76 protein-coding genes are annotated in these 115,343 nt (G+C 35.1%); 26 read left to right on the forward strand and 50 right to left on the reverse strand.

The genetic code is table 11. The annotated features are described in order from the left end of the window. Positions 1-240: 240 nt before the first annotated feature. From IRZ78_RS05680 to IRZ78_RS05730, 11 genes are all read right to left on the reverse strand, one after another. Complete coding sequence (locus IRZ78_RS05680) at positions 241-1,149, reverse strand: EamA family transporter (protein WP_228520384.1); 909 nt, start codon at positions 1,147-1,149, stop codon at positions 241-243. 12 nt (positions 1,150-1,161) lie between these two features. Beyond that, positions 1,162-2,289 (reverse strand): N-acetylglucosamine-6-phosphate deacetylase, encoded by a 1,128-nt coding sequence (gene nagA / locus IRZ78_RS05685; protein WP_194615601.1) that lies wholly within the window; start codon positions 2,287-2,289, stop codon positions 1,162-1,164. Positions 2,290-2,372: 83 nt separating this feature from the next. Next, the gene (locus tag IRZ78_RS05690; protein ID WP_194615602.1) at positions 2,373-5,579 is read right to left on the reverse strand and encodes a LamG-like jellyroll fold domain-containing protein; all 3,207 of its coding nucleotides are present in this window, start codon (positions 5,577-5,579) and stop codon (positions 2,373-2,375) included. 149 nt (positions 5,580-5,728) lie between these two features. After that, positions 5,729-6,940, reverse strand: coding sequence for an AGE family epimerase/isomerase (locus IRZ78_RS05695; protein ID WP_194615603.1), 1,212 nt, complete (start codon positions 6,938-6,940; stop codon positions 5,729-5,731). A gap of 187 nt (positions 6,941-7,127) precedes the next feature. Continuing rightward, complete coding sequence (locus tag IRZ78_RS05700; protein WP_194615604.1) at positions 7,128-9,218, reverse strand: GDSL-type esterase/lipase family protein; 2,091 nt, start codon at positions 9,216-9,218, stop codon at positions 7,128-7,130. 131 nt (positions 9,219-9,349) lie between these two features. Continuing rightward, positions 9,350-10,591 carry an MFS transporter gene (locus IRZ78_RS05705; protein ID WP_194615605.1) on the reverse strand — a complete coding sequence of 414 codons (1,242 nt, stop codon included), beginning with the start codon at positions 10,589-10,591 and terminating at the stop codon, positions 9,350-9,352. 91 nt (positions 10,592-10,682) lie between these two features. Beyond that, positions 10,683-11,843 (reverse strand): galactose oxidase, encoded by a 1,161-nt coding sequence (locus tag IRZ78_RS05710; protein ID WP_194615606.1) that lies wholly within the window; start codon positions 11,841-11,843, stop codon positions 10,683-10,685. A 30-nt stretch (positions 11,844-11,873) separates the two neighbouring features. Continuing rightward, complete coding sequence (locus tag IRZ78_RS05715) at positions 11,874-12,794, reverse strand: dihydrodipicolinate synthase family protein (RefSeq protein WP_194615607.1); 921 nt, start codon at positions 12,792-12,794, stop codon at positions 11,874-11,876. Between the two features lie 78 nt (positions 12,795-12,872). Beyond that, positions 12,873-14,336 carry a RagB/SusD family nutrient uptake outer membrane protein gene (locus IRZ78_RS05720; RefSeq protein ID WP_194615608.1) on the reverse strand — a complete coding sequence of 488 codons (1,464 nt, stop codon included), beginning with the start codon at positions 14,334-14,336 and terminating at the stop codon, positions 12,873-12,875. Positions 14,337-14,353: 17 nt separating this feature from the next. Continuing rightward, positions 14,354-17,788, reverse strand: a complete 3,435-nt coding sequence (locus tag IRZ78_RS05725) for a TonB-dependent receptor (protein WP_194615609.1) — start codon at positions 17,786-17,788, stop codon at positions 14,354-14,356. 504 nt (positions 17,789-18,292) lie between these two features. After that, positions 18,293-19,525 (reverse strand): ROK family transcriptional regulator, encoded by a 1,233-nt coding sequence (locus IRZ78_RS05730; RefSeq protein WP_194615610.1) that lies wholly within the window; start codon positions 19,523-19,525, stop codon positions 18,293-18,295. Positions 19,526-20,010: 485 nt separating this feature from the next. On the opposite strand from IRZ78_RS05730, the gene IRZ78_RS05735 reads away from it, so the two are divergent. The 9 genes from IRZ78_RS05735 (at position 20,011) to IRZ78_RS05775 (ending at position 34,458) form a co-directional block, all read left to right on the forward strand. After that, positions 20,011-20,568 carry an RNA polymerase sigma-70 factor gene (locus tag IRZ78_RS05735; RefSeq protein WP_194615611.1) on the forward strand — a complete coding sequence of 186 codons (558 nt, stop codon included), beginning with the start codon at positions 20,011-20,013 and terminating at the stop codon, positions 20,566-20,568. Positions 20,569-20,684: 116 nt separating this feature from the next. After that, positions 20,685-21,605, forward strand: coding sequence for a FecR domain-containing protein (locus tag IRZ78_RS05740; protein ID WP_194615612.1), 921 nt, complete (start codon positions 20,685-20,687; stop codon positions 21,603-21,605). Positions 21,606-21,992: 387 nt separating this feature from the next. After that, complete coding sequence (locus tag IRZ78_RS05745; RefSeq protein ID WP_194615613.1) at positions 21,993-25,382, forward strand: SusC/RagA family TonB-linked outer membrane protein; 3,390 nt, start codon at positions 21,993-21,995, stop codon at positions 25,380-25,382. A gap of 19 nt (positions 25,383-25,401) precedes the next feature. Next, positions 25,402-26,937, forward strand: a complete 1,536-nt coding sequence (locus tag IRZ78_RS05750; protein WP_194615614.1) for a RagB/SusD family nutrient uptake outer membrane protein — start codon at positions 25,402-25,404, stop codon at positions 26,935-26,937. 450 nt (positions 26,938-27,387) lie between these two features. Then, positions 27,388-29,211 carry an alkaline phosphatase gene (locus IRZ78_RS05755; protein WP_194615615.1) on the forward strand — a complete coding sequence of 608 codons (1,824 nt, stop codon included), beginning with the start codon at positions 27,388-27,390 and terminating at the stop codon, positions 29,209-29,211. Between the two features lie 322 nt (positions 29,212-29,533). Continuing rightward, positions 29,534-29,938 carry a hypothetical protein gene (locus IRZ78_RS05760; RefSeq protein ID WP_194615616.1) on the forward strand — a complete coding sequence of 135 codons (405 nt, stop codon included), beginning with the start codon at positions 29,534-29,536 and terminating at the stop codon, positions 29,936-29,938. 107 nt (positions 29,939-30,045) lie between these two features. Then, positions 30,046-31,701: an ABC transporter ATP-binding protein gene (locus tag IRZ78_RS05765; RefSeq protein ID WP_194615617.1), complete on the forward strand. Its 1,656-nt coding sequence runs from the start codon at positions 30,046-30,048 to the stop codon at positions 31,699-31,701. 2 nt (positions 31,702-31,703) lie between these two features. After that, on the forward strand, positions 31,704-33,059 hold the full coding sequence (locus IRZ78_RS05770) for a biotin/lipoyl-binding protein (RefSeq protein ID WP_194615618.1): 1,356 nt from the start codon (positions 31,704-31,706) through the stop codon (positions 33,057-33,059). Further along, complete coding sequence (locus IRZ78_RS05775) at positions 33,040-34,458, forward strand: TolC family protein (protein ID WP_194615619.1); 1,419 nt, start codon at positions 33,040-33,042, stop codon at positions 34,456-34,458. Before IRZ78_RS05770 ends, IRZ78_RS05775 begins: the two co-directional genes overlap by 20 nt. Positions 34,459-34,568: 110 nt before the next feature. Here IRZ78_RS05775 and IRZ78_RS05780 read toward each other — a convergent pair whose 3' ends face one another. Further along, positions 34,569-35,180, reverse strand: a complete 612-nt coding sequence (locus IRZ78_RS05780; RefSeq protein ID WP_194615620.1) for a metalloregulator ArsR/SmtB family transcription factor — start codon at positions 35,178-35,180, stop codon at positions 34,569-34,571. 420 nt (positions 35,181-35,600) lie between these two features. Between IRZ78_RS05780 and IRZ78_RS05785 the strand changes: the two genes are divergently transcribed. The 4 genes from IRZ78_RS05785 to IRZ78_RS05800 all read left to right on the forward strand — a co-directional run bounded on the left by IRZ78_RS05785 (position 35,601) and on the right by IRZ78_RS05800 (position 42,038). Next, positions 35,601-36,098, forward strand: coding sequence for a DUF2480 family protein (locus tag IRZ78_RS05785; RefSeq protein ID WP_194615621.1), 498 nt, complete (start codon positions 35,601-35,603; stop codon positions 36,096-36,098). Continuing rightward, positions 36,098-37,219, forward strand: a complete 1,122-nt coding sequence (locus IRZ78_RS05790; protein WP_194615622.1) for an efflux RND transporter periplasmic adaptor subunit — start codon at positions 36,098-36,100, stop codon at positions 37,217-37,219. Before IRZ78_RS05785 ends, IRZ78_RS05790 begins: the two co-directional genes overlap by 1 nt. Positions 37,220-37,225: 6 nt before the next feature. Further along, entirely contained in the window at positions 37,226-40,375 is a 3,150-nt protein-coding gene (locus tag IRZ78_RS05795) for an efflux RND transporter permease subunit (RefSeq protein ID WP_194615623.1), read from the forward strand. A 277-nt stretch (positions 40,376-40,652) separates the two neighbouring features. Further along, a complete protein-coding gene (locus tag IRZ78_RS05800; protein WP_194615624.1) occupies positions 40,653-42,038 on the forward strand; it encodes an efflux transporter outer membrane subunit in 1,386 nt (461 codons plus the stop codon). Positions 42,039-42,100: 62 nt separating this feature from the next. Here the strand turns inward: IRZ78_RS05800 and IRZ78_RS05805 are convergent, their stop codons facing one another. Together IRZ78_RS05805 and IRZ78_RS05810 are read right to left on the reverse strand one after the other, a co-directional pair. Beyond that, entirely contained in the window at positions 42,101-43,510 is a 1,410-nt protein-coding gene (locus IRZ78_RS05805; RefSeq protein ID WP_194615625.1) for an MFS transporter, read from the reverse strand. A gap of 89 nt (positions 43,511-43,599) precedes the next feature. Next, positions 43,600-44,988 (reverse strand): aldehyde dehydrogenase family protein, encoded by a 1,389-nt coding sequence (locus tag IRZ78_RS05810; RefSeq protein WP_194615626.1) that lies wholly within the window; start codon positions 44,986-44,988, stop codon positions 43,600-43,602. 281 nt (positions 44,989-45,269) lie between these two features. On the opposite strand from IRZ78_RS05810, the gene IRZ78_RS05815 reads away from it, so the two are divergent. Continuing rightward, positions 45,270-45,698 carry an SRPBCC domain-containing protein gene (locus tag IRZ78_RS05815; RefSeq protein ID WP_194615627.1) on the forward strand — a complete coding sequence of 143 codons (429 nt, stop codon included), beginning with the start codon at positions 45,270-45,272 and terminating at the stop codon, positions 45,696-45,698. A gap of 61 nt (positions 45,699-45,759) precedes the next feature. On the opposite strand, the gene IRZ78_RS05820 is transcribed toward IRZ78_RS05815, so the two are convergent. The 8 genes from IRZ78_RS05820 to IRZ78_RS05855 all read right to left on the reverse strand — a co-directional run bounded on the left by IRZ78_RS05820 (position 45,760) and on the right by IRZ78_RS05855 (position 60,705). After that, the gene (locus IRZ78_RS05820; protein ID WP_194615628.1) at positions 45,760-47,031 is read right to left on the reverse strand and encodes a DUF5009 domain-containing protein; all 1,272 of its coding nucleotides are present in this window, start codon (positions 47,029-47,031) and stop codon (positions 45,760-45,762) included. Positions 47,032-47,098: 67 nt separating this feature from the next. After that, positions 47,099-48,307, reverse strand: a complete 1,209-nt coding sequence (locus tag IRZ78_RS05825; RefSeq protein ID WP_194615629.1) for an anhydro-N-acetylmuramic acid kinase — start codon at positions 48,305-48,307, stop codon at positions 47,099-47,101. Between the two features lie 136 nt (positions 48,308-48,443). Beyond that, positions 48,444-51,446: a glycoside hydrolase family 3 N-terminal domain-containing protein gene (locus IRZ78_RS05830; RefSeq protein WP_194615630.1), complete on the reverse strand. Its 3,003-nt coding sequence runs from the start codon at positions 51,444-51,446 to the stop codon at positions 48,444-48,446. A 79-nt stretch (positions 51,447-51,525) separates the two neighbouring features. Continuing rightward, positions 51,526-53,031 (reverse strand): sodium:solute symporter, encoded by a 1,506-nt coding sequence (locus IRZ78_RS05835; protein WP_194615631.1) that lies wholly within the window; start codon positions 53,029-53,031, stop codon positions 51,526-51,528. A 153-nt stretch (positions 53,032-53,184) separates the two neighbouring features. Beyond that, positions 53,185-54,039: an N-acetylmuramic acid 6-phosphate etherase gene (murQ, locus tag IRZ78_RS05840; RefSeq protein ID WP_228520386.1), complete on the reverse strand. Its 855-nt coding sequence runs from the start codon at positions 54,037-54,039 to the stop codon at positions 53,185-53,187. A 163-nt stretch (positions 54,040-54,202) separates the two neighbouring features. Then, positions 54,203-55,402, reverse strand: a complete 1,200-nt coding sequence (locus IRZ78_RS05845; RefSeq protein ID WP_194615633.1) for a DUF1343 domain-containing protein — start codon at positions 55,400-55,402, stop codon at positions 54,203-54,205. A gap of 257 nt (positions 55,403-55,659) precedes the next feature. Beyond that, positions 55,660-57,393, reverse strand: a complete 1,734-nt coding sequence (locus IRZ78_RS05850) for a RagB/SusD family nutrient uptake outer membrane protein (protein WP_194615634.1) — start codon at positions 57,391-57,393, stop codon at positions 55,660-55,662. Between the two features lie 24 nt (positions 57,394-57,417). Next, positions 57,418-60,705, reverse strand: a complete 3,288-nt coding sequence (locus tag IRZ78_RS05855; protein WP_194615635.1) for a TonB-dependent receptor — start codon at positions 60,703-60,705, stop codon at positions 57,418-57,420. Positions 60,706-60,951: 246 nt separating this feature from the next. On the opposite strand from IRZ78_RS05855, the gene IRZ78_RS05860 reads away from it, so the two are divergent. From IRZ78_RS05860 to IRZ78_RS05900, 9 genes are all read left to right on the forward strand, one after another. Continuing rightward, on the forward strand, positions 60,952-61,701 hold the full coding sequence (locus IRZ78_RS05860) for a DeoR/GlpR family DNA-binding transcription regulator (protein ID WP_194615636.1): 750 nt from the start codon (positions 60,952-60,954) through the stop codon (positions 61,699-61,701). 135 nt (positions 61,702-61,836) lie between these two features. Beyond that, on the forward strand, positions 61,837-63,762 hold the full coding sequence (nagB, locus tag IRZ78_RS05865) for a glucosamine-6-phosphate deaminase (RefSeq protein WP_194615637.1): 1,926 nt from the start codon (positions 61,837-61,839) through the stop codon (positions 63,760-63,762). A gap of 125 nt (positions 63,763-63,887) precedes the next feature. Further along, positions 63,888-66,803: an FAD-binding and (Fe-S)-binding domain-containing protein gene (locus IRZ78_RS05870; RefSeq protein ID WP_194615638.1), complete on the forward strand. Its 2,916-nt coding sequence runs from the start codon at positions 63,888-63,890 to the stop codon at positions 66,801-66,803. Between the two features lie 134 nt (positions 66,804-66,937). Then, positions 66,938-67,762: an alpha/beta hydrolase family protein gene (locus IRZ78_RS05875; RefSeq protein ID WP_194615639.1), complete on the forward strand. Its 825-nt coding sequence runs from the start codon at positions 66,938-66,940 to the stop codon at positions 67,760-67,762. A gap of 288 nt (positions 67,763-68,050) precedes the next feature. Beyond that, positions 68,051-69,889 (forward strand): PQQ-binding-like beta-propeller repeat protein, encoded by a 1,839-nt coding sequence (locus IRZ78_RS05880; RefSeq protein WP_194615640.1) that lies wholly within the window; start codon positions 68,051-68,053, stop codon positions 69,887-69,889. 310 nt (positions 69,890-70,199) lie between these two features. Next, positions 70,200-71,672, forward strand: coding sequence for a family 10 glycosylhydrolase (locus IRZ78_RS05885; RefSeq protein ID WP_194615641.1), 1,473 nt, complete (start codon positions 70,200-70,202; stop codon positions 71,670-71,672). 22 nt (positions 71,673-71,694) lie between these two features. After that, entirely contained in the window at positions 71,695-74,199 is a 2,505-nt protein-coding gene (locus IRZ78_RS05890; RefSeq protein ID WP_194615642.1) for a family 20 glycosylhydrolase, read from the forward strand. 5 nt (positions 74,200-74,204) lie between these two features. Then, on the forward strand, positions 74,205-75,509 hold the full coding sequence (locus tag IRZ78_RS05895; RefSeq protein WP_194615643.1) for a serine hydrolase: 1,305 nt from the start codon (positions 74,205-74,207) through the stop codon (positions 75,507-75,509). Between the two features lie 290 nt (positions 75,510-75,799). Further along, the gene (locus IRZ78_RS05900) at positions 75,800-76,945 is read left to right on the forward strand and encodes a DUF1343 domain-containing protein (protein WP_194615644.1); all 1,146 of its coding nucleotides are present in this window, start codon (positions 75,800-75,802) and stop codon (positions 76,943-76,945) included. An 84-nt stretch (positions 76,946-77,029) separates the two neighbouring features. Here IRZ78_RS05900 and IRZ78_RS05905 read toward each other — a convergent pair whose 3' ends face one another. From IRZ78_RS05905 to IRZ78_RS05980, 16 genes are all read right to left on the reverse strand, one after another. Next, entirely contained in the window at positions 77,030-77,500 is a 471-nt protein-coding gene (locus IRZ78_RS05905; protein WP_194615645.1) for a phage holin family protein, read from the reverse strand. Positions 77,501-77,592: 92 nt separating this feature from the next. Continuing rightward, positions 77,593-79,494 carry a fibronectin type III domain-containing protein gene (locus IRZ78_RS05910; RefSeq protein WP_194615646.1) on the reverse strand — a complete coding sequence of 634 codons (1,902 nt, stop codon included), beginning with the start codon at positions 79,492-79,494 and terminating at the stop codon, positions 77,593-77,595. A gap of 83 nt (positions 79,495-79,577) precedes the next feature. Then, a complete protein-coding gene (locus tag IRZ78_RS05915; protein WP_194615647.1) occupies positions 79,578-80,240 on the reverse strand; it encodes a hypothetical protein in 663 nt (220 codons plus the stop codon). 15 nt (positions 80,241-80,255) lie between these two features. Next, on the reverse strand, positions 80,256-81,332 hold the full coding sequence (locus IRZ78_RS05920) for a hypothetical protein (protein WP_194615648.1): 1,077 nt from the start codon (positions 81,330-81,332) through the stop codon (positions 80,256-80,258). 186 nt (positions 81,333-81,518) lie between these two features. Further along, positions 81,519-81,821 carry a hypothetical protein gene (locus tag IRZ78_RS05925; protein ID WP_194615649.1) on the reverse strand — a complete coding sequence of 101 codons (303 nt, stop codon included), beginning with the start codon at positions 81,819-81,821 and terminating at the stop codon, positions 81,519-81,521. Continuing rightward, the gene (locus IRZ78_RS05930; RefSeq protein ID WP_194615650.1) at positions 81,808-82,095 is read right to left on the reverse strand and encodes a hypothetical protein; all 288 of its coding nucleotides are present in this window, start codon (positions 82,093-82,095) and stop codon (positions 81,808-81,810) included. The genes IRZ78_RS05925 and IRZ78_RS05930 overlap by 14 nt, the downstream gene beginning before the upstream one ends. 209 nt (positions 82,096-82,304) lie before the next feature. Beyond that, complete coding sequence (locus IRZ78_RS05935; protein WP_194615651.1) at positions 82,305-82,637, reverse strand: hypothetical protein; 333 nt, start codon at positions 82,635-82,637, stop codon at positions 82,305-82,307. Beyond that, positions 82,624-83,115: a hypothetical protein gene (locus tag IRZ78_RS05940; RefSeq protein WP_228520388.1), complete on the reverse strand. Its 492-nt coding sequence runs from the start codon at positions 83,113-83,115 to the stop codon at positions 82,624-82,626. Before IRZ78_RS05940 ends, IRZ78_RS05935 begins: the two co-directional genes overlap by 14 nt. A gap of 2 nt (positions 83,116-83,117) precedes the next feature. Beyond that, entirely contained in the window at positions 83,118-83,600 is a 483-nt protein-coding gene (locus tag IRZ78_RS05945; protein ID WP_194615652.1) for a M15 family metallopeptidase, read from the reverse strand. A gap of 715 nt (positions 83,601-84,315) precedes the next feature. After that, a complete protein-coding gene (locus IRZ78_RS05950; RefSeq protein WP_194615653.1) occupies positions 84,316-84,627 on the reverse strand; it encodes a hypothetical protein in 312 nt (103 codons plus the stop codon). A gap of 3 nt (positions 84,628-84,630) precedes the next feature. Then, the gene (locus IRZ78_RS05955) at positions 84,631-86,805 is read right to left on the reverse strand and encodes a zincin-like metallopeptidase toxin domain-containing protein (protein WP_194615654.1); all 2,175 of its coding nucleotides are present in this window, start codon (positions 86,803-86,805) and stop codon (positions 84,631-84,633) included. Between the two features lie 36 nt (positions 86,806-86,841). Then, positions 86,842-87,186 carry a hypothetical protein gene (locus IRZ78_RS05960; protein WP_194615655.1) on the reverse strand — a complete coding sequence of 115 codons (345 nt, stop codon included), beginning with the start codon at positions 87,184-87,186 and terminating at the stop codon, positions 86,842-86,844. Between the two features lie 420 nt (positions 87,187-87,606). Next, on the reverse strand, positions 87,607-88,032 hold the full coding sequence (locus IRZ78_RS05965; protein ID WP_035684757.1) for a hypothetical protein: 426 nt from the start codon (positions 88,030-88,032) through the stop codon (positions 87,607-87,609). A 138-nt stretch (positions 88,033-88,170) separates the two neighbouring features. Next, on the reverse strand, positions 88,171-89,328 hold the full coding sequence (locus tag IRZ78_RS05970; protein WP_194615656.1) for a DUF2586 domain-containing protein: 1,158 nt from the start codon (positions 89,326-89,328) through the stop codon (positions 88,171-88,173). 304 nt (positions 89,329-89,632) lie between these two features. Then, positions 89,633-89,812: a hypothetical protein gene (locus tag IRZ78_RS05975; RefSeq protein WP_065450601.1), complete on the reverse strand. Its 180-nt coding sequence runs from the start codon at positions 89,810-89,812 to the stop codon at positions 89,633-89,635. Positions 89,813-89,946: 134 nt separating this feature from the next. After that, entirely contained in the window at positions 89,947-90,522 is a 576-nt protein-coding gene (locus IRZ78_RS05980) for a hypothetical protein (protein WP_194615657.1), read from the reverse strand. 283 nt (positions 90,523-90,805) lie between these two features. Here IRZ78_RS05980 and IRZ78_RS05985 point away from each other — a divergent pair, with 283 nt between their 5' ends. Continuing rightward, entirely contained in the window at positions 90,806-91,606 is an 801-nt protein-coding gene (locus tag IRZ78_RS05985) for a S24 family peptidase (protein WP_194615658.1), read from the forward strand. Between the two features lie 86 nt (positions 91,607-91,692). Here IRZ78_RS05985 and IRZ78_RS05990 read toward each other — a convergent pair whose 3' ends face one another. The 12 genes from IRZ78_RS05990 to IRZ78_RS06045 all read right to left on the reverse strand — a co-directional run bounded on the left by IRZ78_RS05990 (position 91,693) and on the right by IRZ78_RS06045 (position 110,139). Further along, positions 91,693-91,908 (reverse strand): hypothetical protein, encoded by a 216-nt coding sequence (locus IRZ78_RS05990; protein WP_194615659.1) that lies wholly within the window; start codon positions 91,906-91,908, stop codon positions 91,693-91,695. Positions 91,909-91,914: 6 nt separating this feature from the next. Next, a complete protein-coding gene (locus IRZ78_RS26095) occupies positions 91,915-92,928 on the reverse strand; it encodes a hypothetical protein (RefSeq protein WP_228520390.1) in 1,014 nt (337 codons plus the stop codon). Positions 92,929-92,937: 9 nt separating this feature from the next. Next, a complete protein-coding gene (locus tag IRZ78_RS06000) occupies positions 92,938-94,239 on the reverse strand; it encodes a hypothetical protein (RefSeq protein ID WP_194615660.1) in 1,302 nt (433 codons plus the stop codon). Continuing rightward, a complete protein-coding gene (locus IRZ78_RS06005) occupies positions 94,232-94,789 on the reverse strand; it encodes a DUF6046 domain-containing protein (protein ID WP_194615661.1) in 558 nt (185 codons plus the stop codon). The genes IRZ78_RS06000 and IRZ78_RS06005 overlap by 8 nt, the downstream gene beginning before the upstream one ends. 21 nt (positions 94,790-94,810) lie before the next feature. Beyond that, the gene (locus IRZ78_RS06010) at positions 94,811-95,281 is read right to left on the reverse strand and encodes a hypothetical protein (RefSeq protein ID WP_194615662.1); all 471 of its coding nucleotides are present in this window, start codon (positions 95,279-95,281) and stop codon (positions 94,811-94,813) included. Positions 95,282-95,347: 66 nt separating this feature from the next. Next, positions 95,348-95,542: a hypothetical protein gene (locus IRZ78_RS06015; RefSeq protein ID WP_194615663.1), complete on the reverse strand. Its 195-nt coding sequence runs from the start codon at positions 95,540-95,542 to the stop codon at positions 95,348-95,350. 414 nt (positions 95,543-95,956) lie between these two features. Beyond that, on the reverse strand, positions 95,957-97,267 hold the full coding sequence (locus tag IRZ78_RS06020) for a BspA family leucine-rich repeat surface protein (protein WP_194615664.1): 1,311 nt from the start codon (positions 97,265-97,267) through the stop codon (positions 95,957-95,959). After that, positions 97,267-99,435 (reverse strand): hypothetical protein, encoded by a 2,169-nt coding sequence (locus IRZ78_RS06025; protein WP_194615665.1) that lies wholly within the window; start codon positions 99,433-99,435, stop codon positions 97,267-97,269. Before IRZ78_RS06025 ends, IRZ78_RS06020 begins: the two co-directional genes overlap by 1 nt. A gap of 103 nt (positions 99,436-99,538) precedes the next feature. Continuing rightward, positions 99,539-99,730 (reverse strand): hypothetical protein, encoded by a 192-nt coding sequence (locus IRZ78_RS06030; protein ID WP_194615666.1) that lies wholly within the window; start codon positions 99,728-99,730, stop codon positions 99,539-99,541. A gap of 156 nt (positions 99,731-99,886) precedes the next feature. Continuing rightward, complete coding sequence (locus IRZ78_RS06035) at positions 99,887-102,943, reverse strand: pyocin knob domain-containing protein (RefSeq protein WP_194615667.1); 3,057 nt, start codon at positions 102,941-102,943, stop codon at positions 99,887-99,889. A gap of 70 nt (positions 102,944-103,013) precedes the next feature. Further along, positions 103,014-106,541: a hypothetical protein gene (locus tag IRZ78_RS06040; RefSeq protein ID WP_194615668.1), complete on the reverse strand. Its 3,528-nt coding sequence runs from the start codon at positions 106,539-106,541 to the stop codon at positions 103,014-103,016. Between the two features lie 70 nt (positions 106,542-106,611). After that, positions 106,612-110,139 carry a hypothetical protein gene (locus IRZ78_RS06045; protein ID WP_194615669.1) on the reverse strand — a complete coding sequence of 1,176 codons (3,528 nt, stop codon included), beginning with the start codon at positions 110,137-110,139 and terminating at the stop codon, positions 106,612-106,614. A 511-nt stretch (positions 110,140-110,650) separates the two neighbouring features. Here IRZ78_RS06045 and IRZ78_RS06050 point away from each other — a divergent pair. Next, positions 110,651-114,559: a M23 family metallopeptidase gene (locus tag IRZ78_RS06050; protein WP_194615670.1), complete on the forward strand. Its 3,909-nt coding sequence runs from the start codon at positions 110,651-110,653 to the stop codon at positions 114,557-114,559. Positions 114,560-114,598: 39 nt separating this feature from the next. Continuing rightward, positions 114,599-115,273, forward strand: a complete 675-nt coding sequence (locus IRZ78_RS06055) for a hypothetical protein (protein ID WP_194615671.1) — start codon at positions 114,599-114,601, stop codon at positions 115,271-115,273. The last annotated feature ends 70 nt before the right edge of the window (positions 115,274-115,343 follow it).

The raw sequence follows: 115,343 nt of genomic DNA on the forward strand, positions 1-115,343 counted from the left end.
GGTTTCTAATTCAGTTTCCATTTTTATTAATTTTATTTGGTTATTTTTATTTGTTAATCAATATTATTTTAACACATAGAGACATAGCTTTTCTTTGCTTGCAAAGGCGTTTCACTTTCATTAATTCACTTAGTTGTAGGAGCAAAGTTTAGTTTCTCCTCATATTTTTAAATCAAAGCGATAGATTTAAAAATGAAATCTGCCAAATCTGCAAGAGAAAGATATGCTCACTTCATGTTTTTATTTTTTATCAGAAGAAAGCGTGGCATACAATCCGATGATGACAAATACAACTCCAAAAAGAGTGTATAAAGTAAGCGGTTCGTCTACCATAAAATAGGCAATTAAAAAACCGAAAATCGGACAGAGAAAATGCCAGTACGAAGCTTTAACAGGATTGTTTTTTAATAAATACAACCAAAACTGAACGGCACCAATAGAAACCGCAATCGCCAGCCAGGATGTCGAAAACCAAAAATCGCTATTAAAAATATTTTTGTCAGATTCATACGTTATAAATAAAACCGGAAGCAGAAACACCGCTCCAATAATGGTTTGCCACCCATTGATGGTGAGAATGTGTAATCCGTTCCAGTTTTGTTTAGAATAATAAATAGTACCTAATGAATATGCAATCATGCTGGTAACTAAAATTAGTATGCCGCCGGGGGTCGCAAAGCTGTTTTGTAATAATGGGTAAGCCGCTAGAAATACACCAATAAAACAAAGAATGAGACTAAGGATGTTTTTGAACTTGATTTTATGCGATAACCAAACAGCCGAGATCAAAACAATATAAACAGGATTAGTGGCTACAGCCAGGCTCCCCAAACCGGCAGATACTTTTTGCATGGCAATGACATACAATCCCAAATAAATAGTGATGTTGAACAAACCATAAATACTGATCTGAACCCATTCCTTTTTTTGTGGAAATCGTTTTGCCATTACCATATGTGAAAGAATAAGCATAATGCTCCCGGCTATTATAAACCTGAAAATAGAAATCACAAAAGGCTGTGCAGCGTGCAGTCCGATTTTGGTTGCCGTTGAAGCAGATGCCCATAAAAAGGCAAATAATATTCCGGCAATAATGATTTTAAATTCTTTGATTTTAGCGGTAACCGGGAGCATTTTTTCTGGGATCATTTTACGAAATAATTATTGATGTTTTAGAAAATTCAATGTTGCTATTTCAGATAAATCATCATTAAACTGTACAAAACTTGCCGGAAAACCCACTTTTATTTTTCCGAATTGGTCTTCTAAACCAATTGCACTTGCAACGCGCGAAGTAGCCATTTTGATCGCTTCCTCTGCCGAAACCTCTAAATGATTATAAGCATTTTGAACCGCTTCGAGCATTGATATTGTGGCTCCGGCCAAATTTCCGTCGTCATTTCGATAAAAACCATTCTCAAGATGTGCATCAAAATTATCCCATTTAAAATTTTCTACTTTCCGGCCTAAAAAGGTAGCATCACTAATCAAAAAGAATTTATCCTGTTTGAGTTTGTATGCCAGTTTTGCAGCAGCATAATCACAGTGCGCACCATCAAGAATTACGGGAGCATATACATTTTCGTTTTCAAAAGTGGCCCCAACCAAACCCGGTTCACGATGCCCAAATTGTGTCATGGCATTGAATAAATGAGTGACGAGTTTTATCCCTTTCGAAAAATAAACCTGCGCTTCCTTATGCGTAATAGTCGAATGTCCAATCGAGATTTCGATATCACTTTCTAATAACATATTCAGTTGTTCGTCTGTAAAACATTCCGGAGCAATAGTGATCACTTTGATAACATCTTTTCCAAGTCTGATAATTTCTTCAAGCTCTGCATTGGTGGGTTTACGAACCTGATCAATACTATGTGCGCCACGTTTTAGCGGATTCAGAAACGGCCCTTCCAAATGCATCCCGATTACGCCATTATCATGTTTTTTCATGTAATTACGAACCGCTTCAATTCCCTGAAGAATCGTTTCATGCGAAGAGGAAATCAGACAAGGAAGTACATGAGTAGTACCGTATTTTAAACTGGCATCATAAATATCCTGAATCGTTTCTTCGGTAGGAGTCTGGCTAAAATACAATTTTTCTCCGCCGTTGATCTGGATATCTATAAAACCCGCAGCAATATGATTTCCTTTTAAATCGATTGTTTCTATATCTTGTGGAATCTCTTTTTGTATGGAAAGGATGGTTCCGTTTTCGATAATAATGACTCCGTTGGTAATAATTTCATCACCTGTGTGTACGGTTGTATTGATAATCGCTTGTTTCATTTTTAATTTTGTTTTTGATTTTGTAGAATCGCAATAAATCCGATTCTACAAAATTACTATAGCCGATGCCTTTTTTTCTCTTTTTATTTTTTAATTATTTTACGGCTAAGAGTGGTCTCTGAATCACTAATTTGTAAAATGTATAGGCCACTTGTTTTATTTCCCAGCGAAAAAGTTTTACTCGTTTCAAAATTGCTAATCGTTGTTTTTTGAATTACTGTTCCTGAAACATCTACTAGTTTAACTGTAATATTTCCTTTCGCATTATTAAAGGTGATATTAAAAATATCATTGGTTGGATTGGGTTCAACTACAACATCGAATTTCGAAACTGTGTCTACACTATTTTCTGCTGTTTTTTTATTTAACGAAGGATTGTCCGCAGGTACAAACGTATCTGCTCCATTGGTTAACCAGTTCAAAGTAAAACGAACAAAATACATTTGGTAGGTAGAGCTTTCCCCGTTTTCATAATAAATTCCAATTGTTCCGTCCGGCAATATTGTTAAACTCGAATAAGCCGAAGCTCCCGTGAAAATTGTTTTTGGTGCTCCCCACGTTGTTCCTTCGTCGGTGCTCAGTTGTACGCTTACATTTTTACGGCTTCCGGAAAACGGAATTGAATGCAGCAAACGATTTTTATCATAACCGTCAAGGGTAGAAGTATAGCGAATAAAATCGCCATCGCAATTCGGGTCTGTAATACTTGCCTGATTGTACGCCGTTCCCCATGTGGCGCCTTTATTGGTAGAAACATTAAAACGGCGTGTTCCGGGATTACGAATACTCATCATGATATTGCCATTGTTTAATTCTACGACTTTGGCTTCATCGCCGTCTATTTCTGCTCTTCCTGTTGATGCTGTCCAGTTAACTCCGTGATCCGCGCTCGTAATCATATAATTGCAAATACGCTCTGTTCCTGAAACATTTTCTCTTACGGCAATTGCCGCTACAATTTTTCCGTCGCGTAATTGATGCGCTCTTCCAGATGCTACAAATAAACCTTTCCAACCCGGATTAGGGCCATAAATTTGGCTTGTTATGTCAACTGGAGTTCCCCAGGTTACGCCATTATCTGTACTATGAATGACTAAAACTTTGGCCGGTGCTGCATTCGTTGATGCGAAGAATCCTTTCTCAGCAGAAACGATACATAATAGTTCTCCGGTAGTTTTATCCAAAACCAAAGCTGCATCGCCCGCACCTGTTGCAGCACCAAAATTGGCAATCGTTAAAGGTGCCGACCAGGTTTTTCCGTTATCAGTACTACGACGTACAACCGGATCTATTTTGGCGGCTAAATCTCCGGCACCATTCCATCTTTTATCCGTTACAGTTACCAATGAACCATCGGCGGCAGTTACAATGGCCGGAATACGATAACTCGCAGAACCTGCATCTCCAGGGGTAAACAATAAGGTATTGGCCAATAAAATGACACGATTTCCTGCAATGGTGTTTGATGTTGTATTATAAGTGATACTGTTTGCAACAATAGATTCGCAAGTCGCATCTAACAGATTTCCTTCATTGGCTGTAGCTGAAATATCATATGTAATCCAGAAATAATTGTCTCCGTTTACTAATGCCTTTGAACCATTAACAATCAAATTTCCGCTTGACGGAGCAATATTTCCAAACAAAGTTGCCGTTGCAGGATTGAAAATGGCAGCAGATCCGCTGGAGTAAATTTTGATATTGGTAACATCTGAAATAGTAGTAGTTCCTGACATAGTAAATTTTAAAGCACTTACCGTAAGCGGATTTATAGTGCCACTCACAGAGGTTTTTACCGCAATAATACGCTGATTTAAATCGCCAATTCCGGTTGGTAATTCGGTTTGAATCAATGAAACCGAATTAATCTGCATTTCATTAGTTTGGGCAATTACCATCGCTCCGTTGTTTAATGTTGCCGGGTGATTGTTTCCTGAAATGTCGGGAACGGTTGTGCTACTTACGTTTTCGAAATCCCAGGCTGCAATTAAGCTGGTTTGTGGTCCGCTAACAATAGCTGTTTTATCCGTTACAATTTCTGCAACTGTCATGGCTTTATTCCAAAATCGAATATCGTCTAATTGCGCATTCATGTACGATGCAAAATTACTAAGTGTTCCAAAGAGCAAATCTCCGGTATTCGAAACGGTGTTGGTTCCGCCAATGTTTGTGGTAGTTTTAGTTTGCTGTAAAACGCCGTCGACATAAATTTTACAGCTCGTTGTAGCCACATCAACTACCATGGCCAGATGATGCCAAATGTTATTCGCGATATTGGATGTTCCGTAAGGAGGTCCCGCAGCGCCTGCAATTGTTGTGAGATTAACACCAAATTGCCCGCCGCCTGCTGAAGTATTATTAATAAATTCATATCCAATTCCTGCTCCTCCTGGACGTTTGCTTAAAATACGTTTGCCAAAATCTGAGGTTTTAATTTTACAGGTTATAGTCAGACTTTGACCTGCCGCGATATTAAAATCAGCATGATTCGCTGCAGACATATAATCATTAACACCATCTAAAGATAAAATCATCGGAAATGCATTTGACGTTGTTGGCGATCCTACCAAAGTTCCGGGATGGTTATTGCCCGAAACATCAGCAACCGCTGTGCCGCTGATGTTTTCAAAATTCCACGCTGCCAGAAGATTCGTTGCGGGCGCATTAATAATTGCTGTCATATCGGTTTGCAATTCTAAAGCTGTCATGGCTTTGTTCCAAACTCGGACATTATCAATCTGACCTGCCCATTTATAACTGTTTCCAGTATCAGAAGTGGCTCCAACCACGAAATTTAAAGCATTAGAAAAATCAGAAGTAACAGAGGTAAAAGGTTTTCCGGTATTGGCCAAAACACCATCAATATAACCGTACATCGTTCGATTGCTCGATGCATCCATAACCAAAGCAATATGATGCCAGGTTCCATCAGCAATAGAATTGGCCGAATATCCTGCTGTACTTATATTGTTTGGAGTTCCGGTTCCGCTCAGATTCATGGCAAATTTTCCGGCATTCGTTCCGTTTCCTGTCCAAAATTCATATCCGTTTCCTGAAGCGCCATTTCGCTTGGCAAAAATTCTGGGTGTTCCGGTCGAGGTTGTTGTTTTAATCCAACAGGTAATCGTTTTGTTTTGGCTTGCGCCGAAGTCTAAATCAGGATGATCCGCTACAGTCATAAAAGTTGAAATTCCATCGAGGTTTAAAACCTTACCACTTTGTGCTTGTAAACTGCTGGTACAGTACAAACACATAAAACACGAACAAAATAATCGTAATAAATTTTTCATAGTTTTTATATTTGGTTAAAATTGGTTAATAAGCATAAGATTTAATAACGAACTCCCTGATGAAATGACGGATTTTATGACAACATTCGACGTATAAAGTCCGAATCTATATTTTCTACCTAACGGAACAATCAATTATCAACATCGGTTTACAAACTTTGATTTTCATGTTTGACTGTTTTTTCAAGATATTCGTTTAATATTTGTGTGCAATACCATTCCTGACGCGGTAAATGAAAAGGACCTTTATAAAGATTTCCTTTTGCCGTTTGCGCCACAGTTCCGTCTCTGTGTAAATACCCAAACCATTCTCCGTTTTCTTTATCATGAAATTTACTGTATGCATAATCATGAATCATTTTATGCCAGTTTGCATATTTTTCATCGCCAGTCATTGTGTAAGCGAGTAATGTGGCAATAATCACTTCGTTATGCGGCCACCAGAACTTCATGTCCTGCCAATATTCCTGAACTGGTTTGCCATAAACATCACAGAAATATAAAATACCGCCATGTTCTTTGTCCCAGCCGCGTTCCCACATATAATCGAGCATTTTGCAGCCTAATTCGATTAAATGCGGATCATTGTTTCTGTATTTTGCTTCGTGTAAAATAAACCAGGCGCCTTCAATAGCGTGGCCCGGGTTTAAAGTGCGTCCGTCAATATGATCGATTATTGAACCGTCCAGAGCAACCTGTTCCATCACACATTTGATATCGTGTTTTACAAAATCATGCTCGATTTCGGCAATCCATTTCGTGATCCACTCGTCGCAACGCGGATCTCCAATAGTTTCACGCACTTGTTGTGCCGTATTGATCATAATCATAGGAGATCCGATTCCTTTTGCGGGACGTTCTCCGGTATATTTTGGTTCTAATAATCCGGGAGTGCTCGAATATTTGATACATTCCCCAAATAAATGACGTGCCTGTTCTGCGACTATCTCGTCTCTGCTTGCTTTTGCGTAAGCGCTCATGGCGATCACGGCAAAGGTTTCAGAAAAATAATAACGGCGTTTACGGATTGCGTTTCCTTCGCGGGTTACATGAAAAAACATTCTTCCATCAGTATCAAAACAATGCTGGTTGATAAAATCAATTCCCGATTTGGCACCATCCAGCCATTCTTGTTTGGGTTCGACAGTATTATAGAGTGTCGATAACAACCAGGCAGTTCGCCCCTGAAACCAAACCGATTTATCATCATCGATCAACTCGCCATTTTGTCCGCGCATTAATAAGTAACCGCCATAAAGGGTGTCTATGGATTGCGGAAACCAAAAAGGTATGGTATCCTGTAATAATTGGTTCTGATAAAAATCTTTTAGGTGTATTAGATCAGTATTGGAATAACTCATTTTATATATTTTTTAGACTTAGTGTTTTGTTTGCTAAGTGTTGATTTATTTTTTATTTCACGCAGATCACGCAGATTTTATTATAATTTGTATCTGTTTTTCTCTCGCAGATCACGCAGATTTGAACAGATTTTATTTCTTCTTCTATCTCTTAAATCTTGCTTCTCACATCTTACTTCTTTCATCTTCATCTATCCAAATCCAGTTGAAACGTCGAACACGGCAAATTCGCTTCATTGACCAGATTTGCTGTTGTATAAGGCTTCCAGGCATATAAAACGGCTTTTATCTTTTCGCCTTTCGGAATGTTTATTGAAACGGCATCTTTAATAATAGTTGCTTTACTTTCGATCCGGATTCCTTTTTCGGTAACCAATTCAAAACCTATTAGTTCTTTTTTATTGGCTGTAGCTAATTGTCTGGCATTCGAAAAAGAAATAATAATTTGATCTCCTTTTTGTGTTGCTTTTATGGCTGATGGCCCGTTTGCGGTTATGTTTTTTCCGTAAGTATATTTCAGGGCCAAAAGCGCCAGACGATCTCCAACCTGCTTTTTTTGAATAGGATGTACATTTGTAGCATCACCATAATCCATACTAACCGCCATGCCGCTATTGGCGATATTTTTCTGGATTTTGGTTTGTGCATCTCTAAAGGACGGCCAGGTTGGACGATCTGTTCCTGACAATTGAACATAATAAAAGGGTAGGGAAGTTCCCCATGCTTTTCGCCAGTTTCCAACCAGGACTGGCATTAAATGCTCGTATAATTCGATGTTGTGTGCGTTGCTTTCGCCCTGATACCAAATAATTCCTTTTATCGCGAAATCGGTAAAATGTGTTACGCCGGCTTCATAATTGTAACTGGGTCCGTACGGATGCCGCTGTTTTGGATTTTTGGCATTTTTCAGATTTTCATCGGCACGTGATCTTACCCACGGCATTATAAAATCAGATTTTCGCCAGTTGGTTAATACATCAACGACTTTATCATCATGTTCAAAAGTATATCTATCGATCCAGGATTCTATGGGAGATCCGCCAACAGCAACTTGTATTAAACCTATGGGAATATTTTCTTGATGTGTAATATTTTGTCCGAAGTAATAGGCTATGGCCGAAAAAGCTGCGGCACTTATAGAATCACTGATTTTCCATTTTCCGGAGAAGAATTCTAAACGATTGGTTTTCTCTAAAGTAATCGAATCCCATGCTTTTTCATCGGTTTCGGCAATGGCTTCAAAATTGAATAATCGAAGATTGGTATTATTGATGGCTTTTTTAACCTCAGCCATTCCGTTTTCTGATTTCTGAAGCGGAAATGCCATATTCGATTGCCCGGAACAAAACCAGACATCACCAATTAGGATATTTCTTAAAAGTATATTTTTTTCTTTTGATGAAATTGCAATTTGATGTGTTCCGCCGGATTTCATGGCAGGGAAAACCGCTTTCCATTTTCCGTATTCATTTGTAATAGCAAGCTCTTTTTTATTATTAAAAGTGATTTCAATTTTGTCACCGCCATTTGCAGTTCCGTAAATTACGATTGGCTGGTTTCTTTGTAAAACCATATTATCACTAAAAACAGGAGATAATCGCAGTCCACCAAAATCTTGCATAATGTTGCTGTAAACAGTTTTTGCCAAAATGGTTGCACCTTGTTTTATGGGATGTAAAGCATCCGGAAAAAGATCAGGACGATTGTATAATTTTTCGTGAAGATCAATTAAACCGACGCTATTGGCCTTTGCAATTCCTTGAATATGTTCCTGAATCTTCCAGAACCAATCTCTTGTTCCTGATTTAAAACGTGGATGTTCATTAAATATCGGCGTCATTTTGCAGATGTAGATTTTAACTTTCGGATTCTGCTTTTTCAAAGTATCTATTAACCACGAATAATCGGCATCAAAATCTTCTCTGTAATTGGGCCAGTTTCTCGGATCCGTATCATTTAATCCCAAATGAATAATGGCAATATCTGGACGATACGCAATTGCCTGGTCACATTTTTCGGTTTTAAAATAAGGCGTACTTCCTTTCTTTAAAAGCGTTGCACCGCTATGTCCAAAATTTTTAACTTCATATTGATTTCCCAATAAAACCTGAAGCTGCGAAGGATACGATTCAGCTGAAGGATTTGCTAAAAGATAACCTGCCGTTACGGAATCTCCGATACAAGCAATTTTTATTGGACTCTGCGCCTTGGTTTCAAGATTAAAAATCATTGAAAATAAAATCAGGACGATAAAAATATTTCGTTTTTTTGTTCTCATTTTTCTTAGAACTATTATTAAAAAAGGCTCATTTATAAGCTGGGCAAAACGCATGGCTCCGCCCTGGCTTATAAAAACTTCAAAAACCAACTAATTCTTAAATTGTAAAAAAGGGGGTGAACGATTACGTTTTACGCATCGGCAAAATCATTGACTTTAGGGCGTAAAAAACTAATTTGAACGATTAAAGCAAGCAATACCACTCCGGCCATTAAGGCGAACCCCAAACCTAAAGTTCCTGAATCTGCAGATTTGCCTAATAGTGATGTAACTAACGCTCCGCAGCCAACACCTGTCATATTAAGAACACCATAAGCAGTTGCCCGATGTTTGGAGGAAACAAACTGACAAATGATAGGCATATTATTGGCATCGAACATTCCGTAACCGATACCAAAACATAAAACGGCTCCAACAACGTGAAATAAGGAATGACCAAAACCAATCAGCATTAAGGCGGGAATGGTTAAACTCAGACCAATGGCACTGGTATAAACTCTTCCTTTTATATTTTTTTGCACCCATTTATCGGATAAAATTCCTCCGAAAATAACGCCTATTAAGGAAGAAACCGAAATTGTAATAGTGGCTATAGGCCCGGCCTGATCCATTGAAATATTTAAGTTGTCCGAGAACAGGGTAGGAAGCCAGTTTTTTGTTGCCCAGCCCGGTAAACTTATAATGGCGAAATAAAATAAAATCACCCAAAATGAAATATTGGTAAACAATAGTGCCAGGCCTTTGAAAAGGGAATCTTTTTCGTGGGTTTTATTAAACTCAGGATCAAAAACTTTGGCAGTGACTTTTTTCTCGTATAAAAAGAAAACCAAAACAATCGAGTACACAATTCCCACAATACCAAAATGATGAAAAGTAGTATGCCACGAAAATCTTGCAGCGATTGTAGCACCAAAACCTCCTAAAGCAGATCCTACATAAAATCCCGTCATGTGAATACCAATGGCAAGCGAACGTGTTTTTTGCTGATGATAATCGGCGATTAAGGATAAACCTGCCGGAATATACAAAGCTTCACTCACGCCCATTATGGCACGTAACCAGTAAATTTGGTTGTAGTTTGTGGCATATCCCATGGCATATGTAACCGCAGACCAAACAAATAAACTGCCAATAATCAGCCATTTTCGGTTTAATTTATCGGCAATAATACCTGAAATGGGGCTCATTAAAGCATAAATCCAAAGGAAAATAGCCATTAAACGTCCAAAATTTTCACCCGATACCAGTTCAGGAATGTCAGCTTCCATAGAAGGTCTCATGGTCGCCAGCATTTGTCTATCCATATAGTTAAGCAACGCTACAATCCAGAGTAACGCTACGACTAACCACGGATAATATTTAGAGTTTTTCATATTTTGATATGCGTTTAAATTTTTTTGCCACTGATTAAAAGATTATTATGATTTTAATTGGTGGTAATTTGTGTAATTCTTGTTTAATCTTTTATTTAATAGTTCCCAACATAACATCCGGTGTACGAATTCCGGGTTTTATTTCTCCATTCGATAAAACTATTTTATCATTCCAGATGGTTGCCGTTGTGGTTACCTGAGCAAGAAAAGGCAATTCGCCTATTTTCGACCATTTGTTTGTGTGTGTGTTGTACAGTAAAATAGCGTTGTAAAAACCTTTGTGTGTTGTATTTAAAATGTTTTTTTCGGCTATAAGTTTCGCTTTTTCTCCTTCAGATACAGCTTTTGCAATTTGAGATAAATACGTTTCGATTTTATGAAAAGTAGTTCCGTTATCTCCGCCAAGAATCAAAATGTATTCATTTCCTACAGCAACTCCGGCACCTGCCGAAAAATTGGTCGTTTCCCTTCCGTCACAAATATTGGATTTTGTTTCCCAGGTTTGTTTTTTTAGATCGAAAGTCAAAGTGGTGTTGTGCAAATCGCTTATTCCTGAAGGTGTTTTGGTTCTTCCGCCAATAACATAAATTTTATCATCCTGAATTACTGAAACTGAATTCGCTAAAGCAAAAGGCAATTTGGTCAGCGATTTCCATTCCGGTTTCTCGGCATTCAAATCAATACTAAAAACTAAATCAGAGGATTGTTTTGCTTCATCTCCGCCAATGGCATAAACAATATTTCCTGAATGTGTAAGTGCTATATTGGTAATTGCTAAGTGAAAATCGGGTAATGATTTTGTTTCCACTTCATTTTTATCAGCATTCCAATTTAGGATAAAAGCTTTGTTCGAAAGTCCGTTTTCATTTTCTCCCCCTACATAAACGATCCCTTTATTTGTGGAGGTATTTCCAGGATAGGCAATGGGTTCGGGTAATGTATTGATTACTTTTTTGTTCCAATGAAAACCATCTCCTGCTTTTTCTAAAACATGAATTTCATTCGAATAGTGTTTTTTTCCTCCTTCCCAAGGCATTTTATCGGGAAAATTAGCTCCTCCGGCAACGATCAAAACAGCATTGCTTACTCCGTTTATCGGACCTGCAAAACCCAATGAAAGACTTCCGTCAGCATTTTGCAGTTGGGCTGCTTTTTTCCATTCGACATTTGTAATCTTTGTTTTTTGCGAAAAACCAACAGTTGCAGACATAATAAAAATAGTAAGAATTAAGGAAGAAAAAGAATAATTCATATGGGTTTGTTTTAGAGAAAACGAACGGATTTATCTGGATTTGAAAGTATCGAAATCTAAACCTTCAACATCTTTTTTGAATAACTCAAATTGTTCAGCACTCATGTTTTTAACCGGTAACCTGAATTCTCCTAAATCGTGACCAACTAATTTCATATAAGATTTCCCAACAGAGATTCCGCCATACTTTCCTAAGAAACGAATCATATCAATTGATTTTTGCTGAAGCGCTCTTGCCTTAACCAAATCATTGTTATTGAAAGCATCAATTAAATCATAATACAATGGCGCAGCATAATTAAAAGTACTTCCAACAGCACCTTTTGCACCAAGAACTAAGGCCGATAACATGTTTTCGTCACGTCCCCAAAGCATATCAAATTTTCCGTTTTCGTAGCTCATACAACTTTGGAAATCCATAAAATCTTCGTGAGTGTATTTCACTCCGGCAAAGTTTGGAAGTTTTCCGTCTAATGCTCGTACCAAATCATACATGGCAACATTTACGCCTGTTAAAACTGGAATATGATAATAATAAAACGGCATATCAGGAACACTTTCTCCAACTTTAATACAGATTTCGGCAAGTGTATCTACATTGTTTGGTTTGAAATAAAATGCTCCGGTTAAAGAAACAGCATACAAACCAATTTCGTAAGCGTGTTTCGCCAAATCGATACAATCAGAAAGACAAGTTCCCCCAAGGAAAACCATTACTTTAAAATCGGTATCGTGATTCGAACAATCTGCCCAGGCTTGTGCTACGGCTTTTTTCTCTTCCAAAGTGATAGAAACTCCTTCTCCTGTAGATCCGTTGATAAAAGCTCCTGTGATTCCGTTTCTTTTTAGAAATGCATAATAAGGCGCAATCAGGCTTACGTCTAATTTTCCGTTACTGTCAAAAGGAGTGAAAGGAGCAGAAATAAGACCTTGTAAATGTTCAATTTTCATGAGTATGTTTTTTTGTTGTTTGTATTGTAATATTAGACTGAGAACTTTTTAAATTCCCAGTCTAATTTTTAATTCTAATTATTTACTAAGCGGATTTTGAACAATTTTTGGATTGAAATTGATCGTGTTTTGAGAAATTGGAAACAAAACTTCTTTGCCTGCTGTCATTGATGGCACTAAGCTTGTTTTGTTGAAACGAACCAAATCCCACCATGATTTCCCTTCAAAAGCCAATTCTTTTAAGCGTTCATTCAAAATCACATTGTCATTATTTGCAGGAGAATCATTTGTAAATGAAGCCGAAGGATCTGCTCTTTGCATTACCACATTCATCTCTGCAGTTGGATCCTGACCTAAAGCATTTTTGATTTCTGCTTTCATCAATAAAATATCTGCCCAACGGTAAATGATAATATCACTTACAAATCGTCTAAGGGTTCCGTCGACAGTTCCGTTGTATTTAACCAATCCTGTAACTACAGGAACAGCTCCGTTATATAATGTTAAATAAGTAGCAGCTTTTCTTGTATCTGTAGCTGCAAAGTTAAATCGTGTAATATCCGGCTGTACTCTTGAGATTCCGGCATTACCGGCACCAGTTCCTAATGTTCCAAAAGTTGCTGTTGCGGTTGCAGAAGTTAAAGGAGCAAAATCACTTGGTCCTACAAACATAAATTGATTCCAGTTGTCTGCTAAATTCGATGGTAAATCAGCAAGAGAATAACGCACGGCAAAAACTACCTCAGCATTTGCTTTTTTATCATAAGCAAAAACATCTTTAAAGTTAGGCAATAAAGTTGGAGTTCCCGGGATTGTGTTTATGGCCGTTAGGGCCGTATTTAAATCTGCAGTTCCTCCGCCTAATTGCTTTGCTGTCCATAAATTTACATCGGCTTTTAAAGCGTAGATTGACGCAAGTGACAATTGTGTTTTATTGTTTGTAGCATCCGGGAAGCTGGCAATGGCTGCATCAATATCTTTTTTGATGAATGCAAATGTTTCTTCGATCGTATTACGCGGAATGATGTATTGTGACTGATTCGCATTTTCAGTAGGTTCTGTTACAATTGGTACTCCACCCCAGGAACGCGCCATGATAAAGTAACATAACGCACGCATTGAATACGCTTGTGCAATGTATCGTTTTTGCTCATTTACTGTTGTTGGACTAAAGGTAATTTGCGGTACATATTTTAAAACTAAGTTGGCCGAATGTACTACAGTATATAAACCAGCCCAGTCTACGTCGATATTTTGTGGCGTAAGCAGGTTGTTATAATAATTGGCTAATGTTAACGGTGACTGAACGCCTCCTGTTATTTCGGCACTTCTGGCTCCGCCCAACAAATAATAATTTTGCTGGGTCTGGATTCTAAAGTTTACGTACATTCCGTTTACGCCGGCTTTGGCATCGTCTTCTGTTTTCCAAAAACTATCAGAGGTAATGATACTATCAGAAGTTAGTTCTAAATCATCCTGACAAGAATTGAACAGCGACAAAGTAGTAAAAAGTAGTGTATAGAGAAGAAATTTCTTTTTCATGATTTTAGTATTAAAATTTACAAACTGATATTTAAACCAAGGATAATATTTCTGGGAACAGGATAGGTTCCGGTTGAACCCGCTGCAGATAATCCTAAACTTGATCCTCCGTCGATACCTTGTACTTCAGGGCTTAATCCGCTGTATTTAGTAAAATAGTATAAGTTGCTTCCCGTAACATACATACGAAGCGAGGCTAACTTAGCTTTTTCAACCCAGGCTTTTGGGAAATTATAACTAAAGGTAATTTCTCTGATGCACAGGTAATCTCCACTTTCGTAGTAACGGCTGTTGCCCTGAAACATATTGGTGTTATAAGCAGCTCCACTGGCTTCAGATCTAAACAAGTTGTTTTGATTCGTTTGGTCTGCCCAACGATAGCGGGGTACATCTGTAATGTCACCTTCTTTTTGCCATGATTGTGCACTTTCTGCCAATAATCCGTAGTTACCCTGAAACTGACCTAAGAAACGTGCTCTTGCTTCGTTGTAAATTGTAGCTCCTAGAGAGTAATCTGTTCTTACGGTTAAAGAGAATCCTTTGTATGAAGCATCAAAATTAAAACCTCCCACAAAGGTTGGGAACATATTCCCCATATACTTTCTGTCTCTGCTGTCGATTACACCATTGTTGTCAGTATCTTCGAATACAGCATCTCCGGCGAATTTTTTACCTTCAGGATTACCACCTGCAGCAGCTGTTTTAGTTACATAAGTATCATGAACTTTTAAGTTGTAAGCATCGGCTTCTGCCTGAGTCGAAAGAATGTATAATTGTTTGTGTGCATAGAAATTTCCAATTTTTTGTCCTTCCTGCAATCCTCCCACATATTGATAAGTACCACTATTTTGATCGAAAATCTCAGTTCCGCCAATTCGGTTATTTAAATTTCCGTTTGATGGAAGTTTTTCAATCGTGTTGGTATTATGAGAAACGTTTGCCCCAACATTAATTTTCCAGTCGTTTTGGTTGTATAGATTAGCTTGTATTTCTAATTCGAAACCTTTGCTTCTTAATCCTCCAAGATTGGTTAAAACTGTAGAGAAACCACTGTTTGAAGGAAGCGTTAAGTTCGTTAATAAATCAGAAGTCAGTTTGTTATAAAAATCCCCAATAATTCTGATTTTGTCTTCGTTGAAACCTAAATCGAAACCACCATTTATAGTTTCAGATTGTTCCCATTTTAATCCCGGATTGGCAATTTGTGAGTTGATAATCGCCGATTGTCCGTTGTAACTATTGGCGATACCATTTGTTGATCCTGAATATAATCCTCCAGCCTGAAAATCTCCCAAAGTTCCTAAGTTACCATTTACACCATAACTTCCTCTAAGTTTAAGCGAGGAAATAACTTTTGGCATTGTAGCTGTCCAGAATTTTTCTTCCTGCATGTTCCATCCCGCAGAAATTCCCGGAAAGAAACCATATCTGTTATCAGGTCCTAAGCTTGATGAACCATCATAACGGAAAGAAGCTGTTGCAAAATACCTGTTTTTGTAATCGTAATTTAAACGCCCGAATACACTATTTAAAACCAATTTTGTATTGTTGCTGTAAACTGAAACCGGAATAGGAGATGAGTCTAAAGTTTGTGCTAAATCTGACGGGCTTCCTTTTCCTGAAGCATTAAAAGCTTTTATGGTTCTGTCGTATTTAGAAACTCCTAATTTGGCATCAAAATCACCAATGTTTTCCCAGTCTTTTTTATAAGCAAAAACCCCTTCGTATTGTAGCTGAGAAATTTGATTGCTTAGTCTCGTTGCAGTACGCGTATTGTCTACCAAACCACTGCTTCCGCTTAAAAATGCCTGTTGAAAAGTGTTGTCATTTTCGTTTTCGCTATAAAGCGACATTGAAGGGGTAAAGGTAAAATCTTTGGCAAGTCTTAGTTCGCCATCAACACTCATTTGCAATTTATTGTTTTCGTTGATTCCTTTCATTTTACCCATTTGATACAATGGATTTCCGTTGATGTTATTCTGACCCGGAGCTAATGTTCCGTCTTCTAAATACATTTTTGTAGTAGGCGAGTTTCCTAAATATCGGTTGAAAACAACACTATTGGCCACCACCTGATTGTTGCTTGCTTTAGAAAACAACATACGGCCATTAATAGTAAAATTATCAGCTATTTTTAGTGAAGCATTCAATTTACTGGTAAACCTTTGATAGCCTGTAAATATGGTAACACCATCACCTTTTAGATAGCCTAAACTCAAATCAAAAACTCCGGTATCATTACCTCCGCTAAAACCAAGTGTATGGCTTTGCGTCATGGCAGTCTGGAATAAAACATCGTTCCAGTCGGTACTTTTGTACATAATAGTACTCGCAGGATTTAAAGGATCTTGTAATTCCTGCCAGCCTTTTGCCTGAAGTGTACTAATAGTTTCAGATGATAAATTAGATTTTAATAAAGTAGCAAACGCAGTATTATTTTGAAGATTATTTCCTGTACCTGCAGGAGTTGCACCCGTTAACTGACCCAATCTTGCAATACCTGTTGTGGTAGAAAGTCCGGCAAGTTCAGCAGCATTGTAAAGACCCTGACGCTGGAATTTGATGTAATCTCCACCATCCATAAAATTATATTTTTTACCAATTGTGCTGCTTTGAGTAGAAACACTATAAGTAACTTTCATTTTACCGGATTTCCCCGTATTGGTAGTAATAATAATAACACCATTTGAAGCACGTGCTCCGTAGATTGAGGTTGCAGCGGCATCTTTAAGAACCTGAAGCGAAGCAATATCAAGAGAGTTAATATCATCAATTTGCGTACGAATCACACCATCTACTATATATAAAGGTGTTGCTCCGGCAGGATTATCGATAGAAGTTCCTCCACGAACCAATATATTAGAAGCTTTTCCGGGTTGACCAGAAGAGGTTTTCACCACCAAACCCGTTACGTTTCCTTGCAAGGATTGTGTTACGTTTGAGTAAGGTACATTTTCTAATACTTTTTTGTCCAGTTTAGAAACAGCAGTACTTAAAGTTCTTCGGTTTTGAGAACCGTATCCTACCACAATAACCTCATTCATTTGTTGTCCAATTTCTTTAAGAACAATATTAAGTGGTGCAGTTCCTATAGCAACTTCTTGTTCCTGAAGACCTATATAAGAAACGATTAAAGTCGTCGCATTATCCGGAACATCAATAGTAAATTTCCCGTCAAAATCTGTCTGAGCGCTAAAGTTCGTTCCTTTTGCCACTATGTTTACACCAGGTAAAGCTTCACCTTTTTCGTTTGTAACGGTACCGGTAACTTTCTTTTGGATTGGGTCATTCTTTTTTACATTGTTATATGTAAGTGCAATACTTTTTTCTGTTTTTGCAGTTACTAGCTGCATGGTAAAAACTAAAAGCAACGTGGAGGTCAATTTTATAACTTTTCCGTGTTTAGGAGTAAACCTACAATTAATAGGTTTACTTTTAGGCAATAATTTCATACTTTTGTAATGGTTTGGTTAATAATAACTTTCTTAAAGGTCTGTTTATTAATTTTCAAATCATTGTTCCTATCGGGGAACCGGCCAGCAATGTTGCAAGCATTCGCTGGCTTTTTTATGACTAAAAAACAAATTTTGTATGCAATGGTTTTGTATTGATGTTTTTAGGGTTGATCTTTAATTTTTTACTTTATATATAAAACTTGTATTCTTTTTTAAGATAGTTTCTTGAGCATCCTGATCTTATATTTTATTTTTTTTTTTAATGCAGGGAATAGTAAAAAGTATTCTTTGATTATAACGCAATTTCGTATTTAGGAATATTTTACAAGTCCAGATGCTATTACTATGATCTTTTAACAGTCAAAATTTATAATCCTTTCGAATGTTATGAAAATTTTATGAATTAATTAATTTATTATTATGAGGTAAAGATATAAAATATTTTAAAATAACAATATTAGTTATTAAAATATTTTAATAATTAAGAAGAGGTTGGAAAATTTAGTTATTAATTAACGGGAATAACATCTTTTCTTTAATGACACAGCAAGCACCGATAACGCCCGCACGACGGCCTAAAGCAGACTTTTTGAGTTTCATATCACGGTTGACTAAACCCAGTGAATATTTTTTTAATGCAGATTGAATAGGAAGTAAGGCATAGTCGCCTAATTGTGCGAAATCTCCGCCAATTACCAGAAGATCAGGGTTGAAGATATTTAATAAAATAGATAAATAACGTCCCATTTTTTCGCTTTGCTGCGTAACTAGATCGACACAAAGAGTGTCTTCGAGATTTACAGCTCCGGCAATAATAGCATTATGCTGAAGGGTAGAAGAACTTTCATCAAGTGTAACTTTTGATTGTTTTCCCTCTTTTACAGCTTCTTTAAATTGATTGATTAGCGACCAGCCTGAAATTTCGGTTTCAAGACAACCCAGTTTTCCGCATTGGCACATGATATCATTATTGAAAATGGTACTGTGTCCAAATTCTCCTGAATATCCTGATTTTCCGTAGTATAGTTTACCATCCGTAATCATTCCAATGGCGACTCCCCAGCTGTAATTGACAAAAATGATATTTTGTTCATCATCGACAACGCCTTCGCAATATTCGCCAAAAGCCATGGCACGCGTATCGTTTTCTAAATGAACCGGAAGATCTAATTGTTCTGAAATGATTTCGTTCAATGGTCGGTTTTCGCTAAAGAAATAGTTATAACTAAAACCTTCCATCGAATTGATACGTCCCGAAAAGTTGATGCAAACACCCACAATTAGTTTTTTATCGACAGAGCTGTCTTCGATAAAAGAGTTGATAAGATCGCAAAACTTTAATAATGATTTTTGAGTATTTTCTAAAATAAACGATGCGCCCAATTCTACGCTAACCAGTTCATTTTTGATGTTTTGCAACCCAATAGACATACTGCTGATACCAACCTCAACACCCAAAAAATAAGCGCAAGTTGGGTTGATACTATATAAGGAAGGTCTTCGCCCACCGCTATTGGTGATTTTGCCCATATCCACCACATAACCTTCGATGAGTAATTCGTTGACAGCTTTGGTTACGGTAGGGACACTAGATTGTAATTCAGTACTTAATTCGGCAATGGTAGAATTACCTCCTGAAAGTAAACGTTTCGTTATAGATTGTCGTAGCATATGCCATTTCTGGCCGGAAAGACTTTTATCTTTACTATTGTCTAATACATCTTTTAAACTCATCGCTTTTTTATAATTACGTGTCTCTTACAAACTTACTATATTTTTTAAATAATTATAAGAATTGAGTTTAATTATTAAAATATTTTTTTAATAATGCAATGGTTTTTAAAATTTAACCTCGAATAAATGATTTTTACATTCAAAAACATCTTTGCTAAAAGTTTGTTTGAAAAGTTTATGCAGGGGAATAGTTTTTAAGCTGTTCCCTTTTTTTTATGGACTTAATAAGCGATATCATACAAATATCTGGTACATAACATCTAAGAGACGAAATGTTAATACAATGTTTTATAACCGGACATTTTTATTAATGTAAAGGTAACCTTGCAGACCTACCCTCATTTCTAATTTTGGAGACATATTATAAACAACACACTTGTAGCATATGTCATTTTTTAAATTAAGAATACATCGCAAAAAAATAATCGAAATTGGGGTTTTAGCCAGCGCCGTTCATTCGCAAAATAATCCAAAAATACTGCATCATGTATAAAGGGTTTACAGATGAGCAGCTTGTTGAATTACTGAAACAAGGAAAAGACAAAGCGTTTGATGAATTGTATTTTCGGTATCGGGATGTATTGGTTCGCTTTGTTTATATGCGAATGAAATCGGTTCCGGTTGCTGAAGAAATTGTTCAGGAAGTTTTTACCACTATTTGGGAACGTCGAAAGACTTTGGTTATTCAAAAGAAATTTTCGGCCTATATGTACACTTCGGTTCGTTATGTGACTTTAGATTATATCAAATCGCACACTACTACCGACCAATATATAAAAGAGCTTACCGATAGAAATACGAATGATCACAATAGTACCAATGCCACCGAAGATGCTATCTACTACGAGGAACTTCAGGAAGCGGTCGACAAAGCCACTTTATTACTTCCAAAAAAATCTAAAGAAGTTTTTATTCTAAGCCGCATCAAACATTACACCAACAAAGAAATTGCAGAGGAACTCAATGTATCGCACGAAACCGTAAAGTATCATATTGCTTATGCGCTAAAATTTATGCGAAACTATTTGGGCGAATTCAATTGATTATTGTTTGCTAAAAATTATCAGTGAACGTTTTTTCTTAACAAAAGCGTAACCTTAAGCGCCTACCTAAAAGTAACAATCCCAAGACATACTATTAAAGAGATAAACAAATTATAATGCCTGACAAATTACATCAAGACGTACAACTTTTTTTAGAAGGAAAGCCTTCTGAAAAAGGAGAAGAATTATGGAATAACTGGTACGATCATCCTCAGGAAATTTTAGATCCTGCCATCATAATACAATCTGATCGTTCGAAACTAAAAAAAGAAATCAGACAAATTAAGAAAACAAAGAATGTTATTTTTCTTCATAGCAAAAACTGGACAATGGCAGCTTCACTAATTTTTTTGATGGGGTTGTCCTGTTTCTTTTATCTGTCGTTTGTAAAAACAATTTCTAAAGAATATGCCACCAAATTGGGCGAACACGCAAAAATAACATTAAGCGATGGAACCCAGATTTGGCTGAATGCCGGAAGCCATTTAAAATATCCAATAAAGTTTAAAGGAGCAACACGCGAAGTGTATCTGAGCGGAGAAGCTTTTTTTGATGTTGCCAAAGACAAACAACATCCTTTTATTATTCATACCGATAAAATGGATACCAAAGTATTAGGAACCAGTTTTAATGTTCAGGCCTATCCGGATCACGCCACACAGGAAGTTTCGGTTTTAACCGGAAGAGTGAATGTAAAATCGACCGTAACCGAAGAGAATGTATATGTAACGCCGGGGCAAAAAGTGGTTTTTAAATCAAAAAATAATAAAATTCAAGCCTTTACAGATATTCCGGTGAATTCTATTTCGTTGTGGCGAAAAAACATCATCGTTTTTGAAGACGCTCCTTTGCCGGAAGTTATCGCAACTCTTAATCGCAATTATAATGTGGCGATCCAGATCGAAAACAAAAACCTTAACAGTCTAAAAATCAGTGCCTACTTCAAAGAACTTCCTGTCAATCAGGTTGTGGCTTTGGTATGTAATATCATCAATGCCAATTATAAAATTGAAGCAGGAACTTATATCATACAATAAGATGAATATCAGAGATCTTTAACACAGAGGAAAAGAATTAAGAATTGAGAATTAAAAATTAAAAATCTGCTCGATCTGCGTGATCTGCGAGCAAAAGACATGAAACACAAATTGCACGAATTAAATCATAGTAATCTTTTATCCCGATAGCTATCAGGAGTGGTAAAAAAATTAAACACATAGAAACATAGATTTAAAATTAAGAATTATGATGCTTTTAGAAAATCATGATTTTTTCGCATAACTAATGTGATTTATTACAAGTGAAAGGTCTTTTCTAGACTTTGCAACCTATGTTTCTATATGTTAAAAAATAAATAAAAAACGAATCAATCATCTACGTAGAAACCAAGCAATAATCCAAACACAAATTAAAAATCCAAAAACATGACTAAAAAACAAATGCGGTATGTTGTAAACTGTCAGAGCATTAAAAAAACGATGTTAACAAAAGCACTTCTGTTTGTGGCTTTATTTTTTATCGGATCAACAATCAAGGCAGCCAGCGTTAATAGCAGTAAAAGGGTAACCTTAAAAGTTGAGAATGAAACGATAAAGAATGTTTTTCAGAAAATAGAAAAACAAGCTGATGTACATTTTATGTACGAAACCAATCAGGTCAATACCAATCAGAAAATTAGCCTGAAACTTAGTAACGTAACCTTAGAACAGGCATTAGATAAAATATGCAGCAATTTTTTCCTGAAATACGAAATTGTAAGCAACAATATTGTCATCAAAAAAAATCAAAAACTGGCAGATGCAGGACAAGGCAAAATAAGCATTTCAGGAACTGTTTTTGGTGGAGATGATGCAATGCCCTTGCCGGGTGTTGGAATCAAAGACAAAAATTCTGATGCAAGCGCAGCGACAGATTTCGACGGAACTTTCAAAATGGAAATCAATTCATCAGAAGCTGTACTTGTTTTTTCATACGTAGGGTATGTTACGCAGGAAGTAAAAGTTACGAGTTCGGATAAAAACATAAGCGTAAAACTATTAGCCGATATGAAACAGCTTCAGGAAGTTGTGGTTATGGGATATGGTTCGGTAAAAAAGAATGAGGTTTTGGGAGCTGTTGGAACGGTTTCTATGAAAGAAACTTCAAGCAGAACCTACAACAGTGCAGCCGAATTATTGCAAGGTACAGTTGCAGGTGTTACCGTAATAAATAATGGTGGAGATCCTACGGCAGAACCAACCATCAACATTCGTGGTATTGGTTCTTTGAATGCCGAAACGCCTTTGATCATTTTAGACGGAATTATCTACAGCGGATCTTTAAATACATTAAACCCAAATGATATTGCATCGATAAGTGTGCTAAAAGATGCGGCTTCGGCAGCAATTTATGGGGCAAGGGCTTCTGGTGGAGTAATTTTAATTACATCAAAAAAAGGAATTTCAGATCATATTAATGTCAATGTAAATTATCAGGGAGGTTTTCAGAGTGTGGCCAAAAAACTGGATGTTCTGGATGCTGCAGGATATGCTGATGCTATGAACACGGCCAGAGATAATGCCGGTCTGCCTAGAATTCCTGCTTTTGATCCTGCATTTGAGCCAACAGCAAGAACAACCAAAACAAACTGGATGGATGAAATTTTCCGTACAGGTGAAATACAAGATTTGTCTATTTCGGTAAACGGAAAAACAGAAAAATCGAATTTCTTTTTGTCAGGAAGTTATAGAAAAAATGAAGGGATTTTATTGAATACTTTCGGAACGAGATATACCGCAAGAGCCAATTCTTCTTTTAAACTGGCGCCAAATTTTACATTAGGAGAAAACATGTCGTATTCCTTAACAGATGGACAAGCGGCAAATACAAATAGTGGTTATACCGGAGCTATTTTAGCAGCGATTTTTTATCCGCCAAATGCAACTATTTACAGAGAAGACGGTTCAGGACAATTTGGTGGAGTTCCTGAAAAATATATTGGTTCTTACGGAGACGTAATTAATCCTGTAGCTTATCTAAAAAGACTGGACAACAGAAATCCTGTTTCCACAATTTTGATCAATCCTTATGCCGAATGGGAAATTATTTCAGGATTAAAAGTAAAATCAAATTGGGGGTATACCAGAATTCAAAACAACTCAACCGATTTTGCGGTTAAAATTACAGAACCGGGTAAAGTGTTTGATTTTAATAGATTAACCTTAACCAACTCAACAACAACAGATTTGTTAAGTGAGCAGACTCTTTCTTACGAAAAATCGTTAGGCAAACATAATTTCAAAGCTTTAGCCGGATATACGTACCAACAAACCAAAAGAAATTTTTATACCATACAAGGTACAGGTTTCGATAACGAAGATCCCTCACAACGTTATTTATTGAATGCTAAATTGGTACAGCAAATAAATGCTGGTTTGTCTGAAGAAATTATTTCTTCTTATGTTGGAAGATTGAACTACGACTTTAATCAAAAATATTTAATATCAGGAATTGTGCGTCGTGACGGAACTTCAAAACTAACATCTGAAAACCGATGGAAAGTTTATCCGTCTGTTTCTGCAGGTTGGTTGATCTCTGAAGAAGGCTTCATGAAAGGTATTAATCCGATAATCAGTACATTAAAATTACGTGGAAGTTGGGGACAAATAGGAAACCTTGGAAACCTTGGACCATACCAGTTTAGTGTACCATTGACTCAAACTCAAGGTTTAATCGGGTCAACTCCGGTAATCAATTATGGATACGCAGAAAGTGAATTATCAAACCCTAATTTAAGATGGGAAAGCTCTGAGCAAACCAACGTGGGATTAGATTTCACGATGTTCAACAGCGCTTTGTCAGGATCTTTGGATGCTTATGTAAAAACAAACAAAGACATGTTGGTTCGTGATCAGCTTCCGGGTGTTTCAGGAACTCCACTGGGCCGAATTGTAAACTCAGGAAATGTAGAAAACAAAGGAATCGAAGCAAGTTTGACCTACCAAAAAACACGTGGTGATTTTAAATTTGATGTAACAGCAAACGCGGCCTTTTTGAGTAATAAAATTGTTTCGATAAAAGATGATTTAACCTCTCTTGAGCCATTGAACTTAAGCCGTGTTCGTAGTTTGCCTTTGGCCAATATCTATCAGGTAGGAAGTCCGGTTGGTGCTTTTTACGGCTATTCTACAGACGGATTGTTTCAAAGTAATGCAGAGGCAAAAGCTTATGTAAATACCAAAGGCGAAGTCTATCAGCCCAACGCTGTTGCGGGAGATATTAAATTTAAAGATGTAAACGGAGATGGTGTCATCAACAACAGCGATAGAGTTGTGTTGGGAAGTCCTTTTCCTAAAACCACTTTTAGTTTGAATATGAACTTTAAGTACAAAGGTTTTGATATGAATGTATTTTTTAGCGGAGCAGCAGGAAATAGCGTTTTTAATGCTGTAAAACATACTGGATTAAATGCTTCTTTCCCTGGATACAACTTATTGGCTGAGTCTAAAAATGCCTGGTCGCCAAGCAATACCAATACTAATATTCCGGTACTCTCATCAACAGATAACAACAATAACTTTGGTAGAATCTCTGATTTTTATATCGAAGATGCTTCTTTCGTAAGATTAAGAAACCTTTCGATTGGATATACGGTTAAAGACCAATGGCTAAACGGAAAAGCAAAATTGAGATTCTTTATCTCAGGACAAAACCTTTTCACGATCACCAAATATTCAGGAATGGATCCTGAGGTTGGACTGAACAACTTTGGTATGGACTTAGGAAAATATCCACTTTCCCGTATTTATATGACGGGTGTAAATGCAACTTTTTAAAAAACATAAAACAAATAAAATGAAAAATTTAAGTCTTTTAGTATTGAGTTTTTTGCTTTTACTAGGCGCGACAGCTTGCGAAAGCGAACTTGATTTGGTTCCGCAAGGAGCACCTTCAAGCGGAAATTTCTGGAAAACCCCTGCAGATGCAAAAGCAGGAGTAAACGCGATTTATGCTTTATATTCTGATGATAATATGTACGGTCGCGGATTTTTCTGGCTGAACAATGCAAGTGATGATATTGGAACAAAACCAAGACAAAACGCAGAACGTATCAAGAATTTTATTGTTGATGGTGCAGAATCTGATACCAAAGATATCTGGAGAATTCACTACGAAATCATGAAACGCTGCAACGATGTGATTCGTAACATTCCGAAGATAAATCTAGATGAAAAAACTAAAAACACCATGTTGGGCGAAGCTTATTTTAACCACGCCGTGATGCATTTAGAATTGGCGTACCATTATGGTGACGATCGCGCTGGAATCCCAATTCAGGATCGTGAAAATCCTACCAATGTGTATGTGCCAAGAGCTAAAAATGTAGCTGAAAACTATGCCTATATCGCAGCAGATTTAGTAAAAGCAGCTGAGTTATTACCTTATTTTAATGAACTAACTCCAGACAATTACGGGCGTGCTCATAAAACAGCAGCCTGGGGATATTTGGTTCGTACGTATTTGTATGCCAAAGACTGGGACAATGCCATTAAGTATGCCAATATGATTGTTGCCAGCGGAAAACACAAGCTGTTGGATAATTTTGAAGATGTATTTAAAATTAAAAACAACTGGTCTTCAGAATATATTTGGTCTGTAACTTCAAGTGCCGAAAATACTTCTTTGGGTTCTATTTTTCCTGGAGTTTGTCTGGAGGATAAAGGTTGGGGAGTTTACAATGGTTGGGGAAATTTTTATCCTACCAAAGAATTGTTTGATACTTATGATCCAACAGATAAAAGACGCAGCGCGACTATTTTGCAAAAGGGAGATAAGTTCCTGTATTTTGGTGAACTAGTAACTTTTAATGAAGGAAAATATATAGTAAGTTCCAGTAACAGAACCGGATATCAGTTCAATAAATATATGGAGCCATTTGGTTACCCAAAAACAACTTCTGGCGGAATCGACATTCGTTATGTAAATGCCAATGGAGACAAGCCTTCGACTGCTTTAAACGTGCCGCTTTTGCGTTATGCCGATGTGATTTTAATGTTGGCCGAAGCCAAATTAATGAAAGGTCTAAACGCCGATACCGAAATCAATATGATCCGTCACCGTGCAGGTCTTGGCGATCTTGTCGGAGCAACATTAGCAGACCTAAAAAGAGAAAGACGTTGCGAATTGGCCGGAGAATGGACAGACCGTCATTTCGATCTTGTGCGTTGGGGCGATGCTCAGTCAACATACGCAAAACCTTTACACCATTATAACGGAACCGTGATTTATCCGGCCCGTAATTTCAACCCTGCCATTCACCATGTTTGGCCAATACCACCAGATGAAATCGCAGTAAGCAAAGGAGCACTTACGCAAAATAAAGGCTGGTAATTTGTAGTTTCAGTTTGTTTGTTTTTTCTACGCTGCAAGCTTGTCGGAGCTTGCAGTCGTAAGAAAAAATAAATGAATTTTTAGATATAAAAACAAGCCAGTCTTTTTTTTTAGAAAAATGCTGGTTTGTTTGATTTTTTGCCACAGATTAAAGGATTAAAAATGATTTTAATTGTAAGTTATTAATAAAAAAAAGTCCCAGCAGGACCTCATATTTATAGAAATTTAATCGATAAAAAGAATTTGAACCCCATCAGGGTGACATATATATCGCTCCAATGGAGCTTTAAAAATTAAACAACATACAATGAGAAAAAACTTTGCGACTCCTGCGGCTTTGCGAGATTAAAACTCACAAAGATTGGCAATTCTCATTGCGGACTTAAATGAACCTTAACAACTTAAAAATCTCCAAAAACTTTAAAAAAATAAACAAACCCCATTTTTCCAATGAAAAAATTAATCACCCTTTTTTGCCTCCAATTCTTTGTGTTTGCACAAGGGCAGGAATACAGTTCATCCAACATTCATTCGCATAATGATTATGCGAGTAAACTTCCTTTTTACGAAGCTTATTCTAATGAAACCGGTGTTATCGAAGCCGATGTTTTTCTTGTAAATAATGAACTTTTTGTGGCGCATACCTCAAAAGAAATTACACCACAGAATACCATTAAAAATCAATATCTGGATCCGCTTTCTAATAAATTAAAAATTCTGGGCGCAAAAGCATATCCAAGTAATAAACCATTGATTTTAATGATCGATATCAAAACAGAAGCCGACGCATCTTTAAAATTAATTGCCCAACAAATTAAAACCTATCCTGATTTAATTTCGAACAAAAATCTAAAAGTCGTAATTTCAGGAAACCGACCTTCGCCAACAACCTGGAAAGACTATCCTGATTTTATTTATTTTGACGGAAGACTGAACGAGAATTATTCTCCCGAACAATTATCCCGTGTTGAAATGATCAGCGAGGATCTAAAAGAAATCACCAGCTGGAATGGGAAAGGTGTCATGACTCAGGCTGATGCTGAAAAAGTACAAGCCATCATTAAAAAAGTACACGATCAAAATAAAAAAGTTCGTTTTTGGGCCACTCAGGATAATGTAAATACCTGGATGACGCTGATGAATTTGAAAGTTGATTTTATTGGTACCGATAATGTTCCGGAACTGACGCATTTCATCAACAATATCAAATCTACATTTTATCAAAATACCGAATTTCATCAGGCGTATGTTCCTAAAAATGCTTCGGCTTTAGCCAAAAAGAAACCCAAAAATGTCATTCTTTTAATTGGTGACGGAATGGGGTTAACGCAGATTTATTCAGGCTACACAGCAAATAAAGGGCAATTGAGTTTGTTTAATATTCCAACTCAGGGATTTTCGATCACCAAATCTTCAGACAGTTATATTACCGATTCGGCTGCGGGAGCAACTGCAATGGCAACGGGACATAAAACCAATAATCGTTTTATAAGCGTAGATGAAAACGGAAAACCATTGGAATTAATCACCCAGCAATTGGCCAAGAAAAATTATAAAACGGCCATTATCTCCGCCGGAAATATTACCGATGCTACTCCGGCGTGTTTTTACGCACATCAGCCAGAGAGAAGTTACAGCCAGCCAATCGCCGAAGATTTTTTAGCAAATCCGTCCGATATTTTGATAGGAGGAGGGCCAAAAGAATTTACATCAAGAAAAGATGGTAAAGATCTTTCGAAGCTATTGATACAAAAAGGCTACACTTATTCGGATAAATTCAGCTCTTTGGATACCATCAAAAACTTCAAATTTATTGTTTTGGATGACGCTTCGGTAGTGTCTATGAAAAACGGAAGAGGGGATTTTTTATCTAAATCTTTAGCCAAAGCAACCTCAACTTTTGCCAAAACAAAAAATCCGTTTTTTATCATGGCTGAAGGCGCACAAATCGATTATGGCGGACATCAGAATAACGTAGAATATGTAGTTCGCGAGATGCTTGACTTTGATAAAGTAGTAGGACAGGCAATGGAATTTGTAGATAAAAATCCAGAAACTTTATTAATCGTTACGGCAGATCACGAAACTGGCGGACTTTCGTTAATCGACGGAAGTATAGAAAAAGGATATGTACACGGAAGTTTTAGTACAAACGATCATACCGCAGTTCCGGTTCCGCTTTTTGCTTATGGTCCGGGTGCAGAGAATTTTATGGGCGTGTATCAAAACACCGAAATTTATACTAAGATTATGGAGGTTTTATCTAAAAAATAGCGTTGGTTTTGTTTTAAAAATTTCAAGAGACAGTTTGTAATAAAACTGTCTCTTTTTTTTTATAAATAAATGAATCTTCAAAAAAAGTAAAGGAATAAATAAAGTGATTGTTTTTTTAAATGTTTCTAAGTCAATGGTTTATGTGTGAGGTCTGAAATTCTAATGTTATTCTAATGTAGCAGCGAAAATTTAGATTTAAATTGCGCCCTTGTACTTTTTTTGAGAAAAAATAACTTTAAACAGGGCTATTTTCTGAAGATAATAATTGATTTGAAATAGCCCTTTTTTAATGTGATTGCTGCAAATAATATAACTTTTAGAAATGTTGAATAAAATCAAAAATAGTTTTTTATGCAAATGCCTTCAGGCGTTGCTGATCGGCTATTTTTTAATGAGCAGTATCAATTTGTCTAACAGTTTCAGCCAAATTATAAATGATAATGCTGAGGTAAATTCCGTAAAGGGAATGACCTGCAATTTCCTGAAAAAAATATTCAAATGCGACGGAATTGCTGAAGAACTGGATGATTATGAAACCAAAGATGCTAAAACCACCAAGCTTGCAAAAGGCATTGTTTTATTAGATTATCTGGTTCCTCACAATGCAGCTATAGCGGGTTTATATTTCAAAAACGGATCTAAGAGAAAAAACTACATAGACAATCCACTTTTTTTATTTGCATTTCATGGCAAGATTTATTTGCCTCCACCTGAGATGATTGTATAAATATTTCACTTTTTTTTTGTAGATTTAAATGAAAATCTACCAACCTTAATATGGTATTTACCGTATGTTAATGTCTATCTATTAATCTTGTATTTATATATAAATTCATGACACCATTAAAACGTTTTTATAATTTACTCGCACTTGATAAGCGCGACGTATATCAAATTATATTTTACGCCGCTTTTGCCGGTCTTGTAAATCTTTCACTGCCTTTAGGAATTCAGGCTATTATTAATTTTATTCAGAGCGGGCAGCTCAGTGTTTCCTGGGTAGTACTTGTATTTTTGGTCACCGTTGGAGTTGGTTTTGGCGGGGTTCTGATCATATTACAACTCCGAATCGTAGAAAACCTCCAGCAGCGAATTTTTGTCCGATCTTCATTTGAATTTGCTTACAGAATGCCATTAATTAAATTTAAAGAGATGTATTCTGAATATGCACCCGAAAAAGCCAATCGTTTTTTTGATACCCTGATGGTTCAAAAAGGAACTGCAAAACTTTTACTGGATTTTTGTGCCGCCTTTCTGCAGGTAGGTTTTGGTATTATATTATTGGTTTTGTACCATTCCTTTTTTACCGTAATTGGGCTTTTGTTTATTGTTATTCTTTATATCATTTTTAAGTTTTCGTACAAAGATGGTTTAGAAACAAGTCTCAATGAATCTAAGTTTAAATATAAAGTAGCAGCCTGGATTCAGGAAATTGCGCGCAATCGTGAAAGTTTTCGAAGAAAAGGCGGTTTCGAATATGCATTAAACCGAAACGACGGTTATGTGAGCGAATATATCAATTATCGCGAGAAGCATTTTCAGGTCATGAAAAAACAATACATTCAGCTGACTATTTTTAAAGTTATTGTTACGGCTGCCCTTTTGTCGATTGGTGGTTTTCTGGTAATTCACCATCAAATGAATATTGGGCAGTTTGTGGCAGCTGAAATCGTGATTGTATTGCTGATCAATTCTGTCGAAAAAATCATCTTTGGGTTAGAATCATTTTATGATGTATTGACTTCTGTTGAAAAAATTGGTCAGGTGACCGATATGGAGATTTCGGGTATTCCGCAAACCTCAGCGGTAAGCGATACCGGCATCAATATCGAAACAGAAAGTGTTGCTTACAACTATCCCGATCATAACAAAAAATCGCTTAAAAACATCAACCTGAAAATATCTCAGGGAGAAAAAATTATTTTAAGAGGACCAAACGGAGCCGGAAAAAGTACTTTATTACGCTTACTTTCAGGTTTACTAGAACCCGAAAGCGGTGCGATGTACATCACGGACAATTATATGAACCGTCTGGATGAAAACACCTACAGAGCGCAGGCAGGTACATTTTTGCAGGGCGATACACTTTTTGCCGGAACCATTAGGGAGAATATTCTTTTTGGTAACGAAACCATTGATAATGATGAGCTAAAATGGGCTTTAGACAATGTCTGCCTTACACCATATATTAAAACTTTTCCTAACGGACTCGAAAATCAAATTCATCCGGGCGGGCGCGAACTTTCGGCTTCAGATGTTCAAAAAATTCTTTTGGCACGAAGCATTGTAAACAAACCGAATATATTGTTCCTGGAAGATCCTGTTGATAAAATGGACGAGTTGACTTCGGGTAAAATAGTTGATTTTTTACTTTCTGAAGAAAATAACTGGACGGTAATTTTAACTTCTAAAAATGATATTTGGAAGAATAAATGCGACCGTATGATTACGATTGATGATGGAAAAATTATTAACGACATAAAGCTTTAATCATGCTCAATTTATCTAAAGATAATAACGTACTTATTACTCCGGGAAAATACGCTTCGATAACCAGCGTTGCCCGCAGGCCCCATTATAAAATTTTAAACAGAGTCATCATAGGATTTTTATTGTTCGGACTGGCGTGTTTGTTCCTTCCCTGGACACAAAACATTTCAGGAAGCGGATCCGTAACCACATTAAAACCGGATCAAAGACCACAAACTGTTCATAATGCCATTGCCGGTAGAGTAGAGAAATGGTTTGTAAAAGAAGGCGATTATGTCAAAAAAGGAGATACGATTCTTTTTATTTCAGAAACCAAAGAAGATTACCTGGATCCAAATTTAGTGGGAAATACCAAAGAGCAGGTCGATGCTAAAAAAATGGCGGTAGAATCGTATGGTGATAAAGTGACTTCGCTTAACGATCAGGCAAAATCGCTTAATACCGAAAGAGAACTAAAACTGCAACAGGCAGAGAATAAAATAAAACAGTCACTGCTGAAAATAAAAAGTGACAGCATGGATCTTGAAGCGGTAAAAACACAGTTAAGAATTGCTCAAACACAGTTTAATCGTTCTACTGCCCTTAATAAAGAAGGTTTAAAACCAATGACTGATGTAGAGCAAAAACGACTAAAACTACAGGAATCTGAAGCTTATATTATCACGCAGCAAAATAAATTGCTAAGCAGTAAAAATGAGTTTATAAATGCTCAAGTGGAGATTAATAGAATTAAGGCTGAATATGCTGAAAAAATATCAAAATCAAGAAGTGATAAGTTTACCGCTTTAAGTACACAATATGATACAGAAGCTCAGGTAAATAAGCTGGAGAATCAATATGCAAATTATAGCATCAGAAACGGAATGTATTATATCACGGCTCCTCAAAGCGGATATGTAAACCGTGCTTTACTAACCGGTCTTGGAGAAACCATAAAAGAAGGAACACCAATTGTAAGTATAATGCCTGCAAGTTATGATATCGCAGTAGAAACGTATGTAGATCCTATCGATCTTCCGCTGGTACATCGTGGTGCCGAAGTACGTGTTTGGTTTGACGGTTGGCCAAGAATTGTATTTTCAGGATGGCCGGGATTGTCTTACGGAACCTTTGGAGGTAAAATTGTGGCTATCGAAAACTTTATAAGCGCCAATGGAAAGTACCGGGTACTAATTGCTCCCGATGGAAATAAAGAAGAGAAATGGCCTAAAGAACTTAGTATTGGCGCCGGTGCACAAAGTATAGCATTGTTAGAAACCGTTTCGGTATGGTACGAAATATGGCGTAACCTGAATGGTTTTCCGCCAAATTATTATAAGTCAGATGAAAAAGCAGCAAATGGAAAGGACAAAAAATAAGAGGAGAACTGCTATAAAATTGTTTTCTTTTTTATTCTTATTGGGCATTGTTACCGGTTACGGTCAGGATTTTAACAAAGAAGAATTAAGTTATAGCGAGTTTTTAGGATATGTAAAAAAATACCATCCGCTGGTAAAACAAGCCAACCTTGAAGTGAGCAGCGCTCAGGCCATGCTTATGGTGGCGCGCGGCGGATTTGATCCAAAAATTGAAGTAGATTACAATAAAAAAGAATTTAAAGGAACCGAATATTATTCGTTATTAAACAGTAGTTTCAAAATCCCAACCTGGTACGGTGTCGAAATCAAAGCCGGTTTTGATGATACAGACGGGCAATATTACAATCCACAAAACCGTACGCCCGAAGCCGGATTAACCTCATTAGGAATTAGCGTAGCTTTGGGTCAGGGAATGTTTATCAACCAAAGAATGGCCGATGTTCGCGAAGGAAAATTGCAATTAAAATTAAGCGACGCACAAAGAAAACTGCGGGCAATCGAGGTTTTATATAAAGCCAGTGAAGCGTATTTTGAATGGAGAAAAAGTTATAATGAGGCCGAACTTTATAAAAGTTATCTGGGTTTTGCCAGTACTCGTTTTAATGGCGTAAAAAAACTGATTGAACTTGGAGATTCTCCTGCTATAGACAGTGTCGAAGCTGGAATTACAGTCAGAAACAGGGAACTGAATGTAGAAAACGGGAACCTGAAACTGGCCAAAGCCAAACTGAATCTGTCTAATTATTTATGGATCGAAAATGTTCCGGTGGAGTTAGAAGAGAATGTAAAACCAGAGCAGAATTTAATTCAGACACTCGAGGAAACATTGAAAACCTCAGCGATGATGGTCAATTCAGAAACATTTGAAGCGCATCCTAAAATTCAGGCTCTGGAAACTAAAATGTCGATGCTGGAAATCAACAGACAACTCAAAGCAAATTCATTATTGCCAAAACTAAATGTGGGGTACAATTATATTTCTGAACCCTCTTATTTTAATTCTTTTAATGCCGATGATTATAAGTTTAATATCGACTTTAGTATCCCGATTTTTCTGCGAAAAGAAAGAGGAGGTCTAAAACTCGCCAAACTTAAAATTCAGGATTTAAAGTTTGATATCGATCAGCAAAGACTCGAATTAAAGAATAAAATCAAAGCACAGCAAACAGAAATTGCTTCGTTAAAAAGACAAAAAAATGTTATAGATAATCTGGTCAAAGATTACGTGACCATGCTCAACTCAGAGGAGAAACTGTTTTCCTTTGGCGAAAGCTCGATATTCCTTATCAATTCAAGAGAAAATAATCTGGTAAGTGCAAAACTGTCCCAAATTAGTATCGAGAATCAGTATTATATTTCGAATGCTGAGTTGTATAAAATACTAGCAAACCCAGATTGATTTTTAATACTTTAGAGTTTAATTATATTTATTCGTTGACTGAAAAAACCTGTAAAATTAATGTTTTACAGGTTTTTTCTATTTAATGTCTTTTCTATTTAAAAGCGAAATTAATTCAAGGTAATTTGATACGCACATCTTCTTTCGCCGGCAATAATATGGCTAATACGATTGATCAGAACGTCGTTGCCTAATACAGACCTGAAAGTATTTAATTCAGACGAACAAAAACCCTGACAAATAGTAGCAGCTGCACAAATAGGGCAGTGGTTTTCGACCAAAAGATATCCTTCATCATTCTTAGCGTATTCGGCCATATAACCTTCTCGGGTTCTTATTTCGACAAGTTTCTCTATTTTTTGTTCCAGATTAGGGATAATATCAATTTCTTCGTGATACTTCTTTTTCCCGACTTCTTCATAAACATTAATAACTTCATCGAGCGTATTTTTGCCCATCGAACTAATAATATTAATTAGTTTTAAGGTTAGTTCAGCATGAGTATCGGGGAATTTAGCATTTCCGTTTGCTGTAAGGCTAAACATTTTTTGGGGTCTGCCCACACCTTTAGATTCTTCCTGAGGATGAATAAGTTCTTCTTCGACAAGTTTAACTAACTGTTGCCGAACACCTTCCTTGGTTATTTTAAGCTCATGAGCAATCTCAAGAGCCGTAAGAGAACCTCGCATTTTGAGCAACATTAAAATCTTATTTGTAGTCATAAATTAATAAAACAAGTATTTAGTTGTTTTATTATGCAAAATTATTAATTTTGTCTTACTTATCAAAGCTCATTGCGAGATATTATTATCCTAAAAGCAATCCAACTTGTGAGTTACAGCATTTATTAATACAAACTGTAAAATTATGGTACTAGAATTACGATCACCTCCCCTTAGTTCATATGATAGGATTATTTTACCTGTTTATATCGTTCCGTACTGGAATGTGCTGATGAAAACTTTTAAATAGTCTATCCTCTAGATTTTAAAAATCTCAAATACTTTAATTAAAGATTTACTTACTCAACTTACTATCAAAAAAATAGTATTCAGATTGGGCAGGGGATATCTATGTCTAAAAATCAGCCAAATTCAAAAATTTAAAACGCAATAATATCTCAATTTTTTAATCATCCAGATATGGAAATAATAAATAAAATAGATGCTTCAGGCATACAAACCCTTGATTTACGGTCATACAAACCCAGTGAAAATGATTTTATAGTATTCGATATTGTGCCTTTTCTAATAGAAGATTTTCTATTGCAGGAAAAAGCCTTTCGATCTGAAATGGCCAATATCAACTGGACGCAGTTTACAGGAAAAGACGTAGTAATCACTTGTTCAAATGATGCCATTGTTCCACTTTGGGCTTATGTATTAATTAGTTCATTGCTAGCGCCTCATGGATCAATAGTTTTGTATTCTGTAACAGAAAACCACATCAATCTTTTATGGATTGAAAGAGTACGGAAAATAGAGTTTTCGGCTTTTATCAATCAAAAAGTAGTACTAAAAGCCAATTCATCTCTGCCCGAAGAAATCCTTGTATTGGCCACAAGCCAGTTAATTAAATATGTAAAAACCCTAATGTGGGGAGAAGCAGGTTCTCCTTTAATGATTTATAAAAGAAAATAATGAAAAAAATAACAGCAATCCTGTTTATAGGAACACTTTTGATCGTTTCATGCCAGACTAAAAAAACAGAGCAAACAGAAAGTCCGGTATCATATCCAACACTTACGCTAAAGGCTCAAAAAGCCGATGTTTCGGTAGAATATCCCACCACTTTAGAAGGGGAGCAAACCGTCGAAATACGCTCAAAAGTAGACGGATATATAGAGCAGGTTTATGTAGAAGAAGGTTCGGCTGTAGCCAAAGGAGAAGCGTTGTTTAAAATCGATGCCAATAGTTATTTGCAGGAAGTAAACAACAAGAAAGCCGCAGTTCTCGCCGCCGAAGCAAGTCTGGAAACAGCCGTTATTCAAACCAAAAGAACATCGGCTTTAGCAGAAAAGAAAATTATAAACAACTACGAATTAACCTCAGCCAAAAATATAGAACGCATAAAAAGAGCCGAATTAAGCCAGGCAAATGCTGATTTATCTTCGGCTAAATCTAAATTGGCGTTCACCAATATTGTGAGTCCAATTAACGGAGTTGTGGGAAGTTTACCGTTTAAAATAGGAAGTTTGGTCAGCAGTTCTGCGCCGGATCCTTTGACTACGGTTGCCAATACCAAAAATATTTATGCTTATTTCTCTTTAAGTCAACAGCAGTTAAACTCTTTTTTGGGACAATTTTCAGGCAATCAATTAAAGGATAAATTCAGGAATATGCCCGAAGTTTCTCTGGTTACCGCCGATGGAGAAACCTATTGCTCAAAAGGAAAAATCCAGACTTTAAGCGGAGTTTTAAATGCAGGGACAGGATCAGCTAATTTTAAAGCCGTTTTTCCAAATCCGCAAGGAAAACTCTGGAGCGGAGCAAGTGCTACAATTGTGATTCCAACACAGTTTACAGCGGCCATTTTGATTCCTAAAAAAGCAGTATTCGAATTGCAGAGCCGCTTTTTTGTCTTTACAGTAGATGCTCAAAATGTAGTGCATAACACCGAAATAAAAATAAGAAACGAATCAACCGAAAAAGAATATGTAGTAACCGAAGGGGTAAAAGCCGGAGATATCATCATTACAGAAGGAATAGGAAATTTAAGAGACGGAGTAAAAATCGCACCGATTTCTTCCTCAAAAAAATAAAAAATCATGTTTAGAAAATTTATAGAAAATCCGGTATTATCCACCGTAATATCGATCATCATAGTGATTTTGGGATTGCTGGGATTAGCCTCTCTGCCCATATCACAATATCCTGAAATTGCCCCGCCAACAGTGGTGGTAAACGCTTCGTATCAGGGAGCCAGCGCTAATGTGGTGATGAAAAGTGTAATTATACCTCTGGAAGAACAAATAAACGGAGTTGAGAATATGACTTATATGACCTCTACTGCCAGTAGTAATGGTAGTGCAGCGATAACCGTATTTTTTAAACAGGGAACAAATCCTGATATGGCTGCCGTAAATGTTCAGAACAGGGTTACGAAAGCGACAAGTTTATTGCCCAATGAAGTTATTAAAGCAGGTATTACGACCAGCAAACAGTTGAGTAGTACTGCCTTTAGTTTTTTGTTATACAGCACAGACGGGAAATATGACGAAAAATTTCTTGATAATTATTTAAGAATCAATATTATTCCCGAAATGAAACGTGTTGAAGGAGTGGGAGGAACCCAAATTTATAGCGATCAGGAATATTCGATGCGTATTTGGTTAAAACCCGATGCAATGGCAAATCAAGGTTTGGTTCCGGATGATATTATTGCCGCATTGCAAGAACAAAACATCGAAGCTGCTCCGGGGAAAATTGGAGAAAATAGTAAAGAATCGGTTCAATATGCCTTAAAATTTACAGGCCGACTTGAAAATCCGGTAGAGTTTGAAAACATTATATTAAGAAGCGGTCAACAAGGAAGTTTATTGCGATTGAAAGATGTGGCCGATATTGAATTTGGAGCTTTAGATTATACTACATCATTGATTACCCAAGGTAAAGTTTCTTCAGGAGGAGCAATCAGTCAGATTTCAGGATCGAATGCAAGGGAATTAATTATTGCCTGCGAGGATATCCTAAAAAAAGCATCCAAAGATTTTCCACCGGGAATAGAATATCATACCTTCTTAAATGCCAATGATTTTCTGGATGCATCTATCGAAAAGGTAATTTATACCATTATCGAAGCTTTTATTCTGGTTTTTATTGTGGTATTTATCTTTTTACAGGATTTTAGATCCACACTAATACCGGCAATTGCAGTTCCGGTTTCGATTATTGGTACTTTTTTTTTCCTAAAGTTATTTGGTTTTACGATCAATTTATTGACCCTTTTTGCTTTGGTTTTAGCCATTGGTATTGTCGTCGATGATGCGATTGTGGTTGTCGAGGCCGTTCACGCTAAACTCGATCAGGGCGCAAAATCGGCCAAGAAAGCGACTATTCATGCCATGAGCGAGATTAGCGGAGCAATTATATCCATTACCTTAATTATGTCGGCGGTTTTTATTCCTGTTACTTTTATCACAGGTTCAGCAGGAGTATTTTACAAGCAATTCGGATTAACATTGGCTGTAGCCATCTTAATTTCGGCTGTAAATGCCCTGACTTTAAGTCCTGCTCTTTGTGCTATTTTATTAAAACCACACGATCCTGAAAAATCATATCACGATAAAGGGTTTTTACCAAAATTCTATGCTGGTTTTAATGTAGCTTTTGATGCTTTAACCCATAAATATATTGGAGCGGTTCGATTCCTGATTCGCAGAAAATGGATATCCTTACTGGCTATAGCAGTATTTGGGATGATATTTTATGCTTTAATCAAAACAACACCTACAGGTTTTGTGCCCAATGATGACGGAGGAGCAATTTTCGGAAATGTAGTTTTGCCAGCCTCCTCGACACTGGAACGCACCGAAGAAATTACAAAAGAAATAGATAGTATTGCCAGAAGTATTCCAGAGATAGAGCTTTCATCTACATTGTCAGGAATGGATTTAATTCATGGAAATGGAGGTTCTTACGGAGCATTGTTTATTAGACTGAAACCCTGGAACGAAAGAAAAGGGAAAACTCAGGATGTTAATTCGGTGGTAAGTCAGTTGTTTGCCAAAACAGCTCATATAAAAGGGGCAAGCATCATATTCTTTGCCGCACCAACTCTGCAGGGATTTGGAAACAGTAACGGATTCGAAGTGCAATTGCAGGATCGAACCGGAGGAAGTTATCAGAATTTTGATAAGAATATCGGCAAGTTTATGTTGGCCATCAATCAGCGGCCAGAGATTATGTATGCAACCAGTACGTTTAATATTGGCTTTCCTGAAATGGAAGTGAATGTAAATGTAGCAAAATGTAAAGATGCCGGCGTTAGCGTAAAAACCGTGCTGAATACGCTTCAGGGATATTTTGGAGGAATCTACGCCTCGGACATTAATAAATTCGGAAAACAATACAGAGTGATGCTGCAATCGCATGCGGATTACAGAGCCAAAGAAAGTGATATTAATAAAGTTTTTGTTCGAACAGATAAAGGTGCAATGGCGCCAATTTCAGAATTTGTAACCTTGAAAAAAACGTATGGTCCGGAATTTATAAACCGTTTTAATTTATTTACCTCAACTACGGTTACAGGATCGCCAAATGCAGGATACAGTTCAGGAGATGCCATAAAAGCAATCGAAGAAGTGGCAGCACAAACATTAGACCGAGGTTATACGTATGAATTTTCAGGTTTAACCAAAGAAGAACTTTCAAGCGGAAGCCAGACCACCTTAATCTTTGGACTTTGTTTAATCTTTATTTACTTCTTATTGAGCGCACAATACAAAAGTTATATCCTGCCATTCTCGGTGTTGTTATCCTTACCAATAGGCCTTGCGGGTGCTTTTATATTTGCGAATTTGTTTGGGGTTGATAATAATATTTTCCTTCAGATCAGTTTGATTATGCTGATTGGTCTTTTGGCAAAAAATGCGATTCTTATTGTAGAGTTCGCCCTGTTGCACCGCCTGAGCGGAAGAAGTTTAGTTCAGTCGGCTTTATTTGGTGCGAAAGCCAGATTACGTCCAATTTTAATGACCTCTTTCGCTTTTATCTTCGGATTGATTCCGTTGATGATTGCCACTGGAGCAGGAGCATTAAGCAATAGATCGATTGGTACAGCTGCCGTTGGAGGAATGTTGATTGGTACTTTATTCGGGGTTTTTGTTATTCCGGTTCTGTTTATCATTTTCCAGTCGTTGCAGGAAAAAGTGGGTGGAGTAAAAGAACCGTCTCATGAACCGAGAATAATTGATTAGTAGAGGTTCAAAGGTTCAGAGCTACAAAGGTTCAGAGGGAATAGCTTGCGGTTATTTTTTTGCTACAGATTAAAAGGATTTCACCTTAGCGGACTTTGCGTAAACCTTTGTGAACTTTGTGGTTAATTTTTTTTTGCCACACATTAAAAGATTTTAAAAATTTGATTCTCTCGCAAAGTCGCTAAGACGTCAAGTTTAAAAACTTAGAAAAGAAAAAAACTTAGCGACTCTGCGACTTTGCGAGATTATATCACTCTTATATTAAAAACATACTAAAATGAACAAATACAATCATAAATTAATCATCATTATACTGATTATTGCCAGTATATGGAGTTCGTGCAAGATCACGAAGCCCTATGCTAAACCCGAAACATCAGTAATGTATCGAGAAAAAGAAAGCATCGATACAACAACTATAGCCACTATGAAATGGTCGGAATTATTTACAGATCCTGCTTTACAACAACTTATTTCGGATGGATTGGCGGCAAATCTGGATTTAAAGATTGCAGTAGAACGTATCAATCAATCGGCGGTGAATGTTAAGTTGAGTAAAGCCACTTTTCTGCCTTCGGTAAATGGGAATTTATCGGTTAAAGAATCCAGATTGGCTTTCCCGCAAGGGTTTGGACTTTTCGATCAGTCGACACAATACGATTTGGGAATTACTGCCGGATGGGAAATTGATGTTTGGGGTAAATTAAAAAGTGCTAAGAAAAGTGCATTAGCAAATTTCTTGGCTACAGATGCTGCCAAACGCGCTGTTCAAACTCAATTGATCGCCAATATTGCCAATTTGTATTATGAGTTATTAATTTTGGATGAGCAATTAAAAGTGCTTAAAAAGACAGCCAAAAACAGAGAAACCGATGCTGAGACGATCAAAGTGCTTTTCGAAAATTCGATTATTAATGGAGTTGCCGTTGTTCAGAGCGAAGCCAACTTTTATGAAGCAGAATTAGCCATTCCGGATATCGAACAAAAAATAACCGAAACCGAACATACTTTATGTGTGCTTCTGGCAAAATCACCAACTAAAATCGAACGTAGTGCTCTCGAAAAGCAAAAACTTACCTACGATCTTAAAATTGGAGTTCCGATGCAGCTTCTTTCCAATCGTCCGGATGTGCAACAAGCCGAATATAATTTTAGAGCGGCATTTGAAGAAAGCAATGTGGCAAGAGCTTATTTTTATCCTGCCTTAACGATTAGCGGAGCGGCTGGTTTTTCGAGTTTCGGACTAAAAGACTGGTTTACAAACGGAGGACTTTTTGCTAATATCGCCGGAGGACTTACGCAGCCCATCTTCAATAAAGGAATCAACAAAGGAAGATTAGCAACTGCACTATCTTTACAAAAAGAAGCGCTTTATAATTTTGAATTTTCGATGCTAAAAGCAAGTGAGGAAGTTTCGAATGCCTTGTCAAAATACGATAACGCCGCTTTAAAAGAAGAAAAAAGGAAAAAACAATTAGAAGCTTTATTGAAAGCAGTTGAGTTCAATAAAGAATTACTGAACAATTCGACAACCAATTATACAGATGTATTGACGGCTGAACAAAACCTATTAAATGCACAATTAAGAGGAATTGAAGATCAAAGTCAAAAGCTGCATGCTGTTGTCAATTTATACCGCGCGCTTGGCGGAGGCTGGAACTAAAAAGTTTAAAATTTCAGGAAATAATAAAGCCCAATCTGTTGCGATTGGGCTTTAATTTTTTATTAATTAGCCGATTTTAAATTGTCGCCATCTTTACCATGAAGTCTTCTAAAAACTAATCCGGAAAGAATAGTCAAAAAACCTACGACAAGAAATGTATATCGAAAAGCATTGTGAATTTCGTTATGAATGAGCTTTGTGTCCCCCTGAAAAACTTTAAGTACCAAAAGTCCAAAAGCAATTCCGAAACCAATAGCCAGTTGCTGATTGACAGAAACTAACGAATTGCCGCTACTGGTATGATATACCCTTAAATCGGCAATAGAAATAGAATTCATCGAGGTAAATTGTATCGAGTTAAAGAAACCCAATACCGCAATAATAGGGACATACCAATAAAAAGAAGTATGAATGGACGGAATGGCCAATGCACAGATTAATACTCCAATAATAAAAGTATTCACCATTAAGGTTTTTCTATAACCGTAAGTATTTAAAATTTTAATTACAGCCGATTTTCCAAACATCGCAGTAAGAGCCATGGGCGCCACAATCCATCCTGAAGTTACTGCCGATTGTCCGTAAGCAATCTGAATCATCATAGGCAACAGCAACGGAATCGAACTAAAACCCAGACGCGTTGCCAGATTACCTACTATCCCTACGCGAAAAGTTCTTACCTGAAATAAATTTAAAGGAAAAAGAGGATTGTTGTCTGTCACGGCATGTCTATAATACCAATACAACATTAAAAATCCGGACATTAATACCAATAAAACCGGTGTTAGGCGAACGGTATTGCCAAATAATTCTAAAGAAATAGACAAAAGGAGGGAAGCCGCAGCAAAAATCAGGAAACCTTTTAAGTCAAAATCGATAATGGGAGATTTATAGTCAGGCATATACTTTAGGCTTAACAGAATACCAATAATCCCAAACGGAATGTTGATCAGGAAAATCCAGTGCCAGGATAAATAATCGACCATATAACCACCAACCAAAGGACCTAATACAGGACCTATCAAGGCAGGGATAATGGCAAAATTCATTGCTTTTAATAATTCTTTTTTAGGAAATGTTCTAATGAGGGCCAATTTACCTACGGGTGTCATTAAACTTCCTCCAATTCCCTGAATAACACGCGAAAAAATCAAATGGCTTAAATTCTGCGAAAGCGAACAAAACAAAGACCCGATACTGAATAGCAATAAAGCAAAAATAAATACTTTCCTTGTTCCAAATTTATCCGATAAAAAGCCGCTAACCGGCATAAAAAGCGCAAGAGTTAATACATAACTAATGATGGCATTTTGCATATCAAGCGGCGATTCGTGCAGATCTTTTGCGATAGCTGTTATCGACGTATTTAAAATAGTTGAATCGAGCATTTGCATAAAGATCGAAGTCGCCAAAATAATGGGTAATACTTTTTTGGTGGTTTCAATGTTTAGTTCAGCAGGGTTTGCGTTCATATTTTTAAAACTTTTTCTTTTTTGTATCCTTTTCTACACATAAAATCCATGTTTCTATGTGTTTAAATTGTACTTAACGTAATTAATGATTATAGAAATTTGCTTTTAAAAACGGTCAATTTTTCTCTTGTCATTTCGTTTATGGCATATGAAATTCCGCCCATGCCAATACCCGAAGAATCCCTTCCTCCAAATGGCATCCAATCGACTCTAAATGCCGTATGATCATTAACCATAACTGCAGTCGCGTTTAATTTTTTTACAGTATCTAAAGCAATATCTATATTTTTTGTAAAAACGGCTGCCTGAAAATGAACATCAAGTGCATTGGCTCTTTCGATAGCTTCATCACGATCTGTATACGAATAAATACAAACAACCGGACCAAAGATTTCGGTAGTCGAAACTTTTGAATCCTCTGATGGATTAAACAAAACTGTAGGCTCAAAGAAAGTGTCGGAAATTCTTTTTCCGCCGCTTATTAGTTTCGCTCCTTTTTCAATTGCTTCATTCACCCATTCTTCGACACGATCGACTTCTTTTGGTGTAATAAGCGGACCTACATCTGTCTTTTGATCTAACGGATTTCCTGTAATTAGTTTATTGGTGGCCGCTGCAAATTCTTCAATAAAACGCTCAGCAATCTCCTGATTGACATATACTCGCTGAACCGAAACGCAAACTTGTCCGGCGTGATAAAAACCTCCTTTTACCAGAGTAGGAATCATTTCGCTAAAATCAGCATCACTTTCAACAATAACTGGAGCAGCTCCGCCATGTTCTAAAGCACATCTTGTTCCCGGAGATAATTTACTTTTTAAGTACCATCCTACTTTTGCCGAACCAATGAAAGAGAAAAAGTTAATTCTCGGATCTGTCACCAGTAACTCTGCAGCTTCATTATCACATAAAATGATTTGAAGCCATCCATCAGGCAATCCTGCTTCTTTTAAAATATGGGCAAGAGCCAAACTTGATAGAGGAGTTGCTGTTGCGGGTTTAAAAATTATGGGACAGCCGGCAGCAATTGCCGTAACGATTTGGTGAACTGCTAAATTTAACGGATGATTAAAAGCACTAACGGCCGCGACAATTCCGATAGGTTCTTTTGATGTAAAAGCGATTCTGTTTAAAGAAGCCTCGGTAAGTCCCATTGGTATTTGTTCTCCTTTTATTTGAGAAATATGTTCTGCTGCTAATTTCACACCTTTAATTGCCCGAAGTACCTCAGCTTTAGAATCCTGATAGGGCTTTCCGCCTTCTCGTATGGCGGTATCTAATAATTCCTCGATTCGATCAGTCATTATTGAAGCTGTTTTTTCTAATATTTCGATTCTTTTATAAGCCGGAATCCACTTCGATTGATCTGTAAATAAGTTTTGGGCGGTATTAAGTATATTGTCAATCTCATTTTTACTGATCAAGGGTAATTCTTTAATAAAACTTTGATCATAAGGAGATGTTATTTCTGCAGTCATTTTCATAATATTTTATTTTAAACGACTCAGTATAAAACAAATTCAGGTTTGAAAGAATTGCTTTTACAGAGCCATTGTAGTGTATTTAATCTAAAGTTAATTAAATTAATCCTCATAATTATGAAAAAAGCACAATAGGTTATTGAATTTAACTTGATATTAATGTTGTCTTTTAAAATATACAAAGAGTAATTACAAGTATTAATTTCAAGATAGAGCCTTTGTCAGAGCAATAGAAATTTCGTTAACTTTGAATTTACGAAAATAAAACATTCATGAAAATGGAAAAAATTGAACACATCAATTACATCAAATCGCCTATTGCAGCTGTTTATAAAACACTTACCACACAACAAGGACTTGGTGTTGTCTGGACAACAGAATTGATTGTAAAACCGGAGGTAGGTTTTGTCAATGAGTTTAATTTCGGTGATAATGATAACACAAAAATGAAAATAGTAGAATTATCTCCAAACAAAAGAATCCTATGGGAATGCACAGATTCTGACCCGGAATGGATTGGTACAAAAATTTCATTTGATCTTAAGGAAGAAGACGGAGTAACGTCAGTTGTTCTCAAACATTTTGATTGGCGTGAATTGACCGAGTTTTACCAATGGTGCAATTACAATTGGGCAATGTTTCTGTTAAGTCTTAAAAGTCATTGTGAAGATGGCGAAGGAACACCTTATCAAAAACGAAAGTTTTAGTTTTTTTAGATTGTGTTCCATCGTGCAATTTGTGGTAGAAAAACTCGCAAACTTTATTTTTTTACACCTTAAAAATCAATTTCTTTTTATAGAAAACCCATAATATGAAAGACCAAAAAACAGCATAAATAAGTGCGTAAGCCAATGATGCATTCAAAGGATTTTCGAAACAAGGCGCAATCCCAAATTTGTAAATGGAGGTTTGAAGGCTGATTTGTTCCGAAGCTGCCTCAGGATTCTGAATCTTGATCGAACCTAAAACTCTTGGGATTATTCCTGAAAAGAAAAACACAATCATAGGATTTACACCCCATATCAAAAATAGTTTTGTCCATTTTGTATAATTGGCAACATCTATTATGTAATACAATATCGTTAAACATATGGTGGCGATTCCGGCTGTATATAAAACATACGAACTTGTCCAAAGCGATTTATTGATTGGAAAAAAGGTATGCCAGAGTAAACCCAGAATCAATAAAGAAACTCCGGCGATAGCTAATTTTTTTACAATTTCGATTTTGGTGATTTGCAGGTTTAATATCTGGCCTATACACATTCCCATGATTCCGGTTCCAATGGCTGGTAAAGTACTCAGAATCCCTTCAGGATCCCATGTTTTACTAGAAGCCCATAAGTGTCCGTTTAAAAGTAAATTGTCTAACCATGCAGCCAGATTGGTTCCTTTGTCGAAATTGGCAGGACCAAATCCCGGAACCGGAACAAAAGCCATCAAAATCCAGTAAATCAATAAAATCGAAGCGGCAACGATAAGCTGTGTTTTCAGGTTTGTTTTTAAATATAAAATAGAGGTAAAGAAATAAACAATTCCTATTCGTTGCAGAACGCCAGGAATTCTTACGTCTTCAAAAGCTTCGATTCCGCTGTAGGCTAAGGATATTAAAATCGCAAAAATCCCTACTGCGAGATAGGTTTTCACTTTTAAAGTAAATTTGCCTAAAAGGGCATAAGCCACTGCAAAAGTGATGAGTAATCTCAGGATTAATAACGGAATTCCTTCTAAACCAAATAATTCGAATCGGCTGAAAAAAGCCAGAAAAAATCCTAAACAGAAAATACGCAATGACCGAACTATAATTTTATTAAAAACAGCAGAATCAAAATGTTTTACCGGCATTGCAAACGGAATAGCGGTTCCCATTATAAAAACAAAAAATGGAAATACTAAATCGGTAGGAGTGCAGCCATGCCATTCTGCGTGTTCTAAAGGTGGATAAATAGAGGCCCAGCTTCCCGGGTTATTGACAATGGTCATCAATAAAATGGTAAATCCTCTAAATACATCTAGTGAAATTAAACGTTCTTTTGTCATGGGTTGGGGTTGTTTTTTGGTTTCGTTAATTTATCTGAAAGAGAAATTTTTATGATAGGTTTAATTTTTAATTCGGAAAAGAAATTTTACCCATCGATACGGATGGGATTCTCTTTCTTAGTCCAAAATCAGAAGTACCTCCGGAAACGGTTTCATTGGCTAAAATGGCAAATAATATGGCTTCTTTTGCATCGCCTGAAATGCCTAGAACATCAGTATTTTCAAAATTACAAGGCAATAGTTCTTTTAGCCAACCCACTAATAATGGGTTATGCGCGCCTCCACCTGACATATAAATGGTAAAAGTTTCAGGAGAATAGGTTGTATTGTTTATAGCCGAATGTATCGCTTCGGCAATGGTTTCTGCGCTGAATCTCGTTAATGTGGCGAGTAAATCTTCAATAGTAGTATTTCCGGTTTGGCTTTGGTTTTGCGCTTTTCGGACATATTCGATACTAAAAAGTTCCGGACCTGTAGTTTTAGGGAAGGGTTTAGCAAAGAATTCATCTCCTTTTAAGGCTTTTAAAAGAGCAGCATTTACGTTGCCTTGTTTGGCAATTTCGGCATCTTTATCATAAGCTTTCTCAGGAAAATGAAGTCTTGTAAACGCATCAATTAAGGTATTTCCTGTTCCGGTATCGGTAACAAAAACTTCTTCGGGATTATGGCTTGATGATAAATATGTAAAATTAGCAATACCGCCCATATTGAGCATAATGCGGTTTTCATCTTTTTTACTAAACAAAAAATAATCTCCGTAAACGGCTAGTGGTGCTCCTTCGCCGCCTGCAGCAAGGTGTTTTTGCCTGAAATCAGAAATGGTTATAATTCCGGTTTTTAGGGCAATATGATCTCCGTCGCCAATTTGTAAAGTACCGTTTGGAAATTTTTCCTGCTGATGCAAAATCTTCGGCGCATGAAAAACGGTTTGTCCGTGCGAAGCCACCAGATCAATTTTTTCAGCCGGAATTTTCCAATGGTTCAAACGATCTAAGATAATATTAGCATGAAGAATCCCGATCCATTCATTTAGTAAAACCAAATGCTGAAAATCGATTGTTGGTTTTGCAAATACATTTCGGATTTCGGATTTTACTTCTTCAGAATAATCAACGGTATCAAATTGAATTAACTGAACTTCGGTATTTTCGCCTGAACCTGAAATTTCGCATAAAACTACGTCCAAACCATCCAATGAAGTACCGGACATTAATCCGATAATGGTTCGTGATGGTTTTTGGGCAATTTTATACAGTGATTCCAGATTTGCGTTCATGATATTGTTTTTTTATAAATAAAATTATTCTTCTTTGGCTATAATTTTTTTAACCATATAAGGAATATAAGAACATATTAGTTTTGTTCAAACATTTAAATGAACTTACATTTCTTATATGGTTAATTATAGTTTTTTACTTCACCATAATAGCTTCCTGAATAATTTGCTGAATTTCTTCTCTAATTTTTCCTTTGGCTAATTTATTCTCATCCCCATTTACTCCGGGATAGGTTCTGTTGGATAAAAATACATAAACAATTTCTGTTTCAGGATCTACCCAGGCGATGTTTCCTGTAAATCCGGTATGACCAAAACTAGACGGAGAAACACAAGCACAAGTTGGGCCATCTTTGCCTATTCTTTTATCAAAACCTAAACCTCTTTGAACGCCTTTATCGGCATAATAACAAGTATTGAAGGCATCAAATGTTTGTGGCGAAAAATACTCTTTATTACCGTAATTTCCTTTTTGCAAATACAATTGCATCATTTTGGCAACATCCATCGCGTTAGAGAAAATTCCTGCGTGACCAGCAACTCCGCCTTCCATAGCTGCTGCCATATCGTGTACATAACCCTGAATAACCTGATGTCTGAAATACGTATCAATTTCGGTAGGGGCAATGTTATTATTGTCAAATTTATCTAACGGATTGTAAAGCGTATTGTTCATCCCTAGTGTGTTGTAAAAATTCTGCTTACTCAGGTCTTGCAGCTTTTTATGCGTTTTTCTTTCCAGATATTCTTTTAGGATGATAAAAGTGAAATCACTGTATTTGTATTCTTTTTTAAGGGATAACGGACTATCGGCAATGATTTTCATGATGGTGTCGTGATAATCATTTCGAATATAAAGATTCTCCGCCACTTTTGTGGTAAAACCAGTTTCGGCTATTTTTCGATAATATTTTTCAGAAGGATTATTATTGCTGTCTAAGGTTGCTTTGTAAAACGGAATCCAGGCCTGAAGTCCGGCATAATGCGTTAACAAATCCTTGAAGATGATATTTTCCTTGTTTGTTTTGGCAAAAAACGGTACCATATCTTTTAATTTGGTATCGAGATTCACTTTTTCTTTATCATACAATTGCATCACATTGGGCAATGTAGATATCATTTTCGAAATCGAAGCGACATCATATAAATCTGTGTTGGTCACTTTTTTTCCGTTGTCATACGTTTGATTTCCGTATGATTTCTGAAAAATAACACTTCCTTTTCGCGCTACTAAAACCTGCATTCCCGGTGCCATTTTTCCATCAATTGCTTTTTGTGCCACAGCATCGATTTTTGATAGAATAGCAGGATTCATATTCACATTTTCCGCAGCGGTAAAAGCAAGACGATTTAATTTTTCGGTCATTAGTCCATCATTTACGCTGAAAGAAGTATTGATGGATACTGGCAGTTTTCCTTTGGCTTCGATGGCTCCAAAAAGTAATTCGGCTGAAACTACCTGACTGATATCTGAATTTTGATATGAAACCACCAGACCTTCAATATCATCAAAATCGGTAATCGACAACAGGGAATAAGGTTTGGCAAAGATGTCGAGAATTACGTCGTTGTGTTTCGCAATTTCTTTTAGCCAAAGCAGTTCTGTTAATGTAAATTCTTGTTTTTCCCAGGGTTTATTTACTTTATGAAAACTGATAATCACCTTGTCAAACTTTCTTAATTCCTTGTTCAGGCTATCAAGATTGGTGTCTTTAACTTCTATTATTTCGGTATATTTTTTTAATGTAGATATAAAAGTGCTATTTGTATCATCGCCTAATTTTACGTAAGCAATTTTCTGATCGAGTTCTTTTATAGGAAGTATTTCCTTTTCATTTTTTAAAACAGTAACCGCGTTTTCATACAATTGATAATGCAGCGCATCATTTTGTGACGGGTTAAGATCAGGATAAATGTTCGCCATATCTATTGGCTTGTACTTGTTTAATCCTGCTTTGAATTTATAATGCAATATTTTTTTTACCGAATGTGCAAGACGTTCTTCGGTAATCACATTTTCAGTATAAGCTGCTTCTAATTTTTGAACGGCTACGGGAACATTTTCCGGACAAAGTAAAACATCATTTCCGGCAAGAATTACCGCAATTTCTAAATCACCGGGACCTTTAAAATTACTGGCACCTTTCATGGCTAAACCATCGGTAAAAATCAAACCTTGGAAACCTAATTCTTTCTGAAGCAGGTTCGTAACCACATTGTAAGAAGCCGAAGAAGGAAGATTTGGGATTGGCTCTAAACTGGGAATATTAAGATGCCCCACCATAACGGATACTAAACCTTCATCAAATATTCTTTTGTACGGATATAATTCTATTTGCTCCAGTCTTTCTTTTGAAAAATTAACCAAAGGCAAAGCATGATGCGAATCTGTTGCGGTATCTCCGTGTCCCGGGAAATGTTTTCCGGTGCTGAAAACGCCCTGACTCTGAACGCCTTTCATTAAAGCAATGGCTTTGTTGGCTACATTGACTTTGTCCTCGCCAAAAGAACGATTGCCAATAATTGGATTTTTAGGATTGGTATTAATGTCTAAAACCGGAGCAAAATTAAAATGGATTCCGATTCGTTTGTTTTCGTTGGCCATATTTCGACCCACTTTTTCAATTAAATTCAAATCCTGAATCGCGCCCAAAGTCATGTTCCAAGGATATCGGTAAGTAGAATCCAATCGCATTGCCAATCCCCATTCGGCATCAATTCCTACAAATAAAGGCACTTTTGCTTTCGATTGGTAAAGATTAGTCAATTTGGCCTGACGAACCGGCCCGCCCTGAAAAAAGATCACTCCGCCAACTTTATATTCCTGAACTAATTTTTTGACTTCGTTTACGTGAACCGAATCTTTATTAGAATAAGCCGAAATCATAAACAACTGACCTACTTTTTCACGGAGCGACATTTTACTGTAAATGCTGTCGACCCAGGCAGTTTCTTTGTCAGAGTCTTTAAAAAAAGTCTTTTTCTCGGATGTTTTTGGAGCGGTGTAAACGACTGTATCTTTGGTAACGGGATCTGTTTTTAAATCTTTAATTGTATTGTCTTTTTTAGAAACGCCACAATTGGTGATTAAAAATAAAAATGAAGCGCAAAGGCTGATTTTTATGATGTAATCTTTCATGTTTATTATTTTTTGTGCAATTGAAACTTAATTAAAGTGTCAATTGATTAATCAATAGGGTTGTGTTTTTAAGGCGGTTTTAAAAACTTATTTTTTCTGTGCTGCGGGAACTTGTCAGGTATAATCCTAAATAAGTGATAAGTCCGTTGAGTACGATTAATTCATTATCAAAAACATATCCTGCAAATAATGCTGCTGAATTTTCATTTATTAAATAGGTAAAGAAAGGCGATAATAAGCAAATTATGGGTACAAATTTATCTTTTACATGTCTTGATTTCTGGAACAATCCAAAAGCATATAATCCTAATAATGGACCGTAAGTATAAGAAGCCACTTTGAAGATCATACCCACTACTGAACTATCGTTGATCGAGTTGAAAATAAGGATCACAAAGAAAATCAGGGCAGAGAAACTAATGTGAACCAAATGTCTTGTTCTAACGGTATTTTTCTTGCTGTTTTCGGCTTTGTCCATCCCTAAAAAGTCAACGCAAAAAGAGGTTGTTAAGGCAGTTAATGCCGAATCTGTTGTAGCAAATGTGGCTGCAATAATTCCTAATAGAAATACGATTGCCGGAATTGTAGCCAAATGATTCAGGGCAATTTCCGGAAAAAGTAAATCGGTTCTTGGTTTGCCGGTAACTAGATCCGTTGGGATCGCGATTCCGTTTTTGTTGGCATAGATATAAAGTAAAGCTCCAACACTTAGAAAGAAAATGTTGATCACAACAAAGATTCCCGTAAAGGTGAACATGTTTTTTTGTGCTTCGCCAATGTTTTTACAGCTCAGGTTTTTTTGCATTAAATCCTGATCCAATCCTGTCATGGCAATGGTTACAAACATTCCTCCTAAAATTTGTTTTACAAAATGAAACTTACTTCCCAGAAAATCATCAAAGAAAAATATTTTAGAATAATTGCTGTTTTTTACTTCTTCGAAAGCGCCAATAGCACTTAAATCCATACGGTCGCAAATGAAATAAATGGTAAGAAAAACAGAAGTTACCAGGAAAAATGTTTGTAAAGTATCGGTTATGATAATCGTTTTTAGTCCGCCTCTGTAGGTATAGGAAAAAATAAGTACCAAAGAAATCAGGACTGTAAAGGCAAACGGAATATGATAAAAATCAAATACAAAACGCTGCAATACAATAACCACTAAATAAAGCCTGAACGCCGAGCTAACGGTTCTGCTGATCAGGAAAATAGAAGCAGCAGTTTTATAGCTGTAAAAGCCCATTCTTTGTTCGATATAACCGTAAATCGAAGTTAAATTCATACGATAATACAACGGCAGTAATAATTTGGTAATTACTATAAATCCCATTGCATTACCCAAAACGAACTGGAAATATTTGAATTGTTCACCACTTGGCGCACCCACTTCTCCGGGAACAGAGATAAAAGTTACTCCGGAAAGGGCAGTTCCTATCATTCCAAAAGCAACCAGATACCATTTTGAGTTTTTATTGGCGGTAAAAAAAGCGTCATTTCCGCCATCTTTTCTGCTCACTCTGTGCGAGATGTAGAATAATGTTCCGAAATAAATGATAATAAGCAGAAGGATGGTACTTGGTGTCATGGTATAGTTTTGGTGGTTTGTTTTATAAATTTATGTGAATCAAAGATGAATAAAACCGTCGATTAAACCTAACAGCTTTTAAAACCTGTTAGGTTTCTTTGATAAAAATCAAGCCTATAAATCTATTAAATATTTTTGATTTGTTGGCGGTTTTTAGTTTTCCTGATTTTTGCTTTGAGACAGTAAAACAGCTCTTACGCTTTTGTGTTTTTGCAGTAATTCTTCGGCTACGTCATATTCAATTCCAAGTTCTTCCATAATCATTTTGATGCCGCGTTTTACCAGTTTTTCGTTAGAAAGCTGCATATCGACCATTTTATTGCCTTTTACTTTCCCTAGTTTAATCATTACTGATGTAGAGATCATGTTTAAGGTTAGTTTTTGGGCTGTTCCGGCTTTCATTCTGGTGCTTCCGGTAAGGAATTCAGGTCCTACGATTAATTCGATAGGATAATCTGCTTCCTGAGCAATAAGTCCGTTGCTAATGCAGGAAATACTTCCTGTTTTGATATTGTGTTCTTTTGCTTTTTTCAAAGCTCCTAAAACATAAGGTGTATTTCCCGAAGCAGCAATTCCTATGATAAAATCTAAACTTGAAATTTCAAATTTAGCCAGATCTTTCCATGCTTGCTCGGTGTTGTCTTCGGCATTTTCTACGGCTTTTCTAATGGCAGTATCTCCACCGGCAATAATTCCGATAATCATATCATGAGGCACACCAAAAGTTGGCGGACATTCTGATGCATCCAGGATTCCAATTCGTCCTGAAGTTCCGGCTCCAATATAAAATAATCGACCGCCCAGCTGCATTTTTTTTACAATGGCCTTAACCAGTTTTTCGATTTTAGGAATCTGCTCGTCGATAATATGCGGTACTTTTTTGTCCTCTGTATTGATATTGGTAAGAAGTTCTTTCACGCTCATTTGATCCAAGTCTTTGTACAAAGATTCTTGTTCAGTTTCAGGATTTTTATTTTTCATTTTTCTTTTTTTGATTTTTGAAACCAAAGTTGTTCGAATAACCGGTTTCGATATTTTGCAATTTAATTGGTTGTATTTTTACTCGTTGGGCTTATTTTTTTAACACATAGAAACATAGTTTATTACTTTAAAAAAAGGCGTTTCACTTATTTTAAAATACACATAAGAACTATGTGGGAAAAACAGTTTTTTAATAGAGCAGGTAAGCCTTTCTCATTTTTTTGAAAGCTTCTAAATCCTTCTGCCAGCTCCTTCTTATTTCATTTTCTGAAACTCCGCTTTCTATTTGTTGCTGTAATTTTTTTGTTCCGGCAAGTTTGGTGAAAAACGGATTGAAGAATTTCGTTTTATCGCTGGTATTTTGATAGGCTTTTATGAGCCATTTAAGTTCTAATTGCGTGAGTTTTGGGTAAGAAGTTAAATCTTCTCCAAAACATTCTTTTCCGTTATAAAGCGGATCTTTGGCTCCAAAATTTGGTTTTGGAGTAAAAGTAAAATTCGTTTTCTTTAAAAAAGGAGAACCATAAATCTGAAATTGTTTTTCGGTTCCGCGTCCCATACTTACGTTGGTTCCTTCAAAAAGGCATAAACTTGCGTATAAGTTAATCGATTGGTCATTAGGTAAATTTGGTGAGGGTTTTGCCAGTAAACTGTATGGCATCTCTCTTTTGTAATCTACACAAGGAATAACAGTTAGTTTGCATTGAACGGCATTTTTTAACCATTTCTCGCCATTGATCATTTTCGAATATTCTCCAATTGTCATCCCGTGAAGTAACGGAATAGGGTGCATGCCTACAAAACTGGTGAATTCTTTTTCTAAAAGCGGTCCGTCTACAATACCGCCATTTGGGTTAGGTCTGTCCAGAACAATAAGCGGAATTCCGTTTTCTGCACAAGCTTCCATTACATAATGCAACGAAGAAATATAAGTATAAAAACGTGCACCAACATCCTGCAAATCGAATATCATAACATCGATTCCGGCCAATTGTGCCGCTTTTGGTTTTTTATTGTCTCCGTAAAGAGAGATGATAGGTAATCCTGTTTTAGGATCTTTTCCGTCTACTACATGTTCTCCTGCATCGGCAGTTCCTCTAAATCCGTGCTCGGGTGCAAAGATGGTCTGTAGAGCCACTTTTTTTTCTAATAAAAAATCTACTACATGTTTTTTATCCGATAAAATTCCGGTTTGATTCGTAACGATTCCTACTTTTTTATCTTTTAATAAAGGCAAATATTTTTCAAAATTATCAGCTCCGGTTTTAATGGAAGGGGCTGTAATTTGGTGAGGATTATTTTTTGCAGCTTTTTGAAATGAATTGGAATAAGACGGTGTGTAAATTATAGAAGTTACTACAAAGACACTTTTTGCTATGAATTTTATCATTTTAAATTACAGTTTAGTAGTGAGAAGACAAAAATTGACTCAATAAAATTATATTATTATTTGATTGGTATTGTATGTTTTTTTGATTTGATGATCTAGTGTGGTATTCGGGAGAGGATGTCTATGATTTTTAGACCTGTGTTTTATTTTCGTCAGTTTCTTTTATGTCTTTTTTACAAAGAAATAATTTTAAAATACTACCTCTGGTTTTAGTGCCCAGAGGTAGTCTATTATTTTATGGGTTTAGCAATCGAGAATTACCAGCCCGGGTTTTGTTTTAATGTAACACCTTGAGCTTTATATAAATCAATATCATTGGTTGGGATATTCATTAAATAATGTTTTGGTTCAAAGGTTCTTGTACTTGCAGGGTAGATTTTTACATATCCGTTACCATCTACTACGGTTTGTGATCCTACAGGAGTACCAATTCTGGCTCCAAGATTTACGTCAGGATTTTTTGATGTATCAAGATAATCTCCTTTTTTCCAACGGTAAATATCAGCTTGTCTTAAAGTAGTCCAGCTCATAAATTCTATTTGACGCTCACGACGTACTTCCCAGATTAGCGGACTAACAACACCAGAGATTTGCTCTAAAGCTGAGGTTCTTCTTGGGTCATTGATCACTACATTTCCTGCAGAAGCATTGTTTCCGTCAGTAGTCAAAGCGGCAATTCCTGCACGTGCACGTACTTTATTGATCGAAATATCAAGATCATTGTTGGTTGCTGTACCCAATTCAGCACAAGCTTCGGCGTAGTTTAAATATACTTCGCTTAGTGTAAATATTGGCGCATCAGTATAATTACGTCCTCCTGTAGTAACATCAGGGCCTGTTGTAGCAGGATTGTTGTACAATTCGAATACATAACCTGACATCGAAACTAAAGCGGTTGTACCAAAAGGTTTTCCTTTGTAACCGTAGTTGGCAGGGTTTACAGTTTTACCAAAACGCGGATCTCTGTTAGCAAAAGTTTTAGTTACGTTATCATCACCGGTATACTGAGCGTTTCCGGCTTGTTGAATTGGTAATCCGTTTGTCGTTACATAACTGTCAGCAGCCCATTTTGTTAAACCGTATTGAATAGTCGATGTATTGGTGTAGTTTTGAAGAGAGTGCATCAATACGTTTGTTAAATAACGTTTTGTAAGTATCACTTCTGTATTTCCAAGTAATTCAACTGAATTGTAAAGCGATTTCCAGTCGGCGTTTAATTTATAAGCCGGATTGTTCATTACGGCTAGTGAAGCTACTTTTGCTTTGTTAAGATAAGCACTTCCGTCCTGACCTAAATGGTATTTTCTATACGTTCCTTCATATAAACATGCATTACTTAAAGCAGCATAAGCCGTGTATTTATTTACAGTAGCATTTTTATCGTCTGAAACAAGCATGAGGTTTGCAGCCTCTTCTAAGTCTGCAATTACTTTGTCCATAATTTCTGCTCTTGGCATTGCCGGAGCATAAACTGCAGGATCTGCCTGAACTAAGTATTTATCAGTATACGGAACATCTCCCATTTTTTGCACTAAACGAAAGTAAGTATACGCTCTAAAGAATTTAGCTACTCCAATATAATGGTTCTTTTTCTCTGCAGACATGCTCACCGTTGGTACTTTCTCCAGCATCAAATTACAACGACGAATAAGTGTATAATATTCATTCCATGAATAAATATTTGTAGTGGCTGCAGTAACCGGCATTTGATAAAAAGTAAATGCTGATAAATTATCATCTACTTTGTAATCACTTCCGTGATAATAGAAAAAAGAAAGTCCGATTGTTGTACCATTTCCGTAGCCATAAAAAGTATCATAATTAAGCCATGAAAATGTTTTTACATTATCTTCCGATTGCCAAAAGTTTTCATTTGTAAATTTATCTGCAGGATCATCTGTTAAATAATCTGAACAACTAACAGCAGTTGTTGCTACTATAGCTGTAGCAAACATCAGCAGAAATCTTGATTTTATATTTGATTTTTTCATTTTAAAAGTTTTGAATGGTTAGTATTAAAAAGCAAGCTCAACACCAAAAGAGATTGTTTTGGTATAAGGATAAGCTCTTCCCCAGAACACCTCTGCTTCATCGATTTCAGGGTCAACAGGAAGACGTTTGTCTGCCCAGGTAACTAAGTTTTCGCCTGATGCATAAATTCTTACTTTCTCTAAGCGCGCTCTTTTTACTAAATCTTTTGAGAGTGAATATCCAAGAGTAACATTTTTTAGACGTAAATAAGACATGTCTAGCAAATATCTTGTTGATGTAACAAAGTTGTTTGAACCTGAAGTACCTGAACCAAGAGTATTCGCCTCATTTCCATAATATGGGTTTGGCCAGTAAGCCTGAGTGTTTTCTGGTGTCCAGTAATCAGCCTGGTTAGCATACATTTGCTGAGGCGCGCGATAGAAAGGCAAAACAACATCTGAAGCAGCCCAGTAATCACGTTTTCCAACTCCCTGGAAGAAACCAGAAACATCAAATCCGCGGTATTTTCCACCTAATGTAATACCGTATTTATAACGTGGAGTTGTATTACCAATTTTTTTCAAATCTCCGTGATCGTCTGCAGTTCCGGCACCACGACTGATAACTCCGTCACCGTCAAGATCTACATAATGAACATCTCCTGCTCCATATTTAAAGTTACCCACCATTGTTTTAGAGTAATCAACACCATTTACTGTTTTACCATTATTGGTAATTACGTCATCAGCCTGAAGAAGTCTGTCGCTGGTTAAACCCCAGATTTGTCCAATTTCGAATCCGTCATAATAAGGATATGTAGTAGGAGTAACTAAACCTAATAATTTAGAAGTGTTGTTCCATTTTGTAATTACAGATTTATAATCAGATAAAGCTACATCAACAAATACAGAAGCATTTTCGCTTAAGTTTTTATTAAAGTTCAAAGACAATTCCCATCCTCTTGTTCTCATGTTTCCTGAGTTGGTTTGAGCTGCATTTTGACCAAATGAACCAGGAAGTGTTATACCAGGAGCCAACATCCCTTTTGTATCACGTTGGTACCAGTCAAACGAAGCACCAAGCATATCTAATATTTTAATATCGATACCTACATCTTTTGTGTATACTTTTTCCCAAGTTAATGCAGGATCAACGTTAGTTGGTAAACCTGTAGACGGAGGCAATGTAGAACCGCTATTTACCCATGAAGGGTTAGTAGAGTTCATGATCGATAAGAAAGCATTGTTTCCTACGTTTTGATTTCCGATTGCACCAATAGAACCACGAATTTTAAGGTCGTTTAACCAACCACGTGTGCTTTCCATGAATTTTTCATTCACAATTTTATATCCTACAGAAGCAGAAGGGAAGAATCCCCATTGTTCGTTTGTAGGGAATTTTGAAGAACCATCGTAACGTGCATTCAATTCTAATAAATAAATTCCGTTGTAATCATAGTTAATACGAGCAAAGAAACCTGCGATAGAATAGGTTGTTTCTGCCGGATTAAGTGATGTATTTGCAGATCCTGAAACAAATTGTTCTCCAACTGCAAGATTAAATTCTGGTTTTGATTTGTCTAAAAGTGTATTTCTTCGGGCATAATTACGAGAGAAATCCTGCCACTCAGAGTTAAAACCTCCTAAAACTTTAAAACTATGTTTGTCTATTTGTTTTTTGTAGTTAGCATAAATATTAACAACATTGGTAATAGATTCTGATTTAGATTGCGCTACATAATCATTTCCGGCTTCAAGAGTTGCAGGAATTGCAGTTTGAATTGTTGTAGCATCGTATGGCATAGCAGACCAGCTGTCCCATGCTAAGAATTTACCACCATTTTGTTTTCTGTTGTACGTTTCAGTTACACTGCTAACCTCAGCAATTACATTAAAATCTTTTGTAATATCTGCAGTAAATTTACCACTTAACCTGTTATTGCGCTTAACGTTTTCATTTCTTGATGCATTAGCTAAATATCCTCCTGCAGTACGGAAATTATACCCTCTGTATGTTCCAAAGTTCGGGAAATACTGTCCCCAACGAAGTGCATATCCAAAATAACCTGTATAAAGTGGATCATCAGTACCAGCACCACCATAGTAGTTAAATGGCTGGTCGTATGTACTGTTAATAGTCATTACTTTGAAATCACCCGTAAGCCAGTCAGCCAATTTTGTAGTAAATCCTAAGTTGATGTTTGTTCTTTGTCTTTGTTCCTGATTTACTCTTAACATACCTTCCTGATTAGTAAAAGCAAATGAAGCAAAGAACGAACTTTTATCTCCTAAGTTACCTTGCGCAGAAAGATTGTGAGTAGTCTGGAGCGCATTTTTTGCATACAATTCTTTGTTATTATCCCAAACTCTGTAGAAATACGGTGTACCATTTTTAATCTCCCAGTCTTCACCATAAACCATTTCATTACTGGTACGATTGTGTGCATATTTTTCTTTCCAGGTTTTAATTCCCTCTAATAAAGTATTGTAGTTTGCACCAAAAATTTCCGGTACAGCACCATCAGTACGTCTTCCTGCAGCAATTAGTCCTGGAATTTCTTCAGTTGGATCTAAGAATTGTAAAGTAGAAATTGGGTTCGTAAACGCCGTATTGGCAGAATAAGAAAATCTTACTTTTCCTTCTCCCGTTTTTCCTCCTTTAGTTGTAATCAATACCACCCCAAAAGCAGCACGCGCACCATAGATAGAAGCCGAAGCAGCATCTTTAAGTACCGTCATGGTGGCAATATCATTTGGGTTAATAAGTGATAAGTCTGTAGGAACTCCATCAACTAATATTAAAGGAGCATCTGAACCATTAATAGTTCCGGCTCCACGTATGTTAATAGTAGCCGCACGATTCATATTTCCCGAGTTAAAACTAACATTTACCCCCGGCGTAGTACCTTGTAAAGCTTTGCTTACATCAGTAAGAGGTCTGCTTCCAATTGTTTTAGCTACATCGATTGAGGCAACAGCTCCGGTTAAGTTTGTTTTTTTCTGAGAAGAGAATCCCACGACAACAACTTCGTCTAGTTTTGAAGTACTCTCAGCAAGAGAAACGTTGATTTTTTGTTGCCCGTCAATTTTTACCACTTGCGTCTCAGATCCCATGTAGCTGAAAACTAAGCTTTGCCCTGGTGAGGCTGGGATACTGTAGTTTCCGTCAAAGTCGGTAGTAGTACCTGTTTTAGTTCCCTGAATAAGGATACTAACCCCTGGTATAGGAAACCCATCCGCTTTGCTTTTTACAGTTCCGGTAATTGTTTTTGTTTGCCCAAATGTTACTTGAATGAACAAAACCAACAATGAAATAAGGAATAATTTTTTCATGATTATTTGGTTTTTTTAATGGTTGTTGAGCAAATATATTTATTTATTGCATATAAATGCAGTATTTTGAATTTTTTTTCGAAAATTAATTCAAATAACGCAAAATAACGCATATTTAAGATGTGAAATCTTTCTGCTTTATAATATTGAACAGAATTATGCAAACTATTGCAGTTTCCTACAAAAGGACAGTTATTCAATTGAAATATTTGATATATTTGTCCTGAATTTTAACTTTTTAAAAACATGCTGAAAGCCGAGAGACATAAGTATATAATGACTAAGCTTATTGAAGAACAGAAAGTTGTCACAACAGATTTGGCTTTGGCTCTGGATTTATCAGAAGATACAATTAGGCGTGATTTAAACGAACTGGACAGTAAAAAGCTACTGGAAAAGGTGTATGGCGGAGCTGTGCAGGTTTCGGAAAAATCCGTTGACGTTTTTAATATCAATATAGCTGCAGAGGAAGAAAAGAAAAAGATCGTGACAAAAGCACTGTCTTTATTACATGACGGACAGGTTATTATAATGAGTGGCGGAAGCACTAATTTAGTTTTTGCAAAGTTGATTCCTTCGGATTTAAAGGCGACAATATATACGTATAGTTTACCAATCGCCATGCAATTATCACAACATCCTAATATCGATTTAATATTTATTGGTGGCAAAATGCAAAAAAATGCAATGGTAACAATAGGTATGGATGTAATTCAGGTCGTATCGAAAATTAAAGCAGATATTTGCTTTATAGGCGCCAGCAGTATTAATATAAAACAAGGTTTGACTGAGATTGGATATGAGATCTCAATTGTCAAAAAAGCGATGATAGAGGCTTCTGACAGGGTTGTGTCGATGTTTTCTTCGGATAAGCTAAATACTAAAATGCCTCATGTGGTTTGCGATTTGAATCTTTTGGATACTATCGTAACCGAATTGGATCCGGAAGATGTAAGACTCGAAGAATACAGAAAATCGGGCGTTTTCATCCTATAATTTAAAATTCAATAATTAATTTTTGCGTTATTTTGCGTTATTTGATTTTTATTTTGTTAAATAACGCAAAATAATGTATTTGTTCTGTTTTTTGTATCTATATTTGTTAAAACTAATTTTTAACTAAGATATATTATGAAAACGAATACTTCTTTGGCTTACGACATTCCCGGGAAATTTGAAGAAACCAGATTTGAAAAAAATCATAACGTAATTTTTGAAAATTCTGTTCAGGGATCAAAAATGGTTGCTCAGGAAATAGCCGAATTAATACGTTCAAAACAAGCAAACAATGAATCTTGTGTTTTAGGACTTGCCACGGGATCATCACCTATAAAAGTATACGAAGAATTGGTGCGCATGCACAAAGAAGATGGCCTTAGTTTTTACAATGTTATCTCTTTTAATCTGGATGAATATTATCCAATGACCAAAGAGAATCGTCAGAGTTACCATTATTTCATGCATCAATATCTTTTTAATCACATCGATATTAAACCGGAAAATGTAAACATTCCTGACGGAACAGTTGCGATCGAAGAACTGAACCAATATTGCGTTGATTACGAATTGAAAATAAAACAAGCCGGCGGACTTGATTTCCAATTATTAGGAATTGGCCGTACCGGACACGTTGGTTTCAACGAACCTGGATCACACATCAATTCAGGAACCAGAATTATTACATTAGATCACATTACCAGAGTCGATGCTTCATCAGATTTTAATGGTATCGATAACGTTCCTAAAAGAGCCATCACAATGGGAGTTTCGACAATTCTGAGATCTAAAAGAATTGTGCTTATGGCCTGGGGGCAAAATAAAGCTTCTATTATAAAGAGAACGATTCAGGGTAAAATAACCTCAGATGTTCCTGCTACTTTTTTACAAAATCATACTAATGCGACCTTTGTATTAGACCAATTTTCTGCATCTGAATTAACCCGATTCGAAACACCATGGTTAGTGGGCGGATGTACCTGGACACAGGAATTAAAAAGCAAAGCCATCGTTTGGCTTTGCAGAGAAACAAAACAATCGATATTAAAACTTACCGACAGAGATTATAACAATAACGGAATGTCGGATCTATTGGCGCAGGAAGGCTCTGCTTATGATTTGAATATTAATATGTTCAACGTATTGCAGCATACGATTACAGGATGGCCAGGTGGAAAACCCAATACCGATGATTCACATCGTCCGGAAAGAGCCAATCCTGCAAAAAAACGAGTAATTCTTTTTAGTCCGCATCCTGATGATGATGTAATTTCGATGGGAGGAACTTTTTCGAAATTAATAAAACAAGGTCATGATGTACATGTTGTATATCAAACTTCAGGAAATATTGCTGTTACAGATGATGAGGCTTTAAAATTTGCAGAGGTTGCCAAAGATTTTTTAGGTGAAGCAGAGGCACAAATCAACTTTAAAGCGGTGATTGATTTTCTGAATAGCAAATCTGAAAACCAAATAGATTCTCTTGAAGTTCGAAAATTAAAAGGGCTAATCAGAAGAAGAGAATCTTACGCAGCAACAAGATATATTGGTCTAAAAGATGAAAATACACACTTTTTAGATCTTCCGTTTTACGAAACCGGACAAGTCAAGAAAAATCCTTTAGGACCTGAAGATATTGCCATTGTAAAAGATATTATCGCCAAGATAAAACCTCATCAGGTATTTGCCGCAGGAGATTTAGCAGATCCACACGGAACGCATGAAGTTTGTCTGAATGCAATTTTTGCTGCCATGAAAGAGCTAAAACCAGAAAAATACATGGATGATTGCTGGTTGTGGTTGTACAGAGGAGCATGGCACGAATGGGACATTCATGAAATTGATATGGCCGTTCCGCTTTCTCCATCAGAAGTACTTTTAAAACGTAGCGCGATTTTATACCATCAATCTCAAAAAGACCGAGTAATGTTTCAAGGAAATGACTCGAGAGAATTCTGGGTGAGAGCCGAAGACCGTAATAAAAATACTGCCATTTTATATGATGATTTAGGATTGGCAGAATACGAAGCAATCGAAGCTTTTAAACGTTTTGATTATTAGTAATTTCTGAAAAGTTAACCTTTTTCAGTGATAAACCTGACGGGTTTTCAAAACCCGTCAGGTTTAAATAACACAATCAAAATAAACTTTTAAAATTACCAACCAAAAGCAAACCAACCAATAAAATGTCCAGTCTTCTCCAATTACAGCAATTATCTGATTCATTAGAAGGAACTCTTTTTTATGACGAACTTCATAAAAAGTTATACGCTACTGATGCTTCTGCTTATAGAATTATGCCTCAGGCAGTGGCAATCCCAAAATCAGAAGAAGATATTGTGAAGATCATTCGCTTTGCGGCAAAAAACAAAATTTCGATAACACCCAGAACTGCCGGAACATCTTTGGCAGGACAAACAGTAGGAAACGGAATAATTGTAGATGTTTCTAAGCATTTTACCAAGATTGTTTCTTTTGATGCCGAAAAGAAAACCATAACGGTTCAGCCCGGAGTAATTCGCGATGAACTGAATTTATATCTCAAACCACACGGATTGTTTTTTAGTCCAACTACCTCAACAACAAATAGATGTATGATTGGCGGAATGGTCGGTAATAATTCATCCGGAACAACTTCGATACGTTATGGGGTTACGCGTGATAAAATTGTGGAAATAAAAGCGGTGTTGAGTGACGGAAGTCTTGCGGTATTTAAAGATTTAACTTCGGACGAATTTATTGAGAAAACAAAAGGAGATTCTTTAGAAAGTAAAATTTATAAAACGATTTTCGAGGAACTTTCGAACAAAGAAAATCAGGAAGAAATCAAAAGGGAATTTCCAAAACCTGAAATCCACAGACGAAATACAGGTTATGCGATTGATGCATTATTAAAATCAGAATTATTTTCAGGAACAGAAAACACCATCAATTTAGGAAAACTACTTTGCGGAAGCGAAGGAACACTGGCATTTACAACCGAAATTACATTAAAAGTAGATGATTTACCGCCAACAAACAATATTATGGTTGTGGCGCATTTTCATACCATTCAGGAAAGTTTAGAAGCGGTTGTAACAGCCATGAAACATCATTTGTATACGTGCGAAATGATGGATGATACGATTTTAGATTGTACCAAAACCAATAGGGAACAGGCTAAAAACCGATTTTTTATTGTGGGAGAACCAAAAGCAGTTATCATGCTTGAAGTAGGATCTCATATCAGCATGGAAGATGCGGAGTTGCAAGCCGACGCTTTGATTAAAGATCTTGAAGCTAATAATTTTGGATATGCTTTGCCTAAAATTTACGGAGCCGATATTGATAGAGTAAATGATGTTCGAAAAGCAGGTTTGGGACTTTTAGGAAGTATTGTTGGCGATGATAAAGCAGCCGATTCAATCGAAGATACAGCGGTTGAACTAAGTGATCTACCCAATTATATTGCTGATTTTGCTGCCATGATGGAAAGACACGGACAAAGCGCGATTTATTACGCACATGCCGGAGCCGGAGAATTGCATTTACGTCCGAAGATCAATTTAAAAACAAAAGAAGGATTACACCAGTTTAGAAATATTTCTACGGAAGTGGCTCATTTGGTGAAAAAATACAGAGGTTCGTTAAGCGGTGAACATGGCGACGGAATTTTGCGTGGAGAGTTTTTGCCTTTTATGATTGGGGATAAAAACTATGAACTGCTGAAACGAATAAAAAAAGCATTTGATCCCAACACAATTTTAAACGTTGGGAAAATTGTAAATGCTTCTAAAATGGATGAAAATCTTCGTTTTGAAGCCGGCAGGGAAGAACCGGAAATAAAAACCATTCAGGATTTTTCAGACAGTATGGGCATTTTGCGTGCCGCCGAAAAATGCAATGGTTCTGGTGATTGCAGGAAATTACCATCGGCAGGAGGGACTTTGTGTCCGAGTTACCGCGCTACCCGAAACGAAAAAGATACTACTCGCGCCAGAGCTAATGCCCTGAGAGAATATCTGACACATTCAGAAAAAGATAATAAATTTGATCATGAAGAATTATACAAGGTATTTGAGTTGTGCGTAAGCTGTAAAGCCTGTGCCAGCGAATGTCCGAGTAATGTAGATGTGGCGACTTTAAAATCGGAGTTTTTGTACCAATATCAAAAAGCAAACGGATTTTCTGTTCGAAATAAAATCTTTGCTTTCAATTCAAAACTCAATAAGTTAGGAAGCATTGCGCCTTCTATGACCAATTTTGTGGCCAATTTGCCTTTGGTTAAAAAAAGTATGGGTATTGCTCCTAAAAGACAGGTTCCTTTATTGGCGCAGACCACTTTTAGAAAATGGTACGAAAAAAATAAAAAATCAGCTGGAAATAAGTTATTTGAAAACGGAAAAGTATATCTTTTCTGTGATGAATTTACCAATTATTATGATGTTTCGGTAGGGATTGATGCGTATGAATTACTAACCAAAATAGGTTATGAAGTAATTGTAATTGATCATGAAGAAAGCGGAAGAGCTTTTATATCGAAAGGTTTTCTGGAAGAAGCGCAGGATATTGCCAATAAAAATGTGGCTATTTTCAAGGATTTAATTAATGAGAATACTCCATTAATCGGAATAGAGCCTTCGGCTATATTGACTTTTAGGGACGAATACATTCGACTGGCCTATGATAAGGAAGCTGCCGAAAAATTATCAAAAAATACCTTTACAATCGAAGAATTCTTTAAAAGAGAAATAACAAACGGAAAAATACATTCAGGACAATTTTCGGATACAGAGAAAACAATAAAAATTCACGGACATTGTCATCAAAAGTCATTAAGTACTACCGAAGCTTCATTTGCCATGCTGAATCTGCCTAAAAACAGTTCGGTTACCATTTATAATTCAGGTTGTTGTGGTATGGCGGGATCATTTGGTTACGAAAAAGAGCATTATGAAATTAGTATGCAAATGGGCGAAGATACGCTGTTTCCAAAAATTCGTTCCACCGAAGCTACAACAGCAATTGCCGCTGCAGGAACAAGCTGCAGACACCAGATTTTTGACGGAACCAATAGAAAAGCCATGCATCCGGTCACTATTTTAAGAGATTGCTTGAAATAATTTCCAGAGTTTTAAATTAAGCTTAATTTATCTTTTTACCATTAAGAGATTAAGTAATCTAAGCTTTATGAATTGAATATCTTAATGGTAAAAAAAGAAACTTATTTTGACACAATAATTAATTACAAGATTTTATGAAAAAAGCAATCAGTACGCTACTTCTGGCATTCGTCTTTTTTTCTGCGAAAGCAGCTAAAATCGATACCATTCAGGTTTTCAGCGCTTCGATGAATAAGAGCATAAAAACCTGTGTCATAACCCCTGATAATTATAAAAAAAGCAATACAAAATTCCCTGTGGTTTATTTGCTTCACGGTTTTAGCGGCAATTATGCAACCTGGGTAAAAAGCTTTAAAGAAGTGGGGAAACAGGTCGACCAATATGGCTTTATAGTAATAGGTGTTGACGGAAATTATTCCAGCTGGTATTTTGACAGTCCGATAGATACGGCGTTTAAATACGAAACTTATGTGGTTAATGAATTAGTACCTTTTGTAGATAAAAATTACAAAACCACTGCCAGCCGCGAAGGCAGAGCAATATCCGGTCTTAGCATGGGCGGACACGGCGCTTTGTATTTATCCTTTAAACATCAGGATGTATTTGGAGCAGCAGGAAGCATGAGCGGAGGAGTCGATATTCGTCCGTTTCCTGAAAATTGGGACATAAAAAAACGTTTGGGCAGTATCACCGAATTTCCTGAAAACTGGGAGAAAAATACTGTTACAAATATGCTCGATTTGGTAAAAGACAATAAGCTGAAATTGATTATCGATTGTGGTGTTGATGATTTTTTTATGGATGTAAACAGGGAACTTCATAATAAAATGCTGGCTCTAAAAATAAATCACGATTATATAGAGCGCCCTGGAAAACATAATATTGAATATTGGGAGAATTCGTTAAAATTTCAATTGTTGTTTTTTGACAATTTTTTCAGGGACAATAAAAATAAATAAGAAATTATGTATTGCGATTAACACTAGCAATACATAACTATTGGTTTGGTTACCTATCCTAACAGGTTTTTTTAACCTGTTAGGTATTTTTTCGCCACAGATTAGAAAGTTTTTTTCGCCACAACTCGCACAAATTGTCACGAATTAAATCTGCTAAATCTGCTGAATCTGCTTGAGAAAAAAAATATATGGATTAAAAGAAAGCTTTGCGAACATCTCGTAAAAGCTTTGTGGTTAATCTAACACCATCATAATAGAATTTGTTTCAAAATAAATTAAAACAAACCCATGAAATATCTATTTTCCAGAATATTATTAATTTTTATAATTGCGTCAGGCTTCAGCCAAAAAACAGAAAAATCAGGTAACATCAAATTTGTACAGCTTACAGATTTGCATGTTTCTCCGGGAAATGAGAATGATTTTTTGCTGCAGAATATTATAAAAGAAATCAATAAATCTGATAATGAATTTGTGGTGGTAACAGGAGATTTAACCAATCGTGGCGCCGATGACGAACTTAAAAATGTTCATGCTATTCTTTCGAATTTAAAAATCCCTTATTATGTTATTTCAGGAAATCACGAAACCAATTGGAGCGAAAGTGCCGGTTTAACCTATAAAAAAATATGGGGCAGCGACCGCTTTGTATTTTCAAAAGGAGAATATCTTTTTATCGGATTTCCGTGTGGGCCTTATATGAAAATGGGAGATGGTTTTGTAAAACACGAAGATGTGCTTTGGCTGGATAAAACGTTACAAGACAGCCTTAAAAACAGCCATAAAAAAGTATTGAATTTTGCGCATTATCCGTTAGACAATAGCGTGAGTAATTACAAAGAAGTACTTTCTGTTTTAGAAAAATATCCTACAGTTGTCAGTTTCTGTGGTCACGGACATACTTTAAAAAAATATGATTTTTCCGGTTTGAGTGGTATTATGGGCGCATCGATTACATCCCGCGACGGAAAAACAAAAAGCTACAATGAGGTAATTATTAGTAAAGATAGCATTAGTATGTATCAGAAGGAATTGGAAAAACCAGGCATTTTTAAATTTTCAGTTCCAACGAAACCTTCAAAAATAGAGATTCCAAAAGATACTTTCGACAATAGTTTTCCTCCGTTTATAAAAGATATTGCCTCTATTTATAGTCTTCCTTCTTTCGATAAAAAGAACCTTTATTTTGCTAATTCTATTGGTGAAATACAATCAGTCAATTTAAAGAATAAGACTTTGAACTGGAAAACAGAAACAGGAAATGTCATTTATTTTTCGCCTGTAATGGTCAAAAATGTTCTTGTTGTGGGTACAATAGAAGGAAATATAGTGGGATTTGATAAAGACTCGGGTCAACAAAAATGGAGCATTCCTGTTGGCGGAATTTTGGTTGGTTCGCCGATTGTCGAAAACAATAAACTTTATACAGCGAGTTCTAATGCATTTATTTGTATTGATGCAATTAGCGGAAAAATAATCTGGCAGAATAAATTACCGGAGTCTTATTCGCAGGGAGTTCCTTTGATACATGGCGATCTAATTATTTTTGGCGCATGGGATACCAATGTTTATTGTTTGAATAAAAATACGGGAACGCTCATTTGGAAATGGAATAATGGTAACAATAAACAAGTTTTATATTCTGCCGGAAATGTAAATATGGTGGCATCAAAAAAACGACTTTATTTGGTTACTCCGGAACGTTTTCTGACGATTTTAGAAATAGAAACCGGTAAAACTCTTTTAAGAACTTCAAAATGGAAAGTTAGGGAATCGATGGGGAAAGGTCAGGACGGAAAATGGTTTTATGCCAAAACAATGGAAGGCGAACTTTTAAGATTACCGCTTAATGATGATCTGGAACTAACGGAAGAAAATTTGGTAAACCAAAGCAAAATTTTGGATTTAAAACTAGGATACGAACACAATCCCGCGGGAATATTAGAAAATAAAAATAAGATTTATACAGGCAGCCGAAAAGGTGAAGTTGTTGTTGTGGATGCTGAAAAATTTGAGATTATAAAACAAATCAATTTAGGAAGTTCCAGTGTAAACGGCTTCTCGGTTGACGATCAGGGAAAAGTTTGGACATCGCTTATAGAAGGCGGTATTTATTTATTAGAGTAGTTATGTAGTTAGTTATCCTAACAGGTTTTTAAAACCTGTTAGGTATTTTATTAGCCACAGATTAAAGGATTTAAAGGATTTTTTTCGCCATAGCCCGAGCGACAGCGAACAGGCGAAGCAATTCCACAAATTTCCGTGAATTGAATCTGCTGAATCTGCGAGAGAAAAATAGACTCCAGAAATTACTGAAATAAAGAACTAAACAGATGGAATAGCATAGCGAACTTTGCGTAAAAACCTTGCGAACTTTGCGGTTAAATCTCCTGCCAAAAAAACATAAAACTATATTAACTAACCAAAAATAATATTTATGAAAAGTTTAAAGATTTTAATTTTATTATTACTGTTTCAAACCAATATTTTTAGCCAGCAACCAGCAAAAAGAGAAATGCGTGCTGCCTGGATCTCGACAGTAGACAATATCGACTGGCCATCGAAACCTGGCTTGTCAGACAAGGAAATGAAGACCGAAATGATTACGATTTTGGATAATTTACGATCTTATAATCTGAATACCGTTGTTTTTCAAATTCGTCCTACTGCAGATGCTTATTACAAATCGACCAAAGAACCTGCATCACACTGGATTACAGGAACTCAGGGAGTTGCTCCGGGTTTTGATCCGCTGCAATTAATGATCGATGAAGCCGGAAAACGCGGAATGAGTGTTCATGTTTGGCTTAATCCGTATCGTGTGCAAAAAGATACGACAAACGAAGTGCTTTCAAAAAATCATTTGTTTTTTAAGAAACCTGAACTGTTTCTTACCTATGGAAAAACCAGATATTTTAATCCGGGATATAAAGAAACGAGAGATTTTGTAGCTTCTGTAGTGGGCGAAATAGTTCGTAATTATAATATTCAGGCCATTCATATGGATGATTATTTTTATCCTTATAAAATTGCAGGACAGGAATTTCCTGATCAGGCGGCTTTCGCCAAAGAGCCTCGCCAGTTTAAAGACAAGGACGATTGGAGAAGAGACAATGTCGATTTGATTATCAGGCAAATACGAGACACGATAATTGCCAATAAACCAGATATCGAATTTGGAATTTCACCTTTTGGAGTCTGGCGAAATATTGCCAAAGATTCACAAGGTTCTAACACAGTGGCTGGAGCTACGAATTATGATGATTTGTATGCCAATATTTTGAAATGGCAAAAAGAAAACTGGATCGATTATGTAACGCCTCAATTGTATTGGCACATTGGTTTTGACAGGGCTAATTTTGAGGTTTTGGCAAAATGGTGGGCAGCACACAAATACGGGGCAAATGTTTACGTAGGTCATGGGGTTTATAAACTTTCGAAAACAGCAAAAGAAGTAGAATGGAGAAGTCCGGATCAAATTGTGAAGCAAATAGAAATCGTGAGATCAATGCCTTTGCTTGATGGTTCGATGCATTTTACGGCAACTAATTTCCTGAAAAAAGGTGATACGCTGAGAAAACCTCTTATGGAAAAACAATATAAATATATTGCCTTAACACCTGAAGCCAATAGAATTACAAGGATAAAACCTCAGCCGCCAGTAAATGTTTCGATTGCTCAAAAAGGAGGTACTGCAGTGCTGACATGGAAAGCTGGTGTAAACAATCAGAAATATGTGATTTATAGATTTCCTAAATCAAAAATAACCGATTTCTCTAATCCGGAGAATATTTATTATGTTACTACAGCAACAAAATTAGAGGTTCCGAACGCTAATTTACAGCAATATACTTATGCCATTACCGCTTTGAGTAATACCCAAACAGAGAGCAGTCCGATACAATTTTAATACAATAAAAAAGCTTGAAAAGATGAAAAAAAGTATTTTACTAATCGCCATTTTCCTGAGTTCGCTGAATACGATACAGGCTCAGAAACTGGATATAATCCCGAGGCCTGTAAAAATAAAACAGAAAGATAATGCGTTTGTAATTCCTTCTCCTTTGAAGATTATTATTGACAAAAAAATAGAGAAAAGCACTATTTATATTGCAAGTGATTTTTTTAAAACTACAGGAATTACGGCATCAGTTGTTAATGGAAATAAACAGGAAAAAAATACAATAGCACTTTTGGTAGATGAAAAAATAAATCTTCCAAATGATGGTTATCAATTGACAGTAAATAAAAAAGGAGTTCTGGTAAAAGGAAAAACGCCAAACGGAGTGCTGAATGGCTTTCAGACCTTAATACAAATTTGTTCTGCAAAAGACGTAAAAAAAGGAACAATTCCGTTTGTGAAAATCGAAGATTACCCTCGTTTTGACTGGCGCGGAATGATGCTGGATTGTTCGAGACAATTTTTTGATAAACAAACGGTTGAAAATTATATCGATTGGCTGGCAGCACATAAAATGAATGTTTTTCACTGGCATCTTACGGATGATAACGGCTGGAGAGCCGAGATAAAATCAATGCCGGATTTAACTGCAAAAGGAGCATGGAGAGGACCGGGTGAAGTATTGTTGCCATCGTACGGTTCAGGAGACAAACGTTATGGTGGTTTTTACACTCAGGAAGACATGAAAGAAGTGGTAGCTTATGCATCTGCCAGAGGGATTGCTGTAATGCCCGAAATTGAAATTCCGGGACATTCGCGTGCGATAACAGCAGCGTATCCGGAGATTGGTTGTGCTATAACGCAGGAACTTAAAAGTGTTCAGGGTGAAGTAAAAAATGTCTGGTGTGTTGGTCGTGAAGAAAACTACCAAATATTAGATTCGATCATTAGAGAGGTTTCGGGACTTTTTCCTTTTGAATATATTCATATTGCAGGAGACGAAGTGAATCGTGCTAACTGGGAGCATTGTCCAAAATGCCAGGCTTTGATGGCGAAAGAAGGATTTACAGATAGTTTTCAGCTTCAGAATTATTTCTTTAGAAGAGTTCAAACCATTGTGGATAAATATCATAAAAAAACAAATGGCTGGAACGAAATTTTAAAAGGGGGAGAAATAAATCCAAATACCTTGATTAGTGCGTGGCAGGGAATAAGTTACGGAATTGAATCGGCTAAAAGAGGTCATGAAACCATTATGATGCCGGGACAATATACGTATTTTGATATGGCACAATCTGAAAATGAGCGCGGACATCGCTGGGCAGCTATTACAGATACCAAAAGAGCGTATTCGTTTGAACCAATTCCTAATGATGATTTAACACCGGAACAGCAAAAACTTATAAAAGGAGTTCAGGGTGCTTTGTGGAGTGAATATCTGGATCGCCCGACGCGATTTATGGAATATCAAAGTTATCCGAGAATTGCTGCTTTATCAGAAATTGGATGGACTAAAAAGGAAGATAAAAACTGGGATGATTTTTATGGAAGATTAACACACAGTCATTTACAGCGTTTGGCCAATATGGGAATTGCTTTTAGGGATTTTCCGCCAACAGCAATTTACAAAAGCGGAATTATTACGGTAACCCCGCCTTATGAAGGAGCTGTTGTGCGTTATGATGCGCAAGGAAATGAACCTACAAGACAATCGCCTTTGTATACAAGCCCGATTCAGACCAAAGAATACGAACAATATATGTTCCGTACTTTTTTTAATGAAGATGTGGCAAGTCCTGCTGTAAAAGTCGATAAATTACCGGTTGCCAACTGGAATACCTCTAAAATTGAAGTGTTGAACATTTCAGAGAATATTTCTGAAAATGTAGACAAAAAAGGAATCTGGTACTTAACTTTTGATCCAATAGCTGATGGAAGCACAAGCGGAATTATTAAATCGGTTTCACTTTTTGAAAATGATAAATTGATACAAACTTACGCAGAAGAAAAAACATTAAAATCAAAACCCCGTTTGCGATTTGTGATCGAAAATTATAACGAAAAAAATACCTATCGTTTGGATTTTGTTGTGGACAATAAAGAAGCAAAAGAATCTGCTGCAAAAGTAAATTTCAATTGTTCTCCTTATTTAGAGCCAGAAGTAAAAGTAACGTCATCGATGGCGGATAACCCTAAATTTCCTATTTCAAAATTAGAAGATTATAATATAGAAACGTATTTGCGTACCGATGTTGCCTGCGCAAATGGCGACTGGATTTTATACACATTTACCAATGCCGTTGTTTCTTCGAAAATTGATGTATTGACAGGAATTCCGCATCACCCGAGATTTATTGTCAATGACGGTCATGTAGAATATTCATACAATGGTGTTGACTTTGAAAAAGGAGACAGTTTTGATTACGGAAATGCATCTATCTATCCAAAACAGCCTGTAAAAGCAGTAAAGATTGTGATTACAGCCACCAACAATGAACCTTTGATGGCTGCTCAGGACTTAAGAATTAATCCATAAAAAGTATGAAAAAAACAGGAGTGAGAGTCGTACTTGTCTTTTTGATTTTTTTAGGGATAAGTTGCAAGACCCTTAAAAATTCAAAAAAGTCTTTTGATACAAAGCAAAATGAAGTTTTCATTGATTCGATGATGAATAATGCCCTGGGTAAAGGATTTTTTCCCGGAGCGCAAATCATGGTAGGGAGTAAAGATTCTGTTTTTATTTTGAAAAATTATGGATATCATGATTATTCAAAAAAAGAATTAGTAAAAACAGACGACGTGTATGATCTGGCTTCTATGTCTAAAGTTTTGGGAGCAACTCTTGTAGCCATGCGTTTGGTGGGCGAGGATAAAATAGGTTTACAGGATAAATTGGGAGATGTTGTTCCTTTCTATAAAAACTCCGCTATTGCAGATTTAACCCTTTTTGAATTATTAACGCATACCACTGGACTAACGCCAAGTATTACTTTTTATCAAAGTTTGCTCTCTACGCCTGATGGTTCGCCTTTGCTAAGCAATCAGCAATCTGAGAATTATCCTGATTTATTTGATACGATGTATGTGAATAAGAATATTGTTTACGATACAAGATACCTTTCTTTCGAACCTAAAGAGCATTATATTCAGATCTACAAAAACATGTGGCTGAATCCCGAATTTTATCAAACGGTTTATGCTAAAATTGCGGTTGCCAATACGCATCCGCGTGGTAAATATTTGTACAGTGATCTCAATTTGCTTTTGGTTCAGCAAATGATGGAAACAAAAACGGGTCTCAAACTCGATCAATTGGCCAAAGGAATTTATAATGAATTAGGCATTTCAAAAATTGGATACAATCCGCTAAAATGGACTTCGGAACAAAATGTGATGCCAACTGAAATTGATAATTTTTTTAGAAAAGATACGATCAAAGGTTATGTGCATGATGAAGCGGCGGCTCTTTTGGGTGGAGTTTCAGGAAATGCAGGTTTGTTTGCCAATGCCCAATCGATTTCGGTAATATGCCAGATGCTGCTTAATAATGGTCAATACCACGGAAAACAAACTCTAAAGGCACGAGTGGTGAAACAGTTTACAAAATCGCCTTTGGCCAAAAAAGGTATCTATCGCGGCCTTGGATTTGATAAACGAAAACCGGATGAATTTTACGGTAAAAATGATTTTGGACATACGGGTTTTACAGGAACTTTTTTCTTTCTGAATCCTGATAATAACAGGTTTTTAATTATCCTTACCAATCGCGTAAATCCAACGCGAACGAATAGATTAATGTACAAAGATGATTTTAGTGCTAAAATTTGGAAACAAATTAATGAGTAAAAAAAAGTTACCGCGTTTTTTTTGCCACGAATTGCACAAATTTTCACGAATTAAATTTTGTGAATCTGCAAAATCTGCGAGAGAATAATTTAGCCACTCCCTATAGCTATCAGGATAAAAGATTAGAAGGATTTTTGTTTCACGCAGATTCTGCAGATTTAAGCAGATAGGCACAGATTATAAAATTTAAATTCATCTGCCTTAATCTGCAGAATCTGCGTGAAAAATTAACAGCAACAAAATGAAAAATCTTTTTAATTCTCTAATCTGTGGCAAAAAAAATAAACGATATGAAAAAACTATTAATTTGCGTACTAATTACAACAGTATCTTTTGCGCAAAAAATAAAAACAGGCGCTGAAAATTACGCAGCCTATTTGCCTTTACTTAAAGGAAAAACAATCGGAATTGTAACCAATCAAACCAGCATTATCGATGAGAAAATCCATCTCGTTGATTTCTTGGTTCAGAAAAATATCAAAATCAAAACCATTTTTGCACCGGAACACGGCTTTCGTGGTACTGCCGATGCCGGCGAACATGTATCAGATGAAATTGATGCGAAAACAGGTTTGGCTATTACTTCCCTTTATGGAAAAAACAATAAACCAACTCCTGAACAATTAAAGGGAATTGATGTTATGGTTTTTGATTTGCAGGATGTGGGAACGCGTTTGTATACGTACGTTTCTACGATGCATAGAATTATGGAGGCTTGCGCAGAGAATAATATTCCGCTAATTGTACTGGATCGTCCAAATCCGAATATTGCGATTGTAGACGGCCCTGTTTTGGATATTGCTTTTAAAAGCGGAATAGGAATGCATCCAACGCCTTTGCTTCACGGAATGACTTTGGGGGAAGAAGCCAAAATGATCAATGGACAAAAATGGCTAAAAGACGACATTCAATGTAAATTAACTGTGATTCCGTGTTTGAATTATAACCGAAGCATGACGTACAGTTTACCCGTTCGTCCTTCGCCAAATTTGCCTAACGACCAATCGATTAATTTATATGTGAGTTTGTGTCTTTTTGAAGGAACGAATGTAAGTATGGGACGCGGAACCGAAAAACAATTCCAGATTTACGGCTCGCCTTATTTACCAAAAAGCGATTTTGCCTTTACTCCAAAACCTAATTTTGGAGACAAAGATCCTTTGTACAATGGAGTAGAGTGTAATGGAGAGGATTTATCGGCAATTCCGAGAATTAATAAGTTAGAAATTAAATGGCTGATTAAAGCTTATCAGACTACGGCAGATAAATCTAAATTTTTTGATAAAAGAAAATTCTCTATTCGCGCAGGAAATGAAAAACTACAACAGCAAATCGAAGCAGGAATCTCAGAACAGGAAATAAGAAACAGTTGGAAAGAAGGTTTGCAGGACTTTAAAAAAATGAGACAACAGTATTTGATTTATAGAGAGAAGTAAGCTTTAATAAAAAGTAAAACTAAAGGGATTGGCATAAGGCTATTCCCTTTTTTTTGTGGAATAGTTTATAATGGAATAAAATATTTATTTTTCGATATGAAATTTTGGGTCGATTGTAATTAGTAGCCTTTTAAATAATTGTATTAAACGATTTCGGATCGATTTAAGAATCAGAGTCATGGCATCGAAATTTTCGACTTCTTTTTTTGTTTTGATCGCAATAATATTACTGATGATCGAAATACCGTCGCTTACAATAAGTAAATCCATAACTATGGTTACAAACCAATTGAAGTCGTAATTAAGCCCTTTGCTCATCAATGCCAAAGCGGTTGGTATTAGTAAAACGGCTAACTTGGAAACGAATCCTAGAGCTAATTTTTTAAAACTGAATTTGTTGTTTAGTACAATGGTTTTTATGATGCCAAGAAAGGTATCCATTACCATTAAGTAAAACAGTACTTTGACAATTCCTGTGTCCATTTCTAAATAAATAAAAATGGCGTAAAGCAGTAGTTTTAATTCATTCGAATATTCTGAAAATTTATGAATCATTGGTTTTTGTTTTTAGAGATTATTTGGGGTCGGTAAGAAATCTTTTGGGGTTTTTATGCCCCAAAAGATTATTAGTAATTACAATTTACTTTTTATAAAGAACTTATGGTTATTGAAGCTTCCTTATAAGCAGATGCATTTCCGCTAGGATCGATTGCTCTAACTCTGTAAGTATATGTTCCGTTTGATGAAACTTGCTCACTATAATACGTATTAGGATTTTTTTTCAAAACTGTAAATAAGGAACCAAAGGCACTTCGCGAAAGTTCATAATCTATGGGACTATCGTCGTCTTGTGATTGAGCCCATTCAAGTAGTATATAACCTTGACCATTATGAACGCAAGAAAAAAATGAAGGTAGTGTTGGTGGAGTTGAGTCTGCTGCAAGTGTAGCTGTAGTTACAGTAGCTGGCACAGATAAATTTCCTGCAGCATCTTTTGCTCTGACCTGGAAGCTGTAAGAAGTATTGGCAGATAACCCAGTAACATTATAAGTTAGAACTTCTTTTCCTAATTCGGCTAAAGGAGTATTGCTATTGTCTTTATAAACCAGATAATTAGTAACACCAACATTATCTGTAGATGCAGTCCAGGTTAAAGTTAAACTTTTAGTGCCAATCTTTGAAACTGTTAAAATTGTTGGACTTGTAGGTGCTATTGTATCGACAGGCGGAGTAATATTTCCTGTGTATTCTATAAAATGAACAACTCTATAAGGGTTTAATATTGAAAAAGGCATATCGCCACCAAAAGGTTTTATTAATTCTCCTCCAACATAATCCCCGTTTGCATGATCTCCAACTGTCAAACCACTATTACCTCCCCAAGTGCCTCCTTTTTTTAATGCAGTTCCATTTATAGGGCTTATTTTAGGGAGTTCGTCAATTGTTAATTTTTTGTTTTTAGAACCTCCATCCCTTACAGTCCAATTATTAAATTCTAACTGAGTACTATCAAATCCAACAGGCATTCTACCTCTCAATGGCACATATTCTTCCCAACCTTCAGGAAATGGAGCTGGTTTCCCCCAAATGGCAATCATTCCTTTTGGCACTGCTGTTGCAGGTTTTTCTTCTAAATCTGTGATGCGTTTAATAAGTGATTCTAATAGTGTATTGCTTTTAGTAACCTGATTTGAACTGTCTACAACTAACAAAGAACCAGTAGAATTGGATGAACTGATATTGTTTAAATATACTTTTCCGCCAATATTTGTATTTTCCCAATCTGACCCATAATTTAAAGAAAGATTTGTACTGTCGTTTACTATTGCTCTGCCTAAGTTTGATCCCAGTCTAAAATCTGTAACTCTTACATTGGCTGTAGGGGTTTCTTTTATATCTAACTTTGATAATTGATAAGAACCCAAATTCAGATCTCCTTCCATTGCCTTTGATCCCTTAAGCGGAAGATAGTTACTACTAATATCTGCTTCAATTTTATCGATGTTTGCTTCAACGCCGTCAATATTTGACTCTATTGCAACGATATTTGTTTTAATTGCCTGAATAATCGTTTCAATTGCCTCAATATCTTTAACGATTTCAAAATCATTCAAATCATAATAATATACTGTTAGGGCATCAGTCATCGAAGGAAATGCAGGACGATTAGTGTATTCATCCGGAGTGATATATTTTGCATCATAATCAAAATAAGCGGTTTGTAATACTCCTGTTCCGTATGTTAGATTTGTACCTGTTTTGGTAGTTTTTAGAAATTGCGTTGGAGTACCTTTTTCAATAGGGTATAAAATTCCTTGCAATATTTTTACAGCTGTTTCGTCTTTAGGATCTTTTTCTTCCTGATGAATAATAGCCCAGCCTTTTTTGTTGTTCGTTGCTGGAGTTATAGTATAGTTCTTATTGGTCTTAATACTTAAATGTCCTTTTAAAGCTCCAAATAACTCAGATCTGTAAGCCGTTTGTAGTCTTTCCAAAGTTTCTTGCTCAAGAGGAAAACCTCCTGGATGAGTAAAATTTACTTGTTTCATTTTTATTTATTTAAATGTCTGTTGTTTTTATATTATTTTGATTTCTTATGTTTAGAATATTTCTTCTTATGTCAATTTTTAGCTTAATCTTTTGCTGAATAAGAATAGGTTTCATAACTCTTTCCTGCCAGTTTATAAAAGTTAAGGAGATCGTTATATTTCTTATCTGTCACATTGATAACTTCTGTGTTTGACACGATTCCTTCTTTCTTTGGTTGACTCAGTATCGTTTTATTGTCGATTAAATTTTTAGGAACAAATACTCTGAAATTAGCATAATTTATTTGTGTATAATCTGTACGATGGGCGAGATAAACAGGTTTATAGTTTTTATTTTTTTTATACTCATCGTGAGTATATACTTCTAATTGCGGGATCATTAAAGGTCCATCGACGAGATTGCCATCTGGTGAAGTAATCTTTGGTTCGTAATACTCTTTGTGCAGATATACATATTGTAAGGCAGGTTTGACCGATTCGTCGATATAAATTAACCTGTCTGATCGTTTTTGTTTGGTGCTTGCATTGGGATTGTAACTTTTGTCAGGATTAAAGGTTTCGTTCAATACTTTTTCCAGATAAATGACCTGGCCCGTATGCTGCATTTTATAAAGAATCTCTTCGTAAATGGTATGAAGCGGGGTTAGTAAAACATCGAGCCAGTCTATGTGCGTTTTTTTTCTAAGAATAGGAGGGACGAGCCATAACAATAGCTTTTCCCATTTTAAAACAGTGTATTTATTCATTGTATATATTTTAGTCTATTGTTTATCTCGGTAAAATGTATAAGGAATATAGTTTACCTCAAACTCAAGGGTATCCATGTCAAAATAACCGGCTTTTGGAATAAAATATTCTATGTTGGTAGCATCAGTAAGCGCAGGGTTCTGTGTGTCATTTGGATTTTTTGCTACAGAAGTCTGAACCTTGGTCAGGATAGGAATTTTAACCCCTTCTGCTTTTTGAACGGCATCTACCAGATATGTTTTGACAAAGGCACCATTGAATTCAATGTTTTTCAAATGTTCTCTAATCGAGTTTATTACAGGAAATTCCTGATCATCTATTATTAATGAACCATTTTTTTCATTTAAAGGATCTGTTAATAATGCTAATTCGTATTCCGCTAATTTTATTTTTTCCTGGGTTGTTAAATCTCTGCTTAAACTTTTTAACTGATAATATTCAATGTCTTTTGGGTCAATGTAAATAGTCAATGGATCGATGTAAACATTCAATTTTAATTGTAGAATATCGCCCTGATCAGATGTGATGTGTACCTGATTTCCTGCATCTTTGATCTTGGCGATATATTCTTTAAAAGCAAAAAGCTCGTTAGGAACGTCGATTCTTGAAATTTTATCATCTTTTACAGTGGCTACTTTTATAAAAACAACCCCAACTTTATTATGAAAATAGTCAGAGAATATTTCTTCCGGTTTTTTGTTGGGATCTAGTACTGTCCCTAAATCAATTTCGCTTACTGCACAATGTTTGATTATTTTAGCATTTTCGATTTCGGTATCAGAAAGTTTTGTGGTATCAAATTGATAAGAACCTTCTTTCCAGATTAGGGGTATTATGTTGCTCGAATCCGGATCTATAGGTATCCCGTAATGAAAGTTCAAAGCCTGTTCGCGATACCAGTTTAGCGTGTGAGGTCTTGATATCAGGGCGTTTTTTTCGACTATTTTTTCGTGTACCCAAATTGCAGTTGCAACTATGTTGATCCAAAGTTTCCAAATCGCAGCTTTTGAATCTGTTAAGCCGTTTAGAGAGGTTTGTTTCCCCTTTTCAATCAGGATTTCATCCTGTATTTCAGCAATTGTACGTGCCATATTTTAATTTTTTAATATAGTTTAGCCTGTAAGACATGTGTAATATGCTTATAGATAATTGTTTATGTTTTTTTGTAAATACTACAGAGATGTAGTTTTCTTTTAGAGATTTCTAAAAGCAGAGATTGAAATTTTTTAATATTCTTAAATTTGGATGTTTTAGATCATCATAATTTAAGTTATTGACTAATAAATGATAAAATCATCTTCAATAATCATATAATCAATTCCGGAGAAATTGTCCAGCAAATATTGTTCTTCATCTGTAATAGAAGTTGCGGGTTTTAAGTTTCTTGAATTGTAGTACTCAACAATGTCTTTTTTAAAGGCTTCACGGCCAATTTTTAAATCCTCATAAACAGAAATGTCATCTGTAAGATTAAATTGATCATTGTCTTCCAGAATATCGAATACTTTTTCGATACTTCCGTACTCTTGCAAAGAGATGTCAAAAATGTTTTGGTTTTCCTGTGGTTTAATAGTTTCCATCGATTTTAATGTTTTGTAGATCGTTGACATCTAATGTTTTTACATAAAAATTGTCATACGATAATTGTTTGTCTATTTCGTTTTCTAGTCTTAGCCTGGAGGTTGCATCCGGGCTGTTAATGTATTTTTTTATTCCCACTCCAAGAATAGGAAACTCTTTATAACTTCCTTTCTGGCTTAACAATAGATGTTCTATGTTTTGCTGATCTGCCTCTTTTATGGCGAAATCTCCATTTATAATCAACAAGTCTTCATCTATGATAAAATCTTTCATATGTCGTTATTATTTATTGTGTTATTAATTGATTATCACCTTTGAATCTGCGCGCCATACCCAAAAGAAGATGTTTATTTGATACCGTAAAAATAAGCTTTGCTAACTCTTTTATCAAGATTTTGAGGCTTAGTAATCAGTAGTTTCAGTAAGTTTGAAAGCCTTTAGAACTTGACTTTTTTAATGTTCTTTTTGTTAAAAAAATATTTTTAAACTTTAGGAATTATAAGGCTGGTAATAATTTGAATAATCATTTTTATAATGTTGTTTTTAATGGTATTCAGTTTTATTTTTGATATTCCTGCTGTTTGTAATGCCTGTAATACAGTTAAATCTAATTGACTTTTTAAAAGCCATTCAAATTCTTCTTCGGTTAAATCACCAGCGGAAAAAAGAACAATCCAGCGTTCCAGTTTTTCTTTTGAGGTTTGAAAAAAAACAGTAAGATCTTTTTCCAACTGAGGTTTGATATCCTTATAACTGTTGGCTATGATCGCTTTTAATTCCTTTTTTAAGTTTTCTATTATTTTATCTTTGTCCATAAGTTGGTGTATTAAGGTTTATTAAATCTAAAAGTGCCTCTTTTGATTGTTTGTCTTTTTTGATTTCATATTGAAGAAGTAAATCAAAAGCTTCTAAAATTTGTTTTTTTGATTCCTGTAAAAAAGATTTTGATGCAACTCCTTTTGTTTCCCAATGCTTAAAGAAACCTGCTAAAAGATTTTTGTCTTTATCATTTAGCATTTTCAGCATTTCGAAAGTGATTTCGTTGTTGGGTTTGTTTTTTTCATATTCGACCAATTTTTCAAGGTTGAGAAATAATTTTTCAATTTCTTCCTGGTTAGCAGAATAGGGAGTAGTGGCCTTACTAATTAATTGATCAGTTTCTACTTTGAGTTTTATGGTTTTTTCGTATGAATATTGGTCGAACAGAGCGGTTCTTGTAGAGTTGCAGGAGGAAATTGCAAAAGAGATCGCAATAAAAAATAGCAGCTGTTTTAATTTTAAATGTTTCATCATGATTATTTGTATAAGATTACATAGTTTTTTCTGTCACGTTTTAGTTTACTGAGCACTTTCCAGTCGCTGTATCCTTTTTTATCAAAGTGCGGAAGATCTTTAAAGGTTTTCCAGTCTCCGCCCCAGTTCCAATTGTATTTCTTGAAGATTTCGACACATTCCTGCCAGTCCGAAATTTGGTTGCCATCCCAGTCTTTAGCTGTGTCCCAGGAAGCCGTTTTTCCATCAATAATTAAACAGATATCTACCGCAAAGCCATAATTGTGAATAGATTGTCCGCCTTTTGCATTCGTTACTTTTTTTCCTGGTTTTGTTCTGCCAAAAGCATAAAGATCTTCTTGTTCCTGAAAAGTTCTGAGACTTTGCGTAATGCGAACTTTAGCTCGTCCGGTTAATGCCAGATCGCATTCCTCTATGATTTTAGTAACTTCTTCCCTAACCGAAGGATGCAGCAAATCAATGTGTTTTTTTGTTGTTTGATCCATATTTGTGTGTATTAAAGATTTAAAATTTTGTGAATAAAAAGCCTTTCCTGATAGTTTGACGACAATCAGGATTTTTATGCTGCGATAAAATTATTTGTGTTTAAGGATTTATTTACGGTTAAGAAAAACTTGTAAATAAAGTTTGAAAAGTTCCTTTTTGTGATCACATTTAAGAAGTGAAACACGTTTTAATAACACTGTAAAAATACGCCGAAATAGCGTGTTTGAAAAATAATATGGAGTTGTAAGTCAGTAGTTTCAGTAGATGTTTTTGCGTTTTTTATGGCTAAAAAGATAGGGTAAAGTGCAAAAAAATAACCCGCTTCTCTCGAATGGAAAAACGGGTTTGTAATGAATTGAAACTGAATTTTTAGTAGATATTAATAAGAACCATCAACTTCGATATATTCTGCTTTTTTGTGTATATAAAGTAATTTCAATGTCTCTGCATCGAAATATGCAAAACAATACATTCCTTCAAAAAATGATATAATCTTACCATTTTCATCATACTCTATATTAGTACTTTTTGTTTTAAAAGATACTACATAAACTTCTTTTGTTTTTCCATCTCTTAACACTGCTAATTCCTTGTCTCCGCAATCCAGACCAATACAATCATCGTAAGAGACTACTTTGTTTTTTTAACCAATTTTTAAGTTTTCAATTATTTGTTCTTTTGTATTAATAATTATATCAGAAATTAAATGCTTGATTAATAAGAGCCATCAACTTCTATGTATCCTGCTTTTTTTTGTATGTAAAGCAATTCTAATGTTTCTGCATCAAAATAGGCAAAACAGAGCATTCCGTCAACAAAAAAATTCATTTCACCATTTTCGTCATATCCGACCTTACTTTCAGTACTAAAAGATACTATATAGATCTCCTTAAGTGTTTTTCCATCTCTTAATTTTGTTAATTCTTTATCCCAACAATTAAAACCAATACGTTCGTCAAATGAAATAACTTTTGTTTTTTTTAACCAGTTTTTAAATTTTTCAGTTATTTGTTCTTTTGTATTCATTATTTATTTTATTTTTGTTATGTCAACATTATTGGCTTCACAGTTTTTGATTACTTTGTTCATGTAATTTTGAGCATCTTCTATTTGTGCGTCGTTGAATATAGCTTTGCTTTCCATAATTTTATCAAACACATATTTTTCTCGCTTATAAGTTCTAATAGCATTTAATGCGTGATCTCCGGTAATATCTAATGCACCTTCTAGATATTTAGCTAATCCTATTTTTTTAAATTCTTCGAAATGCTTAAATTCATGAAAAATTTCAAATTCTGTTAAGCCTTTTTCAACATATAGGTTACCGGAAAATGGATGGAATGCTGCCTTGTTTCCTTCCAAAAATTTATCACCTACAGGAAGTATAATTAATTTTGATTTTCCATTTGACATTTCATTTATTTTTCGAATATATGCATTTAATTCTTTTTTTGATAATTTTTTAGCACCTAAGTACCTTTTTCCTCTTATTGGTTTGCCTTCCCATTTGGATAAGTAATCAAAAAAGTCTTCGAACTCTTCTTTAGACATTTTAGAAACGTCCATACAAGTTTCTGCTTCAACAATTCTGTTTGCTTCCTCAATAACTTTTCTTGTTTCTTTCGCATCTTTTGCTGTTTCTGCCAATTCCGCTGCAGCATTTCCTTCTCTTGCGATTTTAGATAAATTAGGTAATCCAAAAGAAGCAAGATCTGCTGTTACACTAAAAGCAATCCAGAGGTTGGCTAACCAGTCATAACCGTTTTCGTGCCATTTTTCTAGAGTACCGTTGCTTAACATAGCGTAGTGAGCAGCGTCTTTTGCCAAAACAACCCCAGCAAGTGCTCTTGCTGCCATTGGGGCTCCTTTTGCCAGCACAATACGCAATGCACCAACAGCAGATAGTAAGCTCAATAAATCTGTAGCCTTATTAAACAAATCCCAGTTAGATTGTTTTGTAGCCATATTGTGAAGTTTTAAGGCAATAACAAACGTATTTTCATCGCCTATTTGTTCGCCCAAATCTCCCAGTTTTGTCCCAAAATTTAATTTTGCTAACGGATTAAATGATCTGTTTAAGTATTGTTTTAAAATGTTTACTTTTTCAATTGGCGAACTACCCATATTACTATCAAGTTCCATAGGAACATATGTTTTATCATATGTTATAATTGTTTGGGTTTCATTTCTGTAATTATTTATCAAAATTTCGCCTCCAGACCAATCTGTTTTTATATGCGTATCTCTAAATAGATAATAACTGTTATCAAAGTATACAATATCCGATGGTTTTGAAGTATCAAATTCGGCTACCAAACGAGTTAAAAAACGAAGTAAATCTTGTACTTCTTCGCCATGAAGTTTATTGTATATTCTATATAATAAATCACTATAGCGAAGTTTGAGATATAGCACTTGTCTGTCGCTTATTGCATAAAGAATTTGTAAAATGGCCTTATCTTCGTTTGTGTCTAAATCTGTAGGAGCAATAACTTCTAAGTATGATACATCACTTAAAAGGATTTCAAGATGTTCATACAATTCCTGATCATCCATTTTGCCAAATAAAGTTCGGGGAAGCGATTCATAAATAACATCTAATTTGCTTGGATTATTATTGGCTTCTTTTATCTTTTTAAGATATAAATTAATAATTATTTGGGCATCGCTGGTAATTACAACTCCCAACAAATCAAAAAGTGCTATATAAAGATCAAAATCCTGAACTATAAATTTGAAAGCAATTTCTTTTAAATTATTGTCGAAAATGGTTAAAGAAAAATCGGTGTGATATTTTCCAATCTCAATAGAAGGTTTGAAAGTTTTGGCTATTAGATTTATTCCGTTAAAAGTATTCCATTCTAAAGATATTCCACCTTGTTTTTGTGCTCCCTGGCTATCATTATAATTTATAATTCCTAATTTTTCAGGTGTACTGTTAATTGGACCATCGATAAGTTTGCTAAAAGAGGTATTAGGATAAACAACACCAATTTTTCTTTTAATGCATTCTATAACTTCGTATACTGATACAAATTTAATATTACTGTAGTTATTGGAGCTTTCAACATACTTTAGCATCTTGTCAGAGTTTTTATCATCCTCAATCTGCTGACGCCATATGCTAAGCATCATTTGCCTGAACCTGGCTATTTCAGAAGCGCTGGTATCTTTTAGTTCTATAGTATGGTTTTTAATAATCATTAGGATAGTTTTTATGAAGGGCAAAAAAGGTGTTTGCTATAGTATTTCTACTTTAACAGGTTTCGGCTGAATATGATCTGAGAATGCTGTGGTAATATTGAGACGTAAATCGTCTTCTTGTTCGATTTTGGCATTGCCACCCAAATAACAGTTTTTGAATAATACTTCGAGCGCTTTAAACTCGTCCATTTTTGAAGCTTGTAATACAGCAGAACGAATACTCATATCCGGTTTTTTGAAATAGGCAAACAGGGTGGTTTCGTCGTCATCTGCAATGGTCAGTTTTACTACTTTTTTGTGTTTGTATTTCCATTGGTTGAGTTGAGCCTGAGTAATGTTTCCGTCAAGAACATCGATGTTTTTTGAGTTTTCTTTTTCCATTTTAAAATTCTTTTATTGTTTTTATGATAGAGTAAATTGATATCTGATTAAGTGGTGTCACTTATGTTTATTCTATTGCAATCGCAAAGCAGTGGAAGACACATGTAAAAGTTTTATCCTCAGTTGTAATAGCTGTTGACGTTCTGTTGTTATTAAAAATTGAATTAGTAAGAGATGCGGATTAAAAAAAAGAGACTGCCTGAGTTATTTTTTTGGGGTTGAATAATCTCGAGGCAGCCTCTTGAAGAAGATTCCCCGCTTAAAGCGGACTAATATAGAGCTTGTATAATAAGTTTGCTGGCAAAAATCAAGTTTCTTGAACTCCTTTTTTGCATAACGCATTTGATATTGGTTTTCTCTTTTCAGTCGGTTTTAAAAGACAGGGAAGGGGATTATAATGTTAGGAATTTATCGGGATGATTAATTCCATTCAACGTGAGAACAGATCAAGTCAAAAGATACCGCAATTTTAGTATCTCCCTGGCTGATTCCTCTACTGTTTGAGTTGAATTCGCAGTTTCTCACTGTGTGTGTGATTACTTCGTTACTGTCATCCAGATAACTTACAATGATGCTGAAAGGATTAATATCTTGCAATCTTTGTCCTTTTGGTAAAGCGGCCAAAATCGCTTCTACTTCGTAATTGTATAAAGTGATAGAAGCTTTTGCCTCGTATTTCCCTCTACCTCTGTGTACTGGCATATCTCCGGCACCGTAATGGTTTTCTTTAGATACTGAGTCACTATAGTTTACAGCTGTAATTCCGGTAACGATGTTACCTGCAATACTTACTTCGATAGATGACCAGCTGTGTTGTTGTCCGTTTATTAATGGTAATTTATTCATATGTCGCTTGATTTGTTTTTATTTTCCTGATAACGTTCAGTAGCTATCACTTTTATTTGTTTGCCTTTATAACAATTGAATTATGGCGATAGGAATGGTGAATTTTTATTGTTTGTGAATTATAACGAATTCGATAAATTATGCTTTGTCGATTCCGAAAGGATTTTTGAATCCTAAATCGACCATAATTTTACGGGCAGTTCCAATAGGAGTAATTTCTGCTTTTACTTTTAATTCTGAAGTTGCCAAAATGTTTTGTTTTGGATCTACATATACATCAAAAGCAGAAACTTCCTGATTGGCAACCATTCCTTCTAAAGCAGATCTGCATAGTCCTTCAAAGCTTTTTGAAACTGATTGTGGTAATTTACCATCGATATCTACTAAAACCGGAGAAGCCAATTTTGGTAATAAAGCGGTACGTAACAAACGAGTGGCTTTATTGATAGTACGGTTGTTTTCTACATAAGCAAAGTCTGATGTGCCTGTAGTACAAGTAGCACTGTCATTAAAATAAACACCCGGTAAACCAGTATGAGTTCTTGCAAAAATGAATCTTTTTTCGTTTAAGTCGCTTAGAGTTCCAAGAGTTTTAATTTCCTCTCCGCCTACAAAACCAGCTTTTGCGAAACCTTCACCAGTCAGGTTGAATTTTTCAATCCAGGCAATATTTTCAGATACTTTAGCTTTAGAAATTGCACCTAATGCCAATCCTACTGCTGCTGAGTTTGGATAATCTTTTGCTTTGTCAACATCCATAGCGACAACTACAGATACGTTTTCTGCATCTGATCCGTCTAAAGATGGTGCATCAACAGTAAATCCTTTTCCTTCGATAATAATTTCAAAAGGCATGTAATCTTTATAAGCAAGATCGGCTTGTGTTTGAGCTTTTAAAACTGCGGCTTGCGTTTGTGCAAATGTTGTTACTCCGGAATAAATAATGGCCATTTGGCGAATGTTTCCGTTTGCTTTTTCCTGCATGTCCATGGCTTTTTCAACAATTTCTTCGTAAGAAGTAGCTGCTGTTTTCATAATGTACAAATCACCTGAAGGGTTCATTCTGAAAAATTGCTGGATTTGATAGTAAACAGATTGTACTTTAGTATCATAATCAGCTGTAATGCCTAAGGCTTCAGCATCTTCTAACGAAGACAAACGCTCAATTTTGTTTAATGCTAATTTTGCAGTTTCGGCACCATCAAAAAGTAACCCTGAAACCATGTCCTGTTCTGGAGTTCTTCTTCCTAATCCGCCTGATAGTTTGTTAATTACTACATCGTTTAATGTACTCATAATATAAATTGTTTTAAAAGTTTAAAATTGGTTTTGTTTTTTTGCCTGAAAAAAGGCAAAAAAAGGACTGTAACAAGTTGCCTAAGCTTGCTATTATTGATTGTTTAATGTCTAAAAATGGTATTCGTAATCTGGAATCCAAAAAGTAGATTGGTATTTTTGGACGATTTATAAAAGCGGCTTTTTCAATTGAATTTTGCTTCTGGCCAGAAGATAAATTTGCTTTTGATATCGGGTACAAATTTAAGGCTCAAGGATGCTTTTTCCAATTTTTTCGATGTTCAAAACCAGTAGTTTCAGTGCTTTAAGCTCTGGCCTCTGTAGCGAGTCCTTCATTTATAATGGTATAAATGGTGCGCTCTGTAAGGAACAAAGTATCCGAAAGTTCAGATACTACAACTTTCATTTGTTTAGCTTGATTTCTATTAAGGTAGTTAATCACATACTCTCTCCTTTTATCTAATAGTGTTCTGCTTCTTTTCATGTTTTAAGGTTTAAATAGGGTAATGTTTTATTTTATTTAGATTGGCGTCGATTGTGTTTATAGTTTTATGTCATTGAACAGTTTTTGATTGTTTTTTATTTAATGAGAATATTTTTGACTGACTTATAATCAGATTAAGGAGCAGTATTTAAATCGATATTTCCCTGAACCTGATTGGGGTTTATTCCTATTATTCCAGAGTTTAGGTCATATCCTAAATCTTCCAATTCTTCATTACTTAAACCATTATTAAAAAGGATGTATTTCTTTTTTAAGATATTTTCTATTAAGGTTGTTTTATAAGTTATCTCCCAAATAAAATAATCGTTTTTATTCCAGTACGTGTGTTCATTTGTGCATTGTTTTTCTCTTATTTTAAATGTTGAATTAGTATCTATTTCAGCATTACTGTTACTATTAGATAATATGGCTTTGTCTATTCGCTGTGCAATATCAAAAGCATTTGCATAACTGGTCGAAGAAATAGTTTCTACAGGTAATATGATATACAGACAAAATGATACATCTGCCTTGTAATTTTTTTTAGAAGATGTTTCCCAGTCTATAGTATCGTATTTAAACATTACTACCAGTGTTTCGATAGAATCTTTAAAAATGGCATCACTATAAAGTTGCACTGTTGGCGCATTAGAAGTGAACTCGGTTTCTATTGCGTTCTTTTTTTCGGTATAAAAGTCTTTTAGAATCATATGGTGGATTGTTTTTTGACAAATATACAACATATGTTTTGATTATTGCAACATATTACGATGAGAAATGCAGTAATTTCAGTAATATGATTTAGTTTTTTATATTGACTATTAGAGTAATACAGTAAGAAAAAGCCTTTAAAATGCTTTAAATTCAGATGTTACGTAAGAAAAATAGAAAAGAATGCTAATATTTGTTATATATTTTTTAGTTTTGCAACATATAGTGGAATGTGTAATGCTTATTAAAACATATTACATAACAAAACAAATGCAACACAACATGGAAATACATACTAAGATAAAACGTATTATAGATGAAATGAAGTTAAATAATAACTCATTTGCTAAGTTAATAGGGGTAACCAGTACTACAATAGATAGTATCACTATTGGAAGATTGCAGGCCGATGGAGAAAGAAAAAGGACAAAGCCTGGATTTGATTTGTTACAAAGCATTATCACACATTGTAATGTAAATCCGGACTATTTTTTTGGAAATAGTGATGAAATTTTTGCTGATAAAACAAATAGTGAAGTTGGTTTACATTTACCAAAGATTATCACGGTAAATGAAGAAGGCGAGGAGAATATCAATTTTGTTGGGGTAAAAGCAAGAGCGGGATATCTGGACGGTTATGCTGATCCGGAATATATGGAAAGTCTTCCGTCATTTAGTATGCCAATGCTAAAGAATGGAACTTACCGATGTTTTGAAATAAAAGGTAACTCGATGTCGACCACCATACATGACGGCGATTATCTTTTTGGAAAATACGTTGATAATTTTGATGATATTCTTGACGGAAGAATTTATGTTATCATTAGTAAGAATGATGGAGTAGTGGTAAAAAGGGTTTTAAACAGAATAAGGGAAAGCGGAAAGTTAATCCTGAAATCCGACAACAGAGACGGAAATTACCCAATGTATTCTATTTATGCCGAGGATATTCTGGAAGTTTGGTACGCGAGTATGTATGCTTCTAAACAAATGCCGGATCCTATTAATATTTATGAAAAGATTCATGATCTCGAAAGTAAATTTTATGAAATGGAAGAGACTTTGAGGAAGAAACTGAATTAATATTTCTGGAGTTGACGTTTTTATAAAAAAACACACCTCATACAGTAAAGCTGTAAGAGGTGTTTTTTTTATAATAATTAAATTTATTAGGAAATACTTCCTGTCCCGGTTCCGGTTTGTGCTGCAGCGCTACCAGTTGTAGTTACTGTGGTAGTTACAGTTCCGGATTTTACAAATGCTTCGATGGCAGACGCTAGTTTTTCTGCAATGTTATCGATAGACGAAGCATTGTCTTTTTTTCCTTTCTCTTCGCTCAAAAGAGCTTTTATTGATCCTTGTAAAGCTGATTTATTTAAAGCCATAATTTATTATTTTAATAGTTCTGCTAACTTTTCTTTTATTCCTGCAATTTGAGTTGAGTTCATTGGAGGACCGGATGGGCCAACGGGTGTAGGAACTGTGATTTTGACTATTTCATCAATCAATCCATTTAATTCAGTCAATAAATTTTTTCCCTCTGCATCAATTTTAAATTTATTATCCATTTCAAAAGTTAACTTATCTTTCTTAAATGAAGTTTTTGTATCTGAAATTGTAGCTTCGAAACCGTCTTTAATGGTAATTTTGGCTTCTTTATCTTTTAAATTAAAAATTGAATTTCCTTTGTTAAAATTAATTTCGGTGTGTAGTTCGTCAAAAGTTAATTTTTGTTTCTCAGCCCCCTCTTTATCTAAAAACTGCATTTGTGCATTTGGATTTTCTCCTGAAGAAAGCGTAAATTTTACTCGTTCTTTAGCATTGTCACCATTAATAGTACTTAAAATAGTTTGTTGTTGATTTCCATTAAAGATATTCTTCGAAATTTCTTTGCCATTTTCATCATAAAAAGATGTAGTAATATTTGAATCATTTTTGCCGCTAAATTCTATTTGTGCAATATTTTTATAAGTAGGCTTTGCAGTTGATGATGTACCACTTTGGCTGGCTTCTTTTTCTTTGAACAGCATTTGAAATTTATCTGCTTCACTATTTATTTCAAGATATTGGTTCTCATCATTTTTAAAGCGAATAAAAGTACGTTCGATTTCAGAAAACTGGGAAACAAACGCTCGTGTTTCTACTCCGTCAATAATGGTAACCAAAACCCAGCTGTCTTTTTTTGGAATGGTAATAATTCCCTGTTCAACATCTAGGATTGAAGCTTTCAATCGTACGTTTTTGATAATCGCGCCATCGGCACGCATGATGTTTACCGTGTAAGCATCTTCCGGATTGTGAAATGATTCTATTTCATTATTTATTTCGATGACTTTTGCCGCAAAAGTTTCAATAATTTGATTTTTACTGGCGACATCTTTTATTAGATCTGTTATATTTCCCATTTTGTATTTTTATACTGTTTCTACTCTTCGTCCTATATAAATTTTTTGTCTGTAGCCATTTTTGCCATAGTTTCGTTCTACTTTTTCGACCTGAAAAGTTCCGTTTTTTTCTTTATCCTTGGCATTTTCCAGAATTACCTTGTCTGTAGGTCTTACGAATGGTTCACCAAAAGTCAGGAAATAGCCTTCGAGTCCGCTTGGTTTAGATTGCATGGCTCGTAAAGCAGCATATTGATACAATTGGGCAGCAACTTTTGTTGATGCGTTTTCAAACGCCTCAGGATCATTGGGTAAATCCTCTTTATCGTCATGCAAAACATGGGTTTTTATTAGTTGCCCGTTTGGATCGCCTAATTCAATATAAATTGGAGTGTTCGAATTTTTAAAATATTTTTCGACTCGTGTGCGCGTATTTTTGGTAGATTCGGTAACGACTTTTAATTGATCTTCAATAATATTATAACGAAATCTAAAACGAACTTTCCCCAGAAAACCTCCCGAAACAGACTGTACGACTCTATTCAACTTCGAACTTAAAAGACTAAGTCCCTGATTGATTAATTTTTTGACCAATGCGCCGGCTAACGGACTTTTAATGAAATTTCGATCAATAAAACCGGCTAATTCGGCTGTAGTATGCTGCTGCGGATTATTAGTAATAGTAAGTACAGGAGCCACCTCTTCGGTTTTAAAATACGTATAGATTCCTTTGTCTTTTAGCATCTCGAAAACCTGGGCCAAGCTTTGGTTTCTGTTGATCATTACATTACCCAATTCTTCATCGAGAGCATTTACTTTAAAAGGTAAATTCAATTCTTTGATTCTTTTTTCGAAGAAAGTTTTAGGGTTAAATCTTTCAACATTTGTGGTTGGATTGGTTGATACAACATTCAGGACGTCATTTTTATCCTGAACATCATCATCTTTTACGGCTTTTACTTTTTTAAAAGCATACATCGCATCTTCGCAGGTTATGGTAGCATTTGTATCTGATTGTACTCCTGTAATGTAACCTCTAAAAGCGGGTTTGTAATCGTCATCATAACCTAAAAAGATCTCTATGAAATTTTCGAGTTTAAAAAAGTCGTGAATCGTTTTTTCTTCACCATTTGCATTTTTAAACAAGTTTTGATCAAATCCTTTTGTATCTGTATACACTTTTTGAGGCATTACAATAGTAGCCGTATCGGTAAGCGATTTGTACGAACTGCTTATGTCTACATTTTTGACATAAGTAAATTCATAAAATTTAGGCATAGGGATAAGTTTTACTGTTTCGTAAACCCTAATTTTAGCATTTAGTTTAAGCATTGTCTCTAATTATTAGTTCTACAGTTTCGTCTGATGTGGCGCTGGCCGTAAATTTTTGAATGTTTTTTGTTCCCGAAATTGATGGGATAGAGTAGGAGTCGATCACTAATTCGTAAATACCAAATCGGTTTAAAATAGCATGCGTTACTCTTAGAGCATAAGGGGCATTTAAGAATTGTTTCAGTAAAAAAAGTTTTTCTTTTGGGTATTCGTCCCCGGTTTCATTAGCAATTAATCCATCTATAGAAATACTAAAATCACCATTTGTAATATGTTCTTTGATAGTGGAATCTCGTCCTTCGATTCCTTCTTTTTTAATTGTTTTTGAACGACTTAGATTGACAGTAACGGCATCAATTCGTAAGCTGGCCAGATTAAGATCTTTTTTTACCAGGGGTTCAAAAACCAAAGGAGCAAAGACTCTTAGATTAAATTCGCCACCGGTTTTATCTATAATAAAATCTTTCGATTCTGATTCGTTATAGTTAATGCCGGTATATTCAGGATCTTTGGCATCTAAAATTTCGTTTACATTAAAATTGAATTTCATAATGATTTATTTTTTTATTTTTTAATTTGAAAATGTTTGTGCAAAGGCTGTCATGATGGTGTTCTCGAGTCTTTTTTCATTGTGTTTTTGTAACCAAAGGGCCTCTTCAAGTAACTTATAAAACTCATCCATTGATAATTGATACGGATCTACCTGAAAAGCATATCGAATAAGCGCAGCCGATTTTTTGAATTCGTCTTTTTGTGGTGTGGCATCGATTGAAAATTCGCTATCATTTTTAATCATGGCTATAATAGAATTTCCTGCCGAAAGCATAAATTCGTCATCATAATTTTCCTGATCCAGGACACATTCCTGAAATAAAAATAAGATTGCTTCGTGCGGATTGTCCTTGTATTTATTTTGATAATTTAGGAATGTAGTGAATGATGGTTTTTTGCAGTAAACAGTTGTCAGTTGATCCTCTGAAGTAAGTTTTAATACGGTACCGTATTTTTCTTTTAATTTTTGTATCGTTGTTTCGTCTGGCATTTTTATGGTTTTAGAGATGTTGTCTTTTACTGTGATCTGGAATTGATTTAAGAAGCTTTATGATTTTTAAATATTACTATCGCGGCTTTCTTTTTTAATAATTTCTGACAGATTTTCATTTTTTCCAGATACGGTTAAAGGCGTAATAGTAAAACTCTCTATAAAAATGTTTCCTTCTGTGGTTTGTCCCAAAGGATTTTTGAAATTACTCATGTCGGGTGTTTTAGGTTTTTCGCCTAAATCTTTTGGTGTATAATCCATGATTGGTTGAATATTTAATTGTTAATATGAATGTTGAAAGTATGGTGTACAGATGAGGTATCTATTCTCCAAAAAAAATCTGAGAATAAAGTGTAATATTATATCTGTTCGGGGATGCTAATAGTTGTTATTAGAGTATATAAAAGTAGGGTAGAAGAGGTTAGAAAACGAATAATTTGAGGGTGGTTTTCTGTAGTTTCAGTGGAAAATATATTGGCGTAAGTGTTTGTATTTTATTTATTTGTGGTTTTTTAATTGTCGCATTTTACACAATAATAAAACACACTCAGGATGATTTAGAAATTTGTTTCCTCTAATGATTCTGAGTGTGTTTTGTTAATTTATGTGAAAGATTTTTTTTTGATATAAAGTTTTTATTTCCTATTACCAGAAATTCTTTTGCTTTTTATCATTCTAAATTCCTCCATCTGTTATTGTCCAATTATAGGGAGAGTTTTGTAAAATCATTTTTCCTATTGTTGAATTAGCAGTATGTTTCGCTGTCCCGAAACTTATGTTTAAATTTGGTTTAACAGGTTTTGAACTCCAACCATTATAAATTGCATCTAAATTTGTTGCCGATAAACCTATTTTACTTCCCATAAAATTAGTCATGTTTGTAACATTCAAAATATTCCAATTTCCTATATTTTGGTTAAATGAATTATTTGTAACAAACATACCATTCATTAATGTGACTCTTGAAACATCCCAATTTCCAATTTGTTGATTAAAAGATGTAGCTTGAAACATTTGAGCCATGTTAGTTACATTTGAAACGTCCCAAGAGCTAATATCTTGATTGAATATCAATGCGCCTTGAAACATTGCGTTCATTAATGTAACTTTTGAAACGTCCCAATTCCCAATAGGCTGATTAAATGTATTTGTTCCAAAAAACATATTTCCCATATTGGTTACAGAAGATGTAATCCAGTTATTTATATCAGGATTACCCCCATTATTAAATGAATAAGCTAAAAAAAAAAGATTTGACATATTAGTAACTTTTGAAACATTCCAAGAACTAATATTTTGGTTAAACGCATCTGCTGATTGAAACATACCTGTCATTGTTGTAACATTCGAAGTATCCCATGATCCGATATTTTGATTAAACTTTTTTGCATTAAAAAATGAAAGGTTCATATTTGTCACTTGTGAAGTGTTCCAATTCCTAATCGCTTGATTGAATTGAGATGCTCCATAAAATATGAATGATGTGTTTGTAATTTTTGAAAAATTCCATTCATTCATCCGATTGACTGTAGTTAGATTAGTACATAGATAAAATGCGCCTTCCATATTAGTTAATACAGTTGTATCTAAAATATCACTAACTTTTGATAAATCTAAATTAGAACAACCTTGAAAGTAATACCCACGATTTCCTAATCTAAGATTTCCCCAACTTAATATATTTAAAAGCTTTAATCTATCACCAGTGTTTAAGAAAGCCCAATTATAACAAATACCTGTTATATTTATTTTATAAATACCTGCTAAACTATAGGTATGAGTAACTTGTGATTGATTCCAGGATGTTATTGTATCTTTTGTTCCGTCACCCCAGTCTACAATGAAATTATATACCCCTCCATTTTGAAGGGGTAATTTTATCTGATTTTCTGCGCTTGATCCTGTTGAAATATTATCAGTTTTCCATGTTGAAACAAATTCTTTTTCTGATTCTCGTTTTCCAAAAACATATTTTTTTATCCCCATTATACACTTAGTATTATTTGGTTGGTATTTCCTAATTTAGTCAGGTTGAAATACTTTTTCTCGGGAGTAATTTCAGGTTCTCCAAATACCCATTCAATCTGATTTGCCCATTGCCAGGTTAGATTTACACCTTCTAGTGTGATTGCATTAAATGAAAATTCTTCTGTTTTGATAATAGGCATTCTTACGATACCACTACTTTTAAAAATAATAGTTTGGCCATTCCAATTTTCCTGAATATCTATATCTCCACTTATAATGATTTGTTTGTCTTTTATTTGAGCCTTTTCTTCTAAATACTCTTTTGTAATTAAGGATTTATTCCCTCCTGAATCAATTAGAGCATTTGTTAAAGTAGGAGCAAGCAATCTGTTATCAGCTTCTTTTCTGATTGCAATATGTCCGATTCCATTAGCAAATATTGCTAAGTTAGAATCATCTTGATTCAATCCTTGAACTCCACCTATTATTGTATTACCACTTCCTGTAGTTATACCATTATTTCTTTGACCAGTATTAATTGAAATATTATTATTTCCTGTAGTATAATTAAGATCTGCATTTGAAAAGGGGGTTCCTATTAATACATTCCCTGCTCCGGTTGTTAAATTAAACCCTGATTGAAATCCAATTGTGATATTGTAATCGCCTGTACCAATAGTTGTAACACTAGACCCACTTAACCATCCTAATGATGTATTATAATTACCTAAGGCTCCTGCTGCTGCTGCTGTTCCGACAGCAACATTTCCAGTTCCAGTTAAATTATTTACTAAAGCATTTGTGCCAATACCTAAATTATAACTTCCGGTGGTTAAATATCTTAGAGCTGCCCCACCTATACCTACATTTTGGGTTCCTGTAGTTAGGTTCGCAAGTGTAATAGATCCAACCCCTGTATTATAACTGCCAGTTGTATTCAAAGCTAATGCAGATCTGCCTATTGCTGTATTTTGAATAGATGTTGTAGCATTCATTAAAGTGTTTGATCCTAAGGCAGTATTAGTAGCTCCAGTACTATTATTTCCCTTGCCTATTCTAATTCCATTTATAAGTTTATCGGCTCCTCCTAACTCTTGTAAGGAAGTATTATCAACTATACCTGATTGATTTGCTGAAACAGGGTTGTTTAGTTCATCTGTAGTGGCCAATGTTTTAGCTGTTCCATCGCCTTTAGGTAAAAATAATTCAGTATTTGCAGTAGTTTCAGAATTAGGTAATATTGAAGTCTGATAAACATCAGGACCAAACTCTTTACCTAACATTAAATATCCTGTGTTCGCAACTCCCTGAGAAGGAAGAGTCCCAAATCTGCCAAGATCATAATTTTCACCGTAATCTGGTCTAATTTGACTTAATCTAAAAGTAGCTCCCGTGTCATGTAATCTTATTTCTCCGCCTGAATTATTACCTGCACGTAATGTTTCTTCTAAACTTTGAGGATTTACTTTCGGTATATCATCTAACGTTGCTAAAGTTTTTGTTTCTTCTTCTGTTGTTATTGCAGGCATTAAAACAGTTGAATAGTTTGCTGTGGTAGCTGGATTCATTTCTAAAGTAGAAAAATGATTTGAATTTAAGTTACCAAATCCAACACCTTGAGCAAATAAGGCTGTAGTTTCTCCTGTGCTTGAATTGACAAAATCAATTAGTTCGCTATTTAAGGTTAAAGATGCTGTTTTATTTTCACCTCTAGTGACGGTGCTTGATTGCGTCATTTCAATATTCCGTCCATTAATAGTGTTTGTGTAAACATCATTATCAGCATAACTTTTAAATAAAGCAGTTTGAGTTGTTTCATTCCCATTTGACAAAACTTGTTCAAAAGTTAAACCCTCAACGTCTAATGTTATATCGCCAGTTCCTACTATTGGTTCCCCATTAATAGTTTTAAATTCGGGTTTATTAAGTAATTGACTAAAACCAGATTCGCTATTCCAGTCAGTATTTATTTGCGGTGCATGAGCATTTTTATCAGCTAAGTGATTATCTAAAATTGTTTTGTCTGCCTTAGATAAAAGTAATTCGTCGATTCCCTCGACATCTTTTACTGGAACTTTTTCAAATTTGTGTCGGAAGGAATCCCAAGTGTCCCAAAATTGAGTTTGTGTTGGTTTAAGACCGGTTTTAAACCATTGTTTTATGGTATTTAATGTTTGTAAAGCCATGTTTTTTATTTAGTTATAGATTTTAAAAAATCAACTTTTTTAAATGTTGGTAAAGATTTTCTCTGATTTTGAGATCTTTTTTATTCCTGCTTTTTGGATTTTTTTATCTTTCTTCTGTTGAAAATAACGAAGTAATGCTTGACAATACTGCTGACAAAACCAAACCAATTAATTTGATTCTGTTGATGGTTACCAATGATAATCCTGCATCTTGTAAAAGATCGAATTTTGTGTCAACTAAGCCCGTTAAAACAATTAAAAGACTTAAGATTACTGTAATTTTTGATTTATTCATAATTTTTGATTTTGGGTTGTTTCTTTTGTTATTAAATATTGTGTAAAGTGACCCAACTAGTTAATGCTTTCTACCTCAATCATAATATAATGACTGAAGTAGAAGCTAAATTGTAGTGTCATAATACTTATAGGGTTATTTAATCTAACATGTTCATTATTGTTTTTCAATCCATGCAGACCAAACTCCGGCTGTTACTGTTCGTATAAAAAATCTGCCAGCTGAAGCAGTAGATGTGAATGTAATTCTCTGCATTCCGTAATCAGAAATATTATATCTGAATGTTTCTAAAAAGTAATCACCGGTAGCTCCTGCTATTTGGATGGTATTACCTGCTATTGTCCTCTGCGAGCCAACAGGCGTGTTGTTGAATATGGCATCTGATGATTCTGTCAATGCTGCGGCTACGTTGATTCCGTTAGTTGAGATAGTTCCATTTACCTCTAGTTTACTTCCGTTATATCCTGCTGTTCCTATAGTAACATTACTATGAAATTGCCCTGTGAACGAAGTTATTGACCTTCCTATAAAATTTGTAGCTTTAAGATCTCCATTTTTATTAAGAATTATATTGGTCTCTGGCGGACGAGGAAAGGTATCCATATCAGTTATTTCTATATTACCAGTTATACCCAGATTACCAGTTATATTAAGGTCGCCCTCTTTAAACTCGTTACCGGTTTTATGTAATACATTGTCGTCATATACGGATATGTCTCCAGTACCTACTATTGATTGTCCGTTGATAGTTTTGAAATCTGATGTAGTTGCTAATGTTCCAGACTTATCAGGAAATAACAGACTGTTACCTTTTGTGGGTTCTTCAAATTCTACTATAGTAGTAAAACCTAATGAAGGTTTAGAATACCCAAGTTTTAAACCAGTCCCATTACCCATTGTTATCCCAGAAGAAATATCTAAATCGACTATGTTATTATTTAATATTATATTTTCATCCGTTATAGCTACATAAGAAATTTTGTTACCTTCCAATTGGTTACCTACTATCGCAATACCTCCGTTGTCAATAGTTTGTTGTAAATTTTGAGACCCTCCTGTAATATCGTCTGTAGTAGCTAAAGTATAATCTGATCCTTTTGTTTTTACAGGCAATTTGAAATTACCAACTCCTACGCTAAAATCAAAGTCACTTATAACATCCTGTAATACAACATCAAATTTAGTTATAGAGTTTTTATCATATTCGGTAGATGGAGTTCCTTGTTGCTTGTCTCTATATACTGTTTTGTCGAATTTTATATCTACAGAATTTGTTTGTAAATTAGGATCTTCATTCAATCTAATGAACTTACCAATAGCAATATTCCCATTATCTAATATTTCATCTAAGTTTTGAGAACTACCTTCTGAATGAGCATCTAAATACTCTTTAGTTACTAAAGATTTAGCTCCTCCTGAATCAATTAAAGCATTCGTTAATGTAGGAGCAAGCAATCTGTTATCAGCTTCTTTTCTAATTGCAATATTTCCATTACCATCAGATATGATGGCTAAGTTAGAATCATCAGAATTAAGTCCTGTAACATTACCTATTATAGTATTATTATTTCCAGTAACAATACCTGGCCTAACATTCCCTTGCTTAACTATAAGATTATAATTACCACTAGTTAACTCTGAACCACTATTTACGCTTTGAATTGTTACATTATTAGAACCTGAAGTAAGATCTTTATTTGCTTGATAGCCTAATGAAATATTAAATTCTCCTGTAGCAGTTTCGCTTGTAGAACCATTAGCTAAATATCCAATTGATGTATTTTTACCACCTGTAACACTTCCACCTGCATTTGCTCCTACTGCTGTATTGAATGATTGAGTTGTTAATTTTCCTAACGCTGAATTACCAACACCCATATTGAATGATCCAGTAGTAATTGTTCTTAGTGATGATGCACCAATTCCAACATTTGAAGATCCTGTTGTTAATGCATTTAGAGCGAATGACCCAATTCCTGTATTAGCAGGTGCAGATGTGGCTAAAGGCATAACACTTCTGCCAATAGCTGTATTGTTAGTTCCTCCGGTTATCGTGCTTCCTAAAGAATTATTTCCAAAAACTGTATTAGTAACAACTTGTAAATTACCTGCTCCAACTCTTATACCATTAATTAGTTTATCTTCTCCTCCTAACTCTTGTAAAGGTGTATTATCAACTATGCCTGATTGAGTTGCTGAAACTACCTGATCTGTAGCTAATTTATATGGAGTACTGCTATCTGGCATTTCTGGAAAACTAAAAACATTTTGTCCTGTAGATTCTCTATCAAAAATTAATTTTAAATTTTTATCTGCTTTACTCCAGTTGATGTTATCACCATTGTACTGAATAACTTCTTCGAGCGGACCATCAATGGATAAGTTTTTAGAATCTATTGTAGCACTATATTCTTCATTTAAAAATACAATTGGCTGAGTAAGGGATTTATTGTCTGAATTTAATACCTGATCTAATGTAGGAATTGCTGAACTAATAGTAATATCTCCTTCTCCAACTATCTCTTCTCCATTAATTGTTTTAAAATCTTCTTTAGCAGCTAATGTAATTTCTGTACCTTCAGTTACAGGTAAATTTATCGTGCTAACGCCTGTCGAAGATGTATTAATTCGTAAATATGATTCAGCAGTATCCCGATTAAAAAATATACCTTGAGGGTTTATCGAAACATGTTGACTATCATCATGTGTAAAAACACCAGCAGAATCAATACCTGCTAACAGATTTGAGTTACTATCGGTTAAACGTATAGATCTGGAATCTATGCTTGTTTTTAACCAATTATAGTAGTCATCGTTAAAGATTATACTGTTTGTGGTCTCATTACCATTACCTAACGTTGTTTGTAAATTCTGAGCTCCGCCTGCTTCAATAACTATATCTCCACCGCCTGTCAATGGCTCCCCATTAATAGTTTTAAATTCGGGTTTATTAAACAATTGACTAAAACCAGATTCACTATTCCAATCCGTATTTACTTGTGGTGCATGTGCAATTTTATTGGCGAGGTGATTATCTAAAACGACTTTGTCAGCCTTAGATAAAAGCAATTCGTCAATTCCTTCAATATCTTTTACGGGAACTTTTTCAAATTTGTGACGGAAAGAATCCCAGGTATCCCAAAATTGTTGTTGTGATGGTTTAAGACCAGTTTTAAACCATTGTTTTATGGTATTTAATGTTTGTAAAGCCATATTTTTTTATTATGTAGTTTTAGATTTTGCTAAATTCAGTACTAATTAGTTTTTAGTTAAATTATGATTATCATGGATATTTACTTGTAACTATATAGTTAGTTCCGTCATTTATTAATGTAACCCCATCATTAGCTTGTATTTCGTAATCGCTTTCTAAATTACCTTGATATAGTATTTGCAAATTTCTGTTTTTACAATTTATGATAGTATTTCCTAACGGATTTCCTGTTATATAAAAGATAGCCCCAACCGAATCAGTTACATTTGGTAGAGTTATGGTTTTATTTATTGCTAAAACTGTTATAAATCTAGTAGCATAACCATCAGGTATAGTAAAATCATCAGATATACGGCTTATCTTAGGTAATATATCATCTAAGGTCGCTATAGTGTAAGCTTCGGCTCTTAAAGGTTTAGCAGGTATCAATATCTCAACTCCAGGACTTGTAGGTTCTGCAAAGGAAAGGTTGGTAGATTTGGGAGTTCCTGATAACATATCCCTTTTAACCATCAAAGAGATAGTAGATAAGTTCATTTCTAAGATACTTTGTTTATCTCCATCATTATATGAATTAGTTACAGTAAATACATCTGGATATTGTTGCATACTGGTAAATCTATGTCCAGATCCTGAAACTCCATTATCTAATAAAAATTGGTTACTTACAAAACTCTCTCCGCCTTCTAATAGAGATATTGTACTGCTTGCTTTAGTGGCTGTATTTTTATTTGTATCTATTAGTTTTTGCAAAGTAATATCATCTGTCGTTGCTAATTTGTAAGTTAAATTATCCCCGTTAACTTTAGCTGGTATTTCATAAGCAACAGTACCCGATAAATTAGTATTATCCTCAAACCTTAAAATAGACATACTACTACCTAGTATCGACCCGTCTTCATTTAATCTATTTAATTGTACTGACATAGTTGGGTTTCCATTAGTACTTCCAATTGCTCCATTTTTATAAACATCAGGTTGTGTTATTCCAACATCTTCTGACTGCATAGTAACTCCATTTTCTGACATACTAAAAAGTCCTGTTTGTACAGGATATCCTAAATATGGAGCTAATGTTGTAGATTTTTTCTCAATCCAAGGTTCTGATCTAAAGTCTATATTTAATGAAGTATCAAGAGAAGTATAAGATGCACCATTATCTAAGGTTTGTTGCAAATCTTGCGAGCCTCCACCGATTTCAACATTCCCAGTTCCTAGAATAGACTCTCCGTTTACTGTTTTAAAATCGCTTCTTAAGGCTACCGTTCCAGTTTTTGCAGGTAAAACTACCTCGTAATTACCTAGTGGGTTTGTACTAAAAGTTAGTTGTTTTGAGTATGGAACTCCATCTACTGTACTTGTGCTAATTATAACATCTGAACCTATTTTAACTTCGTTATCAGTGGTTTTATTTGTCATAATTAAAGGAAAAGTATTTGAGGCTTGCAATTCTATTTTACCCTCCGAATCCTCCATATTTACGAGTGCATTAGACACGTCTAACTGCATAGATCTACCACCACTCCCTGTAAGCATTATAGATTTATCAGTTGATTCATTTCCCGAACCTAACACTTGATCTAAAGTTGGAGTTGTTCCACCTGAATGAGCGTCTAAATACTCTTTAGTCACTAAGGATTTATTACCGCCTGAATCAATTAGAGTATTTGTTAATGTCGGAGCTAATAATCTGCCATCAGTTTCTTTTCTGATTGCGATATTTCCACTACCATCTGACAATATAACTAAGTTTGAAGCATCTGTAGGTAATCCTGTAATACCTCCAACGATTGTATTACAGTTACCTGTCTTTATTCCTGCATTATTTTTTCCTGAATTTATTACGATGTTATTGCTTCCTGAGCTTACAGTTCCACCTTCCTGAGTTTCTAATAATATATTAGCTGATCCTGATGTAAGATCTCTACCCGCTTGGTACCCAATAGCTATATTACTACTTCCTGTATTTGTTACTGTTGCACCTCCAAGAGCTAAATATCCAAGAGCTGTGTTTTTTTCTCCTGTAGTAATTGCTGACCCAGCGTCATTACCTATTCCTACATTTTTCCCTCCTGTAGTTAAATTATAAAGAGAGTTTGACCCGACTGCTGTATTAAATGTTGTATTAGTTGCAAGATTTAAACTATTTGAGCCTATTGCAGTATTAGAATTTCCTGTAGTTAATTTTGCTAATGCTTGAACACCTAAAGCTGTATTGTAACCTAAACCTGTTGTAAAATTATATAGAGAAAATGCTCCTACTGCTGTATTAAAACCGACAATGTTTGTTCTTAATGCACCATATCCCAATCCCGTATTATAAGTTCCTATTGCATTCTCTCTTAATGAGAGTGCTCCAACTCCTGTATTACCAATTCCTGTAGTATTTTTACTTAACACTGAAGCTCCAATGGCTGTATTATTTGTGCCAGTAGTATTAAGAGATAATGCAGTATAGCCTAAAGCTGTGCTATTATTAACTGCGCCTGCTCCTCTACCTATTCTAACAAGATTTATGATTTTATCAACTCCTCCAAGTTCTTGTAAAGGCGTATTATTAACGATACCTGATTGAGTTGCTGAAACTACCTGATCTGTAGCTAATTTATAAGGAGCACTACTATCTGGCATCTCAGGGAAAGTAAAAGTATTTTGTCCTGCTGATTTTCCATCAAAAAGTAATTTTAAATTTTTCTCTCCTTTACTCCAGTTTATGTTATCTCCATTGTATTGGATACCTTCTCCGAGTGGACCATCAATTGATAAGTTTTTAGAATCTATTGTAGCACTATATTCTTCGTCTAAAAATACAATTGGCTGAGTAAGGGATTTATTGTCTGAATTTAAGACCTGATCTAATGTTGGAATCGCTGAACTAATAGTAATATCTCCTTCTCCAACTATCTCTTCTCCATTAATTGTTTTAAAATCTTCTTTAGCAGCTAATGTAATTTCTGTACCTTCAGTTACAGGTAAATTTATCGTGCTAACGCCTGTCGAAGATGTATTAATTCGTAAATATGATTCAGCAGTATCCCGATTAAAAAATATACCTTGAGGGTTTATCGAAACATGTTGACTATCATCATGTGTAAAAACACCAGCAGAATCAATACCTGCTAACAGATTTGAGTTACTATCGGTTAAACGTATAGATCTGGAATCTATGCTTGTTTTTAACCAATTATAGTAGTCATCGTTAAAGATTATACTGTTTGTGGTCTCATTACCATTACCTAACGTTGTTTGTAAATTCTGAGCTCCGCCTGCTTCAATAACTATATCTCCACCGCCTGTCAATGGCTCCCCATTAATAGTTTTAAATTCGGGTTTATTAAACAATTGACTAAAACCAGATTCACTATTCCAATCCGTATTTACTTGTGGTGCATGTGCAATTTTATTGGCGAGGTGATTATCTAAAACGACTTTGTCAGCCTTAGATAAAAGCAATTCGTCAATTCCTTCAATATCTTTTACGGGAACTTTTTCAAATTTGTGACGGAAAGAATCCCAGGTATCCCAAAATTGTTGTTGTGATGGTTTAAGACCAGTTTTAAACCATTGTTTTATGGTATTTAATGTTTGTAAAGCCATATTTTTTTATTATGTAGTTTTAGATTTTGCTAAATTCAGTACTAATTAGTTTTTAGTTAAATTATGATTATCATGGATATTTACTTGTAACTATATAGTTAGTTCCGTCATTTATTAATGTAACCCCATCATTAGCTTGTATTTCGTAATCGCTTTCTAAATTACCTTGATATAGTATTTGCAAATTTCTGTTTTTACAATTTATGATAGTATTTCCTAACGGATTTCCTGTTATATAAAAGATAGCCCCAACCGAATCAGTTACATTTGGTAGAGTTATGGTTTTATTTATTGCTAAAACTGTTATAAATCTAGTAGCATAACCATCAGGTATAGTAAAATCATCAGATATACGGCTTATCTTAGGTAATATATCATCTAAGGTCGCTATAGTGTAAGCTTCGGCTCTTAAAGGTTTAGCAGGTATCAATATCTCAACTCCAGGACTTGTAGGTTCTGCAAAGGAAAGGTTGGTAGATTTGGGAGTTCCTGATAACATATCCCTTTTAACCATCAAAGAGATAGTAGATAAGTTCATTTCTAAGATACTTTGTTTATCTCCATCATTATATGAATTAGTTACAGTAAATACATCTGGATATTGTTGCATACTGGTAAATCTATGTCCAGATCCTGAAACTCCATTATCTAATAAAAATTGGTTACTTACAAAACTCTCTCCGCCTTCTAATAGAGATATTGTACTGCTTGCTTTAGTGGCTGTATTTTTATTTGTATCTATTAGTTTTTGCAAAGTAATATCATCTGTCGTTGCTAATTTGTAAGTTAAATTATCCCCGTTAACTTTAGCTGGTATTTCATAAGCAACAGTACCCGATAAATTAGTATTATCCTCAAACCTTAAAATAGACATACTACTACCTAGTATCGACCCGTCTTCATTTAATCTATTTAATTGTACTGACATAGTTGGGTTTCCATTAGTACTTCCAATTGCTCCATTTTTATAAACATCAGGTTGTGTTATTCCAACATCTTCTGACTGCATAGTAACTCCATTTTCTGACATACTAAAAAGTCCTGTTTGTACAGGATATCCTAAATATGGAGCTAATGTTGTAGATTTTTTCTCAATCCAAGGTTCTGATCTAAAGTCTATATTTAATGAAGTATCAAGAGAAGTATAAGATGCACCATTATCTAAGGTTTGTTGCAAATCTTGCGAGCCTCCACCGATTTCAACATTCCCAGTTCCTAGAATAGACTCTCCGTTTACTGTTTTAAAATCGCTTCTTAAGGCTACCGTTCCAGTTTTTGCAGGTAAAACTACCTCGTAATTACCTAGTGGGTTTGTACTAAAAGTTAGTTGTTTTGAGTATGGAACTCCATCTACTGTACTTGTGCTAATTATAACATCTGAACCTATTTTAACTTCGTTATCAGTGGTTTTATTTGTCATAATTAAAGGAAAAGTATTTGAGGCTTGCAATTCTATTTTACCCTCCGAATCCTCCATATTTACGAGTGCATTAGACACGTCTAACTGCATAGATCTACCACCACTCCCTGTAAGCATTATAGATTTATCAGTTGATTCATTTCCCGAACCTAACACTTGATCTAAAGTTGGAGTTGTTCCACCTGAATGAGCGTCTAAATACTCTTTAGTCACTAAGGATTTATTACCGCCTGAATCAATTAGAGTATTTGTTAATGTCGGAGCTAATAATCTGCCATCAGTTTCTTTTCTGATTGCGATATTTCCACTACCATCTGACAATATAACTAAGTTTGAAGCATCTGTAGGTAATCCTGTAATACCTCCAACGATTGTATTACAGTTACCTGTCTTTATTCCTGCATTATTTTTTCCTGAATTTATTACGATGTTATTGCTTCCTGAGCTTACAGTTCCACCTTCCTGAGTTTCTAATAATATATTAGCTGATCCTGATGTAAGATCTCTACCCGCTTGGTACCCAATAGCTATATTACTACTTCCTGTATTTGTTACTGTTGCACCTCCAAGAGCTAAATATCCAAGAGCTGTGTTTTTTTCTCCTGTAGTAATTGCTGACCCAGCGTCATTACCTATTCCTACATTTTTCCCTCCTGTAGTTAAATTATAAAGAGAGTTTGACCCGACTGCTGTATTAAATGTTGTATTAGTTGCAAGATTTAAACTATTTGAGCCTATTGCAGTATTAGAATTTCCTGTAGTTAATTTTGCTAATGCTTGAACACCTAAAGCTGTATTGTAACCTAAACCTGTTGTAAAATTATATAGAGAAAATGCTCCTACTGCTGTATTAAAACCGACAATGTTTGTTCTTAATGCACCATATCCCAATCCCGTATTATAAGTTCCTATTGCATTCTCTCTTAATGAGAGTGCTCCAACTCCTGTATTACCAATTCCTGTAGTATTTTTACTTAACACTGAAGCTCCAATGGCTGTATTATTTGTGCCAGTAGTATTAAGAGATAATGCAGTATAGCCTAAAGCTGTGCTATTATTAACTGCGCCTGCTCCTCTACCTATTCTAACAAGATTTATGATTTTATCAACTCCTCCAAGTTCTTGTAAAGGCGTATTATTAACGATACCTGATTGAGTTGCTGAAACTACCTGATCTGTAGCTAATTTATAAGGAGCACTACTATCTGGCATCTCAGGGAAAGTAAAAGTATTTTGTCCTGCTGATTTTCCATCAAAAAGTAATTTTAAATTTTTCTCTCCTTTACTCCAGTTTATGTTATCTCCATTGTATTGGATACCTTCTCCGAGTGGACCATCAATTGATAAGTTTTTAGAATCTATTGTAGCACTATATTCTTCGTCTAAAAATACAATTGGCTGAGTAAGGGATTTATTGTCTGAATTTAAGACCTGATCTAATGTTGGAATCGCTGAACTAATAGTAATATCTCCTTCTCCAACTATCTCTTCTCCATTAATTGTTTTAAAATCTTCTTTAGCAGCTAATGTAATTTCTGTACCTTCAGTTACAGGTAAATTTATCGTGCTAACGCCTGTCGAAGATGTATTAATTCGTAAATATGATTCAGCAGTATCCCGATTAAAAAATATACCTTGAGGGTTTATCGAAACATGTTGACTATCATCATGTGTAAAAACACCAGCAGAATCAATACCTGCTAACAGATTTGAGTTACTATCGGTTAAACGTATAGATCTGGAATCTATGCTTGTTTTTAACCAATTATAGTAGTCATCGTTAAACATTATACTGTTTGTGGTCTCATTACCATTACCTAACGTTGTTTGTAAATTCTGAGCTCCGCCTGCTTCAATAACTATATCTCCACCGCCTGTCAATGGCTCCCCATTAATAGTTTTAAATTCGGGTTTATTAAACAATTGACTAAAACCAGATTCACTATTCCAATCCGTATTTACTTGTGGTGCATGTGCAATTTTATCGGCGAGGTGATTATCTAAAACGACTTTGTCAGCCTTAGATAAAAGCAATTCGTCAATTCCTTCAATATCTTTTACGGGAACTTTTTCAAATTTGTGACGGAAAGAATCCCAGGTATCCCAAAATTGTTGTTGTGATGGTTTAAGACCAGTTTTAAACCATTGTTTTATGGTGTTTAACGTTTGTAAGGCCATATTTTTTTCTTTTAATTATGTAGTTATTGATTTTTATAAATTGAATCTTTTTATGTAATAAGACAAATAGTAATGTTCTTTTGATTTTTCATAATTGTCAATTTAGATTAGGATTGAATTGCTTATTAGTAATCTTTTTTCTAAATGTTTGATTAGGAAAAATTGAGAATTATTCTTGTCGGGTATTTTAGGCATTTTGCTGATGCCCATTAATAATAAATAATCCATAATGGCTGCTGTTTTAGTTTGATTAATATATAGACTTGTAATTCTTTTTATTGAAAAATAGGAGAGTCCTTTTTTAATAAATGTTGTAGAAAACCAACATCAGTATTTAATTTTTGAGAGTGTAAAAGTAGAACAGAAGAATAGAAAAAGAACCAAAAAAAGCCTGATGAATTCAGTAGTTTCAGTAGAAAGGAAACTTGCTGAAACTACTGAATACAAGTAGTTTGGAATTTAGAAATCGCAAACTTTGATACTACTTTTACACCCAGAAAAACACCAAGCGATGAGTAAAAATGTAATTCATAATTTCAATCTTTCCATAAAAAATAGTGCTGATATAAAAAGTTCAGAACATTTAACCGAAACCATAATAAAAGAGTTGGCTAAAGTTTCAAAAGAAATGAGTCAGCAAAAAGATATCGTACAACTATGGCAGGAGCAAAACAATCAAACTGCAACTGCTATTTTAAACAATTCTACTGCCTCAATCGAAGGAGACGCGATCGATACTAGTGCCGGAACAATGCAAAATCCGATGCAATTAATTAGCAATACTCTGTCGGTTTTAGAGGGAATGCAGGATTCGATGGTTTCAACAGGAACTTTAGAATCTGGATTATTTACTACTTTAACAACCACTCCAATCGAAGGAGGCGCCGCTGATAACACTCTAAGAACAGAAATGAGTTCTTCTGCATCAACCGGCATTACTCCTTCGGTAATGGGAGATCAGAATTTGACTAATCAGGCATATTCAGGTATTTCAGTACAACAAAGTCTGATGGTGCCGGAAAGCTTTCAAATAAATGATAATGAGCCGTCTGTAGAAGTAATTAAAGCTGAGGTTAAAAAGAAATTAGATGCTGCAGTTATTGAAAATGATACTGAATCTATAAAATATTGGACAAGTATTTCTAAGGCTTTTGATCAAGGTGCGACGGTTTTGGATTTTGATGGAAAACCAGGTAATGAATTGTTTACTCAAATGTATGTGGAATTAAAGCAGTTAAATTTCTCTGCCGTAGTGGCTCAAAGCTTTAACTGGGAGATCGTTCGTGAAAAAATGATTAAAGCAATTGATGCTAATATACTTAAAGGATCTATTTCTAATGATAGTAAAAAACGCTGGGAAATAATAAAAGATCAACTGGCCAATGATAAGACAAATATTGCCAATCTTTTTGAGCGATACGACGAACTATTTTTATTATTAAAAGAAGTGCAAGGACTTGATAATTTGCCTACGACTATTACCATAATTACTAAAACGAAGATATATCCTAATTTAAGTGCAGACAAATTATATCCAGAAATAGGAAAAGAAGCTATTTATGGACGCCTTAAGCAGATTATTGAAACTAATTTTAAAGGAAGTGGAGTAAACAAAGGTGCGTTAAAAATTAGAAATACAAAACAAACTTCATTTATAATAGGAGAAAGCCTCGAATTTTTCGTTGATGAAGCCTTTATAAATCAGATGCACAATCAAAAAGAAAATATTAACTGGATAGTGTATAATAGCGACACAAAAAAGGAAAATATTTTTAAAAATGAAGGCACTTCTTTTAGCTATAATTTCGATACACATGGAACATACAGAATCGATGCTTATGGAGAAAATTACACAGTAAAACAGAAGAAAAGTGCAAAAACGGCTACTTTCATAGAGCTAAAAATAATAACTCAGGAAATTGTAATTGCACCTCCGGCAAATGTTGCTGGTGGCTTTGTAAGACCTTTCTCCGAAGAGAAAAATTTTAAAGTATCGCTAAAACATACTGCAGTAAAAACACTAAATCCATTAAAACTGTATTATCAAATCGAAACTGCGACTACTGGTAAAACAACTATAATTTCAGAAGAACGAGAACTAGACTCAGCAGGTAGTATTAAATTATCGATGCCAGATTTAGGAACTTATAAAATTAAAGTTTTCAGTAAAAATCAATATGCATTAGTTAAGGAGTTTAAAACTTCGGTAATTAAAAATGAAGTTACCAGAATTGGTCTCGCCGATAAAGCATCAAACAATAATGTGTTCTTATTGGGTATTCATGACGGCACGGTAACTTTAGAAGCGAAAAAATTCAAGATAAATCCTCCTACAGATGCAGAAAAAGAAGATGTAAGTTGGATGATTTATGATTCTACTAATAAACGATATCTGGCACCTGGAACCGAATTATTCACAAATAAAAAAGATCCTCAAACGGCGTACATTCATAAATGGAATTCTTTTATTATGCCTATTCCTCAAAAACCAGGACATTATACAGTAGAAGCTTTTAGTGATCGTCAAAAAGGAGCCAAATCAGAATGTGTTTATAAAATGGAAGTAAAACACCCGGAAGTTACTGAAGCTTATTGGTCATGGAGCGGTGGAAGTAAAAAGGAAATATCTGGTTTTTCGGGAGAAAGCAATTATATAAAAGCTCAAATTCCTCACTACGAAAATCAAAAAGTTAGAGTTTATTTTTATTTAAATAAGGCAAAAACGAACCATTACATTGATGTAAAAACTAATGCAAAAGGTGAAATTTTTGAAGAAGTAAAATTTGATGCTGGTTTTCAAAAAGCAATTGGATTTACGAATGGAAAAAATGCCAAAATTGGATTTAAACTATTAGGAATACAGAATAGTAAACCATATCCTTTTAAGACACCAGCTAATTACGAATTAGATACTGTTTTATCTGTTACAACAGATGCAAAAATTCTTGATGTTTATTTTACTTATGATGGGGTTCGTGTAAGACCAGAGGATGAAGTTCCATTTGGTAAAAATGGAGCAATTGTAACTATAGTGGCTAAAACTCAAAATTTGGTTGGACAAGAAATTAACCTTACTGCTCATAAAGTGCGGGAAAAACCATCTTTTAGTAATAAAGCAAGAGTAAATTCAGAAGGAGTTGCAACAATTAGTTTTACTTTAATGAACCTTAATAAAAAACTCAAAAATGGATCACAAATAAAATATTATGCTGGTGTTGAAGGTTATTCTACGAAACATTTGACTGATAAATTGTTGACTATGGTTGTAGGCGATGGAAATGTAAATAAAGGAGAAATTATTGATGAAGATGATCCACAATTAATTTGGGGAGCTAAAGTGAATAAAGATTTTAGAGTGAAAGTAGTACAAATTTGTAAAGAACTTTGGCCAAAAAATACATTGGAGATGGCAAATGGGCTTATGGCTGTAATGTATCGAGAAACAGGAGGCAATTTTGCTCCAAATCAAATTGAAGGGAAGTCATTAATTTCTAAAGAACAAATAAATAAAAAAACGTTTGAAAAATATATAAATGGAAAAAAATATTCAAGAGCAGTAGGCTTAATTCAATTCACTCAGAATGCACTTACTAGTATGGGTGAATATACTGGAGGAGGACATGATGTACTCAATGAATTAAAAGTTCAATATGCAAATATGACCCAGCTGGAGCAATTAGCTAAAGTTAAAATATACATGGAAAAAGTAAAAACTTTACCAGTGATACACGAAGACATTTACGTGGCTGTTTTTGCTCCATATCATGTTGGAAAAGGACTTGATAAAACAATGTATGAGCTAGGAACTGTAGATTATAGTCAAAATGCTAATTTAGATATTGATAAAGAAAAAAATGGTATTCAGATGAGAGAATTAATTACTGAATATTACACTAGTTTAAATGACGGTGAGTATGGAAGAAATATATGGCGTAATCCTCTTGATAAAATGGAGTTGAGGGGATGGTACAGTACTTGGAGACCAGAAGATAGTAATGATGGTATAGTTCCGACAAGAATTGCAGGTAAGCATGATGGACTTGATTTGTATGCTTCTGTTGGAACTCCCGTATTTGCATGCGTTGATGGAATACGTGTTAGGGTTGGTCCCAATCCGTCAAGTACTTATGGAAACACAATTACAATTAAAGGTTTTTATAATGGTAAAGAATACTATTTCTTTTATGCTCATTTAAGTGAAACTTTTATAAAAATAGGTGAGAAAGTAAAAGCAGGAAAAAAAATTGGATTGACTGGTAAAACTGGAAATGCAAGAGATTTATTAGCTAAAAAGACACATTTACATTTTGAAGTGAGAAATTCAAGTGCAAGTCAAGGAGCTTCTGTAAAACCTTTTAAAGCAATTTCAGAATTAAAAGAGTCTGTCAATATAAATCCGAATAAGGAAAATCAAAAATAGTGGAGGAAAATAATATTATCTTCGTAAAAAATATCAATAATGAGAAATGTATTATTTATTTTAATATTTGCTTTCTTTTCGTGTAATCAAAAGCAGGAGCAGGTAAAAGTAAGCAATAGAGTATCTGTGGATAAAAATGATATTCACACAAGTGAAGCTAAAAAATTTGTGGTTAACAATGTGTATGATGAAAATGATTCTGATTTTTCAGATGTACAGGTCAATTATAATATAGGAAAATTTGTTTTCGACAAGAATTATAATGAATTTATTATTGATTCAACTTTCGATCATGACGTAGCATATCAAAAAATAAAGGATTATTTATCAGATCAATATGCAGACGACAAAAATATTATCCGATTGTCTAATTATGTTTTTTCACTTCAAAAAAACGAAGGTTTTTTATACATAGGTCTTTTTAGAAGAATCGATAAGAATAAATGGAAATGTAAAGATTTAATAAAACTTGAGAGATATTCAGAATTAGGAGAATATAATTACATTTTAGGGGATGGAAAAATTTTTAGTTACGCATGTAATACAACTGCAGGAGATTCATGTTTCGCAGTAGTTATTGATAAAGTAAATTCAGCAGGCAAATATGATCAAATTTTAAAAGCTGTAAAATTTGATTTAGTAAATGAAAAGATTATCGAACTTGACCTAAATAAAGAAAAGGTAGAATGTCTTCCTGAAATGAGTGATGAATAAAGTTATTTATTAAAAATTTATAGATCTTATTAAGTATTAAAAAAAGCGAAAAAGTCATTTGACTTTTTTG

Source organism: Flavobacterium sp. CSZ, from assembly GCF_015350725.1.
Lineage (GTDB): Bacteria > Bacteroidota > Bacteroidia > Flavobacteriales > Flavobacteriaceae > Flavobacterium.

Bases quoted from the DNA above. Each gene is read 5' to 3' on its own strand.
- IRZ78_RS06005 (WP_194615661.1), bottom strand. From the start codon at position 94,789: ATGAAATTCAATTTTAATGTAAACGAAATTTTAGATGCCAAAGATCCT.
- IRZ78_RS05780 (WP_194615620.1), bottom strand. From the start codon at position 35,180: ATGACTACAAATAAGATTTTAATGTTGCTCAAAATGCGAGGTTCTCTT.
- IRZ78_RS06020 (WP_194615664.1), bottom strand. From the start codon at position 97,267: ATGGGGATAAAAAAATATGTTTTTGGAAAACGAGAATCAGAAAAAGAA.
- IRZ78_RS05870 (WP_194615638.1), top strand. From the start codon at position 63,888: ATGTCCAGTCTTCTCCAATTACAGCAATTATCTGATTCATTAGAAGGA.
- IRZ78_RS05905 (WP_194615645.1), bottom strand. From the start codon at position 77,500: ATGATTCATAAATTTTCAGAATATTCGAATGAATTAAAACTACTGCTT.
- IRZ78_RS05770 (WP_194615618.1), top strand. From the start codon at position 31,704: ATGCTCAATTTATCTAAAGATAATAACGTACTTATTACTCCGGGAAAA.
- IRZ78_RS05745 (WP_194615613.1), top strand. From the start codon at position 21,993: ATGACTAAAAAACAAATGCGGTATGTTGTAAACTGTCAGAGCATTAAA.
- IRZ78_RS05950 (WP_194615653.1), bottom strand. From the start codon at position 84,627: ATGAATACAAAAGAACAAATAACTGAAAAATTTAAAAACTGGTTAAAA.
- IRZ78_RS05765 (WP_194615617.1), top strand. From the start codon at position 30,046: ATGACACCATTAAAACGTTTTTATAATTTACTCGCACTTGATAAGCGC.
- IRZ78_RS05955 (WP_194615654.1), bottom strand. From the start codon at position 86,805: ATGATTATTAAAAACCATACTATAGAACTAAAAGATACCAGCGCTTCT.
- IRZ78_RS05755 (WP_194615615.1), top strand. From the start codon at position 27,388: ATGAAAAAATTAATCACCCTTTTTTGCCTCCAATTCTTTGTGTTTGCA.
- IRZ78_RS05945 (WP_194615652.1), bottom strand. From the start codon at position 83,600: ATGGATCAAACAACAAAAAAACACATTGATTTGCTGCATCCTTCGGTT.
- IRZ78_RS05900 (WP_194615644.1), top strand. From the start codon at position 75,800: ATGAAAAAACTATTAATTTGCGTACTAATTACAACAGTATCTTTTGCG.
- IRZ78_RS05725 (WP_194615609.1), bottom strand. From the start codon at position 17,788: ATGAAATTATTGCCTAAAAGTAAACCTATTAATTGTAGGTTTACTCCT.
- IRZ78_RS05695 (WP_194615603.1), bottom strand. From the start codon at position 6,940: ATGAGTTATTCCAATACTGATCTAATACACCTAAAAGATTTTTATCAG.
- IRZ78_RS05940 (WP_228520388.1), bottom strand. From the start codon at position 83,115: ATGATGAAACATTTAAAATTAAAACAGCTGCTATTTTTTATTGCGATC.
- IRZ78_RS05705 (WP_194615605.1), bottom strand. From the start codon at position 10,591: ATGAAAAACTCTAAATATTATCCGTGGTTAGTCGTAGCGTTACTCTGG.
- IRZ78_RS06050 (WP_194615670.1), top strand. From the start codon at position 110,651: ATGAGTAAAAATGTAATTCATAATTTCAATCTTTCCATAAAAAATAGT.
- IRZ78_RS06010 (WP_194615662.1), bottom strand. From the start codon at position 95,281: ATGCCAGACGAAACAACGATACAAAAATTAAAAGAAAAATACGGTACC.
- IRZ78_RS05910 (WP_194615646.1), bottom strand. From the start codon at position 79,494: ATGAAACAAGTAAATTTTACTCATCCAGGAGGTTTTCCTCTTGAGCAA.
- IRZ78_RS05850 (WP_194615634.1), bottom strand. From the start codon at position 57,393: ATGAAAAAATCAAATATAAAATCAAGATTTCTGCTGATGTTTGCTACA.
- IRZ78_RS05975 (WP_065450601.1), bottom strand. From the start codon at position 89,812: ATGAAAAGAAGCAGAACACTATTAGATAAAAGGAGAGAGTATGTGATT.
- IRZ78_RS05805 (WP_194615625.1), bottom strand. From the start codon at position 43,510: ATGAACGCAAACCCTGCTGAACTAAACATTGAAACCACCAAAAAAGTA.
- IRZ78_RS05775 (WP_194615619.1), top strand. From the start codon at position 33,040: ATGGAAAGGACAAAAAATAAGAGGAGAACTGCTATAAAATTGTTTTCT.
- IRZ78_RS05740 (WP_194615612.1), top strand. From the start codon at position 20,685: ATGCCTGACAAATTACATCAAGACGTACAACTTTTTTTAGAAGGAAAG.
- IRZ78_RS05835 (WP_194615631.1), bottom strand. From the start codon at position 53,031: ATGACACCAAGTACCATCCTTCTGCTTATTATCATTTATTTCGGAACA.
- IRZ78_RS06000 (WP_194615660.1), bottom strand. From the start codon at position 94,239: ATGCTTAAACTAAATGCTAAAATTAGGGTTTACGAAACAGTAAAACTT.
- IRZ78_RS05815 (WP_194615627.1), top strand. From the start codon at position 45,270: ATGGAAAAAATTGAACACATCAATTACATCAAATCGCCTATTGCAGCT.
- IRZ78_RS05990 (WP_194615659.1), bottom strand. From the start codon at position 91,908: ATGGCTTTAAATAAATCAGCTTTACAAGGATCAATAAAAGCTCTTTTG.
- IRZ78_RS05800 (WP_194615624.1), top strand. From the start codon at position 40,653: ATGAACAAATACAATCATAAATTAATCATCATTATACTGATTATTGCC.
- IRZ78_RS05935 (WP_194615651.1), bottom strand. From the start codon at position 82,637: ATGGACAAAGATAAAATAATAGAAAACTTAAAAAAGGAATTAAAAGCG.
- IRZ78_RS05750 (WP_194615614.1), top strand. From the start codon at position 25,402: ATGAAAAATTTAAGTCTTTTAGTATTGAGTTTTTTGCTTTTACTAGGC.
- IRZ78_RS05980 (WP_194615657.1), bottom strand. From the start codon at position 90,522: ATGATTCTAAAAGACTTTTATACCGAAAAAAAGAACGCAATAGAAACC.
- IRZ78_RS06025 (WP_194615665.1), bottom strand. From the start codon at position 99,435: ATGGCTTTACAAACATTAAATACCATAAAACAATGGTTTAAAACCGGT.
- IRZ78_RS05880 (WP_194615640.1), top strand. From the start codon at position 68,051: ATGAAATATCTATTTTCCAGAATATTATTAATTTTTATAATTGCGTCA.
- IRZ78_RS05810 (WP_194615626.1), bottom strand. From the start codon at position 44,988: ATGACTGCAGAAATAACATCTCCTTATGATCAAAGTTTTATTAAAGAA.
- IRZ78_RS05790 (WP_194615622.1), top strand. From the start codon at position 36,098: ATGAAAAAAATAACAGCAATCCTGTTTATAGGAACACTTTTGATCGTT.
- IRZ78_RS05795 (WP_194615623.1), top strand. From the start codon at position 37,226: ATGTTTAGAAAATTTATAGAAAATCCGGTATTATCCACCGTAATATCG.
- IRZ78_RS06055 (WP_194615671.1), top strand. From the start codon at position 114,599: ATGAGAAATGTATTATTTATTTTAATATTTGCTTTCTTTTCGTGTAAT.
- IRZ78_RS06035 (WP_194615667.1), bottom strand. From the start codon at position 102,943: ATGGCTTTACAAACATTAAATACCATAAAACAATGGTTTAAAACTGGT.
- IRZ78_RS05730 (WP_194615610.1), bottom strand. From the start codon at position 19,525: ATGAGTTTAAAAGATGTATTAGACAATAGTAAAGATAAAAGTCTTTCC.
- IRZ78_RS05820 (WP_194615628.1), bottom strand. From the start codon at position 47,031: ATGACAAAAGAACGTTTAATTTCACTAGATGTATTTAGAGGATTTACC.
- IRZ78_RS05960 (WP_194615655.1), bottom strand. From the start codon at position 87,186: ATGGAAAAAGAAAACTCAAAAAACATCGATGTTCTTGACGGAAACATT.
- IRZ78_RS05860 (WP_194615636.1), top strand. From the start codon at position 60,952: ATGCTGAAAGCCGAGAGACATAAGTATATAATGACTAAGCTTATTGAA.
- IRZ78_RS05720 (WP_194615608.1), bottom strand. From the start codon at position 14,336: ATGAAAAAGAAATTTCTTCTCTATACACTACTTTTTACTACTTTGTCG.
- IRZ78_RS05825 (WP_194615629.1), bottom strand. From the start codon at position 48,307: ATGAACGCAAATCTGGAATCACTGTATAAAATTGCCCAAAAACCATCA.
- IRZ78_RS05715 (WP_194615607.1), bottom strand. From the start codon at position 12,794: ATGAAAATTGAACATTTACAAGGTCTTATTTCTGCTCCTTTCACTCCT.
- nagA (WP_194615601.1), bottom strand. From the start codon at position 2,289: ATGAAACAAGCGATTATCAATACAACCGTACACACAGGTGATGAAATT.
- IRZ78_RS05895 (WP_194615643.1), top strand. From the start codon at position 74,205: ATGAAAAAAACAGGAGTGAGAGTCGTACTTGTCTTTTTGATTTTTTTA.
- IRZ78_RS05855 (WP_194615635.1), bottom strand. From the start codon at position 60,705: ATGAAAAAATTATTCCTTATTTCATTGTTGGTTTTGTTCATTCAAGTA.
- IRZ78_RS05885 (WP_194615641.1), top strand. From the start codon at position 70,200: ATGAAAAGTTTAAAGATTTTAATTTTATTATTACTGTTTCAAACCAAT.
- IRZ78_RS05920 (WP_194615648.1), bottom strand. From the start codon at position 81,332: ATGGCACGTACAATTGCTGAAATACAGGATGAAATCCTGATTGAAAAG.
- IRZ78_RS05845 (WP_194615633.1), bottom strand. From the start codon at position 55,402: ATGATAAAATTCATAGCAAAAAGTGTCTTTGTAGTAACTTCTATAATT.
- IRZ78_RS05830 (WP_194615630.1), bottom strand. From the start codon at position 51,446: ATGAAAGATTACATCATAAAAATCAGCCTTTGCGCTTCATTTTTATTT.
- IRZ78_RS05875 (WP_194615639.1), top strand. From the start codon at position 66,938: ATGAAAAAAGCAATCAGTACGCTACTTCTGGCATTCGTCTTTTTTTCT.
- IRZ78_RS05760 (WP_194615616.1), top strand. From the start codon at position 29,534: ATGTTGAATAAAATCAAAAATAGTTTTTTATGCAAATGCCTTCAGGCG.
- IRZ78_RS06040 (WP_194615668.1), bottom strand. From the start codon at position 106,541: ATGGCTTTACAAACATTAAATACCATAAAACAATGGTTTAAAACTGGT.
- IRZ78_RS05985 (WP_194615658.1), top strand. From the start codon at position 90,806: ATGGAAATACATACTAAGATAAAACGTATTATAGATGAAATGAAGTTA.
- IRZ78_RS26095 (WP_228520390.1), bottom strand. From the start codon at position 92,928: ATGGGAAATATAACAGATCTAATAAAAGATGTCGCCAGTAAAAATCAA.
- IRZ78_RS05785 (WP_194615621.1), top strand. From the start codon at position 35,601: ATGGAAATAATAAATAAAATAGATGCTTCAGGCATACAAACCCTTGAT.
- IRZ78_RS05890 (WP_194615642.1), top strand. From the start codon at position 71,695: ATGAAAAAAAGTATTTTACTAATCGCCATTTTCCTGAGTTCGCTGAAT.
- IRZ78_RS06045 (WP_194615669.1), bottom strand. From the start codon at position 110,139: ATGGCCTTACAAACGTTAAACACCATAAAACAATGGTTTAAAACTGGT.
- IRZ78_RS05735 (WP_194615611.1), top strand. From the start codon at position 20,011: ATGTATAAAGGGTTTACAGATGAGCAGCTTGTTGAATTACTGAAACAA.
- IRZ78_RS05930 (WP_194615650.1), bottom strand. From the start codon at position 82,095: ATGAAAGATTTTATCATAGATGAAGACTTGTTGATTATAAATGGAGAT.
- IRZ78_RS05915 (WP_194615647.1), bottom strand. From the start codon at position 80,240: ATGAATAAATACACTGTTTTAAAATGGGAAAAGCTATTGTTATGGCTC.
- IRZ78_RS05965 (WP_035684757.1), bottom strand. From the start codon at position 88,032: ATGAATAAATTACCATTAATAAACGGACAACAACACAGCTGGTCATCT.
- IRZ78_RS06015 (WP_194615663.1), bottom strand. From the start codon at position 95,542: ATGGATTATACACCAAAAGATTTAGGCGAAAAACCTAAAACACCCGAC.
- nagB (WP_194615637.1), top strand. From the start codon at position 61,837: ATGAAAACGAATACTTCTTTGGCTTACGACATTCCCGGGAAATTTGAA.
- IRZ78_RS05970 (WP_194615656.1), bottom strand. From the start codon at position 89,328: ATGAGTACATTAAACGATGTAGTAATTAACAAACTATCAGGCGGATTA.
- IRZ78_RS05680 (WP_228520384.1), bottom strand. From the start codon at position 1,149: ATGATCCCAGAAAAAATGCTCCCGGTTACCGCTAAAATCAAAGAATTT.
- IRZ78_RS05700 (WP_194615604.1), bottom strand. From the start codon at position 9,218: ATGAGAACAAAAAAACGAAATATTTTTATCGTCCTGATTTTATTTTCA.
- IRZ78_RS05710 (WP_194615606.1), bottom strand. From the start codon at position 11,843: ATGAATTATTCTTTTTCTTCCTTAATTCTTACTATTTTTATTATGTCT.
- IRZ78_RS06030 (WP_194615666.1), bottom strand. From the start codon at position 99,730: ATGAATAAATCAAAAATTACAGTAATCTTAAGTCTTTTAATTGTTTTA.
- IRZ78_RS05925 (WP_194615649.1), bottom strand. From the start codon at position 81,821: ATGGAAACTATTAAACCACAGGAAAACCAAAACATTTTTGACATCTCT.
- IRZ78_RS05690 (WP_194615602.1), bottom strand. From the start codon at position 5,579: ATGAAAAATTTATTACGATTATTTTGTTCGTGTTTTATGTGTTTGTAC.